This window comes from Pedobacter nototheniae, assembly GCF_032678625.1.
In the GTDB taxonomy this organism is placed as follows: Bacteria; Bacteroidota; Bacteroidia; order Sphingobacteriales; family Sphingobacteriaceae; genus Pedobacter; species Pedobacter nototheniae_A.
In genome coordinates, this window is record NZ_JAVTSO010000002.1 from 576716 (window position 1) to 692058 (window position 115343).

Annotated in this window: 102 protein-coding genes, 1 tRNA gene and 1 riboswitch (2 of these 104 running past the window's edge); of the genes, 56 read left to right on the forward strand and 47 right to left on the reverse strand. The window is 36.5% G+C overall.

Going from position 1 to position 115343, the window contains the following annotated elements; genetic code table 11:
* Positions 1-464 carry the 5' portion of a LytTR family DNA-binding domain-containing protein gene (locus R2Q77_RS08165; RefSeq protein ID WP_316803228.1) on the reverse strand. Its footprint begins 277 nt before the window's first position, so the window shows 464 of its 741 coding nt (coding positions 1-464); it begins with the start codon at positions 462-464; its stop codon lies off the left edge, out of view.
* 341 nt (positions 465-805) lie between these two features.
* Between R2Q77_RS08165 and R2Q77_RS08170 the strand changes: the two genes are divergently transcribed.
* The 3 genes from R2Q77_RS08170 to idi all read left to right on the forward strand — a co-directional run bounded on the left by R2Q77_RS08170 (position 806) and on the right by idi (position 2746).
* On the forward strand, positions 806-1084 hold the full coding sequence (locus R2Q77_RS08170) for a hypothetical protein (RefSeq protein ID WP_316803229.1): 279 nt from the start codon (positions 806-808) through the stop codon (positions 1082-1084).
* Positions 1085-1390: 306 nt separating this feature from the next.
* Entirely contained in the window at positions 1391-2227 is an 837-nt protein-coding gene (locus R2Q77_RS08175; RefSeq protein ID WP_316803230.1) for a phytoene/squalene synthase family protein, read from the forward strand.
* Between the two features lie 3 nt (positions 2228-2230).
* Positions 2231-2746, forward strand: coding sequence for an isopentenyl-diphosphate Delta-isomerase (gene idi, locus R2Q77_RS08180; RefSeq protein ID WP_316803231.1), 516 nt, complete (start codon positions 2231-2233; stop codon positions 2744-2746).
* 290 nt (positions 2747-3036) lie between these two features.
* Here idi and R2Q77_RS08185 read toward each other — a convergent pair whose 3' ends face one another.
* Positions 3037-3240, reverse strand: coding sequence for a KTSC domain-containing protein (locus R2Q77_RS08185; protein ID WP_316803232.1), 204 nt, complete (start codon positions 3238-3240; stop codon positions 3037-3039).
* Between the two features lie 108 nt (positions 3241-3348).
* On the opposite strand from R2Q77_RS08185, the gene R2Q77_RS08190 reads away from it, so the two are divergent.
* The 5 genes from R2Q77_RS08190 to R2Q77_RS08210 all read left to right on the forward strand — a co-directional run bounded on the left by R2Q77_RS08190 (position 3349) and on the right by R2Q77_RS08210 (position 7455).
* Entirely contained in the window at positions 3349-3537 is a 189-nt protein-coding gene (locus R2Q77_RS08190) for a hypothetical protein (protein WP_316803233.1), read from the forward strand.
* Between the two features lie 186 nt (positions 3538-3723).
* Positions 3724-4521, forward strand: a complete 798-nt coding sequence (locus tag R2Q77_RS08195; RefSeq protein WP_316803234.1) for a HipA family kinase — start codon at positions 3724-3726, stop codon at positions 4519-4521.
* Positions 4499-4882, forward strand: a complete 384-nt coding sequence (locus R2Q77_RS08200; RefSeq protein WP_316803235.1) for a DUF3037 domain-containing protein — start codon at positions 4499-4501, stop codon at positions 4880-4882. The genes R2Q77_RS08195 and R2Q77_RS08200 overlap by 23 nt, the downstream gene beginning before the upstream one ends.
* Before the next feature lie 47 nt (positions 4883-4929).
* Positions 4930-6843 carry an AAA domain-containing protein gene (locus tag R2Q77_RS08205; RefSeq protein ID WP_316803236.1) on the forward strand — a complete coding sequence of 638 codons (1914 nt, stop codon included), beginning with the start codon at positions 4930-4932 and terminating at the stop codon, positions 6841-6843.
* 237 nt (positions 6844-7080) lie between these two features.
* Complete coding sequence (locus tag R2Q77_RS08210; protein WP_316803237.1) at positions 7081-7455, forward strand: response regulator transcription factor; 375 nt, start codon at positions 7081-7083, stop codon at positions 7453-7455.
* On the opposite strand, the gene topB is transcribed toward R2Q77_RS08210, so the two are convergent.
* Positions 7456-9306 (reverse strand): DNA topoisomerase III, encoded by a 1851-nt coding sequence (gene topB / locus R2Q77_RS08215; protein ID WP_316803238.1) that lies wholly within the window; start codon positions 9304-9306, stop codon positions 7456-7458.
* Between the two features lie 168 nt (positions 9307-9474).
* Here topB and R2Q77_RS08220 point away from each other — a divergent pair, with 168 nt between their 5' ends.
* On the forward strand, positions 9475-9918 hold the full coding sequence (locus tag R2Q77_RS08220; protein WP_316803239.1) for a hypothetical protein: 444 nt from the start codon (positions 9475-9477) through the stop codon (positions 9916-9918).
* Here R2Q77_RS08220 and R2Q77_RS08225 read toward each other — a convergent pair.
* Positions 9915-10703: a murein L,D-transpeptidase catalytic domain family protein gene (locus tag R2Q77_RS08225; protein ID WP_316803240.1), complete on the reverse strand. Its 789-nt coding sequence runs from the start codon at positions 10701-10703 to the stop codon at positions 9915-9917. The genes R2Q77_RS08220 and R2Q77_RS08225 overlap by 4 nt on opposite strands.
* A 233-nt stretch (positions 10704-10936) precedes the next feature.
* On the opposite strand from R2Q77_RS08225, the gene R2Q77_RS08230 reads away from it, so the two are divergent.
* Positions 10937-11059, forward strand: a complete 123-nt coding sequence (locus R2Q77_RS08230; protein WP_316803241.1) for a hypothetical protein — start codon at positions 10937-10939, stop codon at positions 11057-11059.
* On the opposite strand, the gene R2Q77_RS08235 is transcribed toward R2Q77_RS08230, so the two are convergent.
* On the reverse strand, positions 11043-12950 hold the full coding sequence (locus tag R2Q77_RS08235; protein WP_316803242.1) for a DUF3857 domain-containing transglutaminase family protein: 1908 nt from the start codon (positions 12948-12950) through the stop codon (positions 11043-11045). The genes R2Q77_RS08230 and R2Q77_RS08235 overlap by 17 nt on opposite strands.
* A gap of 1 nt (position 12951) precedes the next feature.
* Positions 12952-14922: a DUF3857 domain-containing protein gene (locus R2Q77_RS08240; RefSeq protein WP_316803243.1), complete on the reverse strand. Its 1971-nt coding sequence runs from the start codon at positions 14920-14922 to the stop codon at positions 12952-12954.
* Between the two features lie 189 nt (positions 14923-15111).
* On the opposite strand from R2Q77_RS08240, the gene R2Q77_RS08245 reads away from it, so the two are divergent.
* The 5 genes from R2Q77_RS08245 (at position 15112) to R2Q77_RS08265 (ending at position 21734) form a co-directional block, all read left to right on the forward strand.
* The gene (locus tag R2Q77_RS08245; protein WP_316803244.1) at positions 15112-16056 is read left to right on the forward strand and encodes a 3'-5' exonuclease; all 945 of its coding nucleotides are present in this window, start codon (positions 15112-15114) and stop codon (positions 16054-16056) included.
* Positions 16057-16130: 74 nt separating this feature from the next.
* Entirely contained in the window at positions 16131-17990 is a 1860-nt protein-coding gene (locus R2Q77_RS08250) for a M1 family metallopeptidase (protein ID WP_316803245.1), read from the forward strand.
* A gap of 137 nt (positions 17991-18127) precedes the next feature.
* On the forward strand, positions 18128-18961 hold the full coding sequence (locus R2Q77_RS08255) for an AraC family transcriptional regulator (RefSeq protein ID WP_316803246.1): 834 nt from the start codon (positions 18128-18130) through the stop codon (positions 18959-18961).
* A 69-nt stretch (positions 18962-19030) separates the two neighbouring features.
* Positions 19031-20710: a hypothetical protein gene (locus tag R2Q77_RS08260; RefSeq protein ID WP_316803247.1), complete on the forward strand. Its 1680-nt coding sequence runs from the start codon at positions 19031-19033 to the stop codon at positions 20708-20710.
* Between the two features lie 10 nt (positions 20711-20720).
* Positions 20721-21734: a DUF6624 domain-containing protein gene (locus R2Q77_RS08265; RefSeq protein WP_316803248.1), complete on the forward strand. Its 1014-nt coding sequence runs from the start codon at positions 20721-20723 to the stop codon at positions 21732-21734.
* 8 nt (positions 21735-21742) lie between these two features.
* Here R2Q77_RS08265 and queG read toward each other — a convergent pair whose 3' ends face one another.
* On the reverse strand, positions 21743-22687 hold the full coding sequence (queG, locus tag R2Q77_RS08270) for a tRNA epoxyqueuosine(34) reductase QueG (RefSeq protein ID WP_316803249.1): 945 nt from the start codon (positions 22685-22687) through the stop codon (positions 21743-21745).
* Positions 22688-22838: 151 nt separating this feature from the next.
* Between queG and R2Q77_RS08275 the strand changes: the two genes are divergently transcribed.
* Positions 22839-23045, forward strand: coding sequence for a hypothetical protein (locus tag R2Q77_RS08275; RefSeq protein WP_316803250.1), 207 nt, complete (start codon positions 22839-22841; stop codon positions 23043-23045).
* A gap of 68 nt (positions 23046-23113) precedes the next feature.
* Here the strand turns inward: R2Q77_RS08275 and R2Q77_RS08280 are convergent, their stop codons facing one another.
* The 4 genes from R2Q77_RS08280 to pdxH form a co-directional block, all read right to left on the reverse strand.
* Positions 23114-24622 carry a bifunctional GNAT family N-acetyltransferase/carbon-nitrogen hydrolase family protein gene (locus R2Q77_RS08280; protein ID WP_316803251.1) on the reverse strand — a complete coding sequence of 503 codons (1509 nt, stop codon included), beginning with the start codon at positions 24620-24622 and terminating at the stop codon, positions 23114-23116.
* Positions 24623-24869: 247 nt separating this feature from the next.
* Complete coding sequence (gene ruvB / locus R2Q77_RS08285; protein WP_316803252.1) at positions 24870-25892, reverse strand: Holliday junction branch migration DNA helicase RuvB; 1023 nt, start codon at positions 25890-25892, stop codon at positions 24870-24872.
* 37 nt (positions 25893-25929) lie between these two features.
* On the reverse strand, positions 25930-26817 hold the full coding sequence (locus R2Q77_RS08290) for a 3-hydroxybutyryl-CoA dehydrogenase (RefSeq protein WP_316803253.1): 888 nt from the start codon (positions 26815-26817) through the stop codon (positions 25930-25932).
* 938 nt (positions 26818-27755) lie between these two features.
* Positions 27756-28406, reverse strand: a complete 651-nt coding sequence (pdxH, locus tag R2Q77_RS08295) for a pyridoxamine 5'-phosphate oxidase (protein ID WP_316803254.1) — start codon at positions 28404-28406, stop codon at positions 27756-27758.
* Between the two features lie 45 nt (positions 28407-28451).
* On the opposite strand from pdxH, the gene R2Q77_RS08300 reads away from it, so the two are divergent.
* Positions 28452-29015 carry a YqgE/AlgH family protein gene (locus tag R2Q77_RS08300; RefSeq protein ID WP_316803255.1) on the forward strand — a complete coding sequence of 188 codons (564 nt, stop codon included), beginning with the start codon at positions 28452-28454 and terminating at the stop codon, positions 29013-29015.
* Positions 29016-29061: 46 nt separating this feature from the next.
* Here the strand turns inward: R2Q77_RS08300 and R2Q77_RS08305 are convergent, their stop codons facing one another.
* From R2Q77_RS08305 to R2Q77_RS08325, 5 genes are all read right to left on the reverse strand, one after another.
* Positions 29062-30003: a nitrilase family protein gene (locus tag R2Q77_RS08305; RefSeq protein ID WP_316803256.1), complete on the reverse strand. Its 942-nt coding sequence runs from the start codon at positions 30001-30003 to the stop codon at positions 29062-29064.
* Between the two features lie 66 nt (positions 30004-30069).
* Positions 30070-30879, reverse strand: coding sequence for a helix-turn-helix domain-containing protein (locus tag R2Q77_RS08310; protein WP_316803257.1), 810 nt, complete (start codon positions 30877-30879; stop codon positions 30070-30072).
* A 4-nt stretch (positions 30880-30883) separates the two neighbouring features.
* Positions 30884-31537: a hypothetical protein gene (locus R2Q77_RS08315; RefSeq protein ID WP_316803258.1), complete on the reverse strand. Its 654-nt coding sequence runs from the start codon at positions 31535-31537 to the stop codon at positions 30884-30886.
* A gap of 31 nt (positions 31538-31568) precedes the next feature.
* Positions 31569-32075, reverse strand: coding sequence for a 5-(carboxyamino)imidazole ribonucleotide mutase (gene purE / locus R2Q77_RS08320; RefSeq protein WP_316803259.1), 507 nt, complete (start codon positions 32073-32075; stop codon positions 31569-31571).
* 62 nt (positions 32076-32137) lie between these two features.
* Positions 32138-33277: a 5-(carboxyamino)imidazole ribonucleotide synthase gene (locus R2Q77_RS08325; protein WP_316803260.1), complete on the reverse strand. Its 1140-nt coding sequence runs from the start codon at positions 33275-33277 to the stop codon at positions 32138-32140.
* A gap of 57 nt (positions 33278-33334) precedes the next feature.
* Here R2Q77_RS08325 and R2Q77_RS08330 point away from each other — a divergent pair, with 57 nt between their 5' ends.
* Entirely contained in the window at positions 33335-34525 is a 1191-nt protein-coding gene (locus R2Q77_RS08330; RefSeq protein ID WP_316803261.1) for an NAD(P)/FAD-dependent oxidoreductase, read from the forward strand.
* A 92-nt stretch (positions 34526-34617) separates the two neighbouring features.
* On the opposite strand, the gene R2Q77_RS08335 is transcribed toward R2Q77_RS08330, so the two are convergent.
* Positions 34618-35334 carry a hypothetical protein gene (locus R2Q77_RS08335; protein ID WP_316803262.1) on the reverse strand — a complete coding sequence of 239 codons (717 nt, stop codon included), beginning with the start codon at positions 35332-35334 and terminating at the stop codon, positions 34618-34620.
* 202 nt (positions 35335-35536) lie between these two features.
* Here R2Q77_RS08335 and R2Q77_RS08340 point away from each other — a divergent pair, with 202 nt between their 5' ends.
* Complete coding sequence (locus R2Q77_RS08340) at positions 35537-37750, forward strand: B12-binding domain-containing radical SAM protein (RefSeq protein WP_316803263.1); 2214 nt, start codon at positions 35537-35539, stop codon at positions 37748-37750.
* 81 nt (positions 37751-37831) lie between these two features.
* On the opposite strand, the gene R2Q77_RS08345 is transcribed toward R2Q77_RS08340, so the two are convergent.
* Positions 37832-38566 (reverse strand): hypothetical protein, encoded by a 735-nt coding sequence (locus R2Q77_RS08345; protein WP_316803264.1) that lies wholly within the window; start codon positions 38564-38566, stop codon positions 37832-37834.
* A gap of 140 nt (positions 38567-38706) precedes the next feature.
* On the opposite strand from R2Q77_RS08345, the gene R2Q77_RS08350 reads away from it, so the two are divergent.
* From R2Q77_RS08350 to R2Q77_RS08395, 10 genes are all read left to right on the forward strand, one after another.
* Positions 38707-39297 (forward strand): HPP family protein, encoded by a 591-nt coding sequence (locus R2Q77_RS08350; protein WP_316803265.1) that lies wholly within the window; start codon positions 38707-38709, stop codon positions 39295-39297.
* Between the two features lie 116 nt (positions 39298-39413).
* A complete protein-coding gene (locus tag R2Q77_RS08355) occupies positions 39414-40061 on the forward strand; it encodes a hypothetical protein (protein WP_316803266.1) in 648 nt (215 codons plus the stop codon).
* Entirely contained in the window at positions 40051-41286 is a 1236-nt protein-coding gene (locus tag R2Q77_RS08360; RefSeq protein ID WP_316803267.1) for a DUF4374 domain-containing protein, read from the forward strand. Before R2Q77_RS08355 ends, R2Q77_RS08360 begins: the two co-directional genes overlap by 11 nt.
* A gap of 934 nt (positions 41287-42220) precedes the next feature.
* Positions 42221-44608, forward strand: coding sequence for a TonB-dependent receptor (locus tag R2Q77_RS08365; RefSeq protein WP_316803268.1), 2388 nt, complete (start codon positions 42221-42223; stop codon positions 44606-44608).
* A gap of 23 nt (positions 44609-44631) precedes the next feature.
* On the forward strand, positions 44632-45843 hold the full coding sequence (locus tag R2Q77_RS08370) for a hypothetical protein (protein WP_316803269.1): 1212 nt from the start codon (positions 44632-44634) through the stop codon (positions 45841-45843).
* A 218-nt stretch (positions 45844-46061) separates the two neighbouring features.
* Positions 46062-48554, forward strand: a complete 2493-nt coding sequence (locus R2Q77_RS08375) for a TonB-dependent receptor domain-containing protein (RefSeq protein ID WP_316803270.1) — start codon at positions 46062-46064, stop codon at positions 48552-48554.
* Between the two features lie 102 nt (positions 48555-48656).
* The gene (locus tag R2Q77_RS08380; protein WP_316803271.1) at positions 48657-49265 is read left to right on the forward strand and encodes a hypothetical protein; all 609 of its coding nucleotides are present in this window, start codon (positions 48657-48659) and stop codon (positions 49263-49265) included.
* Positions 49266-49355: 90 nt separating this feature from the next.
* Entirely contained in the window at positions 49356-50696 is a 1341-nt protein-coding gene (locus R2Q77_RS08385; protein ID WP_316803272.1) for a histidine-type phosphatase, read from the forward strand.
* A 108-nt stretch (positions 50697-50804) separates the two neighbouring features.
* Positions 50805-53624, forward strand: coding sequence for a TonB-dependent receptor (locus R2Q77_RS08390; protein WP_316803273.1), 2820 nt, complete (start codon positions 50805-50807; stop codon positions 53622-53624).
* Positions 53625-53649: 25 nt separating this feature from the next.
* Positions 53650-55038 (forward strand): hypothetical protein, encoded by a 1389-nt coding sequence (locus tag R2Q77_RS08395; RefSeq protein ID WP_316803274.1) that lies wholly within the window; start codon positions 53650-53652, stop codon positions 55036-55038.
* Positions 55039-55134: 96 nt separating this feature from the next.
* Here R2Q77_RS08395 and R2Q77_RS08400 read toward each other — a convergent pair whose 3' ends face one another.
* The 3 genes from R2Q77_RS08400 to R2Q77_RS08410 all read right to left on the reverse strand — a co-directional run bounded on the left by R2Q77_RS08400 (position 55135) and on the right by R2Q77_RS08410 (position 58477).
* Positions 55135-56877, reverse strand: coding sequence for an ABC transporter ATP-binding protein (locus R2Q77_RS08400; RefSeq protein ID WP_316803275.1), 1743 nt, complete (start codon positions 56875-56877; stop codon positions 55135-55137).
* Positions 56878-56937: 60 nt separating this feature from the next.
* Positions 56938-57693 (reverse strand): class I SAM-dependent methyltransferase, encoded by a 756-nt coding sequence (locus R2Q77_RS08405; protein ID WP_316803276.1) that lies wholly within the window; start codon positions 57691-57693, stop codon positions 56938-56940.
* A 109-nt stretch (positions 57694-57802) separates the two neighbouring features.
* A complete protein-coding gene (locus R2Q77_RS08410) occupies positions 57803-58477 on the reverse strand; it encodes a phosphatase PAP2 family protein (RefSeq protein ID WP_316803277.1) in 675 nt (224 codons plus the stop codon).
* A gap of 236 nt (positions 58478-58713) precedes the next feature.
* Here R2Q77_RS08410 and R2Q77_RS08415 point away from each other — a divergent pair, with 236 nt between their 5' ends.
* The gene (locus R2Q77_RS08415; RefSeq protein ID WP_316803278.1) at positions 58714-58926 is read left to right on the forward strand and encodes a cold shock domain-containing protein; all 213 of its coding nucleotides are present in this window, start codon (positions 58714-58716) and stop codon (positions 58924-58926) included.
* A 503-nt stretch (positions 58927-59429) separates the two neighbouring features.
* Here R2Q77_RS08415 and R2Q77_RS08420 read toward each other — a convergent pair.
* Positions 59430-59780 carry a hypothetical protein gene (locus R2Q77_RS08420; protein ID WP_316803279.1) on the reverse strand — a complete coding sequence of 117 codons (351 nt, stop codon included), beginning with the start codon at positions 59778-59780 and terminating at the stop codon, positions 59430-59432.
* Between the two features lie 249 nt (positions 59781-60029).
* Between R2Q77_RS08420 and R2Q77_RS08425 the strand changes: the two genes are divergently transcribed.
* From R2Q77_RS08425 to rplT, 6 genes are all read left to right on the forward strand, one after another.
* Complete coding sequence (locus R2Q77_RS08425; RefSeq protein ID WP_316803280.1) at positions 60030-61247, forward strand: sterol desaturase family protein; 1218 nt, start codon at positions 60030-60032, stop codon at positions 61245-61247.
* On the forward strand, positions 61237-61929 hold the full coding sequence (locus tag R2Q77_RS08430; RefSeq protein WP_316803281.1) for a lysoplasmalogenase: 693 nt from the start codon (positions 61237-61239) through the stop codon (positions 61927-61929). The genes R2Q77_RS08425 and R2Q77_RS08430 overlap by 11 nt, the downstream gene beginning before the upstream one ends.
* Before the next feature lie 1130 nt (positions 61930-63059).
* The gene (gene thrS / locus R2Q77_RS08435; RefSeq protein ID WP_316803282.1) at positions 63060-64985 is read left to right on the forward strand and encodes a threonine--tRNA ligase; all 1926 of its coding nucleotides are present in this window, start codon (positions 63060-63062) and stop codon (positions 64983-64985) included.
* Positions 64986-65000: 15 nt separating this feature from the next.
* Positions 65001-65570 (forward strand): translation initiation factor IF-3, encoded by a 570-nt coding sequence (infC, locus tag R2Q77_RS08440; protein WP_131537863.1) that lies wholly within the window; start codon positions 65001-65003, stop codon positions 65568-65570.
* Between the two features lie 29 nt (positions 65571-65599).
* Positions 65600-65800, forward strand: a complete 201-nt coding sequence (gene rpmI / locus R2Q77_RS08445; RefSeq protein ID WP_316803283.1) for a 50S ribosomal protein L35 — start codon at positions 65600-65602, stop codon at positions 65798-65800.
* A gap of 75 nt (positions 65801-65875) precedes the next feature.
* Complete coding sequence (rplT, locus tag R2Q77_RS08450; RefSeq protein WP_123206121.1) at positions 65876-66220, forward strand: 50S ribosomal protein L20; 345 nt, start codon at positions 65876-65878, stop codon at positions 66218-66220.
* Positions 66221-66287: 67 nt separating this feature from the next.
* Here rplT and R2Q77_RS08455 read toward each other — a convergent pair whose 3' ends face one another.
* The 4 genes from R2Q77_RS08455 to R2Q77_RS08470 form a co-directional block, all read right to left on the reverse strand.
* A complete protein-coding gene (locus R2Q77_RS08455) occupies positions 66288-66620 on the reverse strand; it encodes a YegP family protein (protein WP_316803284.1) in 333 nt (110 codons plus the stop codon).
* A 194-nt stretch (positions 66621-66814) separates the two neighbouring features.
* Entirely contained in the window at positions 66815-67546 is a 732-nt protein-coding gene (locus R2Q77_RS08460) for an MIP/aquaporin family protein (protein ID WP_316803285.1), read from the reverse strand.
* A gap of 58 nt (positions 67547-67604) precedes the next feature.
* Positions 67605-69095 carry a glycerol kinase GlpK gene (gene glpK / locus R2Q77_RS08465; protein WP_316803286.1) on the reverse strand — a complete coding sequence of 497 codons (1491 nt, stop codon included), beginning with the start codon at positions 69093-69095 and terminating at the stop codon, positions 67605-67607.
* A 32-nt stretch (positions 69096-69127) separates the two neighbouring features.
* A complete protein-coding gene (locus R2Q77_RS08470; protein WP_316803287.1) occupies positions 69128-70693 on the reverse strand; it encodes a glycerol-3-phosphate dehydrogenase/oxidase in 1566 nt (521 codons plus the stop codon).
* A 149-nt stretch (positions 70694-70842) separates the two neighbouring features.
* Here R2Q77_RS08470 and R2Q77_RS08475 point away from each other — a divergent pair, with 149 nt between their 5' ends.
* Positions 70843-71607, forward strand: coding sequence for a DeoR/GlpR family DNA-binding transcription regulator (locus R2Q77_RS08475; RefSeq protein WP_316803288.1), 765 nt, complete (start codon positions 70843-70845; stop codon positions 71605-71607).
* Between the two features lie 40 nt (positions 71608-71647).
* Positions 71648-72040, forward strand: coding sequence for a response regulator transcription factor (locus R2Q77_RS08480; protein WP_316803289.1), 393 nt, complete (start codon positions 71648-71650; stop codon positions 72038-72040).
* Positions 72041-72149: 109 nt separating this feature from the next.
* Here R2Q77_RS08480 and R2Q77_RS08485 read toward each other — a convergent pair whose 3' ends face one another.
* Positions 72150-72671, reverse strand: a complete 522-nt coding sequence (locus R2Q77_RS08485) for an RNA polymerase sigma factor (RefSeq protein WP_316803290.1) — start codon at positions 72669-72671, stop codon at positions 72150-72152.
* A 303-nt stretch (positions 72672-72974) separates the two neighbouring features.
* Positions 72975-73523 carry a ferritin-like domain-containing protein gene (locus R2Q77_RS08490; RefSeq protein ID WP_316803291.1) on the reverse strand — a complete coding sequence of 183 codons (549 nt, stop codon included), beginning with the start codon at positions 73521-73523 and terminating at the stop codon, positions 72975-72977.
* A 322-nt stretch (positions 73524-73845) separates the two neighbouring features.
* On the opposite strand from R2Q77_RS08490, the gene R2Q77_RS08495 reads away from it, so the two are divergent.
* The 3 genes from R2Q77_RS08495 (at position 73846) to R2Q77_RS08505 (ending at position 75728) form a co-directional block, all read left to right on the forward strand.
* A complete protein-coding gene (locus tag R2Q77_RS08495; protein ID WP_316803292.1) occupies positions 73846-74421 on the forward strand; it encodes a Crp/Fnr family transcriptional regulator in 576 nt (191 codons plus the stop codon).
* Between the two features lie 78 nt (positions 74422-74499).
* On the forward strand, positions 74500-75210 hold the full coding sequence (locus R2Q77_RS08500; protein WP_410479255.1) for an NADPH-dependent F420 reductase: 711 nt from the start codon (positions 74500-74502) through the stop codon (positions 75208-75210).
* 11 nt (positions 75211-75221) lie between these two features.
* Positions 75222-75728: a nuclear transport factor 2 family protein gene (locus R2Q77_RS08505; protein WP_316803294.1), complete on the forward strand. Its 507-nt coding sequence runs from the start codon at positions 75222-75224 to the stop codon at positions 75726-75728.
* A gap of 84 nt (positions 75729-75812) precedes the next feature.
* Here the strand turns inward: R2Q77_RS08505 and R2Q77_RS08510 are convergent.
* The 5 genes from R2Q77_RS08510 to R2Q77_RS08530 form a co-directional block, all read right to left on the reverse strand.
* A tRNA-Ser gene (locus R2Q77_RS08510) sits at positions 75813-75897 on the reverse strand.
* 96 nt (positions 75898-75993) lie between these two features.
* Positions 75994-76983 carry a YihY/virulence factor BrkB family protein gene (locus R2Q77_RS08515; protein ID WP_316803295.1) on the reverse strand — a complete coding sequence of 330 codons (990 nt, stop codon included), beginning with the start codon at positions 76981-76983 and terminating at the stop codon, positions 75994-75996.
* A 6-nt stretch (positions 76984-76989) separates the two neighbouring features.
* Positions 76990-77400, reverse strand: a complete 411-nt coding sequence (locus R2Q77_RS08520) for a thioesterase family protein (RefSeq protein WP_316803296.1) — start codon at positions 77398-77400, stop codon at positions 76990-76992.
* The gene (gene mltG, locus R2Q77_RS08525; RefSeq protein ID WP_316803297.1) at positions 77400-78455 is read right to left on the reverse strand and encodes an endolytic transglycosylase MltG; all 1056 of its coding nucleotides are present in this window, start codon (positions 78453-78455) and stop codon (positions 77400-77402) included. The genes R2Q77_RS08520 and mltG overlap by 1 nt, the downstream gene beginning before the upstream one ends.
* A gap of 21 nt (positions 78456-78476) precedes the next feature.
* Positions 78477-79244, reverse strand: coding sequence for a PASTA domain-containing protein (locus R2Q77_RS08530; RefSeq protein WP_316803298.1), 768 nt, complete (start codon positions 79242-79244; stop codon positions 78477-78479).
* 212 nt (positions 79245-79456) lie between these two features.
* Here R2Q77_RS08530 and R2Q77_RS08535 point away from each other — a divergent pair, with 212 nt between their 5' ends.
* The 5 genes from R2Q77_RS08535 (at position 79457) to R2Q77_RS08555 (ending at position 82692) form a co-directional block, all read left to right on the forward strand.
* The gene (locus R2Q77_RS08535; protein WP_316803299.1) at positions 79457-80446 is read left to right on the forward strand and encodes a D-alanine--D-alanine ligase; all 990 of its coding nucleotides are present in this window, start codon (positions 79457-79459) and stop codon (positions 80444-80446) included.
* Positions 80447-80494: 48 nt separating this feature from the next.
* On the forward strand, positions 80495-81100 hold the full coding sequence (locus R2Q77_RS08540; protein WP_316803300.1) for a Crp/Fnr family transcriptional regulator: 606 nt from the start codon (positions 80495-80497) through the stop codon (positions 81098-81100).
* Between the two features lie 180 nt (positions 81101-81280).
* Entirely contained in the window at positions 81281-81679 is a 399-nt protein-coding gene (locus R2Q77_RS08545) for a DUF983 domain-containing protein (protein WP_316803301.1), read from the forward strand.
* A 33-nt stretch (positions 81680-81712) separates the two neighbouring features.
* Positions 81713-82273: a YeeE/YedE family protein gene (locus tag R2Q77_RS08550; RefSeq protein WP_316803302.1), complete on the forward strand. Its 561-nt coding sequence runs from the start codon at positions 81713-81715 to the stop codon at positions 82271-82273.
* Positions 82273-82692, forward strand: coding sequence for a DUF6691 family protein (locus R2Q77_RS08555; RefSeq protein WP_316803303.1), 420 nt, complete (start codon positions 82273-82275; stop codon positions 82690-82692). Before R2Q77_RS08550 ends, R2Q77_RS08555 begins: the two co-directional genes overlap by 1 nt.
* A gap of 12 nt (positions 82693-82704) precedes the next feature.
* Here the strand turns inward: R2Q77_RS08555 and R2Q77_RS08560 are convergent, their stop codons facing one another.
* From R2Q77_RS08560 to R2Q77_RS08595, 8 genes are all read right to left on the reverse strand, one after another.
* Positions 82705-83490, reverse strand: a complete 786-nt coding sequence (locus tag R2Q77_RS08560) for a type II CAAX endopeptidase family protein (protein ID WP_316803304.1) — start codon at positions 83488-83490, stop codon at positions 82705-82707.
* 2 nt (positions 83491-83492) lie between these two features.
* Positions 83493-84017 (reverse strand): hypothetical protein, encoded by a 525-nt coding sequence (locus tag R2Q77_RS08565; RefSeq protein WP_316803305.1) that lies wholly within the window; start codon positions 84015-84017, stop codon positions 83493-83495.
* A gap of 206 nt (positions 84018-84223) precedes the next feature.
* Entirely contained in the window at positions 84224-85675 is a 1452-nt protein-coding gene (cls, locus tag R2Q77_RS08570) for a cardiolipin synthase (protein ID WP_316803306.1), read from the reverse strand.
* Positions 85676-85734: 59 nt separating this feature from the next.
* On the reverse strand, positions 85735-86472 hold the full coding sequence (locus R2Q77_RS08575; RefSeq protein WP_316803307.1) for a copper homeostasis protein CutC: 738 nt from the start codon (positions 86470-86472) through the stop codon (positions 85735-85737).
* Between the two features lie 42 nt (positions 86473-86514).
* Positions 86515-87393, reverse strand: a complete 879-nt coding sequence (locus R2Q77_RS08580; protein ID WP_316803308.1) for a YegJ family protein — start codon at positions 87391-87393, stop codon at positions 86515-86517.
* A gap of 38 nt (positions 87394-87431) precedes the next feature.
* The gene (locus tag R2Q77_RS08585) at positions 87432-88466 is read right to left on the reverse strand and encodes a N(4)-(beta-N-acetylglucosaminyl)-L-asparaginase (protein ID WP_316803309.1); all 1035 of its coding nucleotides are present in this window, start codon (positions 88464-88466) and stop codon (positions 87432-87434) included.
* A gap of 37 nt (positions 88467-88503) precedes the next feature.
* Positions 88504-89307 carry a nitrilase family protein gene (locus R2Q77_RS08590; protein WP_316803310.1) on the reverse strand — a complete coding sequence of 268 codons (804 nt, stop codon included), beginning with the start codon at positions 89305-89307 and terminating at the stop codon, positions 88504-88506.
* 21 nt (positions 89308-89328) lie between these two features.
* Positions 89329-90474, reverse strand: a complete 1146-nt coding sequence (locus tag R2Q77_RS08595; RefSeq protein ID WP_316803609.1) for a methionine aminotransferase — start codon at positions 90472-90474, stop codon at positions 89329-89331.
* A 214-nt stretch (positions 90475-90688) separates the two neighbouring features.
* Between R2Q77_RS08595 and R2Q77_RS08600 the strand changes: the two genes are divergently transcribed.
* Together R2Q77_RS08600 and R2Q77_RS08605 are read left to right on the forward strand one after the other, a co-directional pair.
* Positions 90689-92221, forward strand: a complete 1533-nt coding sequence (locus R2Q77_RS08600; RefSeq protein ID WP_316803311.1) for a DUF2271 domain-containing protein — start codon at positions 90689-90691, stop codon at positions 92219-92221.
* Entirely contained in the window at positions 92187-92876 is a 690-nt protein-coding gene (locus R2Q77_RS08605; RefSeq protein ID WP_316803312.1) for a PepSY-associated TM helix domain-containing protein, read from the forward strand. The genes R2Q77_RS08600 and R2Q77_RS08605 overlap by 35 nt, the downstream gene beginning before the upstream one ends.
* An 819-nt stretch (positions 92877-93695) precedes the next feature.
* Here R2Q77_RS08605 and R2Q77_RS08610 read toward each other — a convergent pair.
* The gene (locus R2Q77_RS08610) at positions 93696-94922 is read right to left on the reverse strand and encodes a multidrug effflux MFS transporter (protein ID WP_316803313.1); all 1227 of its coding nucleotides are present in this window, start codon (positions 94920-94922) and stop codon (positions 93696-93698) included.
* A 237-nt stretch (positions 94923-95159) separates the two neighbouring features.
* On the opposite strand from R2Q77_RS08610, the gene R2Q77_RS08615 reads away from it, so the two are divergent.
* Positions 95160-95930, forward strand: coding sequence for a queuosine precursor transporter (locus R2Q77_RS08615; RefSeq protein ID WP_316803314.1), 771 nt, complete (start codon positions 95160-95162; stop codon positions 95928-95930).
* A 29-nt stretch (positions 95931-95959) separates the two neighbouring features.
* Positions 95960-96415, forward strand: a complete 456-nt coding sequence (locus tag R2Q77_RS08620) for a hypothetical protein (protein ID WP_316803315.1) — start codon at positions 95960-95962, stop codon at positions 96413-96415.
* Between the two features lie 132 nt (positions 96416-96547).
* On the opposite strand, the gene R2Q77_RS08625 is transcribed toward R2Q77_RS08620, so the two are convergent.
* The 3 genes from R2Q77_RS08625 to R2Q77_RS08635 are packed head-to-tail and all read right to left on the reverse strand — an operon-like array spanning position 96548 to position 100266.
* A complete protein-coding gene (locus R2Q77_RS08625) occupies positions 96548-97786 on the reverse strand; it encodes a homoserine dehydrogenase (protein ID WP_316803316.1) in 1239 nt (412 codons plus the stop codon).
* Positions 97787-97836: 50 nt separating this feature from the next.
* Positions 97837-98895, reverse strand: coding sequence for an alpha/beta fold hydrolase (metX, locus tag R2Q77_RS08630; RefSeq protein ID WP_316803317.1), 1059 nt, complete (start codon positions 98893-98895; stop codon positions 97837-97839).
* 36 nt (positions 98896-98931) lie between these two features.
* The gene (locus R2Q77_RS08635) at positions 98932-100266 is read right to left on the reverse strand and encodes an O-acetylhomoserine aminocarboxypropyltransferase/cysteine synthase (protein ID WP_316803318.1); all 1335 of its coding nucleotides are present in this window, start codon (positions 100264-100266) and stop codon (positions 98932-98934) included.
* Between the two features lie 286 nt (positions 100267-100552).
* A riboswitch (SAM riboswitch) is annotated at positions 100553-100663 on the reverse strand.
* 216 nt (positions 100664-100879) lie between these two features.
* Here R2Q77_RS08635 and R2Q77_RS08640 point away from each other — a divergent pair.
* The 4 genes from R2Q77_RS08640 (at position 100880) to R2Q77_RS21020 (ending at position 107804) form a co-directional block, all read left to right on the forward strand.
* The gene (locus R2Q77_RS08640; protein WP_316803319.1) at positions 100880-101887 is read left to right on the forward strand and encodes a hypothetical protein; all 1008 of its coding nucleotides are present in this window, start codon (positions 100880-100882) and stop codon (positions 101885-101887) included.
* Between the two features lie 606 nt (positions 101888-102493).
* Positions 102494-104779, forward strand: coding sequence for a GH92 family glycosyl hydrolase (locus tag R2Q77_RS08645; RefSeq protein ID WP_316803320.1), 2286 nt, complete (start codon positions 102494-102496; stop codon positions 104777-104779).
* Positions 104780-104958: 179 nt separating this feature from the next.
* Complete coding sequence (locus R2Q77_RS08650; protein WP_316803321.1) at positions 104959-107130, forward strand: alpha-N-acetylglucosaminidase; 2172 nt, start codon at positions 104959-104961, stop codon at positions 107128-107130.
* A gap of 362 nt (positions 107131-107492) precedes the next feature.
* A complete protein-coding gene (locus tag R2Q77_RS21020; protein ID WP_410479263.1) occupies positions 107493-107804 on the forward strand; it encodes a DUF5763 domain-containing protein in 312 nt (103 codons plus the stop codon).
* 79 nt (positions 107805-107883) lie between these two features.
* Here R2Q77_RS21020 and R2Q77_RS08655 read toward each other — a convergent pair whose 3' ends face one another.
* Both R2Q77_RS08655 and R2Q77_RS08660 read right to left on the reverse strand, forming a co-directional pair.
* A complete protein-coding gene (locus tag R2Q77_RS08655) occupies positions 107884-109728 on the reverse strand; it encodes a RagB/SusD family nutrient uptake outer membrane protein (protein ID WP_316803322.1) in 1845 nt (614 codons plus the stop codon).
* A gap of 72 nt (positions 109729-109800) precedes the next feature.
* The gene (locus tag R2Q77_RS08660) at positions 109801-113088 is read right to left on the reverse strand and encodes a TonB-dependent receptor (RefSeq protein WP_316803323.1); all 3288 of its coding nucleotides are present in this window, start codon (positions 113086-113088) and stop codon (positions 109801-109803) included.
* 480 nt (positions 113089-113568) lie between these two features.
* Here R2Q77_RS08660 and R2Q77_RS08665 point away from each other — a divergent pair, with 480 nt between their 5' ends.
* Together R2Q77_RS08665 and R2Q77_RS08670 are read left to right on the forward strand one after the other, a co-directional pair.
* Complete coding sequence (locus tag R2Q77_RS08665; RefSeq protein ID WP_316803324.1) at positions 113569-114633, forward strand: glycoside hydrolase family 76 protein; 1065 nt, start codon at positions 113569-113571, stop codon at positions 114631-114633.
* Positions 114634-114654: 21 nt separating this feature from the next.
* Positions 114655-115343 carry the beginning of a glycoside hydrolase family 125 protein gene (locus tag R2Q77_RS08670; RefSeq protein WP_316803325.1) on the forward strand. The gene runs 736 nt beyond the window's last position, so 689 of the gene's 1425 nt are visible here — the first part of the coding sequence; it begins with the start codon at positions 114655-114657; its stop codon lies beyond the right edge, outside the window.

The following is a 115343-nucleotide window of genomic DNA, read 5'->3' on the forward strand; positions in this document are numbered from 1 at the left end:
ATAATATCAATGTATCTGATTTTGATTAAATTGTTTCTTTCGTTTTTATTACGCACAAAGAAATAATCTTCATCCTGCTTTAAATTAGTGGACGGAATACTTGGTGTTTTTGGAAAAAGTCTGTTAATGGTTTCTGCAAACCTTGCAAAGGTGTAAGGTTTTAATAAATAAGCATTTGCATGCATTTCAAAGGCTTCGTAGGCATATTTTGAGTGTGATGTGGTAAAAATTAGCTTATTTGTTTTATGACGGATGGCTTTTGATAATTCAATGCCCGAAATCATGGGCATATCAATATCCATAAATATGATGTCTACGTTTCCGCCACTGCTAATTTCTGTCAAAGCCTGTAAGGGATCTGTATAGGCATGCGTGAGTTGTATATTCGATAAGGTACTGATGTAATCTTTTATGCCATTTATTGCATGAATATCATCATCAATCACAATACATTTTAGTTTCATGTTCAGTAATGGAGGTATTTTGTACGCAAAATAAAGGATGATTGGTCAAATATAAAATAAAATACATTTGGACACGACTTTTAAATCACTGGTAAAGGTTATATTATTACTCATGGTGAGAATGATGGAAGCGTAATTTTTTTTTAAATCTTATTTTCTGCTGAATGTATGCTCACACTATTTTAATGTTAAAATCTGATTTTTGTGTAACTATTTTAATAAAATCTAAAAATAATGTTGTTTAATAAATTGAATTACAATATATTATGTTTTAATTCGTAGTAGTATAGATTATGCTTTGTATGATCTATAAGATCAATCATCCCTAAAATCATCATCCTATGAAAAACAGAATTGTAAAATCCAGACCATTGAACGCATCATTAACCCGGAAAGTAATTGAGCTACAAGACAGGGGATATGATTGCGATTTTCTTTTATTGGCAAACGGCAATTTACTTTGCATGCAAAACAACAGGAAATATCCATTAAATAGTGTGTCAATTCAAAATATGGAACAGGGCTTTGACTGGTTTAGCCAATCCTATAAGCACATCCATATTATAGAAACGGGTAATGGCGAAAGGGGCGTGCTCCTTAGCGAGCAATCTTTTGCTTAGAAAAGAATCGTTTAAAACTTTAGCCCTATCTTTTTGTTTAGAAATTATTCAATTTTTTAAACAAAATAATGACTTATACCTTTTCCGAGTTCATGCAGTTTTGCAGTCGCCAGTCTAATATGATTTTGGGGCTGGGGCTATTTTTACAAATTATTTTCTTAGGACTATTAAGCAAAAATTAATATTTTTGGGGTGTACAGTGCAATTAAATTTTATTGAAAAGGCTATTTCCAGTATCCATATTGAGCATATGTTTTATTTATGGTCAATTAAATTTGAAAATATTACCCAACTCCGTAAAGCCTTATGAAAGAAATTTTTGATCAGTTATCTACAGATTGCAGCAAGCTAATCACAAAGCGGTATAGCACGAGTTTTTCATTAGGGATTTATTTTCTCGGAAAGGAAATGCGTGCTCCGATTTATTCCATTTATAGTTTTGTTCGTTTGGCTGATGAAATTGTAGATAGTTTTCATCGTTTCGATAAGAAGTATTTACTGGATAAATTTAAACAAGATACTTTTGAGGCCATAAATTTTGGCATTAGTTTAAATCCCATTTTAAATTCTTTTCAGGGCGTTGTAAATAAATATCAGATAGATCATCAACTCATTCACTTATTTCTAAATAGCATGGAAATGGATTTGGATGAACAGAAATATACACCAGAGTTATATAATACGTATATTTTAGGTTCGGCAGAAGTAGTTGGTTTAATGTGTTTAAAGGTTTTTACTGAAGGAAATGAACAGGAATATGAAAAGCTAAAACCCTTTGCAATGACTTTAGGTTCAGTTTTTCAAAAGGTAAATTTTCTGCGTGATGTGAAGGCAGATTACCAGTCGCTTAAACGTAATTATTTCCCAAATGTTAATCTGGCCACGTTTTGTGATAATCAAAAGCAGGCAATAGAAAAAGAAATAGAAGAGGAATTCAAAATAGCCCTTTCTGGTATTAAAATGCTACCTTCAAGCTCACGAAATGGAGTTTATTTGGCATATGTTTACTATAAAAAACTATTCAACAAGATTAAACTGTTGAGTGCAGAAAAAATCATGACCGAACGAATCAGGATACCGAACCACCATAAAATTGGTTTAATGTTCGATTCTTTAATTCGGCATAAGCTTAATGTTATATAAAAAATGGAACAGGTAATTCTGGTCAATAAATTTGATGAGCCGCAGGGGATAATGGAGAAAATGGAAGCGCATCAGAAGGGTTTGTTGCACCGGGCATTTTCTGTTTTTATTTTTAACAGTAAAAATGAGTTATTGCTTCAACAAAGAACAAGAGATAAATATCATTCTGCCAGTTTATGGACGAATACCTGTTGCAGCCACCCCAGGTTGGGCGAAAACAATATAGATGCCGCCAAGCGCAGGTTGCATGAAGAAATGGGAATGCGCTGCGAACTGGTGAATACCTTTAGTTTTATTTATAAAGCACCATTGGAAAATGGTTTAATGGAAAATGAGTTTGATTATGTTTTTTTTGGCTTCTCAGACGAGCTTCCTTTAATTAACCCAAATGAAGTACAAGCTTACCGTTATGTAAACTTAAAGGTTTTGCAAAATGATATTAAGCAACAGCCGCAATTGTATACATCGTGGTTAAAAATATGCTTAGACCGGGTTATTGAGTACTCAAAAGTGTTATAAACAAAAAACGGGCATATAACCTAAGTCATATACCCGTATCTAAATTAACGCTCTCGGGTACAAATATAGGCCTTGTTTTTAAATCTCCAAATTCTTTATTACTTCTTTTACTTTTAAATTATAATTAAATTTTAACTATATTTTTAGGTATTCATTAAGTTTTTAATTATTAATTAGTTATGTTTTTATTTATTTAATCTTTTTTTAATGAAAATTTAACATTTCTAATAAAATTCTGCGAACAAAACATAAGTTTAGCTCTTTTAATAAAATTTTCGAAAAGATAAACATCACTTTTTCTTTAGTTTTTTGTACTTAAACTTATTTCTAATGGCAGCATTAAAGTACTTTCCTTTGGATGGAGCCGATTTTAATATTTCGAAAATTTCTTCCGGTACATTGTTGTATTCGTAAGTTAAACCCGTTATAAAGGTGATTTTTAAGGTATTTAATGCTGCATTATAACTAAAGCGACTGATAACTGAAGATGGCATGTTTAATTATTTAGTTTAAATGATTATTTTCAGAAGGTTTTAATGATAAATATTTAAACATTTAAATGAGCATACTGTTTATTATCAAACCTTAATCGTTTACATACAATGGAAAAAGAAGAAATTATATCTCTACTTGAGGTAATTAATCAGCAGGTAAGCTCCTCTATATTGGGGGGGATGGAAGAAACTTATGAAGAATTGGAGGCAATGGGTTTCATTAAAATAAATAGAGAAGCAGTTCAATGGTCTGCAGCAATGACGCCTGCCGGGATTGAATACTTAGGCCATGATTAACTTAAGCTAAAGAAACATTGGTGCATGATTTAATTTTTATGCACCTTTTTTGCTTAAATAGGGTAAACTTTTCTGATTAAGCATAAGGAGCGTTTGCTTTACTGCTATAATTAATGGATTTCTGTTAAATTTGCAATAGTTTAAAGAGCGTCTATTTTAATTGTAAATCGCTTTGTGATCTTATTTATGAACGATTTTCAAATTCAGCTTAGAAACGTAAATGTAACCCGATACGTTACGCCCCTGCGTGAGGGTGGATCTATGCCTGCCATTGCCGAAGCCGATGATGGCTTTTTATACGTATTAAAATTTAGAGGTGCAGGCCAGGGACCAAGAGCACTTATTGCAGAACTCATTGGAGGCGAGATTGCGCGTATTTTAGGTTTTAAAGTACCCGAACTCGTTTTTGCTTCTTTAGATGAAGCTTTCGGCAGAACTGAGCCTGATGAAGAAATTCAGGATCTGCTTAAAGCAAGTGTTGGTCTTAACCTGGCTTTACATTACTTATCAGGCGCCATCACATTCGATCCTACAGTAACCCAGGTGGATGCTAAACTCGCTTCGCAAATTGTGTGGCTGGATTGTTTTTTAACCAATATGGACCGTACCTGCCGCAATACAAATATGCTGGTTTGGCATAAAGAACTTTGGCTAATTGATCATGGTGCATCATTATATTTCCACCACTCCTGGCAAAACTGGGAAGAACAAGCTAAACGGCCATTTGCTTTAGTAAAAGATCATGTATTATTGCCTTGGGCAACAGAACTTGAATGGGTTGATTCAGAATTTAAGCGTGTATTAAACGCAGCGCATATCCGGGCAGTCGTAAACTTAATTCCGGATGTTTGGCTGGAGGGCGAAGTGAATTTTGAAACTAAAGAAGCGCACAGAGAGGCCTACGCTAAATTTTTAGAGAGCCGACTGGCACATTCATCCATATTTTTAAAAGAAGCACAGCATGCAAGAGAAATTCTTATTTGAGTATGCTGTAATCCGTGTAATGCCAAGGGTAGAGCGCGAAGAGTTTCTTAATGTGGGCATTATTTTATTTTGTGCTAAACAAAAGTTTTTAAACAGCATTTTTTACCTTGATGAAAAACGTATTGCTGCATTCTCTCCTGAAACAGATATTTTTGAATTAAAGGAAAATTTGGAAGCTTTTAAAAGAATAAGTACTGGCGAGGCAGGATCAGGACCGATTGGTCAATACGATATGCCGTCAAGATTTAGATGGTTAACGGCAACAAGAAGTACGGTAGTGCAATGCTCAAAAGTACACCCAGGTTTTTGTACAGATGCAGCCGAAACTTTAAAAAAGCTTCACGAACAGCTTGTATTGTAAATATTTAAGCCTCTCGTTTTATTTAAACTTGTTAATCTCTTTTTCCTTTGCCAAAAGAATATTTTAAAAAACTTCAGGATTTACTTCTTACCGAGCGGGAAGAGGATTTAAAATCTTATCTAAAATTAACTGAAAACACTTCGGCTGCCGACAGAAGAAATCTGGGGTTAACCTGGTACCCTATAGCCATTAGAAATACAGAAGTTGGAAGGGGAGATTATTTAACGGTTGAGCTGGAACGTACTACACATCAGGATCTATCTCATCAGTTTAGATTTGGTTCGTCCGTAGTTTTATTTTCTAATCATGATGCTCAGGAGGATAGGATTGAAGGAACTCTTTCCCATCAGAGTGGCAACAGGATGAAGATTAGTTTAAGGGTAGACGAATTGCCGGATTGGACCAGGGATGGCAAGCTTGGAGTGGATTTGCTTTTTGATAACAACAGTTATGATGAAATGCAAAATGCACTTAAACAAGCTGCAAACCAGTCGGAAAATCAAACGGAGAATGAATTAATAAAAATTTTAACAAAAGGCGATCAGGCTTCATTTCAAAGTGAACCTGAGTTTGTTTTACCTAATCATTTAAATGAGTCGCAGCAGCAGGCTATTCGTAAAATTGTTACGGCTAATCAGCTTGCTATTGTTCATGGTCCGCCAGGAACCGGAAAAACCACCACACTGGTACAGGCAATAAAAGCACTTGCCAAACAAAATCATCAGAAAATTTTGGTTGTGGCGCCCAGCAATACTGCTGTAGATTTATTGACAGAGAAATTAGCCGAAGAGGGTTTAAATGTTATCCGTGTAGGCAATCCGGCCCGGGTTTCGGAAAGATTGCTGGGTACTACTTTAGATTATAAAATGGCAGATCATCCGGATATTAAAACCATTAAAGCTTTAAAGAAACAAGCAAATGAGTACAAGAACATGGCTCATAAGTATAAAAGAAGTTTTGGCAAGGCAGAACGGGATCAAAGAAAAGCTCTTTTTGATGAAGCGCATAAAATAGGAAAAGAAGTAGAAAAAACAGAGCAGTATATTATGGATAGCCTGTTTAACAAGGCACAAATTATTGCTGCAACTTTAGTTGGTGCCAATCATTACACGGTTAAAAATTTAAAGTACCATACCGTTGTGATAGATGAAGCCGGACAAGCTTTAGAGCCTGCTTGCTGGATTCCTATTTTAAAGGGACAAAAACTTATCCTTGCTGGTGATCATTTTCAGCTATCGCCAACCATAAAGTCAAATGAGGCTGCAAAAAATGGTTTAAGTCATACTTTATTAGAAAAGACTGTTCTGCTTCATCCCGAATCAGTTGTGTTGTTAAAAGAGCAATACCGCATGCATGAGCATATTATGGCATATTCTTCAAAGGTATTTTATGAAGATAAATTGGAAGCACATTTTTCAGTGGCCAGCCAACTGTTGTTTCCGGATGATGAAGCTTTAAGTTTTATTGATACCTCGGGCTGTAGCTTTGATGAAAAACTTGAAGGAACGAGTACAACAAATCCCGAAGAAGCTTCATTTTTAGGCAGGCATTTAGTTAACCTGGCCGAAAAACTGGAGGAAAAGAATTTAACAGGATCATTTCCATCGGTAGCCATTATTTCGCCGTACAAGCAGCAGGTACAAATTTTAAAGGAATTGGTGCAAACGGAAACAGCCCTATCAAGTTATCTCGATAAAATAGCGGTAAATACCATTGATAGTTTTCAGGGGCAGGAGCGGGATATTGTGTACATCAGTTTAACGCGAAGCAATAGTGATGGTGCCATTGGATTTTTATCCGATACACGCAGGATGAACGTCGCCATGACGAGGGCGAAGAAAAAATTAGTTGTTATTGGTGATGGGTCAACACTTTCTAAATTTCCTTTTTATGCTGATTTTATGCGCTATGCTGAAGATTTGGGTACTTATCACAGCGCCTGGGAATTTATGTCAATCTAAAAAGAAAGCCTAAATATTGATTTTTTACCCAAAAGTCAATTAAATTCTTATTTTTGAGAAATCATCCCTAATCCCAATTGTTATGTATTTTAAGACTCCCAAATTCACTGTAAACTTGAAATATTCTTAGGTTAATGGCTGAATAAATCTTTATTCCAGCTGTTTGTATAGTAATTACATTTAAATGTGGCGTTTACCCGCTGTTTAATAAAAATCTAAAATAATTTCGAGCCTTTAATGCAAAAGTGTTTAAAAATTCTTGTTGTTGACGATAATGATATGATGCGCCTGATTATAAAAGGACATCTGAATAATTTATTTAATTCACCAAAAATTTATGAAGCATTCAATTTCGACAATGCTTTTCAGCACATTAAAGAGGAAGAATTTGATTTGTTAATTTTAGATATAAATATGCCAGGAGGCGATAGCAGCCCTGATCGGGTGCGGGAAATTTTAAAATTGCAGCCATCTTTAAAAATCTGTATGTTTTCTGGTAATGATAAAAACACATTTGAACAGGATTATTTAAATGCAGGTGCTTTGGGCTTTATTCAAAAAGACGATTCCATTATGGAAAATGCAATCGCCTTTATCGAAGAATATTTTTAACTAAACTTTTTCCGGTTTTTTATCGGATAACTTATCAGAGATGGATGCTCCGGCAATTAAGAGCTCGTTGGTAATGGTTTTGGTATATTCGGTTATTTCCGCTTTAAAATCCTTAACTGAAGCACCTCCTCTAATTTCTTCGAGCCTCTTTTCCCACTGACCGGTTAATTCTGCCTGTGCAATCTGTTTATCTTTTACTACTTCGTAAACAGCTAAGCCTTTATGTGTTGGCACCAGGTTTCTTTTTTCTCTGATAATATATTCCCGGGTAATTAAGGTTTCAATAATTGCGGCCCGGGTGGCTGGAGTTCCCAAACCACTATCTTTCATGGCGTAACGTAATTCTTCATCTTCAATTTCCTTACCAGAAGTTTCGAGGGCTTTTAATAGTGAAGCCTCATTGTACATGGGTTTAGGCTTGGTTTGTTTTTCCAATAGTGCTTTTTCTGTAATGGGTAATTGCTCGCCCACTGCCACTTTGGGTAAAGCTGCATTATCTTCATCCTTTTTATCATCTTCTGTTTCATTAAAAACAGAACGCCAGCCGGCAGAACGAATTACAGTACCATTGGCTAAAAATGTGGTGCCAGACTGGATGGTAATTTTAGTGATTTCCTTTAAACATTCCTGGTGAAAAGCTTCAATCATACGCCCAACAACCATATCATAGATGGCTTGTTTATCGCTGCTTAAACCGTAAGCATTTTCTCCGGTTGGCAGAATGGCATGGTGATCGGTAACTTTTTTAGCATTGACACTTCTTTTATTTAAGCTAATGGTTTGCAAAAATGTAGCTTGTTTACCAAAATCCGGGTGATCAGTAAATTTCTCTATTAATTGTGGTACCCCTGCAAAAACGTCATCGCCAATGTAGCGGCTACCGGTACGTGGATAAGAAACCAGCTTGCTCTCGTAAAGGTTCTGTAAAAGGTTTAAAGTCTGGTCGGCGGTAAATCCTTTTTTCTTATTTGCTTCCTGCTGTAAACTACTTAAATCGTGCAAAAGTGGAGGAGGTTCTTTCCGTGGTTTTGCTTCAACAGCAGTAATGTTACCACCGGTAGCAAAACCTGAAGCTACATCTTCAACCTGCGCAAATAAAACATCGGCTTCGGCTTTATCCTTGTAATTTGAGGTAGAAATGGCTTTAAATACCTGCTCATCTTTACTCAGCAGAATACTGATTTGATAATAAGTTTGAGGAACGAAGTTTTTAACCTCAAGAAAGCGGGCACATATCATGGCTAAAGTTGGGGTTTGAACCCTGCCTAATGATAAAACACTACGGTTACCGGCAGATATACTTAAGGCCTGGGTTGCGTTCATGCCAACGAGCCAATCAGATTCTGAACGACAATGTGCAGAGTTAAAAAGGGTATCGTAATCTGTACCAGGCTTTAAATTTCTAAAACCATCTTTAATGGCTTCATCAGTTTGAGAAGAAATCCATAACCTTTTGAATGGCTTTTTGCATTTTAAATAATAGTAAATATACCTGAAGATGAGTTCACCTTCGCGCCCGGCATCTGTTGCAACTATGATTTCGGTTGCTTCATCAAACAGTTTTTTAATGGTATCCAGTTGCTTCCTCACCGCAGGATCTTCTATAAAGCCATCCTTACTTTTTATTTTCCTTACCGAAAGTTTAAATTTTTGTGGCAGCATAGGTAAATGTTGCTTGCGCCAGCCAATAAAGCCATACTCCTGAGGTGGTGCCAACTGTAATAAATGCCCAAATGCCCAGGTAAAAGAATATCCTTTACCCTCAATGTATCCATCTTTTCTGCTGGTTGCGCCAAAAACTTTTGCAAGCTCGCGACCAACAGAAGGCTTTTCTGCAATTACAATCTTCATGAATCGGTGGTGTTTTTCAAACCCCAAAGATGCTTAAAATAATTTGCCGAAGCCCTAAAATTTTACCCACATTATAAGGCAAAACCATTAAACAATTTAGTTAATTGTGTGTTAAGCGAATACAGTTTTAAACAGAACAATTATGAGGTGGAATAACTTAATTTGTGCATGGATAGTATAGGGTTGACAGAAAATAATCAGATTAAAATAGACTATGAACCTGCATTGATCAGGGTTTACAGCAATGCAGCATTATGGGGATTTTTACAAGACCATAAGTCGATCAGATTTGAAATGCTGGCTAAAACCATCAAAGAAAACTATGAAAAGGAGTTCAACAAAGCATTAAACATTACGGATGATTCTTTAATCGTAGAGATATTGGTTCATATCTATTGCGATTATATTGGGTTGATTGTTCATAAAGCCATTAAAATAAAGTGCATTCAGGCTTTAATCAGGAAGTTAATTAAACGCGCAGAAGTTGTAGATTGCGGCGAAAAGCAAGTAGACAGCAACCGCTGGCTGTGGGATTTTTTAGCCCGTTACAAAGGCACTTTTATTAAAATTTTGCCGGATAACCTTAATGCTAAAAAATTGAAAAAATACTAATCCATTTGTGCCGCCAAAACTTGCTGTTGGTTGTTGTTCACTACACTTGCAGCCAGGTGCTCGTTTAAAAACGAAGAATTATAAGCTTGATCGGAATTATTAATAAATAAAACAGTATGATCTGAAATGGCATTAATAATGGTGTTGGCCAATCTGGAAGAAACCGCAGGGCAACCCTGGCTTCTGCCTAAACGCCCAAGCTGATCAATGGTTTCCTGACATACATAATCTGCTCCATGCATTACAACAGCTCTTTCACGTGCGTTGTTGTTAAAGCCTTGATCCATACCATCTAATTTTAATGAACGGCCATGTTTGCCGAAATAAATTTCGCCGGTTAAATAAAAGCCAAGACTGCTTTGATTGGAATTTATAGCGTTAGAGAATTGAGTAGGCTTATCGCCTCCGCTTTTTTCTCCATGGGCTACCCAGGTATTAATTAATAATTCTTTTTTATCAACGTCGATTACATATAATCGCTTTTTACGGCTTTCCTGATCAAAATCAGCAATGGTTAGTATAGATTTTGAGTGGAGCAAACCCGAGTATTTCATATTGTAATAACCGGTTAAAGCCTTTTCGAAAACGTCTTCATTAAGCCCTGCAGAATCTAAACGCACTGCATGATACAGGTTAGAAATGTATTGACTATATAAGCTATCTTCTGCTATATTTTTTAATATTTGTTGTTGTGATTGTGGAGCCTCCACCGCTTTCCAACTGGTACCTACAATCCCCATCGCTAACAATGCCAATACGGCAATGCCTAAAATATGTTTCCTCATCTAATACTATCTTCCTTGATACAGAATAACTTATACGTTATTTTTTAGCAGATATTGTGCTTGCGTAACAAAATTGTTAAAAAATGCATAGCTTTTAGGAATTTTTATCTATTTGATGAATAATGATATTACTCAAATATTTTTCCATTCATTAACTTCAATAGAAGCAGGTTGTGAATGCTAAATTCAGGTTATTAAATCTAATTGCCTATTTTTGTACAAAATTAATAAATATGCCAAATCAAGATCGTGATTATTCTTTCTGGACTAAATACAAGCGTTTTGCGACTACAGAAATACTCATGTATTTAATTATGATTGTAGGCATTACACTGGGTATTATTTTTTTAAGCTAAGTGCCAGTTTAAGGTGATCGGCCGAGTTTACATCACTTAAAAACTTCGAAAAGGCAGCATATTCTTTTGCCGGAAAAGTTCCATCATTTATAACGAGTTTACGGTAATAAGTTAATTTGTTGCCATCTAAGGTTGTTTTTGCAATATATTCTCCAAATATTCCTTTAAAATTTTTATTTGCAGGAAATATTAATGTGGTATTCACATTTTCGGGAAGTGTATAAATCAAGGTATCTTCATCTGTAAAACCACGGTTAATGTAAAGAGGCAATATTCGGTTACGAACATCAGGGATTGTAGCTTTAACATTAAAGGCATTTAATTGTAAAAACATTTTTTCTCCGTTTACAGGTGCATAATTTCTGATATTAAGTTTCAAATCCTCTATCAGTTCGGGCGCAATACTTTTCTTCTGCGTATAATTTATAGTATCAAAATCTATGTTATCTACATCATAAGCTTCTTTTAACAGCTTGTGTTGTTCTGTTAGCGGTTTGCCAATAAATTCTTCATGATTATCATATTGGGCTCCAGAAAACACTGTATTTATGTTGCCATTAATGTTGCCATCTTTTTCAAGTATTAAATTGCCTTTACGAACCTGCAGGTTATTTTGTGTTGTCAATTTTGGCGTGTTAAGTAACTTTCCACCTGCTGCTGTACAGGCTAAAACAGTTCTGTCATCTGTAAAATCGCCCAAAAAACCAAAGGGAATTTTCTGATTGGTACATTCTAACCAGGTTGTATCTCCTTTGAGGGGTAAACATAAAATAATATGATTTCCCTGTATGGCACTTGCAAAATCTGTTTCTAAACTCTTTTTAAAATCTCCGGCTTCAACTACGCAATAATAAGATTCTATGCCTACAGCATTCAACAAGCTTTGCATATAATTAACCAAAGCCTTACAATCGCCATAACCTAATCGATCTACATCAGCAGCAGGTAATGGTTGTAAACCACCAATACCAACCTGAACGCTCACATACCTGGTTTTTTTCTGTAAGTAATCATATATTATTTTAGCTTTATCCTTATCACTTTTTTCATCCTTTACCAAATCGTGGATATTTTGTACGGTAGCGGCTGGTAATGCATCACGGCCTTTTAAAAGGTCATCATAAACCCATTTGCCAAATTGCTGCCAGTTGGTGTAATTTCCTTTATGGCCGTAATAAATAAAGTTTTGTGGTGCAATTTTAACAACAGGCAGGTAAGTTTCCGGATCGGGGTGATAGGGTTCGGTTTTTATAGCCGGAAGATTGCTGATTGTCCAGGTTAGTGTTTTTTGCTTATCGTCGATGGTTTCTTTTGGTGTTCCAGAAAAATTTTGCACTTTAATTTTAAGCTGATCTGCTGGTTTATAAATAAAAGTATAAGTGCTTTTCTCTACCGAAACATCATTTGCAGGTTTGGGGTTCCAATCGGGAATGGATAAATTTTGTTTATTTCTGATTTCGTAATCGTAAACTATGGTGTAGGGATAAACATTTACCGCCGGCAGATAGTGTTTTACCCGGTTATCGGTAAATAAAGAGAAACCATCTGCTGCACTTTCATCATTAAAATTGCTTTGGGTAAATTTACTAACCAATTTACCACCCGCATTATACACTTCGCCTTTAATGCTTTTTATACTGGTGCTTTTATCATAATAAATAACCAGTCTGGCTGCATCGTCACCATTTTTATTCAAAACAGTAATGGCACTTTGTGTATGGATGATTACATTATCAGGCGAACGCATATCAACTGTTTTTTCCTGTACCCGGATACAGGCATTTGCCCGGTTCCTAAGTTCAGCCGGAATCAGATCTGCATCATAATTGTTTTGCCCAAAGCTTGTTAAAGCCACTAAATAAAGGCTTAAAAAGGAAATCAGGTATTTCATTTTATTTAGTCTTTTTTAGTAAAAGTTCTGTTTTTTGGTTTTGAATAATTTTACTGTAAAACTCTTTTAAAAACAGGTATTCTTCAGGTTGATAAATGGCTTTGTTGAACTGTAAAATCTGACTTAATGAAATAACATCATCTTCCAAAGTGGTTTGCAATAAATATTTGCCACCAGAATTTGGAAGTGCAATGGCTAAATCTTTCGGTTTTTCCTGTAATTCGTAATGATTGGGAAGCGATATTTTTATGATGATCCGCTCATCAGAGGTAGAGCCTAAATCAACAGGATAGGTACGTTCGTTGAGGTTAAAAGGGTTCTTTGTAATGCTGTTAATTAAAAACGGACTTAAATAAAAGTAGTCTTTTAAACCGTCGAACTTTGTAAATTCTACATCATAACTTTCGGTAAGCGCATTTTGAATACTATCCAGGTTGCTGATTTTATAATTCAGGATTTTCATCTTCACCAACCTTTCGTCCATTTTTTCTACATATTCATCGGTCGAAGTATATCTTTTAATGTCTTTCCTTTTATTATATGCCGAATACCCCAGGCTGTGTGTTGTAATGGTTCCGGTTATATTACCATCCTGGTTCAGTTTTCCAATCAGGATATAATTGGTTGTCGATTTTTGAGTTGCTTTTAAATCGATCCAATAAGAAGCTTTTTTCAAGTTAATCACTCTACCTTGATCGTTAATACATCTTAATGGCAGCAAACCAAAGGGTAGCAAAGGCTCAGAAGCATCAAGCATGTAACTTTTATCTCCGATGTTTACTTTGGCAACGAGGTAATTAAAATCGCTAATTACCGGATAAAGCTTATTTACAGTTCCGTTTTCGCGGGTAGAAAGAATTACGGCTTCAGCATCTAAATTTGCAGCAGATAGTGCAGCAATTAAACTTAAATTAATATCAGCCACATTTCCCGATCTTAAATCAATCGCCTTCTTAATGCCATCTTCAGAATATTTTCCATAATAATTATTCCATTTAATTTGCTTCTTAATGTAGTCGTATATGGCATTGGCCTTTTCTAAATCTGTATTTGCATTTTTAGTAATAACGGGAATAAGATCTTTGAAAAGGTCTTTACGTTTCATCTGGCTGCCAATGTTTTTATCAGATGTGATTTCATAATCAATATCCTTCCAGGTTTTGGTGTAAGAAGTTTTGCTTCCGTTAAAATATTGAACATCGGAAAGTTCGAAATAAATGGCAGATTTAAAATTGCTGGCAGCTGTCATGTTATCTTCTTCTATAAAAGCAGGAACATTTTTCATCAGATAAGTAATCTTCGAACAATCTACCGTGGCCCCGCCTGAGCGTAAGCATTCTTTAGAAACCTCTGATTTTTGATCGCTTAATTTTTGATAGCCCCGTAAGGAAACATTGTAATTATAATTGCCCGGGATAAAAGCAACATATTCACTGTACACTTTAGGTATATCGCCCTGAAATTCCCAGGTTTTAAAATTGAACAGGTTTGGAGAGGAGAGGCGGTAGCTGTATTCAATAACAGAGCCTTCTTTTAGGTTCGGCAAAGTAAATTTAGTTAACCTGGTGTATTTTCCGCGTTCTTCGGTAAACACAGCTTTTTTATCCATTGCTGTTTCCGTAAAATTTCCGTTAACGTAATTAAAGGTAGAAGCCCTTAAATCAGAAACAAGTTCTTCGCGTGTGGCATCTTTATAAGTAGGAATTACAATATTGGCTTCTTTGAACCCCTCTTTATTATAAATTTTAATTTTAACATGGTGATCAAAATACAATTCCAACCGACCTGTATTGTCATTAAACTGCATCATGGCTGTTCCAAATTCCCTTAAAACAACGGCATTTGCGTTGCTGTCTATCTTGTTTTTATCAAAATGATAATCTTCATCCGTGATAGATCCAAAGTTAAAGTTTTGAGCATGAATGGTTAAGGTGATTAAAAGGAGGGATGTGAGCGTGAAAAAAGTCTTCATTTAAACATTTATAATTTATAAGCAATTTAGATTTACGAAGTAACATTTGGAAATAAATTGATAATTATATTTTAAATATTTGACCAGCTTTTTATAGAACTAACCAAACCTTTTTAGCATTTTTGAAAAAAAAGAAATTAAAAGCATGCGAATAATTATTTGCCTGTTTTAGAGCTTATACCTTATATAATGAAATTAAATTTAAAACGCCCCTTAGCATTTTTTGATCTTGAAGCAACCGGTGTAAATGTTGGTGCCGACAGAATTGTTGAAATTGCAATTTTAAAAGCCATGACGGATGGATCAGAAGAAGTTAAAACCTGGCGTGTAAATCCGGAAATGCCTATTCCTTTGCAAACCTCATTAATACATGGTATTTATGATGAGGATATTGCCAATGAGCCAACTTTTAAAGCTTTAGCTGTAGAAATTGCCGAATTTTTAGGCGATAGTGATCTGGCAGGTTATAACTCCAATAAATTTGATATTCCGATGCTGTTAGAGGAATTTTTAAGGGCTGGGGTAGATTTTGATATGAACGGACGTAAGTTTGTTGATGTACAGAATGTTTTTCATCAAATGGAGCAACGTACTTTAAAGGCCGCCTATAAATTTTATTGCAATGAGGATTTAATTAATGCACACGCTGCAGAGGCTGATGTAATTGCAACCTATAAAGTATTGCTTGGCCAGCTCGAAAAATATAAAGAAACAGAGTTTGAAGATAAAAAGGGGAATAAAAGTGTTCCGGTGGTAAATGATGTAGATGCACTACATGTTTTCACAAACATTAATAAACCAGTTGATTTTGCGGGTAGAATGGTGTACAATGATAATAACGAAGTGTGCTTTAACTTTGGTAAACACAAAGGTAAAACCACTGAACAGGTTTTTAGTGTTGAGCCGAGCTACTATGCCTGGATGAAAAATGGCGATTTCCCTTTGTATACTAAGAAAAAACTGGATGAGGAATGGGCAAAATTTAATGCAAAAAAGAATGAGAACAGAGCACCAAGACCCGCTACACAAGCGCCAAAACCTTATACTCCAAAGCCTCAGGTAAAAAAGGAAGAGCCAGCCAAACCCATTAATACAGACATGCTGGAACAACTAAAAATGAAATTTGGTAAATAAAAGAGCGAAGATTTAGCCAAAAGATATGGCTAAAAATATCGTGATACTTAAATCTCATATCTAAGAACCCCTATATGAAATCTATTAAAATTTTTGCCTGCTTAGTGCTTTTTGTAGCTTTTGCAAAGGCGCAGGTCCAACTTCCTATGGAGCCTGTTTTTCAAAAAACTTATCAAAAGGCAACAAGATCATTAAGTGGTAAACCCGGCGAAAAGTACTGGCAAAATGCTTCTAAATATGATATTAAGGTAAACTTTAATCCACAGACCCGACTTTTAAAAGGCAATGTAGAAATTACCTATTTAAACAATAGCCCGGATACTTTAAAAGAAATTTGGTTTAAGCTTTACCCTAACCTATATAAAAAAGGAACGCCAAGGAAAACAAAATTTTCTGAATCTGATTTAGGAGAAGGCGTATCTATTGAGAAACTGAATGCGAATGGCAAAGCTATAGCAGGTTATAATATAGACGGTACCAATATGACCGTTAATGTACCGGCCGTTTTACCTGGAAAAAGCATTACTTTTTCTATTGATTACAACTATACCTTAAATAAGGGCTCTCACATGAGAACAGGGCAGGTAGATGACGGATCATTTTTTATAGCATATTTCTTTCCAAGGATAGCGGTATACGATGATGTTGATGGATGGAATAAGTATCCATATACCGGAGCAGAAGAATTTTATAACGATTTTGATCATTTTAATGCAGAAATTACGGTACCAGGTGGTTTTGGGGTTTGGGCAACTGGCGATTTAAAAAATGCGGCAGATGTTTTTCAAAAAGACATTGTTACTAAAATTAATACAGCAGAAAAAAATAATGCCATTATTGATGTAATTACTGAAACAGACTTAGAAAACAAAAAAGTAACACAAGCCAAACCTTTTAACACTTTTAAGTTTGAAGCCAAAAACGTAACGGATTTTGTTTTTGCACTTAGCGATCATTATTTATGGAAATCGACCAGCTTAATTGTTGATCCGCTTACCAAGAGAAGAACAAGGGTTGATGCCGTTTTTAATCCTAAGCACAAAGATTATTATGAGGTAATTGATTTTGCCCGTAAAACGGTCGAATCTATGAGTTATACTTTCCCTAAATGGCCTTTTCCATACAACCATGAAACTATTTTTGATGGTTTGGATCAAATGGAATACCCAATGATGGTTAATGACAACCCGGTAAATAACCGTACTGATGCAATTACATTAACCGATCATGAAATTTTTCATACCATGTTCCCTTTTTACATGGGCATTAACGAAACAAAATATGGCTGGATGGACGAAGGTTGGGCAACCATAGGAGAGTGGCTGATTTCGCCCATGATCGATTCTACAATTGTAGATGATTACGGTATTCAGCCAACGGCTTCTACCTCCGGTAGTAAGGATGATACCCCGATTATGACTTTAACACCAGATTTAAAAGGTTCTGGTTCTTTTACCAATTCATATCCTAAACCAGGACTTGCTTATTTATACATAAAGGATTATTTAGGCGACGAATTATTTACCAAAGCTTTACATCATTACATTAAAAACTGGAACGGAAAACACCCGATGCCTTACGACTTTTTTTACAGTATAAATGAAGGCAGCGGTAAGGATTTAAACTGGTTCTGGAATCGCTGGTTTTTCGAAGGTGGCATTACCGATATGGGCATTAAAGAAGTTGTTAAAACGGAAAAGGGCTATACTGTTACCATTGTAAATAAAAGCAACAAACCTTTACCCATTGATTTAACCTTAAATTATGCCGATGGTTCTGCTGAAAAGCAACACGCCAGTATAGTGGTATGGGAAAAAGGCAATACCGAAACGACGGTTCCGGTAATTACATCAAAAAAACTGAATAAAGTTACTTTGGGCAGTGCGCACATCCCAGATAAAGCTAAAAGTGATAATACTTTTAATGTGAATTAGAGATTTTAAACCATTAATATCATTCGTTTCCAAATTAACTGTTGTGGGAACGAGTGGTGTTGGTTTTCATTAGATCACGATAAAAAAAATAGGTATTGCTGTCGCCGGAAGCGTAAAGTTTTATACATTCATTACAGATGAAGATTTTTGAAACATTTAAGCCTAAAGATGAATTGCTGAAAAAGTACATCAGTTATTACTATCTCGATGTGGCAGATGTTGAACATTACTTCAACGAATACATTTGTTATCCTCACTATAACACAACAGTTTCTTTATATAAAAGCCATTTTTTTAAGCTCGAAAAGCAGCATTCTATATTAAACTATAAAAAAGATGCAGCGCCAATTCAAATCTATACGCCTTTAAGAGAAAAGCCATTAAAAGTTACCCAATACGGCCCCGTACATAAAATAGCCATTGTTTTTGAGCCTTTTGGGATTAATCAATTTTTGAAACCAGCAACTAAAATTGCGGTTAGTTTATCTTCTCCATTTTTTCAGTTATTTGAGGATGATTTCATAATTCAGTTATTCAAAACAGAAGATGTATCGGTAATTGCAACTCTTTTAGATCAGCAGCTGCTTACTTTACTGAAGCCTGTTGAGAACGTTTATCTTGAAAAAACATTGCAATTATTTCATCAGGAAGAAAATGAACTTAATATTGACGAAATTGCTGAACATAAACTGGGTATCAGCAGAAAACATTTAAGCAGGTTATTTAACCAATACCTGGGGGTTAGCCCTCAAAAGTATAAATCGATTGTTCGTTTCAGGCAGTTAATGACTCATAAGCTAAGTTTAGCGGGTAAAAACAATTATACCACCTTATCTCATCAAGCGCATTACACCGACCAGTCTCATTTTATAAAAGCCTGCAAACAACTTACAGGCTTAACGCCTATGCAGTTTTTTAATAACGGAGAAATTGTGGGTTCAGAAGATACTTTCTGGAATTTTAAGGCTTAGCAGGCCATGTCACAATTTTACAATTTTTGACTAAAAAACCTGTCTATTTTTATATAAATTAATATTTCTATGAAAAAATGCCTATCTCTTTTACTGTTGCTGATGCCTTTTTTAAAATTAAATGCACAAAGTTATACCAAACTAACGGATAGTGCCTTGCATATTATGTGGGAAGCAAAAGACTCGACTGGTTATAGGAATTCTTTAAATTTATACGAAAAGGCTTTTAAACTATATCCTGCAGAGGTGAATGTTTTAGGGCTTTATAAAGCATCGGTAATTAGTGCCGAACTTATGGAGTACGACAAAGCTTTTAATTATCTAAATGAACTTATAAACCAAAACAGTGAATTGGAAACCACCTGGAATTACCTGACGTTTACATATCCGCAAAACGAATATAAAAATTTGTTTAATGATAAGCGTTGGGAAGTTACTTTTGAAAAAGCAGAGAAATTAAAGCGTGGTTTTTATGATAATCTGAAGTTACGACAGAAAGAATTTCAATTAAATGGTATTAGTAAAATAGCTGATAATCAATTGATTGATGGTAAACAGCTTTACCATAAAATCACTTCTTTTAATGATTTCAAAAGTAAAAAATATAAAAACTATTCCATAATGTTTAACCTTGCCGAAGGCGTTAATACCTCTTATTTTATAGATTTACCCGAAAATTATAACCCTAAAAAGAAATATCCGATATTGTTTTTTCTGCATGGTGCGGTACAAAATAATCGTTTAACGGATTATCAAATGGCATCCTCTGTGTTAGAGGACTGGAATAGATATTATACAAAATATGCAGCCATTAATGAGGTTATTATGGTTTACCCTAAAGCATCAAAAAAATACAACTGGATGGGGCCAGATGACGGTTTCTTTATGATTCCGGCCATGCTTAAAGAAATTAAACAATCCATAAATGTGGATGATGACCGGGTTTTTATTACAGGACACTCAAACGGCGCAACAGGTTCATTTTCTTATTTAATGAAACAACAAAGTCCTTTTGCTGGGTTTTATGGGTTTAATACGCAGCCAAAAGTTAGAACGGGCGGAACATTTATTAGAAATATACTTAACCGTTCTTATTTTAATGTTTCTACAGATGAGGACTATTATTATCCGCCTGATGCAAATGACTCGCTTAATGTAATTATGAAAAAAATGGGCGCAGATTATCAGGATCACCGCTATAATGGTTGGCCGCACTGGTTTCCTCAATTTGATGAATCTGAACCTGCTTATCCTATTTTATTTAAGGATCTGGTGGCTAAAAAACGTAATCCATTTCAAAAAAACTTGTATTGGGCTTGTGATGACCTGAAATATGGCAAAGCCGATTGGATTGAAATTACACAAATGGATACTTTAAGAAAACCAGCTGACTGGCATAAAAACATAAATTTTGATATTTTAAAATTGGTTAATTACGATCAGAAAAGAGATACCGTTATTACAACCGATACCTTAATTAAGGCATTCAATTTTCCACGAAAATCTGCCGCTGTAAAAGCTAAATTCGATAATAACCAATTCCATTTACAAACTTCTGCAGTTAAGCAATTAAAGATTTTTATTTCGCCAGAAATGGTTGATATGAGTAAACCTGTAAGTGTTTATGTCAACGGAGTTAAAAAGATGGAGAAGAAAGTAAGTTATAATAAAACGTTCATGCTCGAAAACTTTAACCAAACTTTTGATCGGAAAGCAGTTTGGGTAGATTACGTAACATTAGAAATTTAGTTGTTTGATTATGAGGAATATAAACAAAGGATTTTTTGCTGCAAGTTTGTTTGCTTTAATCCTAACAAGTCAGGTTTCATTTAGCCAGTCAAATTACTTTGAATATGCCAGCCATGCTATGGAACTTTATAAAGCCGGGAAGTATGAAGAAGCGGGTTTAAACTTTTCAAAATCTATGGATTTAAACGGCGGAATGGGTTCTCAAAATGACCGGTATAATATGGCTTGCATCTGGTCTTTAGCCAAAAAGCCAGATTTAGCTTTTAAGCAACTTGATAAGATTTCTTTAGGTAAAGGAATGATCAGAGGCTGGGATGACCCCGCTGAGTATTATAAAATGCTAATTGAGGATAAGGATTTAGAAAATCTTCATCCGGATAAACGTTGGGCAAAAATTGTTAATGCAGCTTTAGCTAAAAAGGAGCAATACGAAGTTGCGCTAAAAAATCCACTTGCTACCGAGCTTTCTGAGATACGTAAAAAGGACCAGGACCTTAGGCTTGAGTTGGATGGAATTAGAAAAAAGAATGGTCCGAATACGGATGAAGAAAAAGCATTATGGAAGAAAATTAATGCCCTTGACTCTGTCAATGTAATTAGAGTAACTGATATAATAGATGAGAAAGGCTGGCTGTCGCCTGAAAAAATCGGGTATAAAGGAAATCAAACATTGTTTTTGGTTATACAACATGCTAAATTGAGTGTGCAACAAAAATATTTGCCCGTTATGAGGATTGCAGTAAAGAAAGGACATGCTTTGGCGAGAGATTTTGCTTTTTTAGAAGATCGGGTAGCCATGAGGACGGGTAAAAACCAAATTTACGGAAGTCAAACAACACTTGATAAAACATCAAGCATTTATTATTTATATCCGGTAGCAGATGTGGATCATTTAGACGAACGCAGGGCTAAAGTAGGATTAGAATCTATTGCAGATTACATGAAAAGTTTTGATCAGAAATGGGATTTAGAAGCTTATAAAAAAGAATTACCAGCTTTGGAAAAGAAATTTAAAAAGAATTAGAAATCTAATTAATGATCAGTATCTCTGATTAAAAAATCAATATTTCTTTTTAAACCATTAAATTTAGTTCGCTTAACGGCAGAGCCTTTGAATACTTTTTTAAAAACCTCGTCGGTTATTTCTGTTAAATCTTTTGCACTGAGATCCAACAAGCCATTTTCAGGCTTAAATGCCTCTTCATTGTGTGCTTTTGAGAAACGATTCCATGGGCAAACATCCTGGCAAATGTCGCAACCAAACATCCAGTTGCTCATTTTATCCTTAAACTCATTCGGTATTTCGTTTTTAAGCTCAATGGTTAGATAAGAAATACATTTGCTGCCATCAACAACCTGTGGCGCAATAATCGCGTCAGTGGGGCAGGCATCCAAACAGCGCGTGCAGGTTCCGCAATGATCTGTTTGAAAAGGGTGATCATAATTCAGCTCCAGATCAACAATCAGTTCGGCAAGAAAGAAAAAAGAGCCATCAGTTTTACTGATCAGGTTGGCATTTTTACCAATCCACCCAATGCCAGAGCGCTGCGCCCATGCACGATCTAAAACAGGCGCAGAATCTACAAAGGCACGGCCAGCAACTTCGCCTATGTTTTCTTCAATAAAATTTAACAGGTGTTTAAGTTTATCTTTAATTACCGTGTGATAATCCTGCCCGTACGCATATTTAGATATTTTTGGTGCATCAGGGTCGGTTTGTTCCTCATCTGTATAATAATTTAAAGATAAGGAAATAACAGATTTAGCGTCATCAACCAATAGCCTTGGATCGAGCCTTTTATCGAAATAATTTTCCATGTATTTCATCTCGCCATGGTGATTGTTGTTCAGCCATTTTTCTAACCTGGGCGCTTCTGTTTCTAAAAATTCTGCCTTGGAAATACCACAAGCCATGAAGCCTAAACGAATGGCTTCATCTTTAATTAACTGGCTGTATTTTGCAGAATTGTTGTACATGGATTTTGCAAAGATAAGGCTTAAGATTAAAACCTTTTACTTAATGGTGTGTTGTAATTATGAAAACTAAATTAATTGATTATAAACCAGGATATAGATTGAGCCAGCAGTGGTAAAACCTATTCGGTTTTCTGCCAAAAACTAAACTAACATGGAAAATACAGATCCAACACATATGGAAACGGGAGAAGCTCCTAAACCAATTGAACGCGATTACGAAAGTCATAAACATGATCCAGGGCCTGCAAAACCCGCAGTAACAGAAAAAGATGAAAATGGGGCTGGGCAGGCTATGAAATGGATAATACCTATACTAATTGTTATAGGTTTAATAATTTGGTTTGCTATGCGCAAGTAGCAAATAGTTTTAGGTTGAATGCCGGTTGTGATGGACCGGCATTTCTTTTATAACAAGGTTTTAAAAAGCTATTTAAGAAGATTAACGCGGTATAAATCGGTTCGTCTGTCTTTTAAAATTTTAACCGTTCCATAATGGTGCAATTCATCTAAAAGATGTAAATCTACATCAACCACCAAAACCATTTCCGTGTTAGGCGTTGCCTCTGCCTTAACGGCATTTGTAGGAAAAGCAAAGTCTGATGGGGTAAACACCGCTGATTGTGCAAACTGAATATCCATGTTATTTACTTTAGGCAAATTACCCACACAGCCTGCAATAGCAACATAACATTCGTTTTCGATGGCCCGGGCTTGTGCACAGTGCCTAACACGGGTGTAGCCATTTTGTGTATCGGTTAAAAATGGTACAAACAGAATTTGCATGCCCTGGTCAGCATAAATACGGCTTAACTCCGGGAACTCTACATCATAGCAGATTAAAATACCAATTTTACCACAATCGGTATCAAACACCTGTACTTTATCACCGCCAACCATTCCGTAATATTTCTGCTCATTAGGGGTAATGTGAATTTTGCGGTATTCATCAATTTTACCTGTTCTATGGCATAAATAGGTTACGTTATACAGTTTTCCATTATCCAGCAAAGGCATACTGCCGGTTATAATATTTACATTGTAACTCAGAGCATACTCGTGCATGCGTTGTACAATTTCTTCTGTTTTTTCTGCCAGTTTTCGCATGGCTTCAATTTCCGGCAGGTGGTTGTACGGTTGCAGTAATGGCGTATTAAATAATTCAGGGAATAAAATAAAGTCGGATTTATAACCACTCACCGCATCCACAAAAAACTCTACCTGCTCATAAAAACTATCCATATCCGGAAATAAGCGCATTTGCCATTGGATTAAACCTAAACGAATGGTCATGGCCGATCTTGCCGATGCATCAACCCCTTGATAGTAAATGTTATTCCACTCAATCAGCGTTGCATATTCTTTTGATTCATGATCGCCGGGAAGGTAATTTTTTAATACTTTCCTCACGTGAAAATCGTTGGAGATTTGAAAAGTTAACGTAGGATCGTAAATTTCTTTTGCTTTAACTTTATCAATATATTGCCTTGGACTTAGCGCCTCTGCATGTTCGTGATAACCCGGAATACGGCCCCCGGCAATAATACTTTTAAGATTTAAGCTTTCGCAAAGCTCTTTACGGGCTTCATAAAGTCTTCTTCCTAAACGTAATCCTCTAAACTCCGGACTTACAAAAATCTCGATTCCGTATAAAGTATCTCCGTTGGGGTTATGTGTAGAGAAGGAATAATCGCCTGTGATTAGTTTATAAGTATGTTTGTCGCCGTACTCATCGTAATCCACAATTATAGATAAAGAGCAGGCCACAACTTTATCGTCTACAGCAATACAAAGCTGCCCTTCAGGAAAAATTTTTAATAATTTAGCGATACTTGCTTTTGACCATATTTGTCCGCCCATGGTGTCGTAAGCCTGGGCCATAGACTCCGCAAGATCTGAATAATCTTCGAGCGTTAATTTCCGTAATTCAATATTCATAATGTTTGATTTCTACATTATGAACACAGAAAGCCCTTAAATGTTCAGATGAATATTATATTTCTATGCAGAGAAGTTATGTGGATTATGACTTTGGAGCAATCGGATATAAGAAAAAGATTGCTTCACTGTTGCAGCCATACTTGTTGGAGCTGTATGCGGGCATGAAGCAATCTTTTTTTAACTTTTATTCTATGTTATTCAGTGCATTTCAAATTGCTTTTGAATCTGCAGAAAGACTTATTTGTTAAAATAATTTTCCGGTTTGTCCGGGATAGTTTTTCTTTAAATGTTTGTAGGCAGCCTCTGTAACTTCTCTTCCGCGTGAGGTGCGCATAATGTAACCTTCCTGGATTAGGAAAGGCTCATACACCTCTTCAATGGTTCCTTCGTCTTCACCAACAGCCGTTGCAATTGTTTTTAAACCAACAGGACCACCTTTAAACTTATCAATTATGGTTACTAAAATTTTGTTATCCATTTCGTCCAGTCCATGCTCATCAACATTTAAGGCGTTCAGGGCATAACGGGCAATTTCAGTATCAATGGTGCCATTTCCCTTTATTTGGGCAAAATCTCTTGTTCTTCTTAAAAGAGCATTTGCAATACGGGGTGTACCACGGCTACGACGGGCAATTTCATAAGCACCCTCATCACTGATTTCGGTTTTTAATATTTCGGATGACCTTAAAACAATAGTGGTTAAAAGTTTAGCATCATAATAAGCCAATCGGGCGTTAATACCAAAACGGGCACGCAGGGGAGCGGTTAATAAACCAGACCGGGTTGTAGCGCCAACTAAAGTAAAAGGATTTAAAGAGATTTGTACCGAGCGTGCATTTGGGCCGGTTTCAAGCATAATATCAATCTTGAAATCTTCCATTGCCGAATACAGATATTCTTCTACCAGCGGAGATAAGCGATGAATTTCGTCGATAAACAGAATATCGCCCTCATCCAAACCAGTTAAAAGACCCGCTAAATCCCCAGGTTTATCTAATACAGGGCCCGAAGTTACTTTTATTCCGGTAGCCATTTCATTGGCAATGATATGCGAAAGAGTAGTTTTACCTAAACCTGGAGGGCCATGTAACAAAACATGGTCTAAAGATTCGCCACGGAGTTTTGCTGCCTGAACAAAAATTTTCAGGTTTTCCATTATTTTTTCCTGTCCGGTAAAATCTTCAAAAGCCTGCGGCCGTAGCACCCGTTCAATATCACGATCGGTATGGCTTAGGTTACTTGCTTCTGGATCAAGATTCTCATTCATGAAACAAAGATAAAATTAAATGCTAAAAAAATTAGGATTATTTAAATTTGTTGGAAACAACCAATTCTTTAGAGCCGGCTGTATACTGATAAAATCCTTCGCCGCTTTTAGCTCCTTTTTTGCCGGCGGCAACCATATTAACCAATAAAGGGCACGGTGCATATTTTGGATTGCCAAATCCATTATGCAATACTTTTAATATGGCTAAACAAACATCAAGGCCAATAAAATCAGCTAGTTGAAGTGGTCCCATCGGGTGGGCCATTCCTAATTTCATTACCGTATCAATTTCGTAAACACCGGCTACACCTTCGTACAAGGTATAAATGGCTTCATTAATCATAGGCATTAAAATGCGGTTAGCCACAAAACCCGGATAGTCATTTACTTCAACAGGTACTTTTTGTAATAAAACAGAAAGATCCATAATGGTTTTAGTTGTTTCATCGCTTGTGGCATATCCCCTTATTACTTCAACCAATTTCATTACCGGCACAGGATTCATAAAGTGCATCCCGATTACTTTATCACCTCTGTTGGTTACGGCGGCAATTTGAGTAATGGAAATAGAAGAGGTGTTTGAGGCTAAGATAGCACTTGCAGGTGCATGAGTATCAAGGTCTTTAAAGATTTTAAGTTTAAGATCAACATTTTCTGTTGCAGCCTCAACAATTAAATCAGCCTCTTTAACGCCTTCCTCAACAGATACAAAAGTGCTGATATTTTTTAGTGTTGCAGATTTTTGCTCCTCGGTTAATGTTCCTTTTGCAACCTGCCTGTCTAAGTTTTTACCAATGGTTTGAATGGCCTTGTCTAATGCATTTTGATTAATGTCGATCAGGTTTACCTTATAGTTGAACTGCGCAAATGTATGTGCAATTCCATTTCCCATTGTTCCTGATCCTATTATTGATATGTTTTTCATTGTATTTTAATTTTTTCGCTCGTTTGTATTTGGTTTGATATGAGATTTAATCTTATTTCTGTTGTGTTTTGATTTTTAGTAATTTATGAGGCTGGGATGAGGCTAAAAATAAGCTAATAACGAAATTATTTTAATTTTTTGTTAAAAAATAGATTTTAACATTGTTAAAAATGTTTATCGATACAATATTCCATTTCATCGTTACCTAAAAATATAGTTTTTTTAAATCTCTTTTATTAGAGGCTGAATTATTGATCACAACCTTTATTCGCAATTATCGGAATTCTGTCTAAGTTTTCCATGTTAAATTCTAATCATTTATCAGGTTTATACAAAAACAAGGCCTCTCCGGTTCCTTGCGTCCTGGCTGTGATTTATTCTTCAAATATATTATTTAACTAAAACTAAAAGTAGATGAAAAAAAACTACTAAAGAGTTTGTTGTTTTTTATTGTGCTGCTGATAACCAAGGTATCGGCACAGGATCCTTAAGAGATGCAAATGGAGTTTGTACGGGTTCTTACCCAAGGTTAGTACAATTACCTGGCTGCTATTTTTATTTCTATCGCTTACTTTGTTTTTATATAGTTTACATTGTTTATTCCTAACGTAATTTAGTTTTATTGTGCGTACTGGTATTTTGGAAAGGATTAAAAATGTCAAATAAAAATATTAAGCATTTAGCTGATTTATTGGTCGATACATAGCATGATTTATCGATACAAACTTTTTCACACCTCTTTTTTAAGGATTTTTGATCTGTTAACAAACAAAACAGGCAAGTTAATTGCTTATACAAATAATGAACATTGTCGTTCGGTTTTGAGATAATCCCGACGTTTATATAAAGATACTTCCTATTAAATTTAGGTTAGTTAATGATTAGTTAAAAATAGAGATCTTGCTGGATAGCCGATCTCTATTTATTTTTAAACTATTTTATGGTGCAAGCCTGCTTTTAATCCATTCGTTTTTAATCCATTCATAATTAATGCGGTCGTGCAAACGGTTTGACCTCCCTTGCCAGAATTCTATTCTTGTAGGCTTAACAATATAACCGCCCCAATGTGCCGGTTTTGCAATGGTTTTACCTTCATTTTTTGAAGCAATCTCGGCAACTTTTTCTTCCAGAAATTCCCGGTTTGGAATAACCTGGCTTTGGGGAGAAGCTATGGCCCCAATCTGACTATCCTTTGGACGACTGTGAAAATACTGCTCAGAAGTTTCTTTATCCAGTTTTTCTACTGTACCTTCAATACGTACCTGCCTTTCCAGTTCGGCCCAAAAAAAGACCAAACATGCCTGCGGATTTCTTTTTAACTCCTTTCCTTTTTGGCTCAGGTAATTGGTGTAAAAGCGGAAACCATCGTTATCCGCACCTTTAAGTAAAACTATACGGGCATCGGGTTTGCCAGATTTATCAGCAGTGGCTAAAGTCATTACGTTTGGCTCATATATTTTAGCCGAAAGTGCATGTTCAAACCAGTTTTTAAATTGATTAATAGGGTTAATATCTACATCAGATTCATCCAATGTGGCGCTTTTATAATCTTGGCGCAGGTTTTGTAGAAATTCATTAGTAACTTGCATAAACAAAAATAAGCATCTTTTATGGTGCAACAAATGATTATCATCATGCTGAACAATATAAAACCCAAAACCGGGCGTTTGCTCATTTCAGAACCATTTATGGCCGATCCGAATTTTAAAAGATCTGTTGTTTTATTAACCGAACACAGCGATGAAGGTTCTGTGGGCTATATTTTAAATCAACCAGGTAATTTGTTGCTAAAAGATGTAATTCAGGATTTATGGCAGGCAGATCACTTAATTTATTTTGGTGGTCCGGTAGCGGCCGATACACTTCATTTTATTCACAGGTGTTACGATCAAATGCAAAGTGGTGAACCCATTGGAGATGACCTTTACTGGGGCGGGAACTTTGAAACCTTAAAAATTCTGATTAATGCCAACGCCGTTAATGAAAATGATGTAAAATTTTTTATGGGTTATTCTGGCTGGGATAGCGGACAATTAAGTCGTGAAATCGAACAGAATGCCTGGATGGTAAGTGATATTCCAGATCTGAATACTATTTTTTCCAATGATGATGAGAAGTTATGGAGAGATGTAATTGTAAACCTCGGACCAAAATTTGCCCACATCAGTAATTTTCCTGCAGATCCAAGCTTAAACTAATTTTCAGTTAGCCCAGTATTTTGCTAACTGAAAATTGTCTATCTTTCTATAACCATATTACCTTTTGAACGCTTTTATGAGGTTTAGCTATAATTTTACCATATAATTCAGGCTTTCTGGCTTCCAGGTAACGGTGTCCTCCGGCTAGCATTAATTTTTCCGGATTTAATTCAGCCACCGTAAATGAATTATCTAAAGTTCTGCATTCCGCAATAACATCACCAAATGGATCTAAAATCATTGAACAACCGTTTTTTAACTGGTCGTCGTCCATACCAATCGGATTAGAAAAAACGGTATAAATGGCGTTATCATACGCGCGCGCAGGCAACCACTTCATGAGCCATTGTCTACCTTTTAAGCCGTCAAACTCCTCACGCAGCTGTATTTTATTTGCTCGTTTATCTTTCCATAGTTCAGCATCAACAAATCCTGCGCCGGGCCTTGTTGATGGGGTACACATGGTTACATGAGGCATAAATATAATTTGCGCACCTAAGAGGGTGGTTGCACGAACGTTTTCAATAATGTTATTATCGTAACAAATTAAGATGCCACATTTCCATCCATGCAGATCGAAAACAGTATAATCCGTACCGGGCAAAACATGTGGATTGATAAAGGGATGAAGCTTCCTGTGTTTAGCGACTAAACCGCTTTCATTTACGCAAATATGTGCTTTGTATACGTTTTCAGCATCGTCTTTTTCAAACAGCCCGGCTAAAATGCTAATCTGATATTTTTTAGCCATAGAAATCAGGGCTTTTACACTCGGCCCATCGGGAATAGGTTCAGCCAAATCCAGCATTTCCTTTTTACTTAAATTTCTGGCAAAAGTATATCCTGTAATAGAGCATTCGTGAAAGTTAATCACTTGGGCACCAGCATGAGCTGCTTCTTTAGAAAGTTTTTCTATAATATTTAAGTTATACTCTTTATCAAAACTTTTGTTTTCAAATTGAGCGGTCGCAATTTTTATATTTTTCATCTCATCTTTTAATTATAAAGCGAAGATGTGTGAAAAAATAGTTTAAAAATTGGAGAAAACCGACAATTATGAAAGCAAAAGAAAATTGACGGCCAGCAACTGATTATTGCTTTGGTATTGGAGTGGCGTTAAGCCGGTGTATTTTTTGAAAATGTTATTTAAGTGCGATTGATCATAATAACCACAGCTGTAGCTGATTGCTGAAATATTTGTTTGTGAACTTAGGGATTTAAGGCATTTAAGAAAATACCGGAACCGAACAATATCAGCAAACTTTTTAGGACTTAAACCAATATATTCATGAAACTTTCTTTCCAGTTGTCTTTCAGTTGCAGGAATTTCTTTCAGCATTTTTGCTAAACTGCCCATTCCATTGTGATTATAAATTTGTTGTAATGAAATAGAAATTAACTGATCCTGATGCGAATTTTGAGCGAGTCGATCTAACAAAAAATCTTCAATCAAATTAATGGCGGCTATGTTATCAGTTTGTTCCTGTACTTTTTCTATAAGTATACGGCCCGGATTACCACTAAATTCTGTAAAAGGAATGGTTTTATCATTAACTTCAAAAGCAGCAGTTGCAAATAATTTAAATAGGGCAGCTGGCTGTAAAACCACAATCAGCATATCTGTTGCTGCCGTTGCCGATAGGCTATTAAACCGGGTGACCTGCCCATATACAAAACATTCAGGCTGAATACTGAAATTGCCATCCTGTTCATTTTTTTGCACAAATGGCGTTTTCCTATGAAAAACAATTCCTGGACTACCATCAGAAAAAAACCTAAAATCAGGCTTTGCGCAAACATCATTAGAAAGAGTGAGGTAATGCCTAACTGTACTTTTTAAAGCTGGTGATGGCGATATTTGCATGAAATTACATTGGTATTAGGGATAAATACAATGCGTTCTCAAAATGATTTTCTTTTAAGGTTGGATTGATTTTTTGGTAAGATTCTCTATGTTCATCGTTGTAAATTAAATAGAGAGGATAAACCCTTTCTGCTTTTTCGATGCTTATCGGAATAAGGACCCTCATTTTATTACTCAAATCATAAGTTTGAAAAACACTCTGATTGATTTTTATTTTTTTATTCCTGCAGTGTTCCTCTATATAACCCATTACCAACGCAAAATCTATATTTATTTTGCCTGTAGCTGTAGATTCAAATTTATCAATGCCCAGTTCATGCAAATTTGAATAACTAAATTTTTGATCTGTTAAATTCGAATCTGTATATTTAAAATACGCCCCGGAGTTGTGGCGTTTTTCCATTTGTTTTTCAGTAAAAATACCCTTAATTATTACAATAGGGGCAATTACGATAAAAATTAAAAGACCGATTAATGAAATGATAATTGAACTGTAGATAGCCCTTCTATGAAAACAGGCTTCGTAAAATAAACTCCAATAATGATCTAAAGACCCAGTGTCTAAACAGTAATTTACAATTCTGGTTAAATTAGTTAAGTTTAGGATTAAATTATACAATATAAAAATTAAACCTATACAAAATAAGAGAGCAGCCATTAATTGAGATTTTTATGCGTTAATTAATATTTTATCCTTCCATTTCAGCGGCCGTTTCCTCCACCTTTTTTCTAAGGTCATCTTTATAGGCTTGCATTTTTGCGGTTAAAGATTCGTCGGCTGTTGCTAAAATTTGAGCGGCTAATAAACCTGCATTTTTAGCGGCATTTAATGCAACTGTAGCAACCGGAATGCCATTTGGCATTTGCAGGATAGATAAAATACTGTCCCAGCCATCGATAGAGTTTGATGATTTTACCGGAACACCTATAACCGGGAGCGTAGTGATAGACGCCACCATTCCTGGTAAATGTGCAGCGCCACCTGCACCAGCAATAATTACTTTTAACCCTCTTCCCTGAGCCTCTTTTGCATAGTTAAACATGCGTTCTGGTGTACGATGGGCAGAAACTACGGTAATTTCATAGTTAATTCCAAATTCCTTTAAAATATCTGCAGCATCCTGCATAACAGGCAAATCAGATTTGCTTCCCATAATAATGCCTACGCTGAAATTTTGTGAATTTGTATTACTCATGATGTATAGTGTTAAAATTGTTTTTAATTTTTGTTCCGGTTTACTTTTATTCGTTTTACTGTTTATGCAATTACCCTCAATGTTTTTTGTACGTATTTAGCTTTTTCAATAGCCTTATCACGGTCTATATCTACAATGGTAACATGGCCCATTTTTCTAAATGGCTTGGTGTATTTTTTACCATATAGGTGTACAAAAACACCATCAATTGATAATATTTTTTCAAGATTTTCATATTTAGCTACGCCTTCATAACCTTTTTCGCCTAACAAATTAATCATTACAGCGTTGGTTATACTGGTTGTATCGCCCAACGGCAAGTTGTAAATGGCACGTAAATGCTGTTCAAATTGAGAAACGTAATTGCCTTCTATAGTTTGGTGGCCGCTGTTATGTGGTCTTGGTGCCACTTCGTTTACCAGTAGTTCACCATCTTTGGTAATAAACATTTCTACCGCTAAAATTCCGGTGATGTTCATCGAAGAAGCGATGTTTTTAGCAATGTTTTCTGCTTTTTGCTGCAAACTCTCTGCGTAAGTAGAGGGTGAAATTAAAAACTCAACCAGGTTGGCCTCCGGATTAAATTCCATCTCAACCATTGGGAAAGTTTTCATGTCACCTTTAGAATTACGGGCTACAATTACAGCAATCTCCTTTTCAAAATCGACCAGTTTTTCAATAATACAGGGTGCATCAAAAGCTTTTTCTAAATCGCTGGCACTGTTAATGCGCATAACCCCTTTACCATCATAGCCATCTTTTCGTAATTTTAAAATATACGGAAAATGAAAATTACTGTTAATCATATCTTCCTTCGTATTGGCCAGCTGGAAAGGCGAAGTAGGAATGTCGTTTTCTTTAAAAAATTGTTTTTGAACGCCTTTATCTTGTATTAAGCGGATTACACGGGATTGAGGGAAGACCTGTTTACCTTCTTTTTCCAATTGTTCAAGGGCATCAATATTTACCTTTTCAATTTCTATCGTAATAATATCGGCCTTTTTACCGAAGTTATATACCGTATCAAAATCAGTAATTGATCCGTTTTCAAAATAATTGCAAACGTGTTTACAAGGAGCATCAGGGTCTGGATCTAAAACCAGAGAAGTTACATTATAATTAATGGCCTGCTGAATAAGCATGCGCCCTAATTGTCCGCCGCCTAATATACCTAATTTTAATTCGCTGATTTGTTTTGCCATGAGGGGATTGAAAATTATGCTAATTTTGCACAAAAGTAACCATAATAAAGTTTATTGATGAATGCAGATGCAATAATTATTGGCGCGGGTGCTTGTGGCTTAATGTGTGCCGTACAGGCAGGTTACTTAGGGAAACAGGTAATAGTGCTGGAGAAGAATGAAAAACCGGGTGCTAAAATTTTAATTTCTGGGGGTGGCCGGTGCAATTACACCAATTATATGGCCTCGGCGGAACAATTTATTTCAGCAAATCCACATTTCTTAAAATCGGCATTTACACAGTGGACAGTAGAGGATACCATTGGTTTTTTCGAAACTTATGGCATTCAGGGTAAAGAAAAAACTTTAGGTCAATTGTTTCCGGATCAAAAGAATGCAAAAGATGTTGTTGAGGTTTTTACGTCGCTTTGTGCTGATTTCGGACAGGAGATTAGATGTAATGCCGATGTAAAAGACATTGAAATTTTAACAGAAGGCTTTAAGGTTACATACGACAAAAATGGTAAAACAACGGTTATAACTGCTCCAAAACTGGTTATTGCTACTGGTGGTTTGCCTATTCCTAAAATGGGTGCAAGTGATTTTGCTTTGCGTTTTGCCCGCAAAAATGGGCTAAAAATTATTGAAACCGCTCCAGCGCTGGTTCCGCTTACCATTACCGGTAAAGAGGAAGAATGGTTTGCACAGTTATCGGGTAATGCTGTTTTTTGCGAAGTGAGTAATGACGAAATCTCTTTTGAAGAAAATATTCTTTTTACCCATTGGGGTTTAAGCGGACCTGCAATTTTGCAAATATCTTCTTTTTGGCGTAGGGGAGAAGTGATAAATTTAAACCTGTTGCCTCATCAGAATGTAGTTCTACTTTTAGACGAGGAACGTAAATCAAACGGAAAAACCTTACTTTCTACCTTATTGAATAGGTTTTATACCAAGAAATTTACGGATGCTTTGGGTAAGTTTTTGCCTTTAAGTAAACCTGTGGCAGCACTTACGAATGCAGAAATTGAATTGATTGATCAAACGATTCATCAATTTAAAGTTAAACCCGCCGGTGATAAAGGTTATGATAAAGCGGAGGTGATGCGTGGGGGGATTGATACCAATGAAATTTCATCCAAAACTTTAGAGTGTAAGAAAATACCAGGTCTGTTTTTTGGAGGAGAATGTGTGGATGTTACCGGTTGGTTAGGCGGTTATAATTTTCAATGGGCCTGGGCTGGCGGTTTTGTAATTGCTCAAAATTTGTAATTTTACAGGGTAGATAACTTTTGCTTGGTGTTATCACCAATCAAAGAAAATTACTTCGGAAAATGGCAATAACACCAGCCACGCAAAAATCCCTATAAGTAAACATTGGGCATAATTTCCCAGGCCCAGGGTTTTTTAAATGTTTTAAAAGTTCTTAATTGACTGAAAAATAAAACTTCGCTCGTTCGGTGGTTGGCAATATCTCTTCTGTATATATTCCCGTAGGTGGTGTACAATTCCCGATCTGTAAAATTGTAAACCCGCTCAGTCATTTCGCCACTGTTATTGTTGTAGTAAAGATTTACGGCATTGGTTAAAAACCAGTCGTTATGTTGAAATTTAAAAGTATAGCCTAATTCCCATCGCCACTCGCTACCACCACTAAATCTTAAATATAACTGGCCATCACTAATGTGCATTTGCTGTAAAGGATCTCCAAGTCTGCCACCTTCTTCCGATCTTAAAATAAAATCATTGTTTTGGGTAGAAAGCTGGTAGCTGGCGTTGGTTTTATCTTTAAAAAAAATGGCAAGCATTCGTGGTTTCTGGGTTTCTTTGATAATATCAGTGTTGTTGTCTCCATAAACACGGGTTTCATCAATGGCTTTATGGTATTCTAAAACCAGTGCTACATCTTCGGTGCCGTCACCATTTAAATCGCCATAAGTTTGATTAATAACGGCCCAGTTTACGGGGGTTGCCTGGGCAATGGTTTCTCCATGTGTTTTAATTTTAGGAAAAATGAATGCCTTTTGTGCAAAGCTAACTTGTGTATATGCTAAGAAGAAGAGCAGGTAAATTACTTTCATGTACTAAAAAACATCTTTCTGTTTAAACGCTTTGCAAGGGCATTAATTGTATTTATGCTTGTACGAACGTTTAATGTGGCATAATTTGACGCAAATTACGGTAACCCGGCTTTGTTAAAAGAACATATGAATGTTAGCTTCTGCTTTTAATAACCCAATTAATCTTTAAAATCGCTTAATTTGCATTTTTAAATATTTTCTTTTGAAAACAGACCTTTTTCTTATTACACCGCCATTTACCCAACTGAATACTCCATATCCGGCAACGGCGTATATAAAAGGTTTTTTAAATACTAAAAATATAAGCTCCACACAGGCAGATTTGGGTATTGAAGTAATATTGGCTTTATTTTCAAAATCGGGACTGCAAAATTTGTTTACCCATGTGGTAGAAAAAAATGCAGAAAACCTGGGGTCAATATCTGCCAATTCCAAACGGATTTTAGCTTTAAAAGATGAGTATTTAAAAACGATAAATTCTGTAATTGATTTTCTACAAGGCCGAAATCCAACTTTAGCTTTGCAAATATGCGGGGATGATTTTTTACCCGAAGCTTCAAGGTTTTCGCAACTCGAAGAATTAGACTGGGCTTTTGGTGCAATGGGTACGCAGGATAAAGCAAAACACTTAGCTACTTTATATTTGGAGGATATTTCAGATTTCATTGTAGAATGTGTTGATGAAAATTTTGGCTTTAGCCGTTATGCAGAACGTTTGGGCAGAAGTGCAAACTCTTTTGATGAATTGTATAGTGCTTTGCAAAGGGAGCTTACCTATATTGATGAAATTCTGGTTGAAATTTTAAAACAAAAGATCGAAGCCATTGAGCCTAAGTTATTTTTAATTTCTGTTCCTTTTCCAGGTAATTTATACAGCGCTTTCCGCTCTGCACAGTGGGTTAAAAAACATCATCCCGAAATTAAGATTTCTATGGGTGGTGGTTTTCCAAATACAGAGTTACGTTCGCTGTCTGATAAACGTGTTTTTGAGTTTTTTGATTACATTACTTTAGATGATGGTGAACTTCCGATTGAATTATTGATCCAAAATATAAGCGAGTCGGTGCCTGCAGAAATGCAAATGTTTAAGCGTACTTTTTTATTGGAAAACGGCGAAGTTGCTTATCGAAACGACGCCCTAAGACAGGATTACAAACAATCAAACGTTGGAACACCTGATTATTCGGATTTAAAACTTGACCACTACATTTCCGTTATTGAAATTGTAAACCCAATGCACCGGATGTGGAGCGATGGACGATGGAATAAGTTAACCATGGCCCATGGTTGTTATTGGGGAAAGTGTACATTTTGCGATATTTCTTTAGATTACATTAAAGTATATGAGCCTGTTGCAGCCAAACTGGTGGTAGACCGGATTGAAGAACTGGCTGAAAAAACGGGGCAAAATGGTTTTCATTTTGTTGACGAAGCTGCACCACCCGCGTTGATGCGTGAGGTAGCTTTAGAAATTATCAGGAGAAAACTTGCCGTAACCTGGTGGACAAACATTCGTTTTGAAAAGAGTTTTACACAAGATTTGTGTGTATTGCTGAAAGCATCTGGCTGTATTGCGGTTTCGGGTGGTTTGGAAGTCGCATCAGATCGGTTGTTAAAATTAATTGATAAGGGGGTTACAGTAGAGCAGGTTGCAAAAGTTACCCGTAATTTTACTGAAGCCGGAATTATGGTACACGCTTACCTGATGTATGGCTACCCAACGCAAACCATCCAGGAAACGGTGGATAGTTTGGAAATGGTGCGTCAGCTTTTTGAAATGGGTATTTTACAGTCCGGATTTTGGCACCAGTTTGCCATGACAGCACATAGCCCCGTTGGGCTGTATCCTGAAAAGTTTGGCGTGGTTAAAGAAACTGAGGCAATTGGTACTTTTGCCAATAACGACATTAACTACACCGATAAAACAGGTATTGACCATAACAAATTTAGCTACGGTTTAAAAAAATCTCTTTTCAATTTTATGCATGGAATCTGTTTTGATTATGAGTTGCAGGATTGGTTCGATTTTAAAATTCCCAGAACAAAAATTCCGGCAGATTTTATTGAAAAGGCTTTAAATGATGATGGTAGTTTTAATACAAAACCAACAGCTAAAGTTGTTTGGTTAGGTGGCAAGCCCGAAACGGAGTATTTTACTAAATCTAAAAAAGGTAATTCGTGGGAAATGGCAGCTTTAACTTTTCAGAATAAGAAAGATAGCTTTACCATTCAAACCAATAAAACAGAGGGTGTTTGGCTGGCTTCCATGCTGGAGAAGGTTTCCATCTCAAATGATAAGGTTTATACTTTTTTGGAAATTAAAACAGATTTTGAAAATAGTTTTCAAGATTTCGAATTGTTTTGGTATTCAAAACCTGTCAATGTTTTAAGAGATTCAGGCTTACTTATTTTATAAGCAGCATTTAGAGAAGTGCAATGCCATCATCCCAAAAATAAATTTGAGATGACGGCGACTAAAACTCTTTATAAAAACAGTTTATTTTTTAACTGGATTTTTCTGATTGTAATCATTAAAGGCGGCAACCAATGTTTCATACTGCATAGGCATTAAGGCGGCTTTTTTAGCTAAACCGATCATTTTGGCAGCAAGTCCTTTTTTAGTTGAAACAGGTTCGTTCCCATATTCGCCATTTTGATATTTTTTTAATACCTCTGGTGTATCTGCAAAGTATTTTTGTAAATCATAGTCGAAAGCATTTTCCAATTTGTCGTTATCTTTCTGGCTAAGCATTTTCCAGCCATTCATTAACTCCTTCTGGTCTTTAGCCATTTTTTCACGGTAATCACCATAATAAATATCAAAATCTTTAGGATAGCTATAGAAGCGGTAAACATCTATTCTACCACCAGAAAGTTTCTCCAGCATGTGATCGTTTGAACCCAGACTTTTTATTTGCAGGTTTTGATTATCAACGAAATGAACCTTTTCAAATTTGCGATCGCCTGTTTGATACGATTTTAAATCGTCCACACGGTATCTTTTTGGCTTTACATTATCGCTTTTACTTTCTGCAAGTGAAGCAGAATCTTTTAATAAAATGTAACGTTGGTTAAACCATGGCGCATCTGCATAGTAGCTGATTTTGCCACTTACGCGGCTTCCATCATTTAATACGGCGTAACCAGGATAGTAGGTTTCTTGTGCTTTTAAAGCGGTTAATGTACACATAAGGCTAATGCTTAGCCCCAGTACTAATAGGATTTTTTTCATGATTAAGCGTTGAGATAATTTATTCTAAAATAGGGTTATTGTGATTAATTTCAAATTAAAAGATTTCAATTTTGTCAATTTCCTACACGCAATGGATACTCTAAAATTTAAGTCGTAATTATGCATAAAAATTATTTGCATTGAAAAAACACATCAGAAGGCACTACCGCAAGGCGAAATACATCTTTTATAAAGAAACTCTAATAGATGTTAAGGAGCATTTATGGACTTTTATCGGTTCTTTTTTAGGGATAGGAATCATAGGTTTTTTAAACAGTAAATATTTTACTGCTTACGAAAATCTTTTTCTGATTGGCTCTTTTGGCGCATCGTCCGTGTTAATTTATGGTTTAATTAATAGTCCGCTGGCGCAACCCCGCAATGTAATTGGCGGCCATGTGGTATCAGCGTTGGTAGGGGTTACCATCTATAAACTCATTCCCGGCGAACTTTGGTTAAGTTCGGCATTATCGGTTTCGCTCTCCATTGTGTTTATGCAAATAACCAAAACGCTCCATCCGCCTGGAGGCGCTACAGCATTAATTGCCAATTTAAGCTCCCCAAAAATACAGGCATTAGGTTATATGTATGTTTTAAGTCCGGTTTTATCGGGTGTTATAATTTTAGTTTTGGTGGCCATACTTTGTAATAATGCCACCTCGCATAGAAGTTATCCTAAAAATAAAGACTGGTATAAAGTGTGGAAACGCAGGTATAGAAAAAATATTTAATTATTTTGAGGTTGGACTTACGGAAAAAATAGGTTTGCGCTACTTATATTTAAAGACAGATTTTTGATTAGATTTGCGTTTCATTAAAAATCAGGATCGGGCAACTACAAAACAGGATGAACATCAACGAAGCGTTATTAGAGCGATATCATTTAAATACCTGCACGCCTGAAGAGCGCAGGCAGGTAGAAGAATGGCTTTTTAATACCGATACCGATGAACTGGCTGAACTGCCTCCGGCAGAAGATAAGCTTAAACATAAAGCAGAAATGTGGGCAAATATTGAAACGATAATGCCTGAAGAAAAAGAAATCGTAAAGCTAAGAAGCCCAGGTTTCTTTATGTGGAAGGGGGCTATTGCAGCCTCACTGTTCATTGCGGTAACGGCTTCGCTGGTTTATTTCTTTTTCTTGAAATCCCCCGGAGATATGGAGTATGTTTCCATTAATAATACTTCGCTTTCACAAGTCAAAAATGTAAATTCCAGCGGGTATGATATTTCTGTTGGCCCCAATACCATTGCTAAAATAAATGGCGAGGCTGGTATAATTGATTTAAGCGGCAGCATTTTAATTTCGCCAAAGAAAGATATAGAATTGCTTTTTGAAGGCACAAATAAAAAAGTAATCTTAAAAAAAGGACAAACTTATATCATTTTAGATAATAAATCCGGCAACCAGGGTATTGTTGTTGTAAGTGAAAAAAATCTGCTTGATTTACCTCCCGTTATACAAAAACAAATTTCTACTCAGTTTGACATTTAAAAAAAATACATTTTACATTTTCCGGTTGGCACTTTTTGCGCTTGGTTTTGCTTTGCTATTTGGTACTTTGCAAAGTTGTGTCAATTCTAACGATTCCGATCTCAAACCTGCAAAATACAGTTTCTATATTTTAGGGAAAGAAGGCAAAGAATACGTGATTCAAACCAACAGCTTAACCATCGGCGAAATAAAACCAGAAGTGGTGGGTGCAGCCTTGGATGGCAATGATATGGATCGTGATGTTTTTGTTAAAAATGGACAATATTACCACCTGAACAGAAAAACCTCTTTGTTTTCAAAGTTTAAGGTTGAACATGGAGAATTTAAAAAGATTACGGATTTAAAAATTGAAGACTTTTCCATAGAGAATTTTACCTGGTTAAATGGCGATACGCTTTTACTTACGGGTTTAAATGAAAAATTATACAATCAGCCCAAATTTGTACTTATTAAAACCGGGGATATGAAAATAATCGACCAGGGATTGGTTGATATTCCAAGACCTTCAGGGAAATATACTTCCATGTCTATCGGTTTAGTTGAAAAACGGAATCAAAAAATATTTGTGGGTTATACTTACCACATGGTGGTAGGTACTTCTAATTATGTAACCAGCGATACCCTTTATGTTTCTACGTTAAGCTATCCTGAAATGAAATTGCTGAAAACCGAACGCGATACGAGGTCTACTTATCCGGGTGGAATAAATACAGTACAATCTTATACTTTTGATGATGGCAGGGGCGACTATTATTTTATGTCATGTCCTGGCATTGCGCTGGGTAACCGCCCTGAAATTCCAACCGGTATTTTCCGTATTAAAGCAGGAGCCACCGGAATTGATCCGGCATATTTTTTTAATATTTCAGCATCTGCTATTAAAAATCATGCTTATGGCATGTGGTACTTAGTTGGAGATGAAGCGATTATCCGTTCTGAACGTAAAGATTTATTTAAAGGCTTAGGCGATCATTACAGCACTGCTCATTTTGAGTTTTACGTAATTAATCTAAAAACTAAAGCAATTAAAAAACTCAATTTACCACTGGATAAAGGTACCAGAAGGGAATGTGTAATAGTTGAAAATGGAATTGCGAATATTGCGGTTAACTCTACAAAAGAGGGGAATTACATCTGGCAGTACAACATTAAAACCGGCGCACTAACCAAAGGACTTCAATTTGGAGGTGATACTGATTTTATTCTTAGAATGGATAAGCTTTAAGGATTCTCTTTTCGATTTCCAATTTATAAATCCGAATTCGCTCATCGCCCTGCTGAATTCATTTCAGCATCTTTTAGCAGGAAGACCCTGAAATAAATTCAGGGTGACGTATTAAGTAATCAAGAACATACTTGAAGTAGGATTAAAGAAAATTTGGTCGGTAAATTCGTCATTTCGAGCGCAGTCGAGAAATCTTTAAAACCAGCATACAGATTTCTCCATTTCGCTGCGCTCCAGTCGAAAGGACGGGCAACTGAGTTCGGTGTTAATTTATACAAATTAACCTTATATACAATCTAACTTTAATCGATCAATTCGTCATTTCGAGCGCAGTCGAGAAATCTTTAAAAACCAACTTACAGATTTCTCCATTTCGCTGCGCTCCAGTCGAAAAAACGGGTGACTGAGTTCGGTGTTAATTTATACAAATTAACCTTATATACAATCTAACTTTAATCGATCAATTCGTCATTTCGAGCGCAGTCGAGAAATCTTTAAAAACCAACATACAGATTTCTCCATTTCGCTGCGCTCCAGTCGAAAGGATGGGCAACTGAGTTCGGTATTAATTTATACAAATTAACCTTATATACAATCTAACTTTAATCGATCAATTCGTCATTTCGAGTGCAGTCGAGAAATCTTTAAAAACCAACATACAGATTTCTCCATTTCGCTGCGCTCCACTCGAAAAGACGGGTGACTGAGTTCGGTATTGATTTAGAAAATCATCCCCTAACTAAGCATCTTTTAGCAGGAGGACCCTGAAATAAATTCAGTGTGAGGTATTAAGTAATCAGGAACATGCTTGAAATACAGCCTGACAAAAGAAGATTTTTTTAGGTTAAAAAAAATATTTTCATTTTTTTTATTTTCCACCTTCGGGAAAACCGGAGTTGTGCTACTTCATTATAAACACACTATAGTTTAAACAATGTTTAGCCCAAAAATTCTTTTATTTCTGTTTTTCTCGAGTATAATTTTTACAGCATCTGCCCAGCAAAATGCAAAAATTTCGGGAAAAATATCCGACAGCACCGATGTGATTGCTGGTGCATCCGTAATCCTTAAAAATACAAAAATTGGTACTACAACCGATGAAAATGGTTTCTTTCAATTAACCAATCTTAAAGCCGGAACCTATACACTGGTGGTTTCGTACGTCGGCTTGGCGAGTAAAGTACAACAAGTCTCTTTAAAAAGCGGAGAGCAGTTTAACGTTAATGTTGTACTTAAAAAAAGCCTACACGATTTAAATACAGTTGCCATAAACGGAAAAACCAAAACAGCCAAACTTAAAGAATCAGGCTTTGCGGTAACCGGCATAGAAACTAAACTTTATGTAAACATGACATCTGATTTGAACCAGATTTTAAACAGGAGTACAGGGGTCAAAATCAGGGAACAAGGTGGATTGGGATCTGATTTTAAATTTTCTTTAAATGGACTTTCGGGTAAACAAGTAAGGTTTTTTTTAGATGGCGTTCCGATGGAAGGCTTTGGAAGTGCAATGTCTTTAAACAATATTCCGGTTAATCTGGCCGAGCGTATAGAGGTTTATAAAGGTGTAGTGCCGGTAGAACTTGGCGCTGATGCACTGGGCGGGGCAGTCAATATCGTAACCGATCAGCATACAAAGAAATATTTAGACGCCAGTTTCAGTTATGGTTCTTTTAACACCAGTCGTGCAGCAATATCGGGCCGCTATACCGATAAAAAAACAGGTTTAATGTTTGATTTGAATGCTTTTCACAATTATTCTGATAACGATTATCTGATGCGGAATAACCCTAAATACGATGCTGCTATTAAAGTTAATGAAGGTGATGTAACTGTAGAAAAGGATGCCCGTCGTTTTCACGACGCTTACCGTTCTACTATGGGGCAATTGAATATTGGTTTAACCGAAAAATCATGGGCGGATAAAATTACCCTCGGTTTGGTGTATTCAAATCTGTATAAAGAAATCCAAACGGGCGCAAACCAGAATATTGTTTATGGTGGTTTAAACAACAGGGAGAATTTCTTAATGCCTTCCATAGCTTATAAAAAACGAGATTTCCTTTTGAAAGGTTTAAGCACCAGTATTATGGCTTCTTATTCTATTAACCGTTCTTTGGTTGCCGACACTTCTTCTTACCGGTACGGATGGGGAGGCAAGGTGAGGTTCGAACCTATATCGGGCGAATTGAATAGTATTAAAACCATCTACCATTACAAAAATAAAAACGCCATTGCCAGGGCAAACTTTGCCTACCAGCTTAACGATAACAACAGCTTAAATTTAAATTATACCTACACCCATTTTGGCAGAACGGCAACTGAATCGTTGGGAAAAGCAGAGAATAATAAATTTGATGTTCCAAATACAATAGATAAAAATATTGTGGGCCTCGCATTGCAAAATGATTTGCTGGATAAAAAACTAACCAGTTCCGTGTTTGCCAAATACTATAACTTTAATGCTTTTGTAAGAGATGCGGTTTATTTCGGTCGGGATCAGGGCTGGTTAACCTCCGATTCTAAAACCAATAAGGGCTATTTTGGTTACGGCATCGCATCGCGCTATAAGCTAACCAACGATTTTGGTTTAAAAGCATCATATGAACATGCTTATCGTTTACAGGAAGGCGAAGAACTTTTTGGAAACGGTATAGATATATCCGCTAACAATAAATTAAAACCTGAACTGAGCGACAATGTAAATGTTGGTTTATATTACTCGTATAAATTAAACGAGCATAAATTTGCTGTTGAAGGTTCTTACTTTTTTAGAAATGCTAAAGATTTCATTTACTTCATTCCTTCAGGCGGATTTTTCTCCAATTATGATAATATTGGTGCTGCACAAATTAATGGTGCTGAAGCCGAAATCAGGTATGGTTACAGCGATTTGCTCGAATTTACACTTAATGCAACTTACCAAAATGCGGTTAACAAGCAAAAATTCGATACAAGCAATACCCCCGACATTACGTATGGTGACAGAATACCGAACCAACCCTGGTTTTATAGCAATGCCAATTTAAGTATTGGTAAAAACAATGTGTTTGCTAAAGATTCGCGTTTGCAATTTAACTATGCTGCACAATTTGTAAACTGGTTTTACTTAAACTGGGAGAGTAGGGGAAGTATAGAATCCAAAAATAAAATACCTACACAATTGGTCCACAATGTTGCACTTTCTTATTCCATGGAAAAAGGAAAATATAACATCTCTGTAGAATCTCTGAATGTAACCAATGAGTTGGCTTACGATAATTTCAGGTTACAAAAACCTGGTCGTTCATTCTTTGTAAAGCTTCGATATTTCATTAAATAATAATCTTATATAAAATTCAAATCATGTTAAAAACAAACTCAAAACGATTCGTTTTATCTGCTTTAGTCCTTTTCGTTGCCGGATTTTCTGCCTGCAAAAAAAGTAGCACAGATACTGAACCTACACCACCGGCAGGCACTACAGATTATAGCCTGTTGGTAAGCGCCGGAACACCTGCAGGTACTTATATTTTACATACCGCTTCTTTAACTGAGGGTAGTGTAACTACCGCCGGAAATGGGGTAGAAACAACAGATTTAACTGTTATTACAACAAAAGGTGGTTATTATTATGCAACAAATGCTGCCGGTAACCTGGTTAAATTTACTTCCGATAATAAGAAAAATACAATCGTTAAAGAAATTCCTTTTAATAAAATAACCTGGGCCTACTGGTCAAGCTTTTACCTTTGGAAAGACGATAAAACCCTTGTTTTCTTTAGCGTAAACGCCGGTAAGCAATACGAATATGCAACACTTAATGTAGAAACTATGGCTTTTACAGCAAGTGGAAACATTAACATTCCTGTGCCAAATGCAGGTTATTACTATTGGGGCAACAGCGCAACTTTTGTAGGCGATAAATTATACATAAGTTATACTAAAAATGCAGATGCAGATGATATTTCTGTTAACGAAAGTTATTTAGCCACTATCGATTACCCTGCAATGAACAACATTTCAGTAACTACCGATACCCGCTTTAATTATCCAAGTCATTATACTTTACATGCACCTGGTGCTTTTACCGATAATTCAACTGCATACTTCTTAAACTCTCCAACCATTTGGTCTACTAAAATGATTAATAAGCCTTTCGGTATTTACAGGGTAAAGACTGGTGCTACAGCAGTTGATGCAAGTTATTTTTATGAACTAACGGATCGTACCAAAGAAGAAGCTTTAGGTCTTTATCATGTTGGATCGGGCAAAGCCATCGTTAAGGTATTAGATAAAACTCAAATCGACGGAACTTCTGCCTACAGCACCAAATACATTACAGATTATTATGTTGTTGATGTGGTAAACCAAACGAAAACCAAATTAGACATTCCTAAAAGCATTAGCGGTGGTTATTCAGAAAATGTATTGGTAGATGGAGGCGTAGCTTATATAGCTGCTAAAACCACTGATGGTTTTTATATTTATCAATATAACGTAACCTCGGGTGCCGTAAAAAGAGGCCTGAAATTAGAAGGTGTTACAGCGCTAAGCCGTTTAGAAAAATTAAAATAATTTATACTGCGGGCCTGATATTCAATTTAGGTTTCAGGCCTGCATAACTTAACAATTGCGCGCTTAAAATCTAAGCTCTCCATGGCTGTTTAACCGAAAGGTCAGCCGGGAAGCTTTATTAACACCTTCAAGTTGCATAAAAAGGTGACGTTGGCCATATCCGGCGAAAAATTCAATCAGGCTTATATAAACCTGAAACCTTTAAAAGCTTAAACCTTATGAAATATATAAAATGCTTTACAGCAGCTAAACAAGCTGTTGTTAGAATCCTACTGCCCTGTTTTTTCATTTTAACAATAGCATTTGCTGGAGTAAATTCGGTTTTTGCCCAAAGTAAAGGAACGGTAAAGGGGAAGGTAATTACTGCAGACGGATTGCCGCTTCCCTATGCTTCCGTTGCGCTGCACCAGGAGGATGATAAATTATTTAAAGGAAGCATGAGCGATTCTGCTGGTGTATTTATGTTTTCTGCCTTGCCTCATGGAAAATATAAAATAAAAATCAGCAGCATGGGCTTTACCACTCATCACAGTGCTTTGTTGCACCTTTCTGCTACGCAACAAGTACACAATATGGATAAGATTATCCTGAAAGAAGATGCTCAGGTTTTGGCATCTGTACAGGTAACTGCACAAAAAAGACTTATTGAACAAGGTTTGGATCGCACTGTTTTAAATGTAGAGAACAGCATCCTCTCTGAAGGAAATACAGCCCTTGAATTATTAGAAAGAGCGCCAGGCATTAAGGTGGATGATGAAGGAAAAATCTCGTTAAAAGGAAGACCAGGCGTTGCGGTTATGATAAATGGGAAGTTAACTTATCTGAGCCCGGCAGAACTGGCTATTCTTTTAAAAGGAACCAATTCTGCTTCAATTTCAAAGATTGAGATTTTATCAAACCCATCTGCTAAATACGATGCAGCAGGCAACGCGGGGATGATTAATATTATTTTTAAGAAAAATCAGGCAAATGGTTTAAATGGTTCAGTTTCTGTAAATGGCGGTGCAGGCAGAAATGCCCGCTACGGATCGGGTATAAATTTAAATTACAGAAATAAAAATGTAAATGTTTTTGGAAGCTATAACTATGCTTATCGTGGTGAAACGGAATACCTGGATTTTGAAAGACGTTTTTACAACAGCGGACAGGCAATTGGTAATTATGACAGGATTTCGAACCAGCATACCAAAACAAACGAACCTTTAAATACGCATAATTTCCGTTTTGGAGTTGATATTGATTTAGATACAGCCAATACCATTGGTTTTTTATTAAATGGCAATACAGGTAAATACCTTCACGATAGTCATACCGGGAATATATTGAGCGATTTTGCAGGAAATGTTATAACAGATATGTCTACAAAAAATTATGACAGACAAAACTGGCAAAACCTAAGCTACAACCTAAATTATTTGCATAAGTTTAAAAAGGCAGGTCGCGAATTTTCTGCTGATGCAGATTTTGCGGGCAACAGCTTTACTTCCAATTTAAATTTAGATACTTATACTTTGCCATTTGCAATTAGCCCGGCTGGAGAAAGCAACAGCAGAAAGGGTTATGTACCGGCAAAAACGAATGTTTACATTGCCAAAATAGATTATAAAGATATTTTTTATAAAGCACTTAATCTGGAAACCGGCTTAAAAAGTTCCATTATAAATTCAGATAATAACCTCCAGTATCAATCTTTAAATAAAGGCATTTGGGCATACGATGCGGCAAGCAGTAATTACTTTAAATACAAGGAAGAAATCCATGCTGGTTACATTAACCTAAACCAAACTTTTACCGAATTTAGCATCCAGGCAGGTTTAAGAGCAGAGTATACTAAAACTACAGGTAATCAGGTTACTACCGGAACAGTTTTTAACCGTGATTATTTCCAGCTGTTTCCAACCTTAACGTTGAATAAACCCTTGAATGAAAACCATCAGTTGCAGATTGCATATAACCGCCGAATTGAACGTCCTGATTATGGAGATCTTAATCCATTCCGCGTATTCAGAGACCCCTTGCTTTACTATGAAGGAAATCCGTATTTGAGGCCCGAACTAACACAGAGTTTTATGATAAACCATATTTTTAAACAAAAATATACGGCATCTATTAATTATAGCAGAACAAAGAATGTAATTACCTGGCTAACCGGACAAAACGACGCAACCAATACTACTTTTGAAAGCCCGCAGAATTTAAATAGCCTAACCAATTATGGGATAGCTTTTACAGGGCAAACTAATTATTTTAGCTGGTGGACAGCCAGCAATTTTGCCAATTTATTTATGAACGAGTATAGCGGAGACTTAGGGCAGGGTACGTTTAAAAACCGCCAGTTAAGCTATAGTGCAAATACCCAAAATGCTTTTAAAGCAGGTAAAGGTTTTAGTTTTGAGCTAAATGCTTTTTACAATTCTAAATCTGTTTATGGTACCGCTACAGAAAAAGCATATTATGCAATATCTGCTGCTATGCAAAAGCAGGTAATGAAAGATAAAGGCAGTTTTAAACTCCTGGTGAATGACATTTTTCAAACCAGCCAATACCGTCAAATTACCCGTTACCAGAATATAGATATGTACAGCCACATTATGGCGGATAGCAGAAGAGTAATTTTATCTTTCTCTTATCGTTTTGGTAAACAAATGGCCAGCAGAGAACGTAAATCAGGTTCAGAGGATATTCAGAACAGGGTTAAGAGTGGCGGATAATAAAGAAATTCCATTTACAAGGCTCCTTGATGCGTGAGTGGAATTATTAAATTTTTAAAACAATTGCTATCCAATAGGGATTGTTCATTAAACATATTAGCTATGGATAATGAACAATTTACCCCCAAACAGGTAGAGGGCGCACAAACAGATGCGGTAGAAAACCGAATTTTCGATGTTGATTTAAAAGCTGCTGAATTTTATGAAGTAGCTAAAAATCGCCTGCTATGTGTAATGGACTGGCATAAAATTTCAACAATAAAAGCCAGTGTTTTTTGTCTTACCGATTTGAATGGCAAAGAAGTAAACCGCCCTGCCTGGGTTGGTGATTTTATCAAAATTGATATACCCGGACCCGGAAGTACAGCAGGAGAAGGATTTGATTGGGTTAAAGTGGAGCATATAGAAGAAAAAGTACTAAATGAATTAGATCAGCATATTTTATTAATGCGCGTAAGGCCTTCAGCTATGCCAGGCGCAAATGAAAATGATGCGGCTCATTTTTTTAAGCACAATGCAACCTCAACATTTATCGTTTCCAGAAAAGGGAATGAACTTTCTGCTGAAGTACATGGCAGAAATGAAATGGCCAATGTTGATACACCTAAATTATTAGATAAAGCCCGCAATGTAATTGTAGCTTCAGGAAGTTTTTTAGGTATTTCAATTCTCCAATGGAAAGTTTTAGTAAAAGGCATATTAAATTCCTAATGACTTAACTTATCTCTTAACATTCTCTTAATATTAATGGTGTAGCTTTGGTTCATTCGGCAGGCAAAATAAGCTGATACAACTCTACGAATGAAAAACATTTTTACTACATTATTGCTGTCTTTTGGTTTCCTGTGTGCCTTTGCACAAAAAAATAGTTTAGCGCTCGGTACCAAAACACTTTATACACCATTACAGCAAAAATATGCACCCGTACCTAAGGGATACGAAGTTGCCTATATAAACTATGTTGGAAGGCATGGTGCAAGGCACTTAACCAAAGATGTAGCTAAATCCTACGCATGGAAAATCCTTTTCAAAGCCGATAGTTTAAATGAATTATCCAGTCTTGGAAAGCAGTTAAAAAATGCGGTTGTAAACCTGCAGAAAGTAGAAATTAAACACCTTGAATCTATTTCTGTAGTTGGAGCTGAGGAACTTGAACTTATCGCCAAAAGGTTATACCTCAATCAAAAAACATTGTTTAAATCGGATGTGAAATTACTTGTTGCCACAACAAAAAAAGGCAGGACAAAAGAAAGTGCAGAAGCTTTTTTAGAGGGTTTAAAAAAAGAAGATGTTAATGCCGTTAAAGATGTCAAGTTTAATTATGCAGATGATGACAATTTAAGGTTTCACGATTTTTCTAAAACTTATGATGAATTTAAGGAAAACGGTTCATGGTTAAAAACCTATAATCAATTAACAAAAGCCCTCGGTATTGAAGTTTTGACTGCAAATTTTACTTCTAAGTTTTTTACTGCAGATTTTTGTAAAACCCTTAATAAACTGGATAGAGCCAATTTTACCGATGATATTTATGGCTTTTACGGCATTTTGTCGGCAATTCCGGCAGAGATTAAAGCAAATGGTTTAACGGCAAAAGACATTAACCTGAAGTCGTTTTTTACCCAAAGTGATTTAACAAAACTGGGCAAAATAAATGATGCCGAAGATTATCTTAAAAAAGCACCAGGTACAAATAATGATGGTATACAGGTTAAAATTGCAGCACCCTTATTAGCCGATTTTATCAAATCGACGGATGCATTTATCCAATCGAAACCATATACAGCCGATTTACGTTTTGCACATGCCGAAACCATTGCACCATTTGCAGCCATTTTAAATTTAAATGGCGCTTCTACCGCAACCCATAATATTTTGGCTTTTGATAAAGTTTGGAAAGCGGAAGAAGTAGTTCCATTCAGTTCTAACATTCAATGGATTTTTTATAAACGAGCGGATAAATCTATTTACCTGGTAAAATTTATGCTTAACGAAAGAGAAGTAGCCATTAATGGCTTAAGCACAAAAACTTTTCCGTATTATAACTGGAATGCCGTGCGTAAATTTTACATGCAGAAACTAAATAAGTTCGGTTATAAGCTGGAGGGTAATGCGCATGAATATTTACTCCATGTTAAATAATTTGACCGTTTTAATTTAACATGGAAACAAATTGTTAACAATATATTAATCCATAGTAAGGATTTAGTTTAAATAGAGAGCCGTTTTTTGCAGGAAATAAAACCCCGCATGAAGAAACGTTTACTATCCTTAATAATCCTCCTTTTTTCTTTTGCCACATTTGCCCAAAAAACCAATACCGTTAAGGGCATTATTTCTGATAAGAAAACAAATGAAACCCTGATTGGTGCCACTGTAACTTTAAAAAACGAAAAGAAAACGTTTAAAGTTTCCGTTAGTACTGGTTTTGATGGAAGTTATGTTTTTAAAAATGTACCATCAGGAAAATATGAAGTTGAAGCCAAATTTATTTCCTATAAAGATGAAGACAAAGATTTTTCTATTGATGGTGGCGAGACAAAAGTCATTAACTTAAAAATCGAATCGAAAGATAATGCGCTGGATGAAGTAAAAGTATCTGGTAAAAGTGATGAAGGTTCTGAACGAAAATCACGACAGATTGAAAGAAAATCAGATCAGATTTTAAATGCAGTTTCTGCAAAATCAATTGAACTATCTCCGGATTTAACCATTGCCAACGTTACACAAAGGGTTTCTGGTGTATCTATTGAAAGAAGTAGCAACGGTGAAGGACAGTACGCCATTATCCGAGGCATGGATAAACGTTATAATTACACTTTGGTAAACGGTGTTAAAATCCCAAGTCCGGATAATAAAAACCGGTATGTGCCCCTGGATATTTTTCCTGCCGATATTGTAGATCGTATGGAAGTTTATAAATCCTTGTTGCCAAGTCAGGAAGGCGATGCCATTGGTGGTGGAATTAACCTTGTTTTAAAAGATGCACCCGATCGTTTTACCATCAGAGCTAATGCAGCAGCAGGATTGGCCGGTGCTTTCGGATTAAACAACTTCACTGCATTCGATCATAGTGAAAGCTCCAGGTCTTCACCAAGAATAGCCAACGGTGCAAATTACAGTGCGCAAATGTCGGATTTCCCCAATGCACCACTTCGTTATAGTACAAAAAAATCGCCTGTATCATCTGTATTTGGATTAACCGTTGGGGGAAGAAGTGCCGATAAGAAATTTGGCGCATTGGGCGCTTTAAGTTATCAGAATACTTTTCGCTCAACCAACTCTATTTTTTACGATACAGATGTAGACCGCTCAACCAACGAACCTGCTTTAAAAAGTGTGCAGAACAGAAGGTACAGTACACAACAGGAGCGTACGGCTGTACACACAAAATTCGATTACAAATTTAACAACGATCATAAAATAGACCTTACCGCTTCTTACATGAACCTGGGGCAAAACGAATTTAGATTTGCCAGCGATACAACTTTAAACCTGGGTAGGATTGGTAAAGGTACAGGACGTGTAACCAATACCTACAGAAGCAACCGTACCGTTCAGGAAATATACAGCGCAAACCTGCATGGCGAACATAAATTTGGTGATCAGTTTAAAATGAACTGGTCTGCTGTTTATGCAAAAGCTACCGCTAACCAGCCCGACAGAACCATATTAACCATTGTAACTGGCAGAACCGGATCTTTAGATGCCAATGGAAATGTAATTAATGTGGTACAACAACCGGCATTATTTAACTCTACGGGGGCAGCACAATCAAGGGTTTGGGCTAAAAACAGCGACGAAGATAAAACGGGTTATCTTAATTTTATTTACAGCCCTAAAATAGGCGATAAGAAAGTAGAGCTTAGTTTCGGTGGCATGTATCGTGATAAAAGCAGAAAAAGTAATTACGACGATTATTCTTTAAAATTAGCAGGAAGTACCACGCAAGTATATGATGGCGACATCAGTAAAAACACTTTCATGGTTCAAACTACAGGCGGTACTGCCGGCGATCCTTTAAACTATAGTTTTAAAGAAAAAATTGCAGCCGGCTATGCACAGTTTAAATTTGATATCGGCGATTTACAAACCATTGGTGGAGTACGTTACGAAAATACAGATCAAAGCTGGTTAACGGCAGCAGATCCCAATCAAACGGTTGGTGCTATTGGTTCTATAAAATATGGCGATTTATTGCCTTCATTAAATTTCAAGTATAAACTGAGCGATAAGCAAAATTTACGTTTAACATATTACTCAGCCATTAGCAGACCTGGTTTTTACGAGTTAATCCCTCATGCTGTAGCTACTGAAGATGAAGGTTATACAGAAACAGGCAATCCGGCACTTAAGCGTGCCACCGCTGATAACTATGATTTCAGGTACGAGTGGTTTCCTAAAGAATTAGACCAGTTGTTGGTTGGTGTTTTTTATAAAAATATTAAAAACCCCATCGAGTATGCCTTATATAATCAGGGCACATCTGTTTTTTATTCAGCCAATAATTTTGGAAACGCCAGAAACTTTGGTTTCGAATTTGATGCAACCAAATACATTAACAAGTTTGGTTTCAGGGTAAATTATACCTATACAAATTCAAAAATTACGACCACAAAAACTGTTTTATACAGAGATGCGGCAACCACTTCATTAACACAACGTACAGAGGAGCAAAGCCGCCCTTTACAAGGCCAGTCTAACCATATTGGTAATTTATCCTTATTGTTTAAAGACATTAAATCTGGTTTTGATGCGCAAATTGCTGCGGTTTATACAGGCGCGCGAATCAATACAGTATCGCCTTACCTAAACAATGATATCTGGCAAAAAGCATCTATACAGGTGGATTTATCAGCCGAGCAAAGAATTTTTAAAAGTTTTTCGGTCTACATGAAAATCAATAACCTTTTAAACACTCCATCAGAACTGGAAATCAGGAGGCCTTACAATATTACCCCTGAAACCGTAAATCAAAAAGTCGAAGATCAGGTGGTGGGTAAAAATGTATTTATCCGTAAAGATCTTTATCAGCAATTCTATTTACTTGGCTTACGCTATAAATTATAATCACCAATAAAAAGCAAAAGATATTATGAAAAATTTATTCAAAACATTTGTACTTGTTGGTTTAGTTATCAGCCTTGCCGCCTGCCACAAAGATGAAGTTGTAAAGTTATCTGTACCGGTGGTCCAGTCGGGAGCATTAATTACCTCAGAGAATTTACCGGGTGGAAGTATTAAAGGTACTATGCAAAGTGGTAAAACTTATTATTTTGATAAAGATATTGTTATAAATGACGGCGATACACTTTTAATGCAAAACGGGGTTACTTTAATTGCGCTTGGCGATGGAACAAAAGGTAAGGCACCTCAAATTACTGTAAATGGTACATTTATCAGTTTAGGAACGAAAGATAAACCAAACTATATAACCGTTCAAAATGCAGCGACCTATCGTACAGAAGCTTCAAGCAGCAAATACGATAATATATTTAAAGGAAGCTGGGGCGGTATTTTAGCCATTCCTGCACCTGTAACCGTAGAAAAACCAAATCCAAAAGGTGGCGATTTAATTATTAAATGGACACATATAGAATTTGCAGGCGCAGCTTCTTATGGAAACGATCAATCTATTTATAAAGATGGCGATGCACGTTATGCCATTTTCTTTGGAAACATAACTAAAGATTTTATTTTAGAAGATAGCTGGGTTTATGGTACAGCCGATGATGGCATTAGAACAGTAGGCGGTAAAATTGCCATAATGCGCAATACTTTCGAGCTTTGCGGTAAAGCAGGAGGAGAGTGCTTTAACATGAAAAGCGGAACAGTAGGCGATTTAGGTTATAACATGTTAATTGGATCTGCCACTAATGCTTTAAAAGCTTCTAATTCAGGAGGTACAACAGTTCAGTGTAATGTAAATATGTACAATAACACCATGGTAAATTGTGGTTTCCGCCAAACTAAAACCGGCCGCGGTGGATCGATTAATTATGAGCAAGGGGCCCGAGGATTGATTTACAACAACCTGATTGCCAACTGCCGTTTTGGTTTAAGAATTACAACAGATGCTGATAGAGATAATATTAAATATAACAACCAGTTTTATTATGGAAGTACAGCCGGAATTGTGGCTCAGTTTTTAGCCACAGACGGTGCTGCCTTAACACAAAATGCAGATGTTAAAAGCACCAGTGCAAAAGATAAAAATCCACTGTTTTTTAGCTATAATTTAGAACAGTTTGATTATACTGCAAACCCAGGTCCGATTACAGCTTCGGCACAGCCAGCCTATTTGTTAACCATAGGTAACTCTAATTTTAATTTACAAACGGGTTCTCCGGTAAAAGGAAAAGGTAAAACAGATTTTGCTCCACTGGCAGTTGTTAAAACAGGAGGGAATTTTGGCGCAACAATTACACCTCCGGGTGGTGATTTAGGTGCCTTTCAGTCTGATGGGGCTGGTAATCAACATTAAACGTTAGCGGCATATATATTAAATGCTCCATCTTTACACATGGAGCATTTCTTGTTTTACTACTTTGCTAATTAGAAGAATGGATTGGCAGCCTGATTACCTTCGCTCCCCAATTTGCTGGCGCCACATAGAGTAATACAAACCTTGTTGTTTCAGGAGTTCCTCATGCGATCCCGTTTCTGAAATTTTACCTTTTTCAAGTACATAAATGGTGTCGGCATGCATAATAGTAGAAAGTCTGTGCGCAATCAGGATGGTCATTTGCTCCCTTCTGTTCGAAATTTCGCGTATAGTACCTGTAATTTCTTCTTCCGTTAAAGAATCCAGGGCAGATGTTGCTTCATCAAAAATAAGCAGGCGTGGCTGCCGTAACAGTGCCCTTGCAATAGAAAGTCTTTGCTTTTCTCCACCGGAGAGCTTCATCCCGTTTTCGCCCAAAATGGTGTGTATTCCGTGAGATGCTTTGGCAATTAATGCCGTAGCAGAGGCTTTTCTTAAGGCTTCGTTAATTTCTTCATCTGTAGCTGTTGGATTAACAAAAAGCATATTATCTTTAATTGTACCCGCATATAATTGCGTATCCTGCGTAACAAAGCCAATTTGCCGGCGCAGTGGATTGTACCTTATTTTAACTGAACTTACATCATTAAAATAAATTTCACCACTAACAGGTACATACAAACCAACAAGCAATTTAACCAAAGTTGACTTTCCGGAGCCGGAAGGACCAACAAAAGCAACTGTTTGTCCGGTTTTAATCTCAAAAGAAATGTCGTCTATGGCATTATAACCTGCCGTTTGATGCCTGAAAATTACTTGATTAAATTTTAAGTCATCCAGTTTGCCAATTTCAACCGAATGATCAGGACGTTGTTCAACAGGTTTATTCATCAACCTGTCAAAACTATTTAATGATGCATCTGCTTCACGGTACAGAATAATCATGTTGCCCAAGTCTTGTAAAGGCGTAAATATGGCTGTTGATATAAATTGCATGGCAATTAACTCGCCGGTGCTTAAAACCTTTCTGAAAATGAGCCAAAGTAAAATGAATAAAACCGATTGTTTTAACAAGTTGAGCATATTGCCCTGCAGAAAAGAAAGTTTGCTTACTTTTTTGGCTTTCAGCATTTCAAGGTCAAATATTTTGAGGGTTTGTTTATTCAGCCTTCTGATTTCAGAAAAAGTTAAACCCAAACTTTTAACCAGTTCTATATTGCGTAAACTTTCGGTAATAACGCCAGCTTGTGCATCTGTTTGCCGGTTAATAGATCGTTGAATAGCCTTGATCTTTTTAGAAACTAAACCGGTAAGCGAGCCTAACAATAAAACACCAACAAAGAAAACAGGTACTAAAAGCCAGTTTTTATTTAAACTGTACCAAAGTAGAAAACTAACGCCAACCAAGGAGGAGAATAAAACATTGATAAACGAATTAATGAAGCGTTCGGCATCAGTTTTTACCTTTTGCAATACGGCTAAAGTTGTTCCGCTTCGGCTTTCTTCAAACTCCTGGAAAGATAATCTTAAAGTTTGCTTAAGTCCGTCATTAAAAATATTCATACCAAATTTTGCGACCGCTTTTCTGGTAATATATTCCTGAAAAGATTTAAGTAGTTTGGCTACTACGGCTATACCCAGCGCAAGCAGGAGCCAGGAAAGTACTTCTTTAATAAGCCCGCCTTCGGTTAAGTGATTTTTATTGGTCGCATATTGGTCAATAATTTTCCCAAATATGACCGGATCAAGAAGGTTGAGCAGCTGAGATGCAGCAGCAAGTAGTAAAGATAAAAAAATTAAAACCCGGTGAGGTTTAAGATACTTCCACAATATTTTCATTAAGATAGGCTATTTTTAAAGATAGGGAAATTATGGGGAAGCAATGGAGCCTAAGCCCATTCAGGAAATCTGCGCAAGATATAACCTGGTTTCATACTCCATTTTTACCTGTCCGTTTTGTTCATGCTTGTCGAACAGCACATCTAAAGCTTCAATCATTGGATCGTAATCCGGATGGCCAACAAGAGGAACTGTTGAAAAAGACAACAAATAACCCTTTAAAGATGTTTTATCTAATGTTTGACTGTGGTAAAGATTTTGAACGGTAAGCTCATGCGGCTCAAAAAAAGCTTTAATATTTTCAGGATTGGCGCGATATGAATGAACCACATCAGGTGCATATTTATTTTTCAAAGCCTGATATTCTTTTAAAAAATCAGTTCTATCCTGCAAAATGTTCCAGATTAAAAGTGCGTGTGCACCAGGTTTTGCAATGCGGTAAAATTCTTCTTTTGCTTTAGGAATATCAAACCAATGGAAAGATTGTGCAGCCGTAATTAAATCTATACTTTGATCGTTTAAGCCCGTATGCTCTGCAGTTCCATTTATACTTTCAAAATGATGGTGATGCCCTAATCTGTTTTCAGCATGTGCACGCATATCTTCATTGGGTTCAATAGCGCTTAATGAATAGCCGTGTTTAATAAATAAAGAAGAAAAAATACCTGTACCCGAGCCAATATCAGCAATCTGGTGTTCTTTTTTTAGACCTATTGTTTGTTCTAAATACGTTACAACCACTTCAGGATAAGAAGGGCGATACTTTTGATAATCATTTGAACGATTAGAAAACCTGGTTATGGAAGACAAATTCATGATCTAAAAATGAGCTTTGGTAAACCACAAGTTTAACCATAAAAGCCCTACAAAAGTTTTTCGTAACCCTAATTTTATATTCTTGTTACATATTCTTTACATAACCTTTCTAACGGGCCTCTGAAGCAGAACTTGAAACCTGATTGGCGAAATAAGCCCTTTTATTTTTGAAATAAAAGTAGCAAAGTGGAAATAAACAGATTAGGCCAAGTAAAAATCCTCCCAGGGTATCGGTAAACCAGTGCGCACCTAAATAAATACGCGAAATAGAAATGGTAATAATTAAAAATGCCGAAAGATAAGTGAAAATTAATCGGGTGGTTCTCGGAATATCCTTTAAGGTATTCATCAGTATAATTAGGAAACCAAAAAATACAACATAAGAAAGCACGTGTCCGCTTGGGTAGCTTTGAAATCGGTTTACTTCAACCAACCTAACATAAAAAGCCGTTGGCCGTGGCCGGTTAATCACATTCTTTATACCCAGAATAATTAACCCCGAAAACAGCACGAGTGCAATGTATAAAGCCTCTCTTTTATAGCGTTTAAAGTAAAAAATTGCAGCTACAATTAAAACAGATATTAAAGAGAAAGGAATTTCACCAAAAATGCTGATGGCTAACATAACTTTATCTAAAAAATTTGAATGATATTTTTGAACAAATAAAGATATTTCAATGTCAAATTTTAAAATCGGGTGAGCGGCAATGAATACGCTTAGTGTGGTAAAAGCAATGATGAGTAAGATAAATATGGCGGCTAAGACATTCTTTTTTAATAGCATTGATGTTGATTTTAAGGAAGATTCAAAAATCAAAGCTATAAAATTTCTAAGTTCTTTAATACTTTAATGCGTTTGAAGCCTTTGAATTAAAGCAATACAGATTAAGGCTTGTTTTTTTAATAACGGATAAGAGGTTATCGGTCAAGGATTTTGTGTTATCTGTCAGAACCATTAAATATTCCGATCTTAAAATATAGACTTTTGTCTGGAAACATCAATTACCTAACGATTAAAGCATGCCAAAAGGAATAGTAAAATGGTATAATCCAAACAGAGAATTTGGGTTTATCAGCTCGGAAGATGGAACAGAAATGATTTTTGCAGACGCTGAAAAAATTATTGAAGGAGAACAGAAAGAATTAAGAGTAGGATTACACGTACAGTACGAAATTTCGAATACAGCAAAAGGCAAACAAGCCTTCAATATTAAAATTTTATCTCCGGTTTAAATTATCGTTTATGCAGGTTTTTCTAAAGGAAAAAAGTGTTATAAAGTAATTTATACGCAGAATATTCGTCACGGGAAAATATTCATCTATCACGGATTTTATGTAATCTGTATAAAGCATTAGTAGAATTGAAAAGGAATTCTAATCTTTCGCCCGGATAATAAGGATATCTAAGCTTGGACGGTTGGTAGGTTTCCATCACCTGCCAGCTTACCAGGCTACATACAGTTTAATCTCCATTTTTAACATCATACCTTTAGAGGGACATTCCCTTAAATTTAAGGCTCTCTCCAACCAAAAACTGCCCACCTGAACAAGGTTGGGCAATTTTTGGTTATTTACTTAATACGTTTATCGGTAATTTTAAATTAAGTTGAAGATTAAATAAATGTTCAGGCGTCCGGAAATTATTGCTTAGCTTTTTTGATTTAAAGCCTTGTATAACACCATTTTCAAAACGTTAATAAACGCTTAAACTTAGGGAGCCGAAAAACGGAGTCTTTTTATTTAACCACGATCTGTTTAGGTTCAGTAACCACAATCTGAGCTTTTCCCTTAAACTCTGTCACAATTCCTGTTACGCAAATGTTATTGCCTAAAAACATGCTTGCCGGTTCAGAAGGAAATTTGCTTTGATCTTCTTTATTTACCACAATTGTAATTAACTCCTTGGGGAAAGCACCTCCAAGATTAATTAAATTTATTTTGTCCAAAGCTTTAGTGCTGTAAACAGAATCACAAATGGTTACTGTTTTTCCAATATATTGGGCAGCATCTTTTGACAAAATTAAGGTTTGTCCTTTGGCAAAGTAAGATGCAGAAACAATAAATAACAGGAGAGATAGCTTTTTCATAAAGATGGGATGATGTGAATGTAAAGCAATAGAACGCTCAATAATAGGTTAACGTATTTGTTTTACACTACAAATGTAGAAAGCAATTTATTATAAAACAAGGTCTTGAATTTAAATACATAAATTTTACAAAGCATTAATTTAAATTTAATGAGGTGATTTATAGATTTTAAATTAATTTTAGAAAAGAATACACCACTGGCACATAAATTTATGCCTGCAACCATGCTCAACTAACCAAATTTTAAAATGAAAGTGGACTACATTGCACTCTCTGTGCCTGTTTTTTTTATTCTGATAGGAATAGAAGTGGCGTACAACTTTTATAAAAAGCTAAATTATTACCGGTTAAATGATAGCATAGCCAACTTAAGCCAGGGGATAGGACAACAACTTACGGGTATATTTATGAAAACGGCCTTGTTTTTTGGCTATAAATATATTTTTGAGCATTGGCGGTTTTTCGATCTGCCGAAAACCATATGGATATGGATTATTCTTTTTATAGGCGTAGATTTTTTTTACTACTGGTTTCACCGGATGAGCCATCAAATAAATGCCTTGTGGGCAGCACACATTGTTCATCATCAATCAGAAGAATATAATTTAACAGTAGCCTTAAGGCAAAGCTGGTTTCAGGGCTGGTTTAGTTGGGTTTTCTATTTGCCACTGGCTTTAATAGGTTTTGATCCGCTAATGTTTTTAACCCTAAGTTCGTTTAATACCCTTTATCAATTCTGGATTCATACCCGGGCCATAAAAAATATGGGCTTTTTAGAGTATATTCTTAATACACCATCGCACCATAGGGTGCACCATGGCTCAAACCCAAAGTACATTGATAAAAACCATGCCGGTACACTAATTATCTGGGATCGGCTGTTTGGTACTTTTCAAAAAGAAGAAGAAGCTGTTTATTATGGCATCACAAAACCATTAGCCAGTTGGAATCCCATTTGGGCTAACCTACATTATTGGGATGATCTGGTTAAAACAGCTAAAAAATCGCCTAAAATAAAAGATAAAATTAAAGTGTTCATTATGCCTCCAGGTTGGTTTCCGGCGCATTTAGGTGGTTTTCAATCCGCCCCTGAAATAAACGAAAGTACCTATCAAAAATATAATCCGGCGTACCAGCCTAAATTAACTGGTTATGTAGCCATACAGTTTTTAATAGCTTTAACCGGGGCTTCCATCATTTTGTTTTCTTACCATAAAATGGAAGTTACATCATTAATTATTGGTACGGCTTTTTGTATACTCACCTTAATCACCTGTGGAGCCCTGTTTGAGCAAAAAAAATGGCTCGTGAAATTCGAATATTTCAGGCTCATCGTGGGTGTAATCCTAATCCTATTGCTGAAATATCCCATCGGTTATCAAGTTATTTTTGCAGGCATCCAGTTAATATCCGTAATTTGGTTCTTCAATTTGCAAAAAGCAAATCCTAACTCCGATGAAAACTAAATTATTTTCCCTGTTTTTTTGCTTCGTTTTTGTAATTCAGCTGTATGCAGAATATGCAGGTAACGAACGTTTAAGGATGTTTTCAAAACCGCTGATTGTATTGGTTTTAATGGCTTGGTTGTATTACGGAACCGGTTTAAAAGGCCGTTTTCATAAACGCATATTTGCAGGGTTAATTTTTGGTTTAGCAGGCGATGTTTTTTTGATGTACCAAAGTCGCAATTCGAACTTCTTTATTTATGGGTTAGTTGCTTTTTTACTTTGCCATATTTTTTACATCCGTGCATTTATTCTCGACCATAAATCAAATCCTGATCAGAAAAATCCCTATTTTTTGTGGGCAGTACTTGTTTTTGGTGTTTTCTGTGCAGGTTTATTTTTCTACCTGCAGCCCAGTTTAGGTCCTATGCAGTTTCCGGTTTTAATGTATGCAATCATCATTTCATTTATGGCTATTATGGCGGTAAATCGCTACGGGAGAGTTAATATAGCCAGTTTTAAATTAATTTTATACGGAGCATTATTCTTTCTGTTGTCTGATAGTACACTGGCTTACAATAAATTTGTACAGCCATTTGAGCAAAGTGGTGCATTAATTATGGCTACTTATATGATTGCTCAATACTTAATTGTTTATGGAACGATTGAAAGGAAATTAATCGTAACTAAAACTCCGGTATAAGGTACATATCCTTGCTTTTTAGGAAAGCAAAGGCTGTGGTTCTTAGTGTTGTGCTTTGTTTTAACTTTTGATTGGGGTTACCATTAATTAAAGGAAATTATTCTTCATACTTTTCGTCATGCTGAATTTATTTCAGCATCTTATTAAGCAATAAAGACCCTGAAATAAATTCAGGGTGACGATCCACTTTTTATTTGGTGTTCAGCTTTTGGTTGGTGTTGTCACCAATCAAGTGAAATTTTTTGTTTTAGGAAAGCAAAGGCTTTAGCGTTTCGGAGGCCTTGTTCCTGCTTTGCGCTGTATCCCGATAGAAAAAATCTGAATGCCGCTTCAATCAGGTTTAGAGATATAAAAACAGGGCATTAAAGCACTAACGTTGTACCTAAACCCGATCTGAGTGGATGCCCCGATTTTTCATCGGGCAGCAACGGGAGCGGGGCCACAGCTTCCTAAGAATTACCAACGTTCATTTCTTAATTATTTTAATAGTTCCAACTTTTGGTCGGTGTTACCATTAATCCAGCTTTTGGTTGGTGTTGTCACCAATCAAGTGAAATTTTTTGTTTTAGGAAAGCAAAGGCTTTAGCGTTTCGGAGGCCTTGTTCCTGCTTTGCGCTGTATCCCGATAGAAAAAATCGGGATGCCGCTTCAATCAGGTTTAGAGGCGTAAAAACAGGGCATTAAAGCGCTAACGTTGTGCCTAAACCCGATGTGAGTGGATGCCCCGATTTTTCGTCGGGCAGCAACGGGAGCGGGGCCACAGCTTCCTAAGAATTACCAATGTTCATTTCTTAATTATTTTAAATATCTCCAACTTTTGGTTGGTGTTATTATTAATTAAAGGAAATTACTTTTCGTCTTGCTGAATTTATTTCAGGATCTTATTAAAGAATAAAGACCCTGAAATAAATTCAGGGTGACGATCCAGCTTTTGGTTGGTGTTGTCACCAATAAAAAAAATACGCTTCCATTTCGTAAAGATATAATTCAAATAAATCACTTGCGACAAACGCCGAACCAACACGGAAACTTGATATTCTGTTTTAAAATCCGTACTTTTGCATCAAATAAAATCACGTAGTAGGTGATTTAACGAATTAATTGTTTTAAAATTTAAATCATAGTTGTAGATGATTAACATTACTTTACCTGACGGCTCTGTACGTCAGTATGAAAAGGGCATATCTGCCCATCAAATTGCATTATCCATTTCAGAAGGATTAGCCCGTAACGTTTTAGCAGCCGAAGTTAATGGCGAAGTTTGGGATTCGACCAGATCAATTGAATCTGATTCATCTGTAAAACTATTAACCTGGAACGATACGGCTGGAAAATCTACTTTTTGGCATTCATCCGCCCACTTAATGGCCGAAGCTTTAGAAGCGCTTTATCCAGGAACTAAATTTGGTATTGGGCCGGCTATTGAAACTGGCTTTTACTATGATGTAGATTTCGGAGACAGAGAATTCTCTTCTGATGATTTCAAGGCAATTGAAACTAAAATTATTGAGCTTGCCAAACAAAAGGAAACTTTTGTGCGCGAAAGTGTAAGCAAAGCTGATGCAATTAAATATTTTACCGAAAAAGGCGACGAGTACAAACTCGATTTAATCGATGGGCTTGAGGACGGAAAAATAACTTTTTATACTCAAGGCTCATTTACCGACTTATGCCGTGGCCCGCACATTCCAAACACAGGTTTTGTAAAAGCGGTTAAATTAATGAACGTAGCTGGCGCCTACTGGCGTGGAGACGAAACCAAAAAGCAATTAACCCGTATTTATGGGGTAACTTTTCCAAAGGCAAGCGAGCTTACAGAGTATCTTCTTATGATTGAAGAAGCTAAAAAACGCGATCACCGTAAATTAGGAAAAGAGCTTGAATTGTTCATGTTTTCTGAGAAAGTAGGCATGGGCTTACCTATGTGGTTGCCAAAAGGAACAGCTTTGCGCGAGCGTTTAGTTCAGTTTTTAGCTAAGGCACAGGCAAAACATGGTTATGAGCAGGTTGTTACCCCACATATTGGCCACAAGAATTTATATGTAACTTCTGGGCACTATGAAAAATATGGTAAAGATAGTTTTCAGCCTATAAGAACACCACAGGAAGGTGAGGAGTTTTTATTGAAACCAATGAACTGTCCGCACCATTGCGAAATGTATAAGTTTAAACCACGTTCGTATAAAGATTTACCTGTTCGTTTTGCCGAATTTGGTACAGTTTACCGTTACGAGCAAAGCGGAGAGTTGCATGGTTTAACACGTGTGCGTGGTTTTACTCAGGATGATGCGCATTTATTTTGTCGCCCAGACCAGGTAAAAGAAGAATTCAAAAAGGTAATTGATCTTGTTTTGTATGTTTTCAAATCTTTAGGTTTCGAAGATTATACTGCACAGGTTTCATTACGCGATCCTGAAAATAAAACAAAATATATCGGTACCGATGAAAATTGGAAACTTGCCGAAGATGCAATTATTGAAGCTGCTGCCGAAAAGGAACTAAATACAGTAATTGAGTATGGCGAAGCTGCTTTCTATGGTCCTAAGCTTGATTTTATGGTGAAGGATGCATTAGGTAGAAAATGGCAGCTGGGTACCATTCAGGTTGATTATAACCTGCCTGAGCGTTTCGAATTGGAGTATACAGGTAGTGATAATCAGAAACATCGTCCGGTAATGATCCATCGTGCACCTTTTGGTTCGTTAGAAAGGTTTGTTGCAGTTTTGATTGAACATTGTGCCGGAAACTTCCCGTTATGGTTAAGTCCGGAGCAATTTATAATCCTTCCTATTTCAGAAAAGTATGAAGAATATGCAAAAAAAGTTTTAGATGAACTAAATAATTCCGATATTCGCGGGCTGATTGACTTTCGTGATGAAAAGATCGGTCGCAAAATCCGCGATGCGGAAGTTAAAAAAATCCCTTATATGCTCATCATTGGTGAGAAAGAAATGGCTGAAGGTAAAGCTTCGGTACGTAAACATGGAGAGGGAGATTTGGGCGAAATGACCTTGGAAGAGTTCAATAATTTATTAATAAAAGAAATAACAGTTTAATTAAATAGTACAAATTTGGCATTAGGAAGACCAGGATTTAACAGGGGACCACGTCCACCTTTTAAGAAAAAAGAAGCAGAGCATAACATTAATCAGTTTATTAAATCGCCCGAAGTGCGTTTAGCAGGCGATAATGTTGAACCGGGGATTTATCCTTTGGCAAAAGCTTTGTCACTTGCTGATGAGTTGGAATTGGATTTGGTAGAAATTTCTCCAAATGCAGTACCACCGGTTTGTAGGATTATTGATTACAGCAAGTTTGTTTATGAGCAAAAGAAAAAGCAGAAGGAAATTAAATCTAATGCTAAGCAAACAGTTATTAAAGAAATTCGTTTCGGTCCTAATACCAACGACCACGATTTTCAATTTAAATTAAAGCACGCAGTAAGCTTTTTGGAGAACGGAGAGAAAGTTAGGGCTTATGTGCATTTTAAAGGTAGAGCAATTGTTTACAAAGAACAGGGAGAGATTTTATTATTGAAATTTGCCCAGGCTTTGGAAGATGTTGGAAAAGTAGAGTTATTACCTAAATTAGAAGGTAAACGTATGTTTCTGACTGTTGCGCCTAAAGTAGCAAAAAAATAAAAATAGGTTTATAAATTAAAAAACAGGTTATGCCAAAAATGAAAACCAATTCCAGTGCTAAAAAGCGTTTTTCGCTTACTGGAACAGGTAAAATCAAAAGAAACAACGCATACAAAAGTCACATCTTAACAAAGATGAGTACTAAACGTAAACGTGCATTAGGTCAAGCAAGTCTAGTTTCAGACGCTGATACAGGTAACGTTAAACGTATGCTTTGCATCGGAAAGTAATTTATTAATTTCACCAGGTATCAGGCTTTAAGTTTCCGATAAACGGAACGCCGCTTGCCAAAAAACAACAACAACATGCCACGTTCGGTAAACGCAGTAGCTTCGAGAAGAAGAAGAAAGAAAATCCTTAATATGGCCAAAGGCTATTGGGGAGCAAGAAGTAAAGTTTATACTGTTGCTAAAAACACAGTAGAAAAAGGTTTGCAATATGCATACCGTGACCGTAAGGTTAAGAAAAGAGAATTCCGCGGATTATGGATCCAACGTATTAATGCAGGTGCCCGTCAGCACGGTATTTCTTACTCTCAATTAATCGGTAAATTAGCTTCAAAAGAAATCGGTTTAAACCGTAAAGTATTAGCTGATTTAGCAATGAATCATCCTGAAGCTTTCAAAGCTGTTATTGATGCAGTAAAATAGAAATTCTCGCATTAGCGATAATATTGAAAAAGGGAACCAAATTGGTTCCCTTTTTTTGTTTTATAAATTATTTCGTTTGATCGTCTACACTTGCATCAGGCGCATTTTTTTGAACAGAAGCAATTCCATTATCTCGTGATGATTCACTTTCATACAGCTCACTCGAGCCAATAATTTGCCCGTTTGTGGCCTTTAAGTTAAAGTAAGGTTTGCCGTTTGAAGAAGATTTCTTTTCGAATTTTGAATCATCCTGCGAATTTTTTCTAACGGATTCAATTCCATTTTCGCAACTCGGTTTTGTTCCATAACCTTCACTCGTTAAAATAACCTGACCGTTTCCGGCATTTAGATCAAACTGAAATTCTCCGTTTTTTCTTTTAGTAATTACAAATTTTCCCATAGTATTAAATTTAATAGTTAATATTATACCGCTATTTTATTTGGATAGGTTTACAGGGATTTATTCTAAAATAGAGATTAAAAATTAAATTCACAAAATAACATACAGAATGACAAGTGTTTACCAGGTGATGTTCCAAAGCAAAAAAGCGTTCAGGATAAAAACGAGGTGAGTTTTTTTGAAATTTATATCCGTTAAATATTTAGCGTTAAATAGAGTAGGGCTGCCAGCGAACCGCCAATTACCGGACCGATAATTGGTACCCAGGCATAGGCCCAGTCGCTGCTTCCTTTACCTTTCATTGGAATTAAACTATGTACGATTCTCGGGCCTAAATCTCTGACCGGATTAATGGCATAACCTGTTGTTCCGCCAAGTGCTAAACCAATTACCCAAACTAAAAATGCAACGGGGATAGCACCTATTGAACCTAAGCCAATTGGTGTTTTATCAGTTCCCATTTCAGCATTTGTGAAATGAAAAATTACAAAAATTAACACAAATGTGCCTATGATTTCTGAAAACAGATTTGATTTCAAGTTTCTGATCGCTGGTGATGTTGCAAAAGGTGCAGCTTTTAGTCCCTGGTCATCCGTGGCATCAAAATGATCTTTGTACATAACCCAAACTAAAAATGAACCCAGCATAGCACCTAATAATTGGGCCAATACATAATAAGGAACCTTAACCCAGGCAAATTTATGGCTTATCGCTAAGGCGAGGGTTACCACGGGGTTGAGGTGTGCACCACTGTAAGGCGCGGCAATTACCACACCAACAAAAACGGCTAAAGCCCAGGCAGTTGTAATTACGATCCAGCCACTACTATTGCCTTTAGTACCTTTAAGTACAACATTGGCTACCACACCATTGCCTAATAAAATTAAAAGTGCGGTGCCGATAAATTCTGCAAGAAATTCTGACATATCAATATTTGGTTAAATCTTCAGGTTGTTTAGCCCTGAAGTTGATGTTTGTATTTAATTAATCTTCAGCATTTACTCTTGCTGCTTTAACAGCTCTATTCCAGCCTTTTATTCTTTCTGTATTGTCTATGCCCGGGGTTGCAGTAAAGGTTTTATTAATTTTCCATTGTGAACGAATTTCCTCAATGCTACCCCAAAAACCAGTCGCTAAACCCGAAAGATAAGCGGCTCCAATAGCCGTAACTTCTGTTACTTCGGGCCTTACTACTTTACAATTTAATAAATCAGCCTGAAATTGCATTAAAAGATTATTTGCGGTTACGCCACCATCAACTCTAAGTTCTGCAATATTTACACCTGAAACAACTTCCATTGTTTTTAGTACATCCATCGTTTGGTAGGCAATACTTTCTAAAGCAGCCCGCGCAATATGCGATTTATTTGTGCCTCTGGTTAATCCGGTAATGGTTCCGCGTGCGTGTTGATCCCAGTGTGGTGCGCCCAAACCAGCAAAAGCAGGTACCACATATACACCTTCAGTATCTTTTACGCGTTCGGCAAGTGTTTCAACATCTGCAGATCTGGAAATAAAACCCATTTCATCTCTAAGCCACTGAACAACTGCTCCACCAATAAAGATACTGCCTTCGAGTGCATACACAACCTCGTCCTTAATTTTCCAGGCAATAGTGGTCAGAAGATTTCCAGCTGCCATTTTAGGGTCTTTTCCTACATTCATCAGCATAAAACATCCAGTACCGTAAGTATTTTTTACCATGCCAGGTTCAGTACACATTTGCCCGAATAATGCCGATTGCTGATCACCCGCTATACCTGCAATTGGAATTTTTGCAGCTAAAATATTGCCTGTAGTTTCTGCGTAAACTTCACTTGATGATTTAACTTCAGGTAACATTTGCTCCGGAATATTAAACAAATCTAATAGTTCTTTATCCCAGTTTAATGTATGGATGTTGTAAATCATGGTACGCGAGGCATTACTTACATCGGTAACGTGGATTCTGCCGTCGGTTAATTTCCAAATTAACCAGCTATCTATTGTTCCGAAAGCAAGTTCGCCGGCCTCAGCTTTTTCGCGGGCACCCTTAACATGGTCTAATATCCATTTTACTTTTGTAGCCGAGAAATAAGAATCTATGATTAAGCCGGTTTTTTCCTGGATTTTTTTTGCCAAGCCCTGCTTCTTTATTTCATCACAATAATCCGAAGTCCGCCTATCTTGCCAAACAATTGCGTTGTGAATAGGTGCACCAGTTTTTTTATCCCAAACAACAGTAGTTTCCCGTTGGTTGGTAATGCCTATTGAGTTTATATCTTTAGCGGTAAGATTGGCTTTGACAATAACCTCTGTGGCAACAGATAACTGCGTAGACCAGATTTCGAGCGGATCATGTTCAACCCAACCAGCTTGCGGATAGATTTGTTTAAATTCTTTTTGCGCTATAGCAACAATTTCACCATTGTGATTGAAAATAATAGCTCTTGAGCTTGTGGTTCCCTGATCAAGAGACAATATGTATTTGCCCATAATAAAGTTTTTAGGTTAGCGGTTTTAAGCAATTAATTTGATGTATATAAATAGCCATCAGCAAGGTTGTTAAACGTAGAAATTTGGTTTTTAATCCAGTCTTCACCGGCATTTAGTTCTTTAGCTAAGAGTGAGGCTACTTTTGGAGCCATAGCTTTGGCTGCATGGGCATCAATAAATAAAATCCTTAATCTCCTGCTTAAAATATCTTCTACAGTTTCAGCCATTTCATTTTTAGCAGACCAAATAACCTCTGCTTCCAGGTAAGGGAAATCAGGATGGAGTTTTTGATTCCATTCGGGGTTAGCATTTGCCAAAGCTTCAATTTTTATCCTGTCTGATCCATAAATATCTAAATGATCTTCTCCGTGGGTAGGGGTACTTCCATGAATCTTTAAGGTTTTGGTTACACATGCTTTCGTTTCTAAGCCAGCATTCGCAATGGCAAGATTTACGGTTTCTTCTGCCATTCTCCTGTAAGTTGTCCATTTACCTCCGGTTATCGTAATTAAACCCTTAGCAGAAACAACTAATTTATGGTCGCGGCTAATTTCTTTTGTACTGTTGCTTCCGGCATTTGTAGGAGCGGCCAATGGACGTAGGCCAGAAAAAACACTTAATATGTCTTTTTCTGTAGGTTGGCGGTTAAAATAAGCGGATGCAGTATTTAAAATAAACGCTACTTCTTCTTTTAAAGCTCTTGGCTCCAGGCTATGTTCATCTAAAGGAGTGTCGGTTGTGCCCACTAAAACATGTTTATGCCATGGCACAGCAAATAAAACCCTTCCGTCAGATGTTTTTGGAATCATTAATGCAGATTCACTTTTTAGGAAACTTTTGTCTAACACAATGTGAACACCCTGGCTTGGGCGTACCATTTTCTTTGATTGTGGGTTGTTCATTTGCAAAATGTCATCTACAAAAACGCCGGTAGCATTAATAACAACCTTGCCTTTTAGTTTTAATGTTTTGCCTGTCAGTGCATCTTCTGTCTCTACACCAGTTATGTTTCCTTTCGAATCTTTTAAAAGATTGATCACTTTCATGTAGTTGATTAGGGTGGCCCCGTTTTCAATTGCAGTTTGTGCGATATTAACAGCTAATCTTGCGTCATCAAATTTACCATCAAAGTAACTGATTCCGCCTTTTAAGCCTTTCGTTTTAATTCCGGGCATTAAAGCGGTGATATCCTTTTTTGATAAATATTTAGATTTTCCAAAACTGTATTTTCCAGCCAGCCAATCGTAAAGAGTAAGTCCTGTAAGGTACTTTGCCACAGAAAACCAATCATAGCAAGGGATAATAAATTCTTCTTTATTAACCAGGTGTCCAGCATTTTGCTGCATTAAACCACGTTCTTTAAGTGCATGTCTAACCAATCCAATATCACCTTGCGCCAAATAGCGTACGCCACCATGCACAAGTTTAGTACTTCTGCTTGATGTGCCTTTGGCAAAATCTGATTGCTCCACCAATATGGTTTTAAAACCACGGCTGGTTGCATCGAGTGCAGTGCCTAAACCGGTTGCGCCACCTCCAATAATTATAAAATCCCACTCGGTTTGTTCTGGTGTATGGTATTGATGTAGTCTTTTCATTTGCTTTCTATTTAAAATAAAACGAAACAATACGCAAGTATAAATAATTATAATCGAAATAATGTGTTATTTTTGTTAAATAATTTTGAATAAGAAATGAAGAGCTGTTTTATTTACTTATTTTGCAATAAAATTTAATTTTAAAGCTTATGATGAACTTGGCTGAAAGGCATCAATTCATATTAAATCGTTTACAGAATGATCAATATATTAATGTTGTAGATTTATGTAAGGAATTGAAAGTATCTTCCGTAACGATAAGAAAGGATTTAAAGTTGCTGGAGGATAAGGATTTATTATTCAGAACTCATGGTGGTGCTACGGTAAATAATCCTTATACGGTCGATCGTCCTGTAAATGAAAAAGAAAAACTGCAATCTACAGAAAAGAACAAGATCGGCGCTGCCGCGGCAGGATTGTTAAATGAAAACGACTCAATTGTAATAGCCTCGGGTACTACGGTATTATACTTTGCAAAAAATATAACGCCAGGTAGCAATTTAACTGTTGTTACCTCAGCACTGAATGTTGCACTGGAGCTTATGCGGGAATCAAGCATAGAAGTAATCCAGCTGGGTGGTTTATTGCGTAAAAGTTCTTCGTCGGTGATGGGAATTTATGCTGAACAGATTTTGCAGGACTTCTATTTTAATAAATTCTTTTTGGGGGTTGATGGCATAGATTTAGACTTCGGTTTAACCACTACAAACGCCATGGAAGCTCATTTAAACAGAAAAATGATCGATGCTTCACAAAAAACAATTGTCCTGGCAGATTCGACTAAATTTGGTAAACGGGGCTTTGGTAAGATATGCGGATTGGAAGAAATTGATCATATCATTACTGATAAAGGAATTTCTGATCAAATTGTAAAACATTTAGAGGCTTTAGGTGTTACTGTAACTATTGTATAAAAGAAAATAACCAAACCAAAAATTAATTTTAGATTTGAATATGGGAAAAACACGAATACACATATTGGAAGATGATCAGGAAATTAGAAACGTAATCGAAATTCTTTTAAAAGAAGAAGGGTTTGAATTGCAGCTTTCATCATCTTTTTCTGAATTGAAAAAAAATATACAGGATGCAATGCCTGATTTATTTTTATTGGATGTGATGCTTCCTGATGGAAACGGAGCAGAGATATGTGAAGATTTAAAAACAGATATTTTTACAAAACACATCCCTATTATTGTAATGTCTGCTCAAAACGATAGCGAACAAAAAGCAACAGCGGCTTTTGCCGATGATTATATTAGTAAGCCATTTGATATTGACGATATTTTAAAAAGAATTAATGTTTTGTTAAAGCGCAGTGCCGATCGCAAAGCATCAAAAGTTTAAACAACAATAAACCCCGGAATTTTAAAATCGTCGGGGTTTGTTTTTGCATTTAAAATGCCAATTAAAAAGCCTTTCAGAATATGAAAGGCTTTTTAGTGTTTTTATATTACTAATTGTACTGATTTGCTTTAGCGTATGTTTTCAGGTATTTTTTTAGCATTTCCCTGGCAACATGTATTCTGGTTTTAACGGTGCCGAGCGGGATGTCTAAAGTTTCGGCAATTTCATGATATTTATACCCTTCAAAATATTTAATAAAAGGTACACTGTAAACATCCGGTAATTTATCCAGCGCTTTTTGAATATCGTCTATTATTAACTTGCCCACAGAACCATTTTGCTCGGCGCTGTACATCAGGTTTGCGGATGATATTTCTTCATCCTGCGTAACCAAAGATTTAGACTTTGTTATTTTACGGTAATTGTTAATGAATGTGTTTTTCATAATCACAAAGAGCCAGCCTTTAATATTCGTTCCTTCCTGAAAATTCTGATAAAAACGAATGGCTTTGAGCATGGTATCCTGCACCAAGTCATTTGCATCTTCCAAGTCTTTTGTGAAGTTTAGCGCGTGCATCCGAAGCGAAGCTGAATGGTTATTAACCATGTTGTTAAATTCAATTTGAGTCATGTTATTATAGGTTAGGGGGTGATGTTTTGCTTAAAACAAAACCTATACCAATCAACAATAAAATATATAATACAGGAATTCTATTTTGATTGAAAAATGCTCCTGTATTTGTTTTAAAGGGGTTTTTTAAGAAATGTCAATTTATAGCCTAAGTGTATTTTACGTATAAATACGGAGCTTTCGGGTAGTTGCCTTTTTTTATCGTTTTTATCCTTGTTTTAAAATTCAGACAAACTAAAAAGCTGCACAAATAAAAAATGCCCTGAATATTATCCAGGGCATTTATATAGATAATAATTTAAATTATTCGGCTGCAGCTTCTTCGTTAATAAAGCCTTCCGCGATTTCTGTCAGGGCTACATCAGTTTCTTTTTCATTTTCCAGTGTTCTGGTTAATAACTCTACAACAGCGGTGTGCCCCATGTTTTCGGCAAAGGTTTTTAATGTTCCGTAGGTTGCAATTTCATAATGTTCTACTTTTTGAGCGGCTAAAATCAAACCAGCATCCCGAATCATTGTACCAGATTCAGTGTCTTCAATAATGCTTTCTGCCTCTTCCAGCAATCCTGCCATAGCATCACATTTTTTCGCTGCAGCTTTTTCTTCAAGGAGAGAAAAAACTTCTTCCAGTGTTTCAATATGTGTTTGGGTTTCTGCTGTGTGTTTTTCAAATGCCGAAGCAAGTTCAGGACTTGTAGCTGCCTTTTTCATTTTTGGTAGCGCTTTTACAAGATGTTTCTCTGCCCAGTAAATGTCTTTTAACTCATCAACAAAAAACTTGTGGAATTCTGAATTTTCCATTTTTCCCGTTTTGTTTTTTGGTTTGGTTGTTCTTTTTGCTGTAGTTGCCATAGTGATGTATTTTGTTTTTTTATGTACAACCAAATGTTTTTTAAAAGGTTTCGAATATTTTTAACTCGAAAAAATAGAAGGCGAGGGGTTTCCTATAGCTTTTTTAGTTAAAAGATTTCTACGAATTGCTTTCTCTGCGGTTTCGTCTGTTAAAAGTAATTTCATAAAGCAGTTTTGTAATTATTAGATTTGCCAGCCAATTTTTGTTTTTCGGCCGTAGAAAAAGAGCAAAAAAACACCGTTTTAGTAAGGGTGCTTGAAAGATATTGCAACTATACGATTCTCCTTTTTGTATATTGCGAAGGCAAGTAAGAACAATTATATGGAAAATATAATAAGCTATTTTGAAAAATATCTTCCCCTTAATGATGATGAAATACAGGCTTTGATGAGCCGCATTACACAAAGGAAAATCAAGCGAAGGCAACTTCTATTGCAAGAAGGAGATGTATGTAAGTACTTTTATTATGTTCAAAGTGGCTGCTTCAAAATGTATGGTGTAGACGATAAAGGTATTGAACACAATCTTGTTTTTGCTGCTGAAGATGATTGGATTTCAGATATTGGAAGCCTGCACAAAGAACTTCCGTCTAAGTTATTTATAGAAGCTATTGAGCCATCAGTTGTGCTGCAAATATCTAAAGGAGATTTGTGGTATTTATATACCCATTATCCAAAGTTTGACAGGAATTTTCGTGTAATTATGGAAGACAAATATATTGAACTTCAAAATCGATTGCTGCAAACATTTAGTACTGTTGCGCTGGATAGGTATGATCGGTTTATTGACCAGTATCCGCATTTAGTTAATAGATTACCCGGTACCCAAATTGCCTCATATCTGGGCGTAACTGCCGAATTTCTCAGTAAAATAAAGAACGACAGGTTTAAAAAATAGCCTTACCCTTAATCTATATTAAGGGTATTTCTTAATTTATCTTATGAGTGTAAGCGGATTGTTCGTCGCAACTTTGTATTGTCAATATCGACAAACAGATTTAAAAAAAATGCGATGAATACCATAAATCAAAAGACAAAAGTAGCCATTATTGGTTTGGGAAACATTGGCAAAGCCATTGCTTCCAACCTTGTAAAAGGTAACCACCCAGTTATTATTTCTTCCCGTGAAATTGTGAAGGCGCAGAGTTTTGCTGCCGAATTAGGCGCTTCGGCAACAGCCGAAGAAACATATAGTGCTATCAAAAATGCAGATATAATCATTCCTACCATTTCCTTTGACAAAATCAAAGAATTTTTAGCACAGTTTGCGGAGGAACTAAAAGGAAAAATAATTGTAGATGTTTCCAATCCAATTGCTCCCGATGGGCATGGAGGTTTTAAAAAGGTCATAAACGAGGATGTTTCTGCCGGACAAACCCTGTTGGCATTGGTGCCGAAGGGCGCAAGTTTTGTAAAGGCTTTCGGAACATTAGGTGCTGCCTCTTTATTTGGTGCTGCATTTGCACAGCCAGATAAAAAGGTCCTTTTTTATGCATCTGACAGTACCAATATTAATAAACAGATAGATGAACTTATTACCGACAGCGGCTTTGTGCCATTGCACATTGGCGGTATTAATCAATCTATCCGTATAGAAGTATTTGGCGATCTCCATGAATTTGGTGCGTTGGGTAAGACTGTAACACTTTTAGAAGCGAAGAATGCCGTAAATCATTACGAAGGTTAAATCAAGATCGTATGAGAAAGATGATCGTACTGTTAATGTTGCTATTAACCATAGCCGCTTGCCAAAACGAAAAAAAACAGCCACAATCCAATTCGAATACTTTTAATTCTAAAAAAACAAAAACAATGGATAATCAAATAGTAAAAACAGAAATAAAAAAGTCATTAAGCATTTATTTTGATGCCTTGAACAAATCAAGCGTAGAACAAGCGGTTGGTCAATATACTGCAGACGGTATTTTTATGCCAACAGGATTTCCAACGGCAAACAGTACATCAGAACTTACCATGGCTTACGAAAATATCTTCAAGGCGATTCAGCTCAATGTAACCTTCAAAATAGAAGAAATTGTGGCATTGGATGATCATGTAGCATTTGTTCGCACTCAATCAACCGGAACGCAATTAATACATGATAATGGCCAAAAGACTGAAGAATTAAACAGGGAATTTTTTCTGATGAGAAAAGAAAATGGTATCTGGAGAATTATGCGCTATATGTTTAATCAGCCAAAGTAATTAACATATAAAGTTTGTGTGAGTTTAATCTTAAAGGGCTATAAAACACAAAAAGCACTGAAAATTAGTGCTTTTTGTGTTCTGCGGAAAGCGAGGGATTCGAACCCCCGGACCTGTTACAGTCAACAGTTTTCAAGACTGCCGCATTCGACCACTCTGCCAGCTTTCCATCGGCAAAAGTACAAATTCTGTTCAAAACTGCAAACCGCGATCTATATTTTTTTATATTAAATTGATAATTGCTTAACACAGAGGAAGAAAAATTTTATTCCTTCTTTAAATTCTCTTCAATTCGGTCTGATTTTTTGAATAAGTTGAAGTTAGGGCGGATAATTTTGACGCTTCTTTTGCTTACATCAACGCTTGCATTTAGCTCAAATCCGATTAATAAAATTAATGAATTTAAATAAAGCCAGATCATAACCACAATTAAGGTGCCTATGGAACCATATACTTTATTGTAAGATCCAAAATTATTAATGTAGAAGGAGAATCCCCAGATGGTTAAAAAAGCCAGGATTGTGGCCAGCCAGGAGCCCGCACTAAAGAGTTTCCACTTTTTGGCATGCGAAGGTCCATACCGGTAGAGCATTGAAATGGTTACAAAATATAAAGCAGCTAAAATGGTCCACCGGCTAAGTTGTATAGCATACACAGCGAGGCTATCTTTAATATGAAGTTCGTCTTGGATGTACTTCAATAAAACTTCGCCCAGTGCCATTGCGCTAATGCAAATGATAATGGAAAAACAAATAACGGTGGTTAAAATTAAGGCAATTAACCTTTGCTTTAGCCAGCTTCTGGTTTCTATAACCAAAGAAGATTTATTAAATGCTTTCATTAAATTTTTTACTCCGTTTGTTGCAAAAAATAAGGCAGAAACAAATCCAAAGGACAGCAATCGGCTATTTTGTTTCTTAATGATGTCCTTTAAAGTAGCTTCAAAGGCATCGAATGCATTATGGGGGAGTACCAATTCAATTAACCCCAATAACTGGTCTTGGAAGTGTTTTATGGGGATAAAAGGAATCAATGTAAACAGGAAGATAATTCCCGGAAAAATAGCGAGCATAAAGCTATAGGCCAGGGACGATGATTTATTAACCAGTGATTCCTTTTTTATTTCTCTGAAAAAGAAAGTGGCAACCGTATATAAAGGTAGGGGGCTAAATCCCGGCAAAATACAACGCTTAGTCCATTCGATAAATGTAGAATAGAGCTTAAATTTTAATAATTGCCGGTGTAACCATTCCATGTAAAATTATATAAAATACTGATTTACACCCTGCATAAAATTTTGTGGCGGGTGGCAGGGTTTTCTGGTTTCCTTATCTACAAAAACCAAAGTTGTATGCCCAATATTGATCAGCTGATTTTCTTCATTATAAATTTCATAATCAACTTTTAAACGTACTGAAGGCAATTCTTTAACAATAGATTTAACTGTCAAAACCTGGTTATACAACGCAGGCTTTAAATATTTACATTGCAATTCTAAAATGGGTAACATTATGCCATCAGCCTCCATAGAAGCATAGGTTATGCCTGAGCAGGCCTCAAAACATTCCGTTCTGGCAATTTCGTAGTAAAGGGCATAGTTTGCATGATGAACCACACCCATTTGGTCGGTTTCGGCATACCGCACCTTTACTTGAGTTTCGTGTACAAACATTATTTAAAGATGTTTCTTTTATTTAAAGCTTCGCGGTATTTTTTAGCATTAATTTCGTGTTGTTCTTTTGTTTCGGCAAAGTTATGGTATCCCGAGAAATCATCTTTAGCACACATATAAATGTACTTGTTATTGTCGCGGTTTAAAACAGCATCAATTGCATTAATACTCGGCATCATAATTGGTCCCGGAGGTAAGCCTGCATATTTATAGGTATTGTATAAAGATTGTACCTGTAATAATTTTCCGGTAACCCTTTTAACTGTAAAATCGTTGTTTGCAAAAATTACTGTCGGATCAGCCTGTAATAAAATTCCCTTATTTAAACGGTTTAAATACAAACCAGCAATAATTGGCATTTCTTTGTCGTAAAGGGCTTCAGCATCTACAATAGAAGCCAAAGTATACACCTGAATAGGTGTTAAATTAAGACTTGCTGCTTTTTGTTTACGCTCTGCCGTCCAGAATTTTTCATATTCCTTGTGCATACGCTCAAAAAAATCGACGGGAGAAATATTCCAGTACATTTCGTATGTATTTGGAACAAACATGGCATAAATATTATCCTGGTTAAAGCCGTATTTGCTAATTAAAGGGGTAGAATCGAGCACACTGATAAAACTTAAAGAATCAGGCTCTAAATTGTTTGCCAAATAGGCTGCAAAATTCTCCTTTTTACGAATGTTCTGGAATTTAAGTTTAACTGCATCCTGGTTTCCTGCTTTAATCAAATTAATCAATGCACGGTTGGTCATACCGGTTTTTAAACGATAACGTCCGGGTTTTAAATTCTCAGCAAGGTTCATTTTGCCTGCTGCCTGTTTAAAAGATGGCAGGTTTTTAAGGATATTCTTTTTATCCAGCTCATCGAGCAAATTGCTATAATCGCTTCCTGTTTTAATATAAAGGTACTTTTGGCTTTCGGTAACGTTAGGGGCAAAGTAAATCTTGTACAGGTTCAGGGCAAAATATCCTGCAATTAAAATGGCTACAACAGCAACAACAATTGCTATTTTCTTACCAGCGCCTGGCTTTTTGTTTTCTATTTCAGTCATTGGAATATGAATGCGTATTTTTTATTGTTTGTTAGATAAGGTAATGTTAATTCTGGTACCAATAGAAACTTTGGTTACAGAATCTGCAGGCATTGGATCTTGCTTGGAAATTACAGCGTTGGCACTGTCGGTAATTTGTCCATCGTAAATGATATTACCCAAAGAAAGCATAGAGCCTTTCAGACTAAATTTAGCTTCATCAATGGTTAAACCAACCAATTGAGGAATATCTACTTCTTCGCTGCCACGGCCGTCTCCTAAAACTAAATCAATACGAGAGCCTACCGGTAAAGACTGGCCAGCCTGCAGTGGTTGCCCACCAAACGAAGCTTGTAAAACCACATCTTTACTTACGTCAGGTTTATAGGTCGTATCGCCAAGTTTTAGCCTTGCACTTTCAATAATGGCCACCGCCTCTCTCAAAGTTTTAAAGCCAATATCGGGAAATTTAGTGTTTGGCGTTTTAGCCGTATTTATAGTTAAGTAAATGGTCCTATTGTCTTTAACAAAAGTATTTGCGTCAGGATCCTGATCTATAACCAGGCCAGGTGGCTGGTCCATAATATAAACCGAATCAACTTCGTATTTTAAGCCTGCATCCTTAAGTTTGGCTACAGCCTGTTCAAAAGAAAGCCCTTTAACTAAAGGTACATTTAAACCTTCACCGTGTTTGGTGTAATATCTTAAACTAAAAAATGCAATAAGCAATAAGGCAAATACAGTAAAAACAGCTGCTAATATGTTGTTTCTGAAAGATTTGGTTTTTAAATAATCAATAAATTTAGACATGAATCTTAAATTCTGGGGTTAAGCGTACAAACTCAAATGTAGTTATTTTAATATTGAATGATAATTTCGAATTGGAACATTCATTATCTCTAAGAACGTATAATTCTATTAATTATTAATTCTATCATTCAAAATTAATTATTGCACAAAGATATTTATATTTTTGAGGATATATTTAAATTCAATTCTATTTATAACTAAGGATTTTCCACATGAAGAAAACTATTGCATTATTAACCGGCGGTACAACGGGCGAATGGGTGATATCGGTAAAAAGTGCGGCTACAATTGCGCAAAATATTGATACTGATTTATACGATGTATACAAAATAATGCTGAATGATAAAGGTTGGTTTTATGAACCTGCTGATTCTGTTAAGATTGATATAGATAAGAATGATTTTTCTTTAACGCTTGAAGGCCGAAAAATTAAATTCGACGGTGTTTTTATTGCCATTCATGGCTCTCCGGGTGAGGACGGAAAGCTACAAGGCTATTTTGATATGTTAAACATTCCTTATACTACCTGCGATGCTTTAACCTCATCTATTACCATGAATAAAGGTTATACGAAAGCCATTGTAGCGGGAAGTGAAAATTTAAATACAGCCAAATCCATACAGATATTTAAGGATGGGAATTATAAACTGGACCAGATTAAGCAGGATTTGAGGTTGCCCTATTTTGTAAAACCTAATAATGGTGGCAGCAGCATCGGAATGAGTAAAGTTAGCCATGCTGATGATCTTGCAGCTGCATTAGAAAAAGCATTTAAGGAAGATACCCAGATTTTAATTGAAGAATTTATTGAAGGACGCGAATTTACGGTTGGGGTAGCTAAATTAGATGGCGAGATAGTTGTTTTGCCACCAACTGAAGTGGAAACTGCAAAAGAGTTTTTTGATTTTGAGGCTAAATATACTCCAGGTGTGGCAACAGAAACAACACCGGCACCTATACGCGATGAAACAAAAGCGAGAGTGGCACAAATTGCTGCTGATGTATATAAAAAATTAAATTGCAGGGGCGTGGTCCGTATTGATTTTATTTTGACCGGAGATGAAGGCGATTTTTATTTTATAGAGATAAACACCATTCCGGGCCAAACAGCTACCAGCTTTATTCCGCAACAGGTAGCGGCTATGGGCTTAACCCTTAAAGAATTTTATACTAAACTAATGAAGGAAACTTTAAGCAATTAGTTGGTGTTTGGGCTTGATTTAAAAAGAAACGGATAACCGAAAACTAAAATGTATATCAAAAAACTTATAGAACAGGGTTTTCAGGTTAAAGAATATTTAAAGGATACGATAATTTACGAACCTGGTATGCAAGCCAGGTTTGTTTATTTTATACTTTCGGGCGAAATTAGAATGGTTACAGTTAGCGATGAAGGGAAGGAGTTTATACAGGGAATTTTTAAATCCGGACAATATTTTGGCGAACCGGCCTTGCTGATTAATCGCCCTTACCTGGCTTATACCATTACCAATAAAGACACACAGCTAATTGCAGTAAATAAAACTGCATTTTTCGATATACTTAAAAATGATACCGAGTTTAGTATGGATTTAATAAAAGTACTGAGCAATCGTCTTTTTTATAAATCAATGATGCTGGAAGAGCTGGCCAACGAAAAGGCAGAACACCGGTTGTTAACCATTATTAATTATCTGATTGCTGATGTGCAAGCTGGACAACCTTTAAACGTTACCAGACAAGAATTAGCAGATATGACAGGTTTACGTGTAGAAACCGTAATCCGAGAAATAAAGTTGCTGGCCACAAAACAAATTATACAACTTAAAAAAGGCAAAATCATTAAAAATGATGCCGTAGAAACAGATCATTTTTAATGATGTGTTTTAAGCCGAATTGTAACTAAAATTTACAGACCCATTTATTAATTCTATATTGGGCCAGTACCCGTTTAATCACGAAATGTAAGCTGATTGTCTTGTTTTGTAAATATGATGTAGGTCATGTTTTAGGCATGTAATTGGACTTAGATTTGTAACATTAAATAAAATTGAGTTATGGCAGAGTTATCTAAATTTCAAGCATTTATTCAGTGTAAGTGCCCACGTTGTAGAAAAGGTGATATTTTTACCGGAAGTGCATATGCTTTCAGATTACAAAAAACGAATGTAAATTGTCCGCATTGTAATTTAAAATTCGAACGCGAGCCCGGATTTTTCTATGTGGCCATGTTTGTAAGTTATGCAATGAATGTGGCAGAAATTATAACCATAGGCGTGGCTTCTTACGTTTTGGGCCTACCATTAATTTATGAAAACCTTTGGTATTACGTTGGACTGATTCTTTTTGGAGTTTTACTTTGTTCTCCAATTAATTATAGATATTCGAGGGTGGTTTTATTACATTATTTAACGCCTGGCTTACATTACGTGCCCGGTAGCGGAGATAATAATTAGAAATTTTATACCGACATTTATCCAATGAACTTTATGGATTGGATAAAACAACCCTGGCCCTGGTACATTGCAGGGCCTTTAATTGGTCTCATTGTTCCTGCATTATTGCTTCTTGGAAATAAATCTTTTGGCATTTCGGCCAATTTAAGACACATTTGTGCAGCCTGCATTCCGGCTAAGATTCCATTTTTTGAATACGACTGGAAAAAGGAAAGCTGGAATTTATTTTTTGTAGCAGGCATTTTGTTGGGCGCTTTTCTTACTTCCTTGTTACTTGTCAATCCTGGAGATATTAAGCTTAACTCTAAACTGGTAAGCGAGCTGGCCGGTTATGGCATTCATGATTTCTCGAACCTTGTTCCATCAGAAATAATCAGCTGGAGCAGTTTGTTTTCTGTAAAAGGTTTTATCTTAATTGTTTTTGGAGGTTTTTTAGTTGGGTTTGGTACCCGTTATGCTGGTGGTTGTACCAGCGGGCATGCCATTATGGGTATTTCCAGCTTACAGTGGCCATCTTTAATTGCAACAGTATGTTTTATGATAGGCGGTTTTTTTACAGCAAACCTCATATTACCTTATATTCTTAAATTGTAATGAAATTATTGGCGAATTTAAAGTACCTGGTTGTGGGCATGGTTTTCGGAATAGTATTCGTAAAAGCCGAAATTATTAGCTGGTTTCGCATTCAGGAAATGTTCAGGTTACAGTCATTCCATATGTATGGAGTAATTGGAAGTGCTATTTTGGTGGCTATGATTTCTATTTTAATGATTAAACGATTTAAAATTAAAACCATAACCGGTGAGGAAGTTGTTATTCACCCCAAGAAATTTAATAAGGGGCAAATTTATGGCGGATTGATCTTTGGAATGGGTTGGGCCATTACGGGTGCTTGCCCCGGACCGCTATTTGCACAAATTGGAACAAGAGCAACCGTTGTCGTCATTACCTTATTAAGCACTGTGGCAGGCACCTGGGTTTATGGTAAGTTTAAAGATTCTTTTCCGCAATGATAAACAGAAGGACTATTTAAACGCATCCAATAGGTTTTGCAATTCATCAAAACTGGCAAGTTCGTATAAACATGCGGTCAGGTTAAAAACAAAGTGAATAATTACCCCATACCAGATGGTTTTTTCTTTTACCCTGATAAAACCCAGTATAATCGCAAAAGGCAAAAGCCAGAAGAATGAAATCATGCTGAAATGCATAATAAAAAAAATAAAGGAGCTAATGTAAATGGCTTGTTTATCGTCTAAAATTCCAGTTAGCTTTTGCATTAAGTAGCCGCGAAATGCCAGCTCTTCAAATAATGCAGGAAACACGGCAACAGATAAGATCATCAGGGACTTTCCATAAGGATGATAACTGAATATACTATGATAATACTGCGTTTTATGCCAGATGAGCAAGTTTAAATGTATAACCAGGTATTGAACCGTTACAGAGGCTAAAGCAGCTACTACAATAAAAACAATAAGTTTAGTGAATGAAAAAGCTGGCCATTTAAGAATGTGTTTGTTTTCTCTCCAACTGTAACCAAAAAACATCAACGTTGTTAAGGCCAGCATAATATCCAGGTATAGGATAGAGGAGATGGTATGTACCTTTATAATTGATGGAATTATGCATAATAAAACCTGTACGGCAAAAAACAGCGCAATCTGTTTCAGGTTTGGCCATCCAAAACTTACTGTTTCTACTTCAGCAGGATTTTGTTGTTGCCCGCAGTTGTTGCAGTAATGGTTGCTGAACAGGATTTCTGATTGGCAATTGTGGCAAACTTTAGTTAAACTTTCTGTTTCTTCCAAAACTAATCTAAATTGAGTTCTTTTTTAAGCTTATCAACTTCAAGTACTGCTTTAATGCCTTTAATTAGGTAACCAATAACGATGATCTTGAAAATAATCCCTGAAAATATAGATACAGGAGAAACAACAGCATTTAAAATTTGAACCAGAATAAACAAAGATAAACCGGAGATTAATGCGGCAGCGGGTTTTGTTTTGCTCCAAACGGCAAGACCCAAAAAGGCACCCACTAATATGATGTTAGTGATTAACATAGGAAATGCATCTTCCGATTCTGCATTCATAAAGTAGGCAATCACCGTCCAAAAGGCTATAAGGCCTCCAATCCAATACAAAGATTTACGTGCCGAATCTATTTTACCGCCCGATTCTTGGAGTTCGATTTCTTTAACAGACCTTAATGAAACAAAGTTTTTCTGCTCCTGTTCAGTTCCATGCAAAGGGAAGCCACAGTTAAAACAAAAAGAATCTGCTGCAGAATAGGGTTTATAGCAGCAATTGCAAAAGGTATTGGATGAAATTTCCATGATGAGAGCGTTTTAATTTTAGTAAATATAGAATTGAAAATGTTAATCTCAAAAAGAATTAAATTTTTCCGTTCTAAAATATCTATCTGAGTTCGATTTTAAGCATGTTCCTGATTACTTAATGCGTCACTCTGAATTTATTTCAGGGTCTTTCTAACTAAAAAGGTGCTGAAATAAATTCTGCAAAACGATATCCGATCAATATATTACAGTAATGGCGATACAAGTCTTGCTGATTTTTCGAGCAACTGCCTTATCATCGGGCGGTTTTCCCATTCCATCCGGTCAATTTTTTTAGCGTTTAAAATATCATCGTAAAAGGCATTACTGAGTTCAGTTGCCAATTCTTCATCATAAATTATCGCGTTCACTTCAAAATTCAGGTCAAAACTTCGGTAGTCCATATTTGCCGTGCCAACCATTGCAATTTCACGATCAGCAACCATAGTTTTAGCATGCACAAATCCTTTTTGGTAAAGGTATATTTCCACACCCACCTTTAACAGTTCATCATAATAGGATTTGGCAGCTGAATTAACCAGTTTGGAGTCTGATTGATCGGGAACAAGTAATTTAATAGAAACACCTCCGAGCGCAGCAACAGTAAGCGCATCTATAATGCTCTCGCCCGGAATGAAATAGGGTGTAGTGATTAATATTTCTTTTTTAGCATTACTAATCACTTCCAGCAAAGAGAATAAGATTGAAGGGAAATTGGAATCAGGCCCGCTTGCTGCAATCTGAACCACTTTATTTCCGGAAGAATTGATATGATGCCTTGGAAAAAAAAGATTATTGGGTTCAAGCTTTTCTTCCGCGCAAAAATTCCAGTCGCATAAAAAAAGATATTGGAGATAATAAATTCCCGGGCCCTGCAAACGAAGGTGCGTGTCTCTCCAAAAAAGTGCTTTACTTCCCGGTTGATTTACATATCGGTCGCTCACATTAATGCCGCCTACAAATCCTGATGAACCATCAATAATAATAATTTTGCGATGGTTGCGGTAATTAAGCTGGTTGGCTAAAGCAATAAATGTAATTTTTGAAAATGCAAAAGCTTCAATTCCCGAATCTCGAAGTCTTTTCACCATCTTTTTCCGGATGGAACGACTTCCAAAATCGTCGTATATAAACCTGATTTTTACACCTTCTTTTGCTTTCTGGATTAAAATGCTTTCAATGGATCGCCCAACTTCATCATCTTCAAAAATATAATATTCGATATGGATATGATGTTTAGCTTCGCGAAGTGCCTGTAATACTTCAGGGAATTTATGCTCACCATTGAATAATAACTTTACATTATTATGCCCGGTTAAAGGGCTCTTGGTATCTTTAAGTAAAAGATGAGATAATCTTTGGTAAACCTGTACATTTTCAGGACTGTTATCAAATGTATTTCGAGAATATTGATCGATTTCTAAAGCAACACTTTTAGCAAGATTTTCGTTCTGTACCAGTTTTTTAGAAAACATTTTTCTCTTGCGGTAGTTGATGCCGACCGAAAAATAAATGATCATACCCAGCAACGGAACAAAAATAATAAGCAGGAGATAGGCAAGTGTTTTGGTGTTGCTTCGAGTATCTATAATAACCCTTAAACAAACGAGTACAACTACAATTGCATAAACAATTTCTGACAAAAGTAACCAGTTCATCTGTATCAGGTTAAGGTTTAAAGGTATTTATTTCTTGAATTGATTTAAATTAGTTAAAACTATACTGTTCTTATAGCTTTAACCAGTTTTTTAACCTGATCAACAGAAGTTAATTCGTATTGATATTCATCATCAATGTTTCCCATTTTGGTTTTTGTGTTGCGGTATTCCATTTTACTGGCTACAAATGCTTTTGCTGAGGCATGAAAATCCTGGGCGCCTGTTTTTGTCATCAATTCGATGATGTTATTTTCATTAATACCAGCGCCAGGCATAATGGCTATCCTTCCATTTGCCTGTTTAACGAGCTTTGCCAATGCATCAAGCCCCTTGATGGCAGATGATGATCCTCCCGATGAAAGCACACGTACAATGCCCAGTTCTATTAAATCCTCTAATGCTTTTTCTTTATCGTTACTCATGTCAAATGCCCGGTGAAAAGCAACTGGCATAGGCTTGGCAAGTTCAATAAGTTCATGCATGCGTTTTTTATCTATACTGCCATCTTGATTTAATATACCGGTAACAATTCCATCACAATTTAATGATTTACAGATTTTTATATCCTCTTTTATCAATTCAAACTCTAAGTCAGAATACAGAAAATCTCCGCCACGCGGCCTTATAATAGGCCAGATTTCTATATGAAGATTTTTTTTGGATAAGACAATTTGCCCATAACTGGGCGTTGTTCCGCCTTCTGCCAAATTATCACATAATTCTACACGCTTTGCTCCGCCATTTTGAGCCGCAAGGGCAGAAGCATAAGAATTGGCGCAAATTTCTAAAACATTCATGTTTAAATCTTCAGGTGGTTGTAAGTTGATGGTATTATTAATTTAATCTTCGGCAGAAACCGGCCCTAAAACCTTCCAGCCAGCATTTGATTTAAATGTATTTAATTGTTGAATTGATTTTCCGCCATCCAGAAACCAGCAAACCTCCGTAATAATCCAGTGGTTTTCGTCAGTTTTTTCCCTTTCTGTAAAAGCATTCTGAAGGTTGGAGAAGTCAGGGAAGCCATTTTCCACCAGGTTATTTATAAAGGAGAGGTGTAAAACTTCGGCTGTACTCGCAATTATTTCGTCAGCCTTTTCCATATTCAGACGGGAAAGCATCATTTTGGCTTCTTCGTAAAAGTCTTTACACGCTAATGCAGCCTCAATATCTTTTTCGCTATACGCTTTTTCCAAGGCTAAAATTGCACCCTCTGGTGTATCAAAATTAGCTTTAAAATGGTCTACACCTTCGTCAATGTATAAGTTTATGCTTTTATCAAAGGCCGGGCGCTCTTGTTCAGGTACGCCGTCTCTTATGGCTCTTATGGTATATCCGCCAATTAACCTGCCATTTTCTATCGTCATCCAATCGGAAATCAAATTACGGTCAATTCCGATTTTTTGTTCAAAGTGTACTGTGGTTACATTAACGGGCTCATTTCCTACAGTTCCGAATAAGTTTCCCTCATCGTCAAAATGAGGATCGGTAAGCCAGATGTGTTCGCTGTTTTCCTGGTCTACAATTTTTACTTTTACAGAAAAATAAACTTGCTGGGGTTGAGGATTTTTAAGACTTTCTTCAAAATACCAAAGAGTTAAACTCGCTTTTTCAATTGCCCAGTTCATGCGTTCGTCCTCATTAGGGATGTAAACCATGTCGGGTTCGTTTTTACGTTCTTCTACGTTTTTCTTTCCGAAAATTTTTGATAATAGGCCCATGTTGTAGTTATAGGTTTATTAGGGAGTGTTCAATTAATTTAGTAATAACTTTTGCCTTTTATAAGCAAATCTTGCTTTTCTGCGTTGCAAACAGCATAGCTAAAGCCTTGTTGGATGGCGTAGGCACCATATTCGCCTTTTTTGTTGATGGCTAAAAATCCCACCTGAATATTTTTTGCAGTTTCGGGTTTCTTTTTGATGATTCTTAAAACAGCTTCTTTACAGGCTGCTTCTGGAGTATAACCCTGGCGCATTAATTCTACAACCAAAAATGAACCAACATTTCTAACGACTTCTTCTCCAACACCTGTTGAAGTTGCTCCACCTACTTCATTATCAACGTAAAGGCCAGCACCAATAATAGGGCTGTCGCCAATACGACCATGCAGTTTGTAGGCCATGCCACTGGTGGTACAGGCACCAGAAATATTTCCTTTGGCATCAATAGCCAGCATGCCAATGGTATCGTGGTTATACTGGTTTCCTGGTAATTTTTGAGGAGCGGCTTTTTCGTAAAGTTTATTTTCAATATTCATTACCGGAGCATACTTTGCTGTTTTTAACCATTCTTTCCAGGCTTTTTCACTGGCGGGTGTTAGCAGGTTTTCTTTTTTAAAACCTTGCTCCAGTGCAAATTGCAGTGCACCATCGCCTGCAAGCATTACATGCGGGGTTTTCTCCATTACTTTACGGGCCACCGAAATGGGATGTTTAATATGCTCAAGGGCTAACACCGCTCCGCAATTACCCAATTCATCCATAATACAGGCATCTAAGGTTACATGCCCATCGCGATCGGGTAAACCGCCATAACCAACAGATTGATTTTTTTCATCTGCTTCAGGTACCCAAACTCCCTGTTCTACAGCATCAAGTGCCCGGCCACCGGCCACTAAAACTTTCCAGGCATCCGCATTGGCAGCGATTCCAAAATCCCATGTTGAAATTACGATGGGCAGATTTTTCGTATCTTTTTGCGTAGCGGGAATAGCATCCGCTAAGCTGGTTTTATCAAGGGCTAATAATCCTGCAGAAAGGGCAGAGGCTTTAATAAATTTACGGCGGTTAAACATTTAGATTGTGATTGTTTGGTTAAGGTTTAGTTATTTTTTAATCAATTTGAAAATTATCGGCATCTTTTAGAAATGGAAACTGCCTGCGAATTTTTACAATTTCCTCGTAAGTGATGGTAATGGTGTACATATCTTCGTCTTCAGGCTTGTAATAAACGGTATTTCCGTAAGGATCAATGCACATGGAGTGCCCGCCATGATAAATCTGATTGCCATCATGCCCAACACGATTTACGCCAATTACATAACTTTGGTTTTCTATTGCTCTTGCCGGTATCAATGCTTTCCAATGAGATGAACGTTTATCGGGCCAGCTGGCTACGAGCAGTAAAATATCATATTCAGCATCCTTATTTCTCAACCAAACCGGGAAACGTAAATCATAGCAAACAGCCAAACGTATTTTCCAGCCTTTAAGCTCTACAATTAATTTATCTTTTCCGGGGGTATAATGTTTGTCTTCGTCGCCCATGCTAAATAAATGCCTTTTATCATAATGCTGGTGTTCGCCATTGGCAGGCATCCAAATCATACGGTTATAATAATGGCCATTTTCTTTGATGATAAGGCTTCCGGTTACCACACATTCATATTTTTGAGCCATCTGCTGCATCCATTGCATGGTTTTGCCACCCATTTCTTCTGCAAGTGATTCTGATTGCATACTGAAACCTGTGTTAAACATTTCGGGCAAGATGATCAGGTCGGTTTTTTCTCTAACGCCCATTGATAACCTAAGGCTGAGGTTTTGAAGGTTTTTGTCTATATTTTCCCAAAACAGATAGGCCTGAAAGACCGTAACTTTCAGGTTTTCTATTTTGGTATAAATCGGTGCTTCCATATGTTTATTGGTTTGGGAGGTTTAAACATTTTTTAATTTTTCTGCAGCCATGGAAAGGGTCGAATTTTCTTTAGCAAAGCAGAGGCGAATAATTTTATGGTCGGTATTTCTTTGGTAAAATGCCGAAACGGGGATGGTGGCAACGCCAAATTCTTTAATCAGCCTTATGCTAAAATCGGTGTCTTTTTCATCACTGATATCAGTATAGCTTACGCATTGAAAGTAGGAACCATTACAAGGTAGTAAATTAAAGCGGCTCTCTGCCAAAAGTGATCTGAAATAATCTCTTTTTTGCTGAAAAAAATGTGCAATTCCACTATAGTTTTCAGGTTTATTAATGTAATTAGCTATTGCATGTTGCATTGGACTATTAACGCTAAAAACATTAAATTGGTGTACTTTTCTAAATTCTGCCATTAGTTTGGCCGGCGCGAGGCAGTAGCCGAGTTTCCATCCTGTAGCATGTAGCAGCTTGCCGAATGAAGCAACAATAAAACTTCTCTCTTTTAACTCCGGATAAAGCATAACACTCTGGTGCTTTTGCTCATCGAATATTAAATGTTCATATACCTCATCACTTAAGATCAGGATATCAGTATCGTTCGTTAATTTAATCAACGCCTCAATATCTTCCTTTGATAAAATACTTCCTGTAGGATTTTGGGGCGAATTTAGAATAATCATTCTGGTATTAACGGTAAACAGTTTTTTAACCATTTCCCAATCAATACTATAATTTGGCGGCGCCAGGGCATAACTTTTAACCAGGCCACCAAAAAGCTTTACAGTAGGTGCGTAACAATCGTAAGCGGGTTCGAAAATAATCACTTCATCACCCGGGTTAATTATGGCCGCCAATGCCGTAAAAATGGCTTGGGTTCCGCCGGCTGTAACTGTAATTTCAGTATCTGGATTGTATTTTATTTGGTACAGGTTTTCTACCTTTTCGGCGATGCTTTCGCGTAAGGCAGGTAAGCCTGTCATTGGCGCATATTGGTTAAAGCCATCTTTCATGGCTTTGGTAACCAGTTCTGTAAGCTTAGGGTCGCATGCGTAGTCTGGAAAGCCCTGAGAAAGATTTATAGCATTGTACTCGGTAGCGAGCTTAGACATTACCGTGAAAATAGTAGTGCCTACGCCCGGAAGTTTTGATTGTATATTCATAATGATTGTAAGCGAAAATAGGAAAAAGAATATTAAGGTAAAAGGTTTAATGAGGTAGCTTTAGGCTTTAAAATCTAAAGTCGACCTTTAATCCAAACTGTTTGGCTGCTTAAAAAACGTATAGAAATGTTAAAATTGTATTATTTCAATTATATTTCCATGTTATCTATAATTAATCCAAATAAAGCTTTTTCTTTGCAAGGCAATCAATACAATTATGAAATTTAGATACCTCGTTGCGATAGGCTTAATGATAATTACAGCCTCAGCATTTGTGAGTCCTAAAAAGACTTTTCGAACATTTGTTTCCAATTACGAAAATGTTTTGGGCACTTCCCTGGAGTTGAAATTTAAAGCAGTTAACCAGTTTGATGCTGATGCGGCAGAAACAAATGCCTTAAATGAAATCGATCGTTTGGATGCTATTTTAAGTTCATACAAAACAACAAGTGAGTTTAGTCAATGGCTTAGAAATGGCCGTCAAACGACAAAAATATCACCTGAATTATTTGAAGTTTTACAACAATTTGAAAGCTATAAAAGCTTAACCAACGGGGCTTTGGATGCTTCTGCTGAACTTGTAAGTCAGATTTGGAAAAAAGCGGCTAATACACATCATTTACCCTCTGCTCCGGAACTGCAAAATGCTGTAAATGCCATAAAGCAGAAGCATTATATTCTGGATGAAAAAAATCTGACGGTAACCCGATTGGATGCTGCACCCTTAGCTTTAAATTCCTTTGCTAAAAGTTACATCATCAATAAAGCTGCTGAAAAAGCCATGAAAAGCCCGGGCATTGAAAATGTGGTGGTTAATATTGGTGGCGATATGGTTATTAAAGGTTCTGATGCAGAAAGTATTGAAATTGCCAATCCAAAAGCCGATGCTGAAAATGATGTTGCCTTAACAACCATCAAGGTTTCGAATATGGCTGTTGCAACGAGTGGAAATTACCGCAGAGGTTTTAATGTAAATGGAAAATGGTATTCTCATATAATCGATCCACGTACAGGTAAGCCAGTTACTGAAATTATTAGTGCCACTGTAATTGCTCCTAATGCCAGCGAAGCGGGCGCTTTAGCTACCTCTTTTAATGTATTATCAGTCGATGAAATTGAGAAATTGTCAGCATCAAAAGGAGATATTGAATATTTATTGGTTACAAGAGAAGGTAAAGAAATTAAAAGCAAAGGCTGGGCTAAATATGAAACAGCTGTTTCAAAACCTGCTATTGAGCATAATACCTATAACAAAGCAGATAAAATCTGGAATACAAAATATGAACTTATAGTTAATCTTGAAATTGCTAATATCGAATCTACAGATGGAAGACGCGCACGCCGTCCTTTTATAGCCGTTTGGGTAGAAGATCAGGCAAAAATGCCAGTTCGTAACCTTGCAATCTGGTATAATAAACCCCGTTGGTTACCTGATTTAAAATCATGGACGCGTGTTAATGGCGACGAATTTAAAAAAGGTGAAGATGGAAAAATAAGTTCTACCAGTAGTGCAACTCGCGGCCCTGGAAAGTATAGTCTTGCATGGGATGGGAAAGACGATAACGGTAAATTGGTTAAAGAAAGTACTTATACTGTTTATATTGAAGTTGCCCGAGAGCACGGAACTTACCAGATGATTTCGCAAACGATGAAATTTACAGGTTCTGCAAAAAGAATTGAATTAACCCCGAATCCAGAATTAGCTTCAGCATCACTTGACTACAGAAAAATCGCAAACACCAAAAAGTAATATAATTGCTGCCCCTGTTGGATTAGGTCGTAAACAGGAAAAAAAAGAAACAGGGAAAGGAAAAGGTAAAAAACGGCTGGCTGGTTTATCGCGCTGGTTACATATCTACCTTTCTATGGTAAGTTTTACCATATTGTTGTTTTTCGCAGTCTCGGGTTTAACATTGAACCATGCTGATTGGTTTACATCCGGCAAGGAGGTGGTGGTTAAGGATTCGGGTCTGGTTAATCTGAAATGGGTAAATCAGGCGGATACAAGTAAAATTAATAAACTTCAGCTGGTTGAGTATTTTAGAAGTAAACATGATGTCAAAGGTATTCTTAGTGATTTTAGAATTGACGATAACGAATGCAGTCTAACTTTTAACGGGCCTGGTTATGTAGCGGATGCTTTCGTTGACCGCGAAAATGGCAAATATGAATTATCTGTTACCCGAATGGGAGTTGTTGCCGTAATTAATGATTTGCATAAAGGACGCGACTCTGGTAAAGCATGGTCTTGGATTATAGATATTTCTGCAGTATTAATGACATTGGTATCCATCTCCGGCATTATTTTGATCTGCTTCATTAAAAAGAAAAGACTAAGCGGATTTATTATTGCAGCCGTTGGAACAATTATTTGTTACTTGATTTATAGGCTTTTTGTTCCATAAAATGCACTTAAGAAAATAACTAAAACTCAGGTGTTCTAAGATGTCTTAGGTAGTGATAAACAAAGATGTTTCTTGTTCTGAATTTACGATCTTATACAACCTAAGTTCACCTAAGAAAACAACTAAAACTCAGGTGTTCTAAGATGCCTTAGGTGGTGATAAACGATAGAATGTATTTTGTTTATGCTTTTATTTGAATTTACCAACCTTAGACACCTAAGTGCACCTAAGAGAATAACTAAAAATCTGGTGCTCTAAGATGCCTTAGATGGTAATAAACATAGATGTTTCTTGTATGAATTTACCACCTTAGACACCTAAGTACACCTAAGAGAATAACTAAACTCAGGTGTTCTAATATGCCTTAGGTGGTGATAAACAATAGATGTATCTTGTTTGAATTTATGATCTTAGACACCAAAGTGCAACTAAGAAAATAACCAAACTCAGGTGCTCTAAGATGCCTTAGGTGGTAATAAACAATAGATGTATTTTTTGTGCTATAGTTTTTGAATTTACCATCTTAGACACCTAAGTACCCCTAAGAAAATAACTAAAACTCAGGTGTTCTAATATGCCTTAGTTGGTGATAAACGATAGATGTTTCTTGTTTGAATTTATCATCTTAGACACCTAAGTACACCTAAGAGAATAACTAAAACTCAGGTGTTCTAATATGCCTTAGGTGGTGATAAACAATAGATGTATCTTGTTTTGAATTTATCATCTTAGACACCTATTACACTTAAGAAAATAACCAAAACTCAGGTGCTCTAATATGCCTTAGGTGGTGATAAATATTGTATCCTACTTGTAAATTTAATGTGCGATAACAGTGGCATCAGCTGATGCTTCTACTTCTGTGGTAATAAATCTCCGGCCAATTAAAAGACAGAGCATGGCCACAAGTGCGGCGGCGGTCATTACAATAGGCATTGGCAATACGGAATGCTCGCTGAATAAACTAACCATTACGGAAGCAAATGCACCTAAACCCATTTGAAAAGCGCCCATTAAAGCGGATGCGCTTCCTGCATTTTTACTAAATGGCGCTAAAGATAAGGCTGCAGCATTTGGATTGATTAAACCCAGACAGCACAGAAACAACGCGATAAAAATAATTGTCGTGTATAAATCAAGCCAGTTGTTTAAAGCAAATACTAAAAAGATTAAACTGAAAATGCATTGCGCCAATAAAGCCCATTGTACAATTTTTTTACTGCTAAACCACCTCAAAATCAGGCTGTTTATTTGACTGGATCCAATAAAGAAAACGGATAATATAGCAAAAATCCATCCGTATCCTGTTTTACTAACTGTGTAAATTTTCATGAATACCGTAGGCGAGGCAGAAACGTAAGCAAATAGACCTGAAAAAGTAATGGAACTAATTAAGGCGTAAGTATAAAATTGTGGATCTTTTAAAACAAGCAAAAAGTTGTTTATTATGGGTTTGGGTTTTAACGAATAGGTGGGATCAGGTTTATAACTTTCGGGCAGTTTAAAAATGGAAGCCAATAGCATCAATACTGCCATAAAACCTAAAAATACGAATACATATTTCCAACCCAGAGCAGCAATTAAGTAACCGCCAGCAGTTGGTGCCAACATTGGAGATACCGCTATAACCAGCATTAAAGAAGCAAATACTTTGGGGCTTTCTTCCACAGAAAATAAATCCCTAACCATAGCTACTGATGCTACTGCGGTGGCGCAGCTGCCTATGGCCTGTACAAAACGCAAAACAATTAGCTGGTCGATATTGGTTACAGCCAAACAGCCTAATGAAGCAAAAATATAAAGGACTAAACCAAAGTATAATGGTTTTTTGCGCCCGTATTTATCTAATAAAGGACCATAAAGTAATTGTCCGGCAGAAATACCAATAAAAAAACTGGATAGCGAAAGTGAAACGGCAGACTCTGTAGTATGTAAATCCTTAGCAATATCGATAAAGCCAGGGAGGTACATATCAATTGAAAAAGGGCCAAGTGCGGCTAAAGAGCCAAGTATTAAGATAAGATAAAAGTGTTGTTTTTTAGCCATGGAACCTCTGGTTTTTTCTGAGCCGCAAAGATTGCGAGATTTAATTATTTAAATTGCTTCTTAAGGTCTGTGTTTTGTAAAAATAGAGGTATTTCATTCATTCTTGTGAAAGTAAAGACTAAAAATTACTAATCTAATAGGAGCTCTAAACTTTTAAGACAAAATGCTGAATATTTTATCACTTAAAAATAATCAGACAGTGGTTATTTATCCGATTTATTTATAGTTTTATAGGCTATGACTTTTAAAACAAAAGAAAGCCGTCTTTTACTCGTTCTTGGGAGTTTTTTCGTGGCCAATGCAATATTATCAGAGTTTATTGGCGTAAAGCTGTTTAGCGTTGAGGGAACACTTGGAATCAAACCCTTTGATATTAATTTACTTGGCGTTCCGCATTTGTCTTTTCATATGTCCGCAGGAGTATTAACCTGGCCGATTATTTTCATTATGACTGATATTATCAATGAATATTTTGGTGTAAAACAAGTACGGTTTTTATCTATATTAACGTCTATATTAATTGCTTTCGCATTTTTTGTAGTTTGGGCAGCCATGCATTTACAACCTTCCGATTTTTGGGTTAATCAACAAATCAACGGAGAAAATTTAAATATGAATAATGCTTTTGCAGGAATATTTGGACAGGGCATGTGGATTATTGTGGGCTCTATTACGGCATTTATGATTGGCCAGCTGGCAGACGTTTTAATCTTTCATAAAATTAAAAAAATAACCGGAGAAAGAGCTTTATGGTTGCGGGCTACAGGTTCAACTTTGATTTCACAACTGATTGATAGTTTTGTAGTTATATTTATTGCTTTCTATTTAAATCCACAATACCATTACAGCTGGCAAATGGTTGGCGCAATTGGTTTAGTTGGTTATACATATAAATTTGTAGTCGCTATTTTAATGACACCTATTTTATACATTGTACATGGTATTATCGATGGTTATTTAGGTAAAGATTTAGCACATAAACTCATTAAGATGGCGGGCAGAGGTTAAGTAATATTTTGAAACATCCCTAAAAATATATGAAACTAAAATTATTAACGCTTTCGGCTATTACATTGCTAATGGCCTGCAAAAACAAAAGTGAAAATTCAAATAATGCTCAAATGCCTATTCAGGGCACGTGGGAGCTGGTATCAGCAACAACTATCGAAAATGGAGCGAGTAAAACAACGGACTACACGAAGGATTCAAAAATGATTAAGATTATTAATGCTACGCATTTCGCATTTTTAAAACACAGCATCAATCCAAAAGATACTGCTGGTTTTGATGCTGGCGGTGGGCGTTATGAACTTAAAGGAAATGAATATACCGAACATTTAGACTATTATAAGGACAAAAACTGGGCAGGTAAAACTTTCAAATTCACGGTAACTTTAAGTCAGGATACTTTAATTCAAAAAGGAGAGGAGAAGGTAGAAGCAGCAGGTATTAATCGTGTAATTATTGAAAAATACATTAAAGCTAAATCATAAAACACAAAAGGCCGGAATCGCTCCGGCCTTTATGCTTAACAACAAAACAAATAAAAAAATTAACCTTAAAAACTCTTCAGCTTTTTAGTTTATCGAATGCGTTATAGCTTCACATTCAATTCGTACTATTTATTATAAAACGGCTTCTTCGTAAACCTGCGCCGTAATTTTTTCCTCTTTATAAATCTGTCTGCCAGTATAAGCAATAAATACATTAGCATCTAAAAGTAAATCGCGGTTGGCAATTAGATGTTGCAATTTAACTGTGCCAATTACATATTTAAAGCTGCTGGCTGCATAACGCTCACTGATGTTGTCAAATTCCAATAAGTTAATTAAATCTTCGTCGGCATAACGCAAATACACTTCCAGAAGGATATTATCTGTATGCTTAACCCCATTTTCCTGGTGATATTTTTTATATTCATAACGATAATCATAACGTAGCGCTGCAATATCAGATAATACAGCAGCACCTGTTGGATGCCCGCCAGCACCTTTTCCAAAGAAGAATTGTTTATCAGCAAATGCGGCCTGAACGGTTACGGCGTTGTATTCGTTTTCAACATTGTACAGAAAATCATCTTTAGCAACCAATTTTGGGAGTACATAAGTTACAATCTGTTTAGTATCTACTTTACGGGCTGTTGGTACAAGTTTAATTTTGAAATTTTTCTCTCTTGCATATTTAATATCATGGTCTGAAAGATTTTGTATTCCAATATTTAAAATGGCATCGGGGTTTACAAATAAGCCGTATGCATGTGCAGTAGCAATGGCCAGTTTATATTTCGGATCGTAACCACCCACATCCAAAATTGGGTCAGTTTCTGCAAAACCTAAATCCTGTGCTTCTTTTAAAGCTGAATCGTAGCTCTGATTCTCGTTAAAAATTTTGGATAGAATGTAATTCGATGATCCATTGAAAATGCCGCTTAAAGCATGAAAAAGTTCATTATCGTAATACTCTTCCAGATTTCTGATGATTGGAATGCTGCCACAAACCGCACCTTCATACAGGAGGGAAGTACCATATTCTTTTTGTAAATCAACCAGTTCTTTTAAATGCGTGGCAATCATTTTTTTATTGGCCGATACTACATTTTTGCCATTTTTAAGCGCTGTAGTTACAATCTCGTATGCCGCATCTGCATCATTGATCAACTCCACAATGGTATTGATTTCTTTATTATTTAAAATCTCATCCCGGTTGGTGGTGAATAATTCTTTATTTAGACTGCGTTTTTTCTTAGGATCTTTTATAGCGATTTTAATGATTTCCAGGTTTAAGCTCTGGCTTTGGATAATATCCAATAAACCTTGTCCTACAACTCCAAAACCAAATAATCCGATTTTTAAATTCTTACTCATTATGATATCAATATTCTTTTGTTATTCACTTGTTTAATTGCAGCTATGCACTAAGCAGTTTGCTGAAACTTTATAATTTTTTTGTTTTTGTGTTCTTTAATAAAATTGCCTATTACGTTAGTTAAAGCATCAGTTTCAATTAAAAAACCATCATGGCCATAGTCGGAATGCAAAGCATAGAAATTTGCGCCGGGGATATGATCTGCCAGGTACTTCTGTTCAGATATTGGAAACAAGAAGTCGTTCTCAATCCCAATAACCAAAGTATTGGCTTTGATTTGTTTTAAAGCATCAGTAATGCTTTTTCGGTTTCTGCCCACATTATGGCTATCCATTGCTTTAGTTAAGTAGTAATAACTATAAGCGTTAAAGCGGTTTATTAATTTTTCACCTTGGTAATTCTGATAAGAAGAAGCCCGGTAATGATCAATTTTATCGTTTACACTTTCTACCTGCGTATTGCCATAAGCATTATATGTTCGGTAGCTTAAAAGCGCAATACTACGCGCTGTTTTTAAGCCCTTACTGCCGCCATTTGGCTGGTTTGCATAAAATGTACGATCGGTTGTAATGGCTAAACGCTGGCTTTCGTTAAAGGCAATACCCCATGGAGAATGCACTGCATTTGTAGCTATTAAAATCAGATTTTCAATTTTTGATGGCTCCAAAATACTCCATTCTACTGCCTGCTGACCGCCTAATGAACCTCCGATTAAAGTATTTATGCGTTCGATGCCTAAATGTGCAGCTAATAGTTGATGCGCAGCAACTAAATCACGTATGGTAAATTGTGGAAACGATAAATAATAAGGCAAGCTGTTTACCGGATTAATGCTTAAAGGGCTTGTACTGCCATAATGAGAACCCAGAACATTTGCACAAATGATATAGTGATCGGCCGGGTTAAATAATGCATTTTGACCGAACAAGCCTTCCCACCATTCAAATACATCAGCATTTGCGGTTAAAGCATGGCAAACCCATATTACATTATCTTTATTTGCATTTAGCTTGCCATAAGTTTGATAAGCAATTTGAAGGTTGTGTATTTTCTTTCCGTTTTCTAATTTAAACTGTTTGGGATGTTTATATATAGATTCTGAACTCATTTCTAAATTTGTAATGTTGTTGTATTAAAATATTACTTATGCCTCTAAGCTTTCGGCCTTAACAGAAGAAGCATTTACAGTTGCAAAAGCTTGTTCAAAATCGGCCTTAATATCATCGATATGCTCAATACCTACAGATACGCGTAAAGCATTAGGTTTTACCCCGGCCGCCAGTTGCTCACCATCGCTTAGTTGCTGATGCGTGGTGGCAGACGGTTGAATAATCAGCGTTTTAGCATCGCCAACATTTGCCAGATGTGAAACCAATTTCAAACTATCAATTAATTGCGTGGCATTTTCTTTGCTGCCATGCAATTCAAAAGATAAAACGGCCCCAAAACCATTGCTTAAATATTTTTTAGCCAAATCATTGTATTTACTGCTTGCTAAACCAGGGTATGAAACCTCTTTAACTGCCGGGTGATTTTCTAACCAGGCAGCCAGTTCTAAAGCATTATCAACATGGCGTTGTACACGTAGTGATAAGGTTTCCAATCCTTGAAGCAATAAAAAAGAATTAAAAGGAGATAAGGCAGGACCTAAGTCTCTAAGCCCTTCTACACGTGCACGGATAATAAACTGAATATTACCAAAAGGACCGCCGATACCAAATACATCGTTAAACACCAAACCATGATAACCTTCAGAAGGTTTGCTAAACTGCGGGAATTTTCCATTGCCCCAATTGTAATTTCCACCATCCACAATTACACCACCAATACTGGTTCCATGTCCGCCAATCCACTTTGTAGCCGATTCTACTACAATGTTTGCGCCATGCTCCAACGGCTTAAATAAATAACCACCGGCACCAAAAGTATTGTCAACAATTAACGGAATATCATATTTCCGGGCAATAATGACTATTTTTTCAAAATCAGGAATGCTGAAAGAGGGGTTGCCAATGGTTTCCAGGTAGATGGCTTTGGTTTTATCGGTTATTTTAGTTTCAAACTCTTCAGGTTGATCAGGATTTGCAAAATCTACATGAATGCCTAAACGTTTAAAAGCAACTTTAAATTGGTTATAGGTACCCCCATAAACATGCGAAGAGGAAACCAAACTGTCGCCAGCTTCCAAAATATTATGTAAGGCAATAAACTGTGCTGCTTGTCCTGATGCAACAGCTAAGGCTGCTACGCCACCTTCTAAAGCGGCAATTCTTTTTTCAAAAACATCAGTTGTAGGGTTCATTAATCGGGTATAAATATTCCCGAATTCTTTTAAAGCAAACAGATTTGCGCCATGCTCAGCATTTTTAAATCCGTAAGAAGTAGTTTGGTAAATAGGAACGGCTCTCGATCCGGTTGTTGGATCTATTTCCTGGCCAGCATGCAATTGTAATGTTTCAAATTTATATGTAGTTGACATAGTTTCTAATACTTAAATAAGTAAATACCTGAATAATTGAAGTTCTGAGATCCCGGATTACAAAAATCGGATCCTCACAGAATGGCGTATCCCGATTTATCGGGACCTTCCAGTTTGAAAGAAATACAAAAGGGAAGATTTTTAAAATTACCGTATGCTACAGCACATACAGGCAATAATTTGCATGTGGCAACAAATAGAAGAAGAAGCATTGATATTTCCTGCCTTCTTAAGGTTTAAACCGAGTTCGCTTAGCGATTGAAGATTTAATGTTTTCATCAGTTCCAATTTATATTTCCAAATAACACCATGTTACCTGGTCAGGAATTGGCACCTTCTCTTTCTGAGGGTTGCCAGTGGGTCAAAGAGCCTGTCTCTCGCCACTTCTTTATAAATCAACCGGTGTTAAGGATTGACTTTTATTTAGCTTTTCGCCAAATAATATTTTCAAATGTCTGAATTATTTTTGAATGAGCAAAATATTATTCTGAAATTTAATTAACTTTTTGATAATCAGTGCTGTATTTTTATTTTTAATTTGATAAAACGATAATATAATATAATATTAATGCTAAAACTCTATGTTTGTGTAATATCTATCCAATCATCTAATATGAAAAAATTAAAAATCTATACTATTATTCTTTTTTGTTTCTTGCTTTTCTGCAATCAGAGTTATGCCCAGTTTGGTGGCTTAAAAGATAAATTATTAAAGGCTGGTGCTGCTCAGGGTGCAAAAGCATTAGGGGTAGATAAATTTTTAAAACAACCAGCAGCAATAACCACTTCTTTTGAAGATGTAAACCGCGATGGCTCTAAAATGCCCGATTTTATGGCGAATGAGAAAGCTCAACCCTTATACCTATTACCTAAAGTACCTGCAGGCGGTTTTATACTTTGTGCTGGTTTATACGAAATGACCAATAAGAGTTATTGTTTAAAAGCCGGAACTTATGCGCCATCTAAGGGCGATGGTTATATGTATGCGCCGGTTTTAGGCTCTAAAGAAGAAATTGTGATTTCAATTTTAAAAAGTGCAGAAAAACATCCTGAAGTTGAACAACACGATATACAAGCCTTATTATGGACCATTATTGCCAGAACAAAATTTGCCGACTACTCAGGTACGATTAAATTAACAGCTATAAAATTGTTAACGCCTGTACAATTAACACAATTAGAAGGTGGTGCATTAGGTGTTTTACCATTTGATGCCATGCAAAAGGCAAAAGATCAGTTGCCGCAGGGCATCCAGGCTGTTTTTGAAGCAGAAAATAACATTCGTCAGCTGGTATCTTCAGGGGATTATACCTACGCAGAATTAGAAAGTTACGCCATTGTTGCCGGGATGGCTACACCAAGAAATGATGTGCCTGCAGGAATATGGACATTACATCCTGATGGCTATTACATTCGATACATTCCTTCCGGATATGCTGTAACAAAGGTTCAGGTTTATGTGCCTAAAGAGTTAATTGCAAAAGGCAGTACTATTATTTACGACGCAGCAGGTGATATTGCCTGCCCGGCAAATACAGGAGCGCAACGTTTAGCGCAGACAAATGAGCCTTTAAATCCAGATTATAAATTAAAGCTAATTACAATCTGTACTCCGAAATAAAAAGGAGAACTTCATTTCGGGGCAGAACGACAACGCAATCTTTGAAGCTTAAAAAATAGCATTCAATAATTTCCGTTATATTTTTAGGAAAGAAAAGCCAGTGGTTCTTAGGTAATTTTGTTCCTGCTTTACGCTGTATCCTGGTTGAAAAAACCTGGGATGCCGCTGCAATCAGGTTTAGATTGGTAATTTTGTCATAAAGCCTACATTGTACCTAAACCCGATCAAAGTGAATGCCCAGATTTTTCATCGGGCAGCAACGGGAGCGGGGCCGCAGTTTCCTAAATGCTAATGACTGCTCGTTTCCTGATTTTAATTCTTAATTGAGGCATCATTAAATAGTTTTTTTATCAGACTTTTGGTTGGTGTTATCACCATCAAAGGAAATACTTAGGTAGCTGGTGATAACACAGCCAGAGGAAAAACGCCATGGCGAAGCGGAACGGCAAAGCAATCTTCGAAACTTAAAAATAACAGTCAATAATTTTTAATTATGTTTTTTAGCTTTATGAATTTACATTACTTAAACGTTTTAGTACTGGAAAATTCGCAATTTAAAGATTAATTAATACCTTAGGTTTCTGAAATTAGAAAATTGAATAAATTATGATTAAAAATTTTATTCTGCCTTGCCTTTTGCTATCTGCTATCGTTGTTTCGGCACAGCAAAACCTTGTGCAGTATGTAAAACCTATTATCGGTACCGAAAAAATGGGACATACCTATCCTGGTGCTACCGTTCCCTTTGGTTCGGTACAATTAAGCCCTGAAACGGATACCATTTCTTATGAAATGAATGGGAAGTATAATGGCGATGTATATAAATACTGTGCAGGTTATAAATATGAGGATAAAACCATTACCGGTTTCAGTCATACCCATTTTAGTGGTACCGGACATTCTGACTTAGGCGATTTTTTAATTATGCCTACACAGGGTAAACTTCAGCTTAATCCAGGCACGGCTTCTAATCCTAAAGGTGGTTACCGTTCGGCTTTCTCGCACCAAAATGAAGTAGCCGAAGCTGGTTATTATAAGGTTAAACTGGATGATGACAACATCACGGCCGAATTAACAGCCACAACCCGGGTTGGGATGCATCAATATACTTTTCCAAAATCAGATCAGTCGCACATTATTCTGGATTTAATGGCTGGAATTTATAATTACGATGAAAAGACTGTGTGGACTTATGTTCGGGTAGTAAACGACACTTTAATTACGGGTTATCGACAAACTAATGGCTGGGCCAGAACAAGAACCGTTTATTTTGCAATGAGTTTTTCGAAACCTTTTAAAAGTTACGGCCAAAAGAACTACGATGCAAAACAAGCTTACAGAGGTTTTTGGGGTAAGTTTAATCAAAACCAGAATTTCCCAGAAATAGCGGGTAAAAAAGTAAGGATGTTCTTCGACTTTGATACGCAGGAAGGAGAAAAAATAAAAATTAAAATGGCTTTATCGCCGGTTAGTCAGGAAAATGCTTTACAAAATATGCGCGCTGAAATTTCAGGGTGGGATTTTGAAAAGGTTAAAGCACAAGCACAGTCTACGTGGAATAAAGAATTAAATAAAATTCAGGTCAATACTTCTAACGATAATAAGATTAATTTCTATACGGCACTTTACCACGCATTTATCAACCCAACAACCTATACTGATGTAAATGGTGAATATAAAGGTTTGGACCAGGGAATACATAAAGCAGATGGCTTTACCAATTACACCACCTTTTCGCTTTGGGATACCTATCGTGCTTTGCATCCGTTCTTTAACGTAATTCAGCCAAGCCGTAATAATAATATGGTAAAATCCATGATGGCCCATTACGATCAAAGCAGTTTACACATGTTGCCCATCTGGTCGCACTATGCCAACGATAACTGGTGTATGAGCGGTTACCACAGTGTATCAGTCATTTCTGATGCCGTAATTAAAGGTACATACAATGGCGATGCCAACAAAGCATTGGATGCCTGCGTAACAACAGCAAAACACCGCGATTATGAAGGAATTGGCTATTATATGGACTTGGGCTATATCCCTGCTGAAAAAAGCGGAATATCAGTTTCCAATACTTTGGAATATGCCTACGATGACTGGGCTATTGCACAAATGGCTAAAAAATTAAATCGTATGGATGTTTATGATGAATTTATTAAACGATCGGGCAACTGGAAAAATAATTTCGACAAGGCATCAGGTTTTATGCGTCCTAAACTGGCAGATGGAACATTTAAAAAAACTTTTGATCCTAAAGATACCGAAGGACAGGGATTTATTGAGGGCAACAGCTGGAATTACAGCTTTTTTGTACCGCAAGATCCTGCTTCGCTCATTGAAATGATGGGTGGTAAAAAGAAATTTGCCATGCGTTTGGATACTTTATTTACCATGCACCTTCCGGACGAATTTTTTGCGCATACTGAAGACATTACCCGCGAAGGAATTATTGGAGGTTATGTACATGGCAATGAGCCTGCGCACCATATTGCATATTTATATAATTGGACAGATCAGCCCTGGAAAACACAAGCGCAGATACGCCACATTTTAAACATGCAGTATAAACCTACAGCTGATGGGCTGGGCGGAAATGATGACTGCGGACAAATGAGCGCCTGGTATATGTTTTCATCGTTGGGTTTTTACCCCGTTGCGCCCGGATCAGATGTTTATGCATTAGGAAGCCCATCGGTAAATAGTGCAGTACTTAACCTGGAAAATGGAAAAACATTTACAGTAGAAGCCATTAAACAAAGTGATAAAAATGTTTATGTAGAAAAAGTTTTATTAAATGGCAAAGCCCTTACCACACCATTTATTAAACATGCAGATTTAATGAATGGTGGTAAAATCACTTTTTACATGTCTTCAAAACCCAAAAAATAATCCTAAAATATTAAGCATCCCATTTACAATTCTACCGCTGGTAACCTTAACCAGCGGTTTTTTTATGCTTAAAATATCCGTTATGATTATTTTAATGAACAAATTGGCAAACAGGTTTATAAAAATATAGATTAATCAGATTAAATTTAGCCTCAAATGATTAACCTAACCATTTGCAAATGAACCTAAACAAGATATTCTGCCGCCTAATTTTTTGTTCTTTAATTTCTTTATCAGCTGTAGGTTGTAGCCCTTTAAAAGCACAAGTTTATAAAAGTGTAAAGGAAATTGCAGAACGAAGAACGCCATGGCTTGCGCAGGCCCTGCATTTCAATACTATTCCTGCAGAAAATGATAAAGATGTTTTTGAGCTCTCTACAAAAGGAAATCAGGTATTTATTGCCGCTTCAAATGCAAATGCAGCAGCAGAAGGTTTGGGTTGGTACCTTAAATATTATTGTAAAAGAAGTTTGTCGCACCTGGGAGATCACCTCGAAGTAGTTTCAGAATTGCCACAGATTAATAAAAAAGTGAGGATTGTTTCTCCTTATCCTTACCGATATGCTTTAAATTATTGCACCATTAGTTATACCATGAGTTTTTACACCTGGAAAGATTGGGAGCGTGAACTGGATTGGATGGCTTTGAATGGGGTAAACCTAATGCTTGCACCTGTGGGCATGGAAGCTGTATGGCAAAATACATTGAAGAGACTAAACTATAATAATCAGGAAATCCTGGACTTTATTCCCGGACCGGCATTTGGAGCCTGGTGGTTAATGGGTAACCTGGAAGGCTGGGGCGGCCCTGTAAGCCAGGATTTAATTAATCAGCAAGTCAATCTTGAAAAGAAAATGCTCAACCGAATGAAGGCATTGGGGATAGAACCCGTAATGCAGGGCTTTTATGGTATGGTTCCTGCCTCATTAAAAACTAAAATGAAAATCCATGTTGCAGAACAAGGAAAATGGGCAGGGGGCTTTCAACGTCCTGATTTTTTAGATACCAATGATCCGGCTTTTGACCGCATTGCAGCTATTTATTATGCTGAAATGAAGAAACTTTACGGAGCTGATTTACACTATTTTGGGGGCGATCCATTTCATGAAGGCGGTAATTCAAAAGGAATTGATGTAACAGCGGCAGCAAAAAAAATCCAGGAAAAGATGCAACAGAACTTTTCTGGAAGCACATGGGTATTACAAGGTTGGCAGTCTAATCCATCAGAAGCTTTACTTGCAGGGCTTAACAAAGATAAAACCCTGGTTATTGAACTGTTTGGTGAAAACACCAATAACTGGGAGAAGAGAAAAGGATACGGTGGAACTCCCTTTGTGTGGAGCAATGTGAGTAATTTTGGAGAGAAAAACGGGATATATAGTAAACTTCAGCGCTTTGCAGACGAAGTTTACAGAGCTAAAAACGGCGAATACGGGCAGTTTTTAAAAGGTGTTGGAATTATTCCTGAAGGCATAAATAATAATCCGGTTGCTTTTGACCTTATGCTCGAACTTGGATGGCATACAAACCAGGTTGATTTAAAAAATTGGATAAAAGGGTTTGAAAATTACCGGTATGGCAAAAATACGAAAGCCCTGGACGAGGCCTGGCAATTACTTTTGCAAACGGCATACAGCAGTCCCGAAATTTACCAGGAAGGCCCTCCCGAGTCTATTTTTTGTGCAAGACCAGCAATAGGAATTAAATCAGTATCCTCATGGGGCACGAGAAAACGAAATTACAATCCTCTAAAGTTTCAGAATGCAGTGAGGATTTTTAATTCTGAATCGGCAGCATTTAAAAATTCAGAAACCTATCAAACTGACCGGATTGATTTTGTAAGGCAGGTTTTAGCGAACAAAGGCGATTTGGTATACGCAGAAATGATTGAAGCCATTAACGCTAAAAATGCAGAAGCTTTTAAAACCGCAAGTTCGAAATTTCAGGAAATGATTTTGCAACAAGATTCTTTATTGGGCAACAGCAAATATTTTACACTTTACAAATGGCTAAATCAGGCTAATAATTTTGGCGTTACACCGGCAGACCGGGCAAATGCTTTAAAAAATGCAAAAGCCCAAATCACTTATTGGGGACCGGATAGCAATCCGAAAACAGATTTACACGAATATGCCCATAAAGAATGGAATGGACTTTTGGGTTCTTTATACCTAAGCAGGTGGAAGGAATTTACTAAAAACGAGCTGGCTAAAATGACTGGTAAAGATTCGGAGGAAAGCAATTTTTTTGAAATGGAAAAGAATTGGGTAAACAGCAAGGAATTGTATAAGCCCAAACCATTATCAAATGTGGAACTGGATGCGTTAATAAACCGCATTTTAAAGGATTGATGTAAAGCTAAAGAATTGGCAGAATTTAAACAGTTTTTTAGTTAATTGATATGAAAATATACAGGATATAAGCTTTTTGTAAGTATTAATAGTCTGATATGACATTTTTTTGGGTCTTATTTTTAACTGATATAGAACAATATTTAGTGTTTTTAAAAATATTAGACACGGTTATTGATTCATTAGCCACGGATTTTATGTCATTTAACACGGATTTTAATTTTTATCACAATGTTGTGATTTTTATTTTGCAGATTAATTATTAATTATTAATTTAGATTTATAATCATTAACTAAAAACAAATTTAATTAACGCTCTCTCTCTTATTTTTTAATCATCCTTGAAATTCATCCTTCTTTTAGTGTTCAGCAGTTTTTTGCTGTTCACTAAACATCCAGTCGTTAAGCAACCGGTAAAAGAGCCAGTTGCTACCTGTTATGGTCGTTCATCCTGTATTGCTTGTTCAAATTGCTCCCGTTGTAAACACTGTAGCGGAGGTGGAACGTGTGGTGTATGCAGTTCTTCGGGTTTAAAACCCCAAAGCTTTTACAGTAATGAGAAAACAACTAAAGCAGAAGTTTATTCGGGACAATGTAAAGCCTTAACAAAAAAAGGAGCAAGGTGCAAAAGAAGTGGCGGCAGTAATGGTTATTGCTGGCAACATGGAAAGTAATTTTATAAAAAAGAATAACCGTTAACCTCTCCTGTATACAAAAACCGGCGCATTAATGCGCCGGTTTTGTAATACGTAATTAATATCCTGGATTTTGTTCTAACAGGTTATTTTTGTTAATCTCATCCCTGCTAAATGGTCTGAAATATAATTTATTGTCCCATGTACGGTTTTCCTGAGAATTGTCGGTTACCGGACTATAGGTATAATCATAAACAGAAGCATCAAAATGATAAGGAGCAGACATGGTTTTGCCCGCTTTGAATTTTCCCGTAACCTTAATATAAGTTACCTTTCTACCCAATGTTTCTCCAGCAATTAACCACCTGCGGGTATCGTGATAACGCTGTTCTTCATAAGCCATTTCTATTCGGCGCTCATGGCGATAAATGGTTCTCAGTTCGTTTTGATCTGATGTGGTAATGGCAGGCATTCCTGCCCTGAAGCGGATTCGGTTTAACCAGGTTTGCGCTTCACTGGTTTGGCCCAGCTCTATACTGGCTTCAATATAATTAAAAACAGCTTCTGTATACCTGAAAAATGGCCATGGAATGGTTTGTGGCATAGAAGCATCAACAATATTGGGGTCCGGATCTATAAATTTTTGATAGTAATAACCTGTCCAGCTTCCATTCCAGTTTTCAATAGAACTGGCACGTGTATCAAGACCTTTAAAATCGGTTACATTTCCTTTGTCGTCCGTTAAATCATATACACCAGTTTGAATCTGATTTGCAGGATCAACATTGCCCGATGCTTTATCCCGGGGTTTCCAGCCTGCTCCATCGTACAAAATGGTGGCATATAAACGTGGATCCCTGTTTTGGTAAGGATTGGCTTTTTGTGTCGGATTTGTCCAGTTAAATTTTGTTCCGTCAATCATTTCATAATCATCAACCAGTAAGCCAATAGGCGTATTCCCAGCCCAGTTGTGGTAACCATTTGGTCCGTTTTGCTGCGCATGGCGGATATTGCTTTGTGTGATGAAATACCTGGCCAAAATCAGTTCATTTGCAGCAGCTGCATCAATGTTTGGTGCTTTACTGCCACCACCCATAGCTATACTTTTATAGTTGTTTTGGCCATCGGTTGCAGTTGCTGGTGCAGAAAGTATAAGCTTATAACCGGTACCTGCATCCATAACGGCTTTTGCAGCAGTTTGCGCAAGTTGATAACGGCTGGTCTGACTACCTGAGGCATAACAAAGATACGCCAGCTTTTGATCGGAAATGCCGGTGACTTTTGAAGTCAGTTTAGCTTTATCATGTAAATCACTCGCCGCATAAATCAATACCCTCGATTTTAAGGCTAAAGCAGCAAGGGAAGTGGTGCGACCTTTATCCATCGTTTTGCCTGTTAATAACTTCGTCGCTTCATCGCAATCTTTAATGATAAAGTTTACACACTCTTCATAAGTATTGCGCTTTATATTATAGTCGTCAGTTAAAGTATAGGTTTTGGTAATTAAAGGTACGGCACCATAATAACGAACCAACTGCTGATAAAAATATGCCCTCAGAAAATAAGCTTCGCCAAGGAGCTGATCTTTTAGCGACTGGCTGCTTAATGTATTATTGCCACCAACTATTTTTTCAATGGTCAGGTTGCATGCTCTGATTCTGTTGTACATCTGTTTGTACGCCCAGGTATCATCAACCCAACCTAATGTTGATGGATTAATTGTCGCGTTATTCACCAGGTCTATGCCGCGGGTAGGGTGTGTAAACATTGCTTCATCAGAAACTGATGCGAGCATTTGTTCGGAAAAGCCGCCATCTTTAAAACCATTATATATATCGTTAACAAAGGCTTGAGCTAATGCAGGATCATTCCATACTTCTTCGCCGGGTATTTTATCGGGCGCGCCCACATCCATGAAATCTTTCTTACAAGCCATTCCAAACAGCGTGATAAGAAGTAACATATACAGGTGTTTATTTTTGATTATTGTTTTCATATTAATTCTTTTTGTAATGTTTAAATCTGGATACATAACTTAAAAAGTAGCTTTAATACCAGTATTAATTACCCTGGCTTGTGGATAATACTGTCCGCTTGAATTGGTCGATTCCGGATCCCATATCTTAATTTTATCCAATGTTGCCAGGTTAAGCCCGTTAACATAAACCCTTACCGAGCTTAAGGCCACTTTTTCGCACCATTTAGTTGGGAGCGTATAACCCAGCTCTACATTTTTAAGCCTGATGTAGTTGTTGCTGCGAAGCCAGTAGGTATTATTCAAGGCGTTGTTGCTATCGGTATAATAGGTTGCGCCACGGTTAGAAAGACGTGGATTTACGGAACTTGGATTATCTATACTCCACCGGTTTTGGTAAGACCATTCCAAAAAGTTACCAATATCACCTGATTCGGTTACTCCAACAATTTGCATACCGCCTGTAGCGCCTTGTATCAGTACAGAAAGGTCAAAACCTTTATATTGTGCATTTAAATTTAAGCCACCGGTAAAGGTAGGGGTACCATTTTTATCCAGCCTGATTTTATCATCCGCATTAATGAATCCATCGCCATTAATATCTTTAAATTTCATATCGCCTGGCCTTAAGTTATTGGTTAATGCACTGTAATTAAGTGTGTTGGCGCTAATTTCTGCCTGATCTTTAAAAACACCATCATAATCGTAAACCAGCCACGATCCGGTTACCCTTCCGGTTGAGTGTTGCCATTCTGGTGCACCAGGTGTTTCATCCCAATAAATAATTTTATTTTTAGCATAACCGCCATTTACACTTACTCCATAGTTAAAATCGCCTACCTGATCGTTATAACTTAATTTAAATTCGAAACCTTTATTGTTCACCTTACCTAAATTAACAGGAGGGAGCTGATCGACAATACCTGAACTTTCTGGAACCGAACTGCCACGGCTAATCAGGATATTTGTTCGTTTATTATAGAAATAATCAAATTCAAAAGATAGTTTGTTATTCAAAAATGAAGCATCCAAACCAATGTTCATGTTATTGGCAACTTCCCAGCCAAAATCAAAGTTGGGCACTTTTCCTTCGCTAATGGCCTTGGTAACAAGATCATTAAAAATATAACTGCTAAAATTCATTAAACTTAAATATTGGTACTCTTGCAGTACATCACCGAAATAGGCTTCTGCACCCATCTGTCCCCATGATCCTCTCAACTTCAGGTTGTTTACAAATTTAACATTGTCTTTAAAGAAAGGTTCTTCTGATATACGCCAGCCCATTGATACACCCGGAAAGAATCCAAAACGCTTGGCTGTAGGGAAAATATAAGAACCATCTACCCGCCAAAGAAACTCTGCCAGGTATTTTTCTTTATAATTATAACCGGCTCTTCCAAAATAGCTTAACCTGGCCCTGTTATAAAGACCATTCGGATCGCTGGCATTGCCCAGTGATTGTTCTTTTTCATCGCCGCCTACAAGTTCCTGGATTTCGGGAGATAGAAAGTATCTTCTGAAAGCGGTAAAGCCATCATTTTTAACCTTCTCGCGCGTAACACCTGCTAATAAATTTAAAGTATGATCCCCAAATTTTTTATCATAGTTAACCATACCGGTTAAATTAATGGCCAACTGACCACCTGCAGTTTCTCTAAGCCTGGGATCGGTATATTGTGAACGTATTGTTCCTTTAAGCGCTGGTGTAACTCCATCTGCTTCAAAAGTTTTTTTATCCCAATCGTAGAGTGTCCATGGCAGTTGCCAGTTTTTTTGCCTGCCCGAATACTTATCTATAGAAGCTGTTCCGGTTACCTTCAAGCCTTCTACCCCCGGGATCTTAATTTCTACTTTACCCGTAGTTTGCAGGTAATCGCGGGTATCTTTATTGTATCCGGTTAAATCAGTAGTGGATACAACCGGATTATAACCATATTCAATATCGCGGCCAGGTAAACCATTAGGCCATACCGCTATTTCCGTTGGACGGCCGCGCATTAAAAACCTGAAAATATCACCGGCGCTAACTGTAGGAAAATTACGAACTTCCTCGCGGGCGGTAATGCCCAAAGTGGTGGTGATGTATTTACTGAGTTTATTTTCAAGATTAACACGCATATCATATTGCTGATAACCCGTAGCCGAATTTTTATAATAACCATCCTGATCCAGATAACCCAATGAAATCAGGTATTTTGTATTTTCGCTGCCCCCATTAATTTGTACATTATGTTTTTGTTGTGGAGACCAATTCTGAAAAGTGGTATCAAACCAATCTGTATTCGGGTAACGCAGGGGGTCTGATCCATCCCTAAATTTTTGTATTTCGGCAGGTGTATAAATGGCTTTAATCACACTGCCATTATCCGGCCGTACATAAGACCCGGTCGTTTTTAAAGCCTGCCATGCTGCTGTCCATTGATTTGGATTTAAATCAGAACCAAATATGGCCAGTTCATTTAATATTTCTGCATACTGTACCGAATTAGACATTTTTGGAATACGAGTAGGTTGTTGCAAACCATAGGTAAAATCGTAAGAAAACTGCGGTTTTCCCGATTTTCCAAGCTTAGTGGTAATTAAGATTACGCCGTTTGCTGCCTGAGAACCATAAATGGCTGCAGAAGCATCTTTAAGCACCGATACACTTTCAATATCGTTTGGATTAAGCCTATCGAGGCCGCCTGCACGGTTTGGAATTCCGTCGATAACGATTAAGGCGTTATTGTTTCCCAACGAGTTGATTCCGCGGATGCGAATGGTTGAACCATCATAACCGGGTTCACCACTTCCCTGTAAAGCCGTTACACCAGGCAAGCGGCCTGCCAAAGAATTAGAAAGATTAACCGACGACGATTTAGCCAGTTCTGTCCCTTTTACAGAAGCTACTGCGCCAGAAACTACTGCCTTTTTTTGAGTGCCATAACCTACAACAACTACTTCCGAAAGGTTTTGATTGTCTTCCAATAACCGCACATTTATCGTGGTTTTACCAGCCACGCTAATTTCTTGTGAAGTGTAGCCAATAAATGAAAATATGAGCACTGCATTTTCAGGAGCAGTTAGGCTGAATTTACCGGTCGGATCGGTTACTGTGGTGGTGGTAGCACCTTTAACTTTTATGCTCACTCCAGGCATTGGATCTCCCTTAGAATCTGTTACCTGTCCCCTGATAATAATGTCTTTTAAAAAAGACGTGCTACTGAAATTTAGTTTTGGTTTTGAATCATCACGTTTAACAGCAAAAGTGCTTTTGGGGCTTGTTAAGAGAGGTAAAATCAAGCAGCAGCCGTAGATCAGGCGCATTTTTCCCACTGTAAAAAAATTACATGGTTTTGTTCTCATAGTTTTTAGTTAGTTTAACTTAAGTAGGATAAAAATATAAACTTATGAGGTTAAAATAATACACAAAAGTAAGTGTGGTTGTTATATTATTAAGTTATATTGGTATTTTTTATGAAATATTGATCCTGCTTCGTGTAAAAATTACACATGGATGGAAAGGAAAATACCTGATTAAAATTTTATATTTCCGTAAATATATCAGAAGGTAGAATGGAGGGAAATTATTGAAATTTACTTTCAAAAAAATCATGAATATCGATGTAAAAAAGATCAGATTTATGAAAGTAAAATACGATTTGACTTTGAATACGTTAAACGTTTTACTACTTTCGAATAGTTAAAGCAGATAAGGCCTTAATTTGGCTGTGCCAGCGGACGGGTAACAGTGCTAACCAATTATAATGTATTTGTACAAAAAGCTATAAAATTTATGGCTACGTATTATAGAAAACCGCCGAAATGCACACAAATCAGAATTGTTTGAAATTTATTTGCTTTTTACTTCTGCTATTTTTGCAGGTAGAAGTTAAGGCACAAAAACCAAAACAGGTTTACGAGGATAGGGTTAACATTATCCAAAAAAATATAAACCTGTATTTTACCGATCAGGCTAAAGGACTTTATTTTGAAAGTACTGCAAAACAACAAGAAAATCCACATTCCTGGCTTTGGCCTCTGTGCGCCCTTATTCAATCTGCGAATGAAATGGAGGTTTTAAACAAAAATATCAAGTATATGATGCCTGTAGAAAGGGCTATCGATCAATATTACAGTACCGTTGCTCCGGCGCCTGCTTATCAGGATTATCCTTTAAAAGAAAAATTAAGTTCACGCTTTTATGATGATAACCAGTGGATTGCCCTTGCATATTTAGATGCATACAACCGCACCAAAGAAAAATCTTATTTAAAAAAATCAAAAGACATTTATCGTTTTTTGTTAACGGGTTATGATGATAAAGCTGGCGGGGGATTGTATTGGAAAGAGGGGGATAAAAATTCTAAAAATACCTGCTCCAACGGTCCTAATGTACTGGTTTCGTTGCAACTTTATAAAATAACGAAAGAAAAAAAGTATTTAGATACGGCTTTGCTTGTTTATAACTGGACAAATAAGCATCTTAGGGCAGCAACAGGAATTTTCTATGATGCAATAAAAATCCCATCTTTAAAAGTAGATGAAGGAACATATACTTACAATACCGGCACCATGCTGCAATCCAATGTTTTGTTATACGAAATAACAAGCGATAAAAAATACCTCGAAGAGGCTAAAGTTATTGCTGCTGCTGCCGAAAACCATTTCTATAAAAATAACAAACTTCCAGATCATTATTGGTTCAATGCTGTATTGCTTCGCGGTTATATGGAGTTGTTTAAAATTGAAAAAAAATCATCCCGTTTAAAATTTATTATTGATGACGCTGAAAGAATTTGGAATGAAGAGCGTGATGCACAAAATTTATTAGGAAGGGGTAAAGAAAAAACCTTGTTAATGCAGGCTGGAATACAAGAAATATACGCCAGGCTGGCCACCATAAATTAACCAAATAGAATAATTACACATATGAAAAGAAGAACATTTATACAAAATACCGGTTTGCTGGGAGCTGGTTTAGTTGCCTCAAAGTTTTCGTTTGCTGCAGATTTCGGCGCACCGTTTCCGGTGGTAAGGGTAGCCGCAGATAAAAGGCATTTTAAAAGTAAAGCTGTTGATGATGCCATAAAAACCTTTCAATCTAATGTTAAAAATCCTGAACTAAGCTGGTTATTTGAAAACTGTTTTCCAAATACTTTAGATACTACGGTTTATCATTCAGAGAAAAACGGTCGCCCGGATACTTATGTAATTACTGGTGATATTGATGCCATGTGGCTGCGTGATAGTTCTGCACAGGTTTGGCCATACTTGCAATTTGTAAATGAAGATGAACCACTTAAGAAATTAATTGCCGGGGTAATTATCCACCAAACCAAATGTGTTTTAAAAGATCCATATGCCAATGCTTTTTATGGTGATCCGGCAAAAGTTGGAGAATGGAAAACAGATTTAACAGATATGAAACCAGGTATACATGAACGTAAATGGGAAATAGATTCACTTTGTTATCCAATTCGTTTAGCCTATCATTACTGGAAAAAAACAGGCGATAAAACCCCTTTCGATACCGATTGGAAAAAAGGGATAGAAGCTACTTTAGAAACTTTTAAACAACAGCAACGTAAAGAAAACAGAGGGCCATATCATTTTCAGCG

Excerpts from the sequence above, each read along its gene's own strand:
- R2Q77_RS08520 (WP_316803296.1), bottom strand. The coding sequence starts at position 77,400 with ATGTTTGTACACGAAACTCAAGTAAAGGTGCGGTATGCCGAAACCGAC.
- R2Q77_RS08410 (WP_316803277.1), bottom strand. The coding sequence starts at position 58,477 with ATGCTATTAAAAAAGAATGTCTTAGCCGCCATATTTATCTTACTCATC.
- R2Q77_RS08355 (WP_316803266.1), top strand. The coding sequence starts at position 39,414 with ATGAACATCAACGAAGCGTTATTAGAGCGATATCATTTAAATACCTGC.
- queG (WP_316803249.1), bottom strand. The coding sequence starts at position 22,687 with ATGTACAACAATTCTGCAAAATACAGCCAGTTAATTAAAGATGAAGCC.
- R2Q77_RS08170 (WP_316803229.1), top strand. The coding sequence starts at position 806 with ATGAAAAACAGAATTGTAAAATCCAGACCATTGAACGCATCATTAACC.
- R2Q77_RS08210 (WP_316803237.1), top strand. The coding sequence starts at position 7,081 with ATGCAAAAGTGTTTAAAAATTCTTGTTGTTGACGATAATGATATGATG.
- R2Q77_RS08195 (WP_316803234.1), top strand. The coding sequence starts at position 3,724 with ATGAACGATTTTCAAATTCAGCTTAGAAACGTAAATGTAACCCGATAC.
- R2Q77_RS08505 (WP_316803294.1), top strand. The coding sequence starts at position 75,222 with ATGAGAAAGATGATCGTACTGTTAATGTTGCTATTAACCATAGCCGCT.
- R2Q77_RS08480 (WP_316803289.1), top strand. The coding sequence starts at position 71,648 with ATGGGAAAAACACGAATACACATATTGGAAGATGATCAGGAAATTAGA.
- R2Q77_RS08555 (WP_316803303.1), top strand. The coding sequence starts at position 82,273 with ATGAAATTATTGGCGAATTTAAAGTACCTGGTTGTGGGCATGGTTTTC.
- mltG (WP_316803297.1), bottom strand. The coding sequence starts at position 78,455 with ATGACTGAAATAGAAAACAAAAAGCCAGGCGCTGGTAAGAAAATAGCA.
- R2Q77_RS08310 (WP_316803257.1), bottom strand. The coding sequence starts at position 30,879 with ATGCAAATATCGCCATCACCAGCTTTAAAAAGTACAGTTAGGCATTAC.
- rpmI (WP_316803283.1), top strand. The coding sequence starts at position 65,600 with ATGCCAAAAATGAAAACCAATTCCAGTGCTAAAAAGCGTTTTTCGCTT.
- R2Q77_RS08370 (WP_316803269.1), top strand. The coding sequence starts at position 44,632 with ATGTTAAAAACAAACTCAAAACGATTCGTTTTATCTGCTTTAGTCCTT.
- R2Q77_RS08425 (WP_316803280.1), top strand. The coding sequence starts at position 60,030 with ATGAAAGTGGACTACATTGCACTCTCTGTGCCTGTTTTTTTTATTCTG.
- R2Q77_RS08265 (WP_316803248.1), top strand. The coding sequence starts at position 20,721 with ATGAGGAATATAAACAAAGGATTTTTTGCTGCAAGTTTGTTTGCTTTA.
- R2Q77_RS08645 (WP_316803320.1), top strand. The coding sequence starts at position 102,494 with ATGATTAAAAATTTTATTCTGCCTTGCCTTTTGCTATCTGCTATCGTT.
- R2Q77_RS08315 (WP_316803258.1), bottom strand. The coding sequence starts at position 31,537 with ATGGCTGCTCTCTTATTTTGTATAGGTTTAATTTTTATATTGTATAAT.
- idi (WP_316803231.1), top strand. The coding sequence starts at position 2,231 with ATGGAACAGGTAATTCTGGTCAATAAATTTGATGAGCCGCAGGGGATA.
- R2Q77_RS08470 (WP_316803287.1), bottom strand. The coding sequence starts at position 70,693 with ATGAAAAGACTACATCAATACCATACACCAGAACAAACCGAGTGGGAT.
- R2Q77_RS08455 (WP_316803284.1), bottom strand. The coding sequence starts at position 66,620 with ATGGGAAAATTTGTAATTACTAAAAGAAAAAACGGAGAATTTCAGTTT.
- thrS (WP_316803282.1), top strand. The coding sequence starts at position 63,060 with ATGATTAACATTACTTTACCTGACGGCTCTGTACGTCAGTATGAAAAG.
- purE (WP_316803259.1), bottom strand. The coding sequence starts at position 32,075 with ATGAGTAATACAAATTCACAAAATTTCAGCGTAGGCATTATTATGGGA.
- R2Q77_RS08460 (WP_316803285.1), bottom strand. The coding sequence starts at position 67,546 with ATGTCAGAATTTCTTGCAGAATTTATCGGCACCGCACTTTTAATTTTA.
- R2Q77_RS08545 (WP_316803301.1), top strand. The coding sequence starts at position 81,281 with ATGGCAGAGTTATCTAAATTTCAAGCATTTATTCAGTGTAAGTGCCCA.
- R2Q77_RS08260 (WP_316803247.1), top strand. The coding sequence starts at position 19,031 with ATGAAAAAATGCCTATCTCTTTTACTGTTGCTGATGCCTTTTTTAAAA.
- R2Q77_RS08540 (WP_316803300.1), top strand. The coding sequence starts at position 80,495 with ATGTATATCAAAAAACTTATAGAACAGGGTTTTCAGGTTAAAGAATAT.
- R2Q77_RS08275 (WP_316803250.1), top strand. The coding sequence starts at position 22,839 with ATGGAAAATACAGATCCAACACATATGGAAACGGGAGAAGCTCCTAAA.
- R2Q77_RS08220 (WP_316803239.1), top strand. The coding sequence starts at position 9,475 with ATGGATAGTATAGGGTTGACAGAAAATAATCAGATTAAAATAGACTAT.
- R2Q77_RS08420 (WP_316803279.1), bottom strand. The coding sequence starts at position 59,780 with ATGAAAAAGCTATCTCTCCTGTTATTTATTGTTTCTGCATCTTACTTT.
- R2Q77_RS08190 (WP_316803233.1), top strand. The coding sequence starts at position 3,349 with ATGGAAAAAGAAGAAATTATATCTCTACTTGAGGTAATTAATCAGCAG.
- R2Q77_RS08280 (WP_316803251.1), bottom strand. The coding sequence starts at position 24,622 with ATGAATATTGAATTACGGAAATTAACGCTCGAAGATTATTCAGATCTT.
- R2Q77_RS08550 (WP_316803302.1), top strand. The coding sequence starts at position 81,713 with ATGGATTGGATAAAACAACCCTGGCCCTGGTACATTGCAGGGCCTTTA.
- R2Q77_RS08640 (WP_316803319.1), top strand. The coding sequence starts at position 100,880 with ATGAAAAAATTAAAAATCTATACTATTATTCTTTTTTGTTTCTTGCTT.
- R2Q77_RS08600 (WP_316803311.1), top strand. The coding sequence starts at position 90,689 with ATGAAATTTAGATACCTCGTTGCGATAGGCTTAATGATAATTACAGCC.
- R2Q77_RS08475 (WP_316803288.1), top strand. The coding sequence starts at position 70,843 with ATGATGAACTTGGCTGAAAGGCATCAATTCATATTAAATCGTTTACAG.
- R2Q77_RS08400 (WP_316803275.1), bottom strand. The coding sequence starts at position 56,877 with ATGAAAATATTGTGGAAGTATCTTAAACCTCACCGGGTTTTAATTTTT.
- R2Q77_RS08535 (WP_316803299.1), top strand. The coding sequence starts at position 79,457 with ATGAAGAAAACTATTGCATTATTAACCGGCGGTACAACGGGCGAATGG.
- R2Q77_RS08335 (WP_316803262.1), bottom strand. The coding sequence starts at position 35,334 with ATGAAAGTAATTTACCTGCTCTTCTTCTTAGCATATACACAAGTTAGC.
- R2Q77_RS08530 (WP_316803298.1), bottom strand. The coding sequence starts at position 79,244 with ATGTCTAAATTTATTGATTATTTAAAAACCAAATCTTTCAGAAACAAC.
- R2Q77_RS08235 (WP_316803242.1), bottom strand. The coding sequence starts at position 12,950 with ATGAAATACCTGATTTCCTTTTTAAGCCTTTATTTAGTGGCTTTAACA.
- R2Q77_RS08375 (WP_316803270.1), top strand. The coding sequence starts at position 46,062 with ATGAAATATATAAAATGCTTTACAGCAGCTAAACAAGCTGTTGTTAGA.
- R2Q77_RS08430 (WP_316803281.1), top strand. The coding sequence starts at position 61,237 with ATGAAAACTAAATTATTTTCCCTGTTTTTTTGCTTCGTTTTTGTAATT.
- R2Q77_RS08185 (WP_316803232.1), bottom strand. The coding sequence starts at position 3,240 with ATGCCATCTTCAGTTATCAGTCGCTTTAGTTATAATGCAGCATTAAAT.
- R2Q77_RS08300 (WP_316803255.1), top strand. The coding sequence starts at position 28,452 with ATGCTGAACAATATAAAACCCAAAACCGGGCGTTTGCTCATTTCAGAA.
- R2Q77_RS08590 (WP_316803310.1), bottom strand. The coding sequence starts at position 89,307 with ATGGAAGCACCGATTTATACCAAAATAGAAAACCTGAAAGTTACGGTC.
- R2Q77_RS08515 (WP_316803295.1), bottom strand. The coding sequence starts at position 76,983 with ATGGAATGGTTACACCGGCAATTATTAAAATTTAAGCTCTATTCTACA.
- R2Q77_RS08230 (WP_316803241.1), top strand. The coding sequence starts at position 10,937 with ATGCCAAATCAAGATCGTGATTATTCTTTCTGGACTAAATACAAGCGT.
- R2Q77_RS08660 (WP_316803323.1), bottom strand. The coding sequence starts at position 113,088 with ATGAGAACAAAACCATGTAATTTTTTTACAGTGGGAAAAATGCGCCTG.
- R2Q77_RS08175 (WP_316803230.1), top strand. The coding sequence starts at position 1,391 with ATGAAAGAAATTTTTGATCAGTTATCTACAGATTGCAGCAAGCTAATC.
- R2Q77_RS08345 (WP_316803264.1), bottom strand. The coding sequence starts at position 38,566 with ATGAAAAAAATCCTATTAGTACTGGGGCTAAGCATTAGCCTTATGTGT.
- pdxH (WP_316803254.1), bottom strand. The coding sequence starts at position 28,406 with ATGCAAGTTACTAATGAATTTCTACAAAACCTGCGCCAAGATTATAAA.
- R2Q77_RS08225 (WP_316803240.1), bottom strand. The coding sequence starts at position 10,703 with ATGAGGAAACATATTTTAGGCATTGCCGTATTGGCATTGTTAGCGATG.
- R2Q77_RS08240 (WP_316803243.1), bottom strand. The coding sequence starts at position 14,922 with ATGAAGACTTTTTTCACGCTCACATCCCTCCTTTTAATCACCTTAACC.
- R2Q77_RS08365 (WP_316803268.1), top strand. The coding sequence starts at position 42,221 with ATGTTTAGCCCAAAAATTCTTTTATTTCTGTTTTTCTCGAGTATAATT.
- rplT (WP_123206121.1), top strand. The coding sequence starts at position 65,876 with ATGCCACGTTCGGTAAACGCAGTAGCTTCGAGAAGAAGAAGAAAGAAA.
- cls (WP_316803306.1), bottom strand. The coding sequence starts at position 85,675 with ATGAACTGGTTACTTTTGTCAGAAATTGTTTATGCAATTGTAGTTGTA.
- ruvB (WP_316803252.1), bottom strand. The coding sequence starts at position 25,892 with ATGAATGAGAATCTTGATCCAGAAGCAAGTAACCTAAGCCATACCGAT.
- R2Q77_RS08485 (WP_316803290.1), bottom strand. The coding sequence starts at position 72,671 with ATGACTCAAATTGAATTTAACAACATGGTTAATAACCATTCAGCTTCG.
- R2Q77_RS08655 (WP_316803322.1), bottom strand. The coding sequence starts at position 109,728 with ATGTTACTTCTTATCACGCTGTTTGGAATGGCTTGTAAGAAAGATTTC.
- R2Q77_RS08415 (WP_316803278.1), top strand. The coding sequence starts at position 58,714 with ATGCCAAAAGGAATAGTAAAATGGTATAATCCAAACAGAGAATTTGGG.
- R2Q77_RS08495 (WP_316803292.1), top strand. The coding sequence starts at position 73,846 with ATGGAAAATATAATAAGCTATTTTGAAAAATATCTTCCCCTTAATGAT.
- R2Q77_RS08565 (WP_316803305.1), bottom strand. The coding sequence starts at position 84,017 with ATGGAAATTTCATCCAATACCTTTTGCAATTGCTGCTATAAACCCTAT.
- R2Q77_RS08625 (WP_316803316.1), bottom strand. The coding sequence starts at position 97,786 with ATGAGTAAGAATTTAAAAATCGGATTATTTGGTTTTGGAGTTGTAGGA.
- R2Q77_RS08650 (WP_316803321.1), top strand. The coding sequence starts at position 104,959 with ATGAACCTAAACAAGATATTCTGCCGCCTAATTTTTTGTTCTTTAATT.
- R2Q77_RS08390 (WP_316803273.1), top strand. The coding sequence starts at position 50,805 with ATGAAGAAACGTTTACTATCCTTAATAATCCTCCTTTTTTCTTTTGCC.
- R2Q77_RS08620 (WP_316803315.1), top strand. The coding sequence starts at position 95,960 with ATGAAACTAAAATTATTAACGCTTTCGGCTATTACATTGCTAATGGCC.
- R2Q77_RS08580 (WP_316803308.1), bottom strand. The coding sequence starts at position 87,393 with ATGGGCCTATTATCAAAAATTTTCGGAAAGAAAAACGTAGAAGAACGT.
- R2Q77_RS08635 (WP_316803318.1), bottom strand. The coding sequence starts at position 100,266 with ATGTCAACTACATATAAATTTGAAACATTACAATTGCATGCTGGCCAG.
- R2Q77_RS08610 (WP_316803313.1), bottom strand. The coding sequence starts at position 94,922 with ATGGCTAAAAAACAACACTTTTATCTTATCTTAATACTTGGCTCTTTA.
- R2Q77_RS08585 (WP_316803309.1), bottom strand. The coding sequence starts at position 88,466 with ATGTTTAACCGCCGTAAATTTATTAAAGCCTCTGCCCTTTCTGCAGGA.
- topB (WP_316803238.1), bottom strand. The coding sequence starts at position 9,306 with ATGAAGATTGTAATTGCAGAAAAGCCTTCTGTTGGTCGCGAGCTTGCA.
- R2Q77_RS08385 (WP_316803272.1), top strand. The coding sequence starts at position 49,356 with ATGAAAAACATTTTTACTACATTATTGCTGTCTTTTGGTTTCCTGTGT.
- R2Q77_RS08255 (WP_316803246.1), top strand. The coding sequence starts at position 18,128 with ATGAAGATTTTTGAAACATTTAAGCCTAAAGATGAATTGCTGAAAAAG.
- metX (WP_316803317.1), bottom strand. The coding sequence starts at position 98,895 with ATGAGTTCAGAATCTATATATAAACATCCCAAACAGTTTAAATTAGAA.
- R2Q77_RS08395 (WP_316803274.1), top strand. The coding sequence starts at position 53,650 with ATGAAAAATTTATTCAAAACATTTGTACTTGTTGGTTTAGTTATCAGC.
- R2Q77_RS08325 (WP_316803260.1), bottom strand. The coding sequence starts at position 33,277 with ATGGCAAAACAAATCAGCGAATTAAAATTAGGTATATTAGGCGGCGGA.
- R2Q77_RS08615 (WP_316803314.1), top strand. The coding sequence starts at position 95,160 with ATGACTTTTAAAACAAAAGAAAGCCGTCTTTTACTCGTTCTTGGGAGT.
- glpK (WP_316803286.1), bottom strand. The coding sequence starts at position 69,095 with ATGGGCAAATACATATTGTCTCTTGATCAGGGAACCACAAGCTCAAGA.
- R2Q77_RS08290 (WP_316803253.1), bottom strand. The coding sequence starts at position 26,817 with ATGAAAAACATATCAATAATAGGATCAGGAACAATGGGAAATGGAATT.
- R2Q77_RS08380 (WP_316803271.1), top strand. The coding sequence starts at position 48,657 with ATGGATAATGAACAATTTACCCCCAAACAGGTAGAGGGCGCACAAACA.
- R2Q77_RS08200 (WP_316803235.1), top strand. The coding sequence starts at position 4,499 with ATGCAAGAGAAATTCTTATTTGAGTATGCTGTAATCCGTGTAATGCCA.
- R2Q77_RS08575 (WP_316803307.1), bottom strand. The coding sequence starts at position 86,472 with ATGAATGTTTTAGAAATTTGCGCCAATTCTTATGCTTCTGCCCTTGCG.
- R2Q77_RS08250 (WP_316803245.1), top strand. The coding sequence starts at position 16,131 with ATGAAATCTATTAAAATTTTTGCCTGCTTAGTGCTTTTTGTAGCTTTT.
- R2Q77_RS08305 (WP_316803256.1), bottom strand. The coding sequence starts at position 30,003 with ATGAAAAATATAAAAATTGCGACCGCTCAATTTGAAAACAAAAGTTTT.
- R2Q77_RS08490 (WP_316803291.1), bottom strand. The coding sequence starts at position 73,523 with ATGGCAACTACAGCAAAAAGAACAACCAAACCAAAAAACAAAACGGGA.
- R2Q77_RS08405 (WP_316803276.1), bottom strand. The coding sequence starts at position 57,693 with ATGAATTTGTCTTCCATAACCAGGTTTTCTAATCGTTCAAATGATTAT.
- R2Q77_RS08245 (WP_316803244.1), top strand. The coding sequence starts at position 15,112 with ATGAAATTAAATTTAAAACGCCCCTTAGCATTTTTTGATCTTGAAGCA.
- R2Q77_RS08330 (WP_316803261.1), top strand. The coding sequence starts at position 33,335 with ATGAATGCAGATGCAATAATTATTGGCGCGGGTGCTTGTGGCTTAATG.